Source organism: Pseudomonas pseudonitroreducens (genome assembly GCF_021603645.1).
In the GTDB taxonomy this organism is placed as follows: Bacteria; Pseudomonadota; Gammaproteobacteria; order Pseudomonadales; family Pseudomonadaceae; genus Pseudomonas; species Pseudomonas pseudonitroreducens.
This window is the reverse complement of the sequence record NZ_BQHJ01000002.1, coordinates 625058-737898: the sequence shown is the minus strand read 5'-3', so window position 1 is coordinate 737898 and position 112841 is coordinate 625058. Positions and strand designations below refer to the sequence as shown.

General features: G+C 64.9%; 100 protein-coding genes (1 of these 100 cut by a window edge). 54 read left to right on the top strand and 46 right to left on the bottom strand.

The genetic code is table 11. From position 1 onward, the window contains the following. The 3 genes from L6D89_RS07400 to L6D89_RS07390 all read right to left on the bottom strand — a co-directional run. Positions 1 to 2573, bottom strand: partial view of a class I adenylate cyclase gene (locus L6D89_RS07400; RefSeq protein WP_236199239.1) — the 5' portion only. The gene continues 277 nt to the left of window position 1, outside the view; only the first 2573 of its 2850 coding nucleotides appear in the window; the start codon lies at positions 2571 to 2573; its stop codon lies off the left edge, out of view. Between the two features lie 92 nt (positions 2574 to 2665). Further along, complete coding sequence (locus L6D89_RS07395) at positions 2666 to 2899, bottom strand: TIGR02647 family protein (protein WP_236174298.1); 234 nt, start codon at positions 2897 to 2899, stop codon at positions 2666 to 2668. A gap of 81 nt (positions 2900 to 2980) precedes the next feature. After that, positions 2981 to 3262, bottom strand: a complete 282-nt coding sequence (locus L6D89_RS07390) for a hypothetical protein (RefSeq protein WP_236199238.1) — start codon at positions 3260 to 3262, stop codon at positions 2981 to 2983. A gap of 90 nt (positions 3263 to 3352) precedes the next feature. Here L6D89_RS07390 and L6D89_RS07385 point away from each other — a divergent pair, with 90 nt between their 5' ends. Further along, complete coding sequence (locus L6D89_RS07385) at positions 3353 to 4318, top strand: magnesium transporter CorA family protein (protein WP_236199237.1); 966 nt, start codon at positions 3353 to 3355, stop codon at positions 4316 to 4318. A 133-nt stretch (positions 4319 to 4451) separates the two neighbouring features. Continuing rightward, a complete protein-coding gene (gene ppk2, locus L6D89_RS07380) occupies positions 4452 to 5435 on the top strand; it encodes a polyphosphate kinase 2 (RefSeq protein WP_236199236.1) in 984 nt (327 codons plus the stop codon). Positions 5436 to 5439: 4 nt separating this feature from the next. On the opposite strand, the gene L6D89_RS07375 is transcribed toward ppk2, so the two are convergent. The 3 genes from L6D89_RS07375 to L6D89_RS07365 all read right to left on the bottom strand — a co-directional run bounded on the left by L6D89_RS07375 (position 5440) and on the right by L6D89_RS07365 (position 7824). Continuing rightward, positions 5440 to 6207 carry a hypothetical protein gene (locus L6D89_RS07375; protein WP_236199235.1) on the bottom strand — a complete coding sequence of 256 codons (768 nt, stop codon included), beginning with the start codon at positions 6205 to 6207 and terminating at the stop codon, positions 5440 to 5442. Between the two features lie 238 nt (positions 6208 to 6445). Beyond that, positions 6446 to 6943, bottom strand: coding sequence for a porin family protein (locus tag L6D89_RS07370; protein ID WP_236199234.1), 498 nt, complete (start codon positions 6941 to 6943; stop codon positions 6446 to 6448). Positions 6944 to 7134: 191 nt separating this feature from the next. Continuing rightward, positions 7135 to 7824: a Crp/Fnr family transcriptional regulator gene (locus tag L6D89_RS07365; RefSeq protein WP_236174304.1), complete on the bottom strand. Its 690-nt coding sequence runs from the start codon at positions 7822 to 7824 to the stop codon at positions 7135 to 7137. Between the two features lie 74 nt (positions 7825 to 7898). On the opposite strand from L6D89_RS07365, the gene L6D89_RS07360 reads away from it, so the two are divergent. After that, a complete protein-coding gene (locus L6D89_RS07360) occupies positions 7899 to 8423 on the top strand; it encodes an Mpo1 family 2-hydroxy fatty acid dioxygenase (protein WP_236174305.1) in 525 nt (174 codons plus the stop codon). Positions 8424 to 8429: 6 nt separating this feature from the next. Here L6D89_RS07360 and L6D89_RS07355 read toward each other — a convergent pair whose 3' ends face one another. Continuing rightward, positions 8430 to 9218 carry an MmyB family transcriptional regulator gene (locus L6D89_RS07355; protein WP_236199233.1) on the bottom strand — a complete coding sequence of 263 codons (789 nt, stop codon included), beginning with the start codon at positions 9216 to 9218 and terminating at the stop codon, positions 8430 to 8432. Between the two features lie 158 nt (positions 9219 to 9376). Between L6D89_RS07355 and L6D89_RS07350 the strand changes: the two genes are divergently transcribed. Further along, positions 9377 to 9778, top strand: coding sequence for a hypothetical protein (locus L6D89_RS07350; RefSeq protein ID WP_236199232.1), 402 nt, complete (start codon positions 9377 to 9379; stop codon positions 9776 to 9778). 211 nt (positions 9779 to 9989) lie between these two features. Here the strand turns inward: L6D89_RS07350 and L6D89_RS07345 are convergent, their stop codons facing one another. After that, the gene (locus tag L6D89_RS07345) at positions 9990 to 10580 is read right to left on the bottom strand and encodes a 2-hydroxychromene-2-carboxylate isomerase (protein ID WP_236174308.1); all 591 of its coding nucleotides are present in this window, start codon (positions 10578 to 10580) and stop codon (positions 9990 to 9992) included. Between the two features lie 170 nt (positions 10581 to 10750). Next, positions 10751 to 11479 carry an SDR family oxidoreductase gene (locus tag L6D89_RS07340; protein ID WP_236174309.1) on the bottom strand — a complete coding sequence of 243 codons (729 nt, stop codon included), beginning with the start codon at positions 11477 to 11479 and terminating at the stop codon, positions 10751 to 10753. Positions 11480 to 11583: 104 nt separating this feature from the next. On the opposite strand from L6D89_RS07340, the gene L6D89_RS07335 reads away from it, so the two are divergent. Then, complete coding sequence (locus tag L6D89_RS07335; protein WP_236199231.1) at positions 11584 to 12147, top strand: TetR/AcrR family transcriptional regulator; 564 nt, start codon at positions 11584 to 11586, stop codon at positions 12145 to 12147. A gap of 205 nt (positions 12148 to 12352) precedes the next feature. On the opposite strand, the gene L6D89_RS07330 is transcribed toward L6D89_RS07335, so the two are convergent. From L6D89_RS07330 to L6D89_RS07300, 7 genes are all read right to left on the bottom strand, one after another. Continuing rightward, positions 12353 to 13102, bottom strand: coding sequence for a sulfite exporter TauE/SafE family protein (locus tag L6D89_RS07330; RefSeq protein WP_236199230.1), 750 nt, complete (start codon positions 13100 to 13102; stop codon positions 12353 to 12355). Positions 13103 to 13262: 160 nt separating this feature from the next. Next, positions 13263 to 14252 carry a sulfate/molybdate ABC transporter ATP-binding protein gene (locus L6D89_RS07325; RefSeq protein WP_236174312.1) on the bottom strand — a complete coding sequence of 330 codons (990 nt, stop codon included), beginning with the start codon at positions 14250 to 14252 and terminating at the stop codon, positions 13263 to 13265. 14 nt (positions 14253 to 14266) lie between these two features. Next, positions 14267 to 15139 (bottom strand): sulfate ABC transporter permease subunit CysW, encoded by an 873-nt coding sequence (gene cysW, locus L6D89_RS07320; protein ID WP_236174313.1) that lies wholly within the window; start codon positions 15137 to 15139, stop codon positions 14267 to 14269. Positions 15140 to 15149: 10 nt separating this feature from the next. Continuing rightward, positions 15150 to 15968 carry a sulfate ABC transporter permease subunit CysT gene (gene cysT / locus L6D89_RS07315; RefSeq protein WP_017520777.1) on the bottom strand — a complete coding sequence of 273 codons (819 nt, stop codon included), beginning with the start codon at positions 15966 to 15968 and terminating at the stop codon, positions 15150 to 15152. Positions 15969 to 16091: 123 nt separating this feature from the next. After that, complete coding sequence (locus L6D89_RS07310; protein WP_138526608.1) at positions 16092 to 17090, bottom strand: sulfate ABC transporter substrate-binding protein; 999 nt, start codon at positions 17088 to 17090, stop codon at positions 16092 to 16094. A gap of 170 nt (positions 17091 to 17260) precedes the next feature. Continuing rightward, the gene (oscA, locus tag L6D89_RS07305) at positions 17261 to 17443 is read right to left on the bottom strand and encodes a sulfur starvation response protein OscA (RefSeq protein WP_017520779.1); all 183 of its coding nucleotides are present in this window, start codon (positions 17441 to 17443) and stop codon (positions 17261 to 17263) included. Between the two features lie 140 nt (positions 17444 to 17583). Beyond that, on the bottom strand, positions 17584 to 19857 hold the full coding sequence (locus L6D89_RS07300; RefSeq protein WP_236199229.1) for a putative bifunctional diguanylate cyclase/phosphodiesterase: 2274 nt from the start codon (positions 19855 to 19857) through the stop codon (positions 17584 to 17586). Between the two features lie 179 nt (positions 19858 to 20036). On the opposite strand from L6D89_RS07300, the gene desA reads away from it, so the two are divergent. The 19 genes from desA (at position 20037) to L6D89_RS07205 (ending at position 45603) form a co-directional block, all read left to right on the top strand. Beyond that, positions 20037 to 21218, top strand: coding sequence for a delta-9 fatty acid desaturase DesA (desA, locus tag L6D89_RS07295; RefSeq protein ID WP_236174315.1), 1182 nt, complete (start codon positions 20037 to 20039; stop codon positions 21216 to 21218). Between the two features lie 138 nt (positions 21219 to 21356). Beyond that, positions 21357 to 22325 carry a GGDEF domain-containing protein gene (locus L6D89_RS07290; RefSeq protein WP_236174316.1) on the top strand — a complete coding sequence of 323 codons (969 nt, stop codon included), beginning with the start codon at positions 21357 to 21359 and terminating at the stop codon, positions 22323 to 22325. A gap of 577 nt (positions 22326 to 22902) precedes the next feature. Beyond that, positions 22903 to 23370 (top strand): hypothetical protein, encoded by a 468-nt coding sequence (locus L6D89_RS07285; protein ID WP_236199228.1) that lies wholly within the window; start codon positions 22903 to 22905, stop codon positions 23368 to 23370. Continuing rightward, on the top strand, positions 23370 to 24779 hold the full coding sequence (locus L6D89_RS07280) for a hypothetical protein (RefSeq protein WP_236174318.1): 1410 nt from the start codon (positions 23370 to 23372) through the stop codon (positions 24777 to 24779). Before L6D89_RS07285 ends, L6D89_RS07280 begins: the two co-directional genes overlap by 1 nt. Before the next feature lie 50 nt (positions 24780 to 24829). Then, positions 24830 to 25924 carry a DegT/DnrJ/EryC1/StrS family aminotransferase gene (locus L6D89_RS07275; protein ID WP_236174319.1) on the top strand — a complete coding sequence of 365 codons (1095 nt, stop codon included), beginning with the start codon at positions 24830 to 24832 and terminating at the stop codon, positions 25922 to 25924. Between the two features lie 10 nt (positions 25925 to 25934). Then, on the top strand, positions 25935 to 27470 hold the full coding sequence (locus L6D89_RS07270; protein ID WP_236174320.1) for a lipopolysaccharide biosynthesis protein: 1536 nt from the start codon (positions 25935 to 25937) through the stop codon (positions 27468 to 27470). 2 nt (positions 27471 to 27472) lie between these two features. Further along, positions 27473 to 28402 (top strand): glycosyltransferase family 2 protein, encoded by a 930-nt coding sequence (locus L6D89_RS07265; RefSeq protein ID WP_236174321.1) that lies wholly within the window; start codon positions 27473 to 27475, stop codon positions 28400 to 28402. Between the two features lie 31 nt (positions 28403 to 28433). Further along, a complete protein-coding gene (locus L6D89_RS07260) occupies positions 28434 to 30647 on the top strand; it encodes a polysaccharide biosynthesis tyrosine autokinase (protein ID WP_236199227.1) in 2214 nt (737 codons plus the stop codon). 26 nt (positions 30648 to 30673) lie between these two features. Then, entirely contained in the window at positions 30674 to 31423 is a 750-nt protein-coding gene (locus L6D89_RS07255; RefSeq protein ID WP_236199226.1) for a WbqC family protein, read from the top strand. Further along, positions 31420 to 31947: a transcription/translation regulatory transformer protein RfaH gene (rfaH, locus tag L6D89_RS07250; RefSeq protein ID WP_236199225.1), complete on the top strand. Its 528-nt coding sequence runs from the start codon at positions 31420 to 31422 to the stop codon at positions 31945 to 31947. The genes L6D89_RS07255 and rfaH overlap by 4 nt, the downstream gene beginning before the upstream one ends. A 45-nt stretch (positions 31948 to 31992) precedes the next feature. Next, on the top strand, positions 31993 to 32991 hold the full coding sequence (locus tag L6D89_RS07245) for a glycosyltransferase (RefSeq protein WP_236174325.1): 999 nt from the start codon (positions 31993 to 31995) through the stop codon (positions 32989 to 32991). Beyond that, positions 32988 to 34220 (top strand): glycosyltransferase family 4 protein, encoded by a 1233-nt coding sequence (locus tag L6D89_RS07240; RefSeq protein WP_236199224.1) that lies wholly within the window; start codon positions 32988 to 32990, stop codon positions 34218 to 34220. Before L6D89_RS07245 ends, L6D89_RS07240 begins: the two co-directional genes overlap by 4 nt. Next, positions 34189 to 36804 (top strand): glycoside hydrolase family protein, encoded by a 2616-nt coding sequence (locus L6D89_RS07235; RefSeq protein WP_236174327.1) that lies wholly within the window; start codon positions 34189 to 34191, stop codon positions 36802 to 36804. The genes L6D89_RS07240 and L6D89_RS07235 overlap by 32 nt, the downstream gene beginning before the upstream one ends. Before the next feature lie 20 nt (positions 36805 to 36824). Continuing rightward, a complete protein-coding gene (locus L6D89_RS07230; RefSeq protein ID WP_236174328.1) occupies positions 36825 to 37943 on the top strand; it encodes a glycosyltransferase family 4 protein in 1119 nt (372 codons plus the stop codon). After that, positions 37940 to 38815: a glucose-1-phosphate thymidylyltransferase RfbA gene (rfbA, locus tag L6D89_RS07225; RefSeq protein WP_236199223.1), complete on the top strand. Its 876-nt coding sequence runs from the start codon at positions 37940 to 37942 to the stop codon at positions 38813 to 38815. Before L6D89_RS07230 ends, rfbA begins: the two co-directional genes overlap by 4 nt. 107 nt (positions 38816 to 38922) lie before the next feature. Further along, positions 38923 to 40323 (top strand): undecaprenyl-phosphate glucose phosphotransferase, encoded by a 1401-nt coding sequence (locus L6D89_RS07220; RefSeq protein WP_236174330.1) that lies wholly within the window; start codon positions 38923 to 38925, stop codon positions 40321 to 40323. Positions 40324 to 40354: 31 nt separating this feature from the next. Continuing rightward, positions 40355 to 41476, top strand: a complete 1122-nt coding sequence (locus tag L6D89_RS07215; protein WP_236174331.1) for a polysaccharide biosynthesis/export family protein — start codon at positions 40355 to 40357, stop codon at positions 41474 to 41476. Between the two features lie 843 nt (positions 41477 to 42319). Next, the gene (locus tag L6D89_RS07210) at positions 42320 to 43690 is read left to right on the top strand and encodes an OprD family porin (RefSeq protein ID WP_236174332.1); all 1371 of its coding nucleotides are present in this window, start codon (positions 42320 to 42322) and stop codon (positions 43688 to 43690) included. Between the two features lie 542 nt (positions 43691 to 44232). Continuing rightward, a complete protein-coding gene (locus L6D89_RS07205) occupies positions 44233 to 45603 on the top strand; it encodes an OprD family porin (RefSeq protein ID WP_236199288.1) in 1371 nt (456 codons plus the stop codon). A 271-nt stretch (positions 45604 to 45874) separates the two neighbouring features. On the opposite strand, the gene aguA is transcribed toward L6D89_RS07205, so the two are convergent. The 4 genes from aguA to L6D89_RS07185 all read right to left on the bottom strand — a co-directional run bounded on the left by aguA (position 45875) and on the right by L6D89_RS07185 (position 50632). Beyond that, complete coding sequence (gene aguA / locus L6D89_RS07200) at positions 45875 to 46984, bottom strand: agmatine deiminase (RefSeq protein WP_236199222.1); 1110 nt, start codon at positions 46982 to 46984, stop codon at positions 45875 to 45877. Between the two features lie 270 nt (positions 46985 to 47254). After that, positions 47255 to 47890: a TetR/AcrR family transcriptional regulator gene (locus tag L6D89_RS07195; RefSeq protein WP_236199221.1), complete on the bottom strand. Its 636-nt coding sequence runs from the start codon at positions 47888 to 47890 to the stop codon at positions 47255 to 47257. Positions 47891 to 47945: 55 nt separating this feature from the next. Continuing rightward, positions 47946 to 49007 carry a polyamine ABC transporter substrate-binding protein gene (locus L6D89_RS07190; protein WP_236199220.1) on the bottom strand — a complete coding sequence of 354 codons (1062 nt, stop codon included), beginning with the start codon at positions 49005 to 49007 and terminating at the stop codon, positions 47946 to 47948. Between the two features lie 245 nt (positions 49008 to 49252). Then, entirely contained in the window at positions 49253 to 50632 is a 1380-nt protein-coding gene (locus L6D89_RS07185; protein WP_236174337.1) for a glutamine synthetase family protein, read from the bottom strand. Between the two features lie 278 nt (positions 50633 to 50910). On the opposite strand from L6D89_RS07185, the gene L6D89_RS07180 reads away from it, so the two are divergent. The 8 genes from L6D89_RS07180 (at position 50911) to L6D89_RS07145 (ending at position 60113) form a co-directional block, all read left to right on the top strand. Next, positions 50911 to 51660 carry a gamma-glutamyl-gamma-aminobutyrate hydrolase family protein gene (locus L6D89_RS07180; protein ID WP_065085315.1) on the top strand — a complete coding sequence of 250 codons (750 nt, stop codon included), beginning with the start codon at positions 50911 to 50913 and terminating at the stop codon, positions 51658 to 51660. 40 nt (positions 51661 to 51700) lie between these two features. Further along, positions 51701 to 53059, top strand: coding sequence for a glutamine synthetase family protein (locus tag L6D89_RS07175; RefSeq protein WP_236174338.1), 1359 nt, complete (start codon positions 51701 to 51703; stop codon positions 53057 to 53059). Between the two features lie 61 nt (positions 53060 to 53120). Beyond that, positions 53121 to 54488: an aspartate aminotransferase family protein gene (locus L6D89_RS07170; RefSeq protein WP_192433254.1), complete on the top strand. Its 1368-nt coding sequence runs from the start codon at positions 53121 to 53123 to the stop codon at positions 54486 to 54488. 118 nt (positions 54489 to 54606) lie between these two features. Beyond that, a complete protein-coding gene (locus L6D89_RS07165) occupies positions 54607 to 55707 on the top strand; it encodes a polyamine ABC transporter substrate-binding protein (protein WP_054908135.1) in 1101 nt (366 codons plus the stop codon). A gap of 255 nt (positions 55708 to 55962) precedes the next feature. Beyond that, positions 55963 to 57030 carry a polyamine ABC transporter substrate-binding protein gene (locus L6D89_RS07160; protein ID WP_275094712.1) on the top strand — a complete coding sequence of 356 codons (1068 nt, stop codon included), beginning with the start codon at positions 55963 to 55965 and terminating at the stop codon, positions 57028 to 57030. A 151-nt stretch (positions 57031 to 57181) separates the two neighbouring features. Further along, a complete protein-coding gene (locus tag L6D89_RS07155) occupies positions 57182 to 58336 on the top strand; it encodes an ABC transporter ATP-binding protein (protein ID WP_015479458.1) in 1155 nt (384 codons plus the stop codon). 26 nt (positions 58337 to 58362) lie between these two features. Then, positions 58363 to 59244 carry an ABC transporter permease subunit gene (locus tag L6D89_RS07150; protein WP_089285861.1) on the top strand — a complete coding sequence of 294 codons (882 nt, stop codon included), beginning with the start codon at positions 58363 to 58365 and terminating at the stop codon, positions 59242 to 59244. Further along, on the top strand, positions 59241 to 60113 hold the full coding sequence (locus tag L6D89_RS07145; protein WP_024762146.1) for an ABC transporter permease subunit: 873 nt from the start codon (positions 59241 to 59243) through the stop codon (positions 60111 to 60113). The genes L6D89_RS07150 and L6D89_RS07145 overlap by 4 nt, the downstream gene beginning before the upstream one ends. 410 nt (positions 60114 to 60523) lie before the next feature. Here the strand turns inward: L6D89_RS07145 and L6D89_RS07140 are convergent, their stop codons facing one another. After that, positions 60524 to 62911, bottom strand: coding sequence for a penicillin acylase family protein (locus L6D89_RS07140; RefSeq protein WP_236199219.1), 2388 nt, complete (start codon positions 62909 to 62911; stop codon positions 60524 to 60526). A 107-nt stretch (positions 62912 to 63018) separates the two neighbouring features. On the opposite strand from L6D89_RS07140, the gene L6D89_RS07135 reads away from it, so the two are divergent. After that, positions 63019 to 64068: an AraC family transcriptional regulator gene (locus L6D89_RS07135; RefSeq protein ID WP_236174340.1), complete on the top strand. Its 1050-nt coding sequence runs from the start codon at positions 63019 to 63021 to the stop codon at positions 64066 to 64068. 3 nt (positions 64069 to 64071) lie between these two features. Here the strand turns inward: L6D89_RS07135 and L6D89_RS07130 are convergent, their stop codons facing one another. Together L6D89_RS07130 and L6D89_RS07125 are read right to left on the bottom strand one after the other, a co-directional pair. Then, complete coding sequence (locus L6D89_RS07130) at positions 64072 to 64584, bottom strand: transcriptional regulator (protein WP_236174341.1); 513 nt, start codon at positions 64582 to 64584, stop codon at positions 64072 to 64074. Between the two features lie 88 nt (positions 64585 to 64672). Then, positions 64673 to 65248 carry a DUF6436 domain-containing protein gene (locus L6D89_RS07125; RefSeq protein ID WP_236199218.1) on the bottom strand — a complete coding sequence of 192 codons (576 nt, stop codon included), beginning with the start codon at positions 65246 to 65248 and terminating at the stop codon, positions 64673 to 64675. Positions 65249 to 65372: 124 nt separating this feature from the next. On the opposite strand from L6D89_RS07125, the gene bipL reads away from it, so the two are divergent. Further along, on the top strand, positions 65373 to 66311 hold the full coding sequence (bipL, locus tag L6D89_RS07120) for a phospholipase BipL (protein ID WP_236199217.1): 939 nt from the start codon (positions 65373 to 65375) through the stop codon (positions 66309 to 66311). 153 nt (positions 66312 to 66464) lie between these two features. On the opposite strand, the gene L6D89_RS07115 is transcribed toward bipL, so the two are convergent. Continuing rightward, positions 66465 to 67205, bottom strand: coding sequence for a hypothetical protein (locus tag L6D89_RS07115; RefSeq protein ID WP_236199216.1), 741 nt, complete (start codon positions 67203 to 67205; stop codon positions 66465 to 66467). Between the two features lie 100 nt (positions 67206 to 67305). Between L6D89_RS07115 and L6D89_RS07110 the strand changes: the two genes are divergently transcribed. Next, a complete protein-coding gene (locus L6D89_RS07110) occupies positions 67306 to 67929 on the top strand; it encodes a 2OG-Fe(II) oxygenase (protein ID WP_236174345.1) in 624 nt (207 codons plus the stop codon). A 12-nt stretch (positions 67930 to 67941) separates the two neighbouring features. Here the strand turns inward: L6D89_RS07110 and L6D89_RS07105 are convergent, their stop codons facing one another. Beyond that, positions 67942 to 68490 (bottom strand): DUF6160 family protein, encoded by a 549-nt coding sequence (locus tag L6D89_RS07105; RefSeq protein WP_236199215.1) that lies wholly within the window; start codon positions 68488 to 68490, stop codon positions 67942 to 67944. A gap of 256 nt (positions 68491 to 68746) precedes the next feature. On the opposite strand from L6D89_RS07105, the gene L6D89_RS07100 reads away from it, so the two are divergent. After that, positions 68747 to 69241 (top strand): 2-thiouracil desulfurase family protein, encoded by a 495-nt coding sequence (locus L6D89_RS07100; protein ID WP_236174347.1) that lies wholly within the window; start codon positions 68747 to 68749, stop codon positions 69239 to 69241. Positions 69242 to 69381: 140 nt separating this feature from the next. Further along, a complete protein-coding gene (locus L6D89_RS07095) occupies positions 69382 to 69813 on the top strand; it encodes a DUF4399 domain-containing protein (RefSeq protein ID WP_017520821.1) in 432 nt (143 codons plus the stop codon). A gap of 187 nt (positions 69814 to 70000) precedes the next feature. On the opposite strand, the gene serA is transcribed toward L6D89_RS07095, so the two are convergent. After that, a complete protein-coding gene (serA, locus tag L6D89_RS07090) occupies positions 70001 to 71230 on the bottom strand; it encodes a phosphoglycerate dehydrogenase (RefSeq protein ID WP_236174349.1) in 1230 nt (409 codons plus the stop codon). Positions 71231 to 71420: 190 nt separating this feature from the next. Here serA and L6D89_RS07085 point away from each other — a divergent pair, with 190 nt between their 5' ends. The 4 genes from L6D89_RS07085 (at position 71421) to L6D89_RS07070 (ending at position 75136) form a co-directional block, all read left to right on the top strand. Further along, positions 71421 to 72815, top strand: a complete 1395-nt coding sequence (locus tag L6D89_RS07085; RefSeq protein WP_024762157.1) for an FAD-binding oxidoreductase — start codon at positions 71421 to 71423, stop codon at positions 72813 to 72815. 146 nt (positions 72816 to 72961) lie between these two features. Beyond that, positions 72962 to 73627: a fumarylacetoacetate hydrolase family protein gene (locus L6D89_RS07080; protein WP_236174350.1), complete on the top strand. Its 666-nt coding sequence runs from the start codon at positions 72962 to 72964 to the stop codon at positions 73625 to 73627. Between the two features lie 85 nt (positions 73628 to 73712). After that, positions 73713 to 74633: an SdiA-regulated domain-containing protein gene (locus tag L6D89_RS07075; protein ID WP_236174351.1), complete on the top strand. Its 921-nt coding sequence runs from the start codon at positions 73713 to 73715 to the stop codon at positions 74631 to 74633. A 119-nt stretch (positions 74634 to 74752) separates the two neighbouring features. Next, positions 74753 to 75136: a NirD/YgiW/YdeI family stress tolerance protein gene (locus tag L6D89_RS07070; protein ID WP_236174352.1), complete on the top strand. Its 384-nt coding sequence runs from the start codon at positions 74753 to 74755 to the stop codon at positions 75134 to 75136. A 164-nt stretch (positions 75137 to 75300) separates the two neighbouring features. On the opposite strand, the gene L6D89_RS07065 is transcribed toward L6D89_RS07070, so the two are convergent. The 7 genes from L6D89_RS07065 to L6D89_RS07035 all read right to left on the bottom strand — a co-directional run bounded on the left by L6D89_RS07065 (position 75301) and on the right by L6D89_RS07035 (position 83427). Next, the gene (locus L6D89_RS07065; protein WP_017520827.1) at positions 75301 to 76332 is read right to left on the bottom strand and encodes a histone deacetylase family protein; all 1032 of its coding nucleotides are present in this window, start codon (positions 76330 to 76332) and stop codon (positions 75301 to 75303) included. 55 nt (positions 76333 to 76387) lie between these two features. After that, on the bottom strand, positions 76388 to 77785 hold the full coding sequence (locus tag L6D89_RS07060; RefSeq protein ID WP_236174354.1) for an APC family permease: 1398 nt from the start codon (positions 77783 to 77785) through the stop codon (positions 76388 to 76390). A gap of 387 nt (positions 77786 to 78172) precedes the next feature. Beyond that, positions 78173 to 79222 (bottom strand): ABC transporter substrate-binding protein, encoded by a 1050-nt coding sequence (locus tag L6D89_RS07055; protein WP_236199214.1) that lies wholly within the window; start codon positions 79220 to 79222, stop codon positions 78173 to 78175. 43 nt (positions 79223 to 79265) lie between these two features. Further along, positions 79266 to 80054, bottom strand: a complete 789-nt coding sequence (locus tag L6D89_RS07050) for an ABC transporter permease (protein WP_236174356.1) — start codon at positions 80052 to 80054, stop codon at positions 79266 to 79268. Then, positions 80051 to 80965: an ABC transporter permease gene (locus L6D89_RS07045; protein WP_236174357.1), complete on the bottom strand. Its 915-nt coding sequence runs from the start codon at positions 80963 to 80965 to the stop codon at positions 80051 to 80053. The genes L6D89_RS07050 and L6D89_RS07045 overlap by 4 nt, the downstream gene beginning before the upstream one ends. Next, a complete protein-coding gene (locus L6D89_RS07040) occupies positions 80962 to 82011 on the bottom strand; it encodes an ABC transporter ATP-binding protein (protein WP_236199213.1) in 1050 nt (349 codons plus the stop codon). Before L6D89_RS07040 ends, L6D89_RS07045 begins: the two co-directional genes overlap by 4 nt. A gap of 399 nt (positions 82012 to 82410) precedes the next feature. Next, positions 82411 to 83427, bottom strand: a complete 1017-nt coding sequence (locus L6D89_RS07035) for an AraC family transcriptional regulator (protein WP_236174359.1) — start codon at positions 83425 to 83427, stop codon at positions 82411 to 82413. A 148-nt stretch (positions 83428 to 83575) separates the two neighbouring features. On the opposite strand from L6D89_RS07035, the gene L6D89_RS07030 reads away from it, so the two are divergent. Beyond that, positions 83576 to 84499 (top strand): SdiA-regulated domain-containing protein, encoded by a 924-nt coding sequence (locus L6D89_RS07030; protein WP_236199212.1) that lies wholly within the window; start codon positions 83576 to 83578, stop codon positions 84497 to 84499. A gap of 21 nt (positions 84500 to 84520) precedes the next feature. On the opposite strand, the gene L6D89_RS07025 is transcribed toward L6D89_RS07030, so the two are convergent. From L6D89_RS07025 to rpiA, 3 genes are all read right to left on the bottom strand, one after another. Then, positions 84521 to 86464: an autotransporter outer membrane beta-barrel domain-containing protein gene (locus tag L6D89_RS07025; RefSeq protein WP_236199211.1), complete on the bottom strand. Its 1944-nt coding sequence runs from the start codon at positions 86462 to 86464 to the stop codon at positions 84521 to 84523. Positions 86465 to 86678: 214 nt separating this feature from the next. Further along, entirely contained in the window at positions 86679 to 87011 is a 333-nt protein-coding gene (locus L6D89_RS07020; protein WP_236199210.1) for a YegP family protein, read from the bottom strand. A gap of 89 nt (positions 87012 to 87100) precedes the next feature. Next, positions 87101 to 87772, bottom strand: a complete 672-nt coding sequence (gene rpiA, locus L6D89_RS07015; RefSeq protein WP_236199209.1) for a ribose-5-phosphate isomerase RpiA — start codon at positions 87770 to 87772, stop codon at positions 87101 to 87103. A 73-nt stretch (positions 87773 to 87845) separates the two neighbouring features. Between rpiA and ilvA the strand changes: the two genes are divergently transcribed. The 3 genes from ilvA (at position 87846) to L6D89_RS07000 (ending at position 90504) form a co-directional block, all read left to right on the top strand. Continuing rightward, positions 87846 to 89489: a threonine ammonia-lyase, biosynthetic gene (ilvA, locus tag L6D89_RS07010; RefSeq protein WP_275094711.1), complete on the top strand. Its 1644-nt coding sequence runs from the start codon at positions 87846 to 87848 to the stop codon at positions 89487 to 89489. A 69-nt stretch (positions 89490 to 89558) separates the two neighbouring features. Beyond that, positions 89559 to 90026 (top strand): DUF2269 domain-containing protein, encoded by a 468-nt coding sequence (locus L6D89_RS07005; protein ID WP_236199208.1) that lies wholly within the window; start codon positions 89559 to 89561, stop codon positions 90024 to 90026. Between the two features lie 10 nt (positions 90027 to 90036). Continuing rightward, positions 90037 to 90504, top strand: a complete 468-nt coding sequence (locus L6D89_RS07000; RefSeq protein ID WP_236199207.1) for a DUF2269 family protein — start codon at positions 90037 to 90039, stop codon at positions 90502 to 90504. A 4-nt stretch (positions 90505 to 90508) separates the two neighbouring features. On the opposite strand, the gene L6D89_RS06995 is transcribed toward L6D89_RS07000, so the two are convergent. Beyond that, a complete protein-coding gene (locus L6D89_RS06995; RefSeq protein ID WP_236199206.1) occupies positions 90509 to 91165 on the bottom strand; it encodes a histidinol-phosphatase in 657 nt (218 codons plus the stop codon). A 147-nt stretch (positions 91166 to 91312) separates the two neighbouring features. On the opposite strand from L6D89_RS06995, the gene L6D89_RS06990 reads away from it, so the two are divergent. The 3 genes from L6D89_RS06990 (at position 91313) to L6D89_RS06980 (ending at position 95213) form a co-directional block, all read left to right on the top strand. Continuing rightward, positions 91313 to 91792, top strand: coding sequence for an RNA pyrophosphohydrolase (locus L6D89_RS06990; protein WP_045215602.1), 480 nt, complete (start codon positions 91313 to 91315; stop codon positions 91790 to 91792). Positions 91793 to 91823: 31 nt separating this feature from the next. Continuing rightward, on the top strand, positions 91824 to 94103 hold the full coding sequence (gene ptsP / locus L6D89_RS06985; protein WP_236174368.1) for a phosphoenolpyruvate--protein phosphotransferase: 2280 nt from the start codon (positions 91824 to 91826) through the stop codon (positions 94101 to 94103). 84 nt (positions 94104 to 94187) lie between these two features. After that, positions 94188 to 95213, top strand: coding sequence for a sensor domain-containing diguanylate cyclase (locus L6D89_RS06980; RefSeq protein ID WP_236199205.1), 1026 nt, complete (start codon positions 94188 to 94190; stop codon positions 95211 to 95213). On the opposite strand, the gene L6D89_RS06975 is transcribed toward L6D89_RS06980, so the two are convergent. After that, positions 95210 to 95956, bottom strand: coding sequence for an NRDE family protein (locus L6D89_RS06975; RefSeq protein WP_236199204.1), 747 nt, complete (start codon positions 95954 to 95956; stop codon positions 95210 to 95212). The two genes, L6D89_RS06980 and L6D89_RS06975, sit on opposite strands and share 4 nt — an antisense overlap. A 114-nt stretch (positions 95957 to 96070) precedes the next feature. On the opposite strand from L6D89_RS06975, the gene L6D89_RS06970 reads away from it, so the two are divergent. Beyond that, entirely contained in the window at positions 96071 to 96853 is a 783-nt protein-coding gene (locus L6D89_RS06970; RefSeq protein WP_236174371.1) for a sulfite exporter TauE/SafE family protein, read from the top strand. Positions 96854 to 96873: 20 nt separating this feature from the next. Then, positions 96874 to 97674, top strand: coding sequence for a prolipoprotein diacylglyceryl transferase (gene lgt / locus L6D89_RS06965; protein ID WP_236199203.1), 801 nt, complete (start codon positions 96874 to 96876; stop codon positions 97672 to 97674). 240 nt (positions 97675 to 97914) lie between these two features. On the opposite strand, the gene L6D89_RS06960 is transcribed toward lgt, so the two are convergent. The 4 genes from L6D89_RS06960 to L6D89_RS06945 all read right to left on the bottom strand — a co-directional run bounded on the left by L6D89_RS06960 (position 97915) and on the right by L6D89_RS06945 (position 102715). After that, the gene (locus L6D89_RS06960) at positions 97915 to 98361 is read right to left on the bottom strand and encodes an NfeD family protein (protein ID WP_236199202.1); all 447 of its coding nucleotides are present in this window, start codon (positions 98359 to 98361) and stop codon (positions 97915 to 97917) included. Further along, positions 98361 to 99287 carry an SPFH domain-containing protein gene (locus L6D89_RS06955; RefSeq protein WP_236171070.1) on the bottom strand — a complete coding sequence of 309 codons (927 nt, stop codon included), beginning with the start codon at positions 99285 to 99287 and terminating at the stop codon, positions 98361 to 98363. The genes L6D89_RS06960 and L6D89_RS06955 overlap by 1 nt, the downstream gene beginning before the upstream one ends. A 125-nt stretch (positions 99288 to 99412) precedes the next feature. Next, positions 99413 to 101197 carry a type IV pilus assembly ATPase TfpB gene (tfpB, locus tag L6D89_RS06950; RefSeq protein WP_236171071.1) on the bottom strand — a complete coding sequence of 595 codons (1785 nt, stop codon included), beginning with the start codon at positions 101195 to 101197 and terminating at the stop codon, positions 99413 to 99415. 153 nt (positions 101198 to 101350) lie between these two features. Further along, positions 101351 to 102715 carry a CYTH domain-containing protein gene (locus L6D89_RS06945; RefSeq protein ID WP_236199201.1) on the bottom strand — a complete coding sequence of 455 codons (1365 nt, stop codon included), beginning with the start codon at positions 102713 to 102715 and terminating at the stop codon, positions 101351 to 101353. Positions 102716 to 102902: 187 nt separating this feature from the next. On the opposite strand from L6D89_RS06945, the gene argE reads away from it, so the two are divergent. Then, a complete protein-coding gene (gene argE, locus L6D89_RS06940; protein ID WP_236199200.1) occupies positions 102903 to 104042 on the top strand; it encodes an acetylornithine deacetylase in 1140 nt (379 codons plus the stop codon). 170 nt (positions 104043 to 104212) lie between these two features. After that, positions 104213 to 105511 carry an amino-acid N-acetyltransferase gene (gene argA / locus L6D89_RS06935; RefSeq protein WP_236171074.1) on the top strand — a complete coding sequence of 433 codons (1299 nt, stop codon included), beginning with the start codon at positions 104213 to 104215 and terminating at the stop codon, positions 105509 to 105511. Here argA and L6D89_RS06930 read toward each other — a convergent pair whose 3' ends face one another. The 4 genes from L6D89_RS06930 to L6D89_RS06915 all read right to left on the bottom strand — a co-directional run bounded on the left by L6D89_RS06930 (position 105512) and on the right by L6D89_RS06915 (position 110404). Continuing rightward, positions 105512 to 105772, bottom strand: a complete 261-nt coding sequence (locus L6D89_RS06930) for a ribosome modulation factor (protein ID WP_236199199.1) — start codon at positions 105770 to 105772, stop codon at positions 105512 to 105514. 142 nt (positions 105773 to 105914) lie between these two features. Continuing rightward, positions 105915 to 107501, bottom strand: a complete 1587-nt coding sequence (gene gshA, locus L6D89_RS06925; protein WP_236199198.1) for a glutamate--cysteine ligase — start codon at positions 107499 to 107501, stop codon at positions 105915 to 105917. A gap of 164 nt (positions 107502 to 107665) precedes the next feature. Next, the gene (locus L6D89_RS06920) at positions 107666 to 108028 is read right to left on the bottom strand and encodes a PaaI family thioesterase (RefSeq protein WP_373874935.1); all 363 of its coding nucleotides are present in this window, start codon (positions 108026 to 108028) and stop codon (positions 107666 to 107668) included. A 36-nt stretch (positions 108029 to 108064) separates the two neighbouring features. Beyond that, a complete protein-coding gene (locus L6D89_RS06915) occupies positions 108065 to 110404 on the bottom strand; it encodes a Tex family protein (RefSeq protein ID WP_236199196.1) in 2340 nt (779 codons plus the stop codon). 223 nt (positions 110405 to 110627) lie between these two features. Here L6D89_RS06915 and ompR point away from each other — a divergent pair, with 223 nt between their 5' ends. Both ompR and L6D89_RS06905 read left to right on the top strand, forming a co-directional pair. Next, the gene (gene ompR, locus L6D89_RS06910; protein ID WP_236171078.1) at positions 110628 to 111365 is read left to right on the top strand and encodes an osmolarity response regulator transcription factor OmpR; all 738 of its coding nucleotides are present in this window, start codon (positions 110628 to 110630) and stop codon (positions 111363 to 111365) included. Between the two features lie 88 nt (positions 111366 to 111453). Next, the gene (locus tag L6D89_RS06905) at positions 111454 to 112773 is read left to right on the top strand and encodes an ATP-binding protein (protein ID WP_236171079.1); all 1320 of its coding nucleotides are present in this window, start codon (positions 111454 to 111456) and stop codon (positions 112771 to 112773) included. Positions 112774 to 112841 lie beyond the last annotated feature (68 nt).

The following is a 112841-nucleotide window of genomic DNA, read 5'->3' as shown; positions in this document are numbered from 1 at the left end:
ACGTTGTAGAACGGCAAGGCTTCCAGCGGCTGCGGCGTATTGCGTCGTTCGATGCGTTGCGCGCGTTGGTGACCGTTGGTCACCACTTCGTAGAAGAGGATGTCTGCACCTACCGGACCCTGGGCCTCCAGTAGCGAGATCACCGCGTTGCGACGGTACTGCACCGACTGCAGGAAGCGTTGCAGCGGCAGCAGCAGGCCTTCCTCGCTGTCGTACTCCTGGCGCCGCCGCCAGAGGGCATTGCGCTCGTCGAGGATGGTGATTTCCGCACTGCCTTCGTCCAGGCGGTAGAACACCTGCACGGTATTGGCCCGGCCCAGCGGCAGGATCATGGCGAGGTCGTCGCCCTCCAGCGCATGCCGGTCCAGTTGCAGGAAGCCACTGTCGTCCTGGGTATCGCCCAGGTGCTCGACCAGCGCCGGCAGCCCTTCGATGACCCGATGGCTGACGTTGCCCGGCACCAGGTGCAGCAGGTGGAAGTGCTGGCGCACCTGCAGCAGGTAGCGCCCACCCTTGCCGCTGGCGAGTTGCGCATGGGCATCGCGGAACAGGTCTTCCACACGCTGGGCGATGGCGGTGGCGCGGTTGCGGCAGAAGCAGCGCACCAGCAGGCCTGGCGGTGGGGCGTCGGCGGGCAGGTTGTTGAGGAATTCGCGCAGGCAGTCGAGCAACGCGTGGGGGCCCGAGTAGCGGCTGACCAGCAGTTCGTTCCAGCTGTTGAGGGTGACCTGGTCGAGGGTCAGCACCAGGTTGTCGCGCACGCCGGAATAGCCCAGCGAGTCGGTGCGCTCGGTGGTCATGTGCACGTTCATCTGGCTGTGCTGGCGCAGCGGGTCGACGCCGACGTTGACCAGCAGCAACACCTGCGAAGGGACGGCGCTGCGCAGCAGGGCGCTTTCCGGCACCTCGTTCAGCGGCAGCGGTACGGCCTGCTGCAGGCAGCCCAGCAGGTTCTGCAGTTCGAATTCGCTGAGGTCGCTGCTGCCCGGTTGCAGGGACAGCCGCGTGGTCGCGTCGATCACGCCGTTGCGGTGGCTCCAGGCGAGCAGTTCCATGAGGTCGCGGGCGCGGCGCAGCGGGGCGAAGTCGGCCATCTCCTGCAACGCCAGGTTGCCGCTGAACAGCGCCCAGTACGGCGGCTTGCCGGCCTCGCCGCCGGGTAGCTGGGCGAGGGTAAGGATGTCCTCGGCCATGTCCGGGGCAATGCCCGGGTTGATGAACTCGACCTTGCCGGCCTTGCGCTCGAAGGCGGCATACAGGCGGCGGCCGAGAATGCCCATGTCCCGTGGGTTGATGCCGCTGGCGGCGTGCTGCAGGCGAGCGAACTGCGAGAGGAAGCGGTAGCTGTGGGTCAGCTCGTTGACCAGTGCGCGGCGCTCCAGTAGCACCTGGCGCACCTTCCACTGGCTGCGGCTGTCGAGTTGGGCGAAGGCGCGGCTGTCCCATTTCCAGGGCGCCGAGACGTGCTCCATCACCTTGCGCTGCCAGCTCTTGTGGCCCTGGCGCGGCGGGCGGCTGAGCTTCTTGCCGACCTTGAGGTAGAGGCAGCGGCGGATCAGTTCCAGGCGCTCGGTTTCACCCCGCTCCTGGAGGTATTCCTCCAGGCGGCGATAGAGCATGACGTAGGGGTCGAGCTCTTCTACGTCCAGGCGCCCGGCGTAGATTGCCTGCTTGTAGCGCAGGCTCAGGCAGGAAACCTGCGGGTGTTCGCTGGCATAGACCTCGGTGAGGAGCAGCTTGAGCACCGACTTGTAGGGGGACTCGATACCCTTGAACAGCTGCCACATGCCGGCGCCGATGAACTCTCCCGGCGGGATGCGCGCCAGGTGGCCGAGATCGAGGACATCCTCGGCGCGGATGAAGCGCTTGCTCAGCAACGTCTGGCAGTACTCGGCATAGCGGTTCTCTTCGTAGACCGGCACCAGCCACCACAGCGGCGTGCGGCCGCCGAGCCAGATGGCGGTGCGGTAGAACTCGTCGAGCAGCAGGTAATGCTGGCTGGTGCCGCAGTCGTCGGAGGTCAGCCGCGCCTCGCGGGCACCCTGGGTATAGTGCTGCGGATCGACCAGGAAGCAGTGCACCTCGGCGCCCTGGGTGGCTGCCCATTGTTCGAGCAGCTCGCACTTGCGGCGCAGTTCGGCGAGTTCCCTTTCGGAGAGGTCCGAGGCGTGGCAGACCCACAGGTCCAGGTCGCTCTGCTCGGCCTGGGCGACGGTGCCCAGGCTGCCCATCAGGAACAGTCCGTGGATCGGCAGCGGCGGGTTGCCGCGACGGGCCTTGTAGCTGAAGGAGCGGGTCAGGCGCTGGGCTTCGGCGAGCAGTTCGTCGTCCGGGACGAAGTTCGACAGCCCGGCGGGTGTGCTGGCCGACACGTAGCCGGGCAGCAGCGGGTGGTTCACGTCCAGCAGCAGCGGCAGCAATTTGAGGACGAGCTGCTGACGAGTGGAAAGCGCTTCACTGGCCCGTTGCAGACGGGCGGCGTTGACCTTCAGGAAGCGCTGGCGCAGCTGCGTCAGCACCTTGCGATCGATACCGTCGTCGATGTCAGGGCGGATTTCGGGTGTGAGCGTCATGGCGTACTGCTGTCTGGCCAGCGGCGCCGCATCAGGGAATGCGGCGCTCGGAAGTGTGCCAGTTTATCGCCCGCTCGCGGGGGAACTTGAGGTCAGCTGCGCAGGATGCCGAGCAGGACCTGGGCGTGCTCGGCGGCGTCGAGACCCAGGCTGGTGAGATAGCCGCCGTCCTGCTGGTCGATCAGGCCCTTGGCGTGAAGCCTGCCGGCGGCCGCCACGGCCTCGGCGGAAGCGTCATGGTGCACTTTCAACCCGGCCTTGCTGTTCTCGAGGTCATACAGCGCCAGCAGGTCCAGTTCCTCAACCATTTCTTTCGTGAAAGCCATTCGCCTAACTCCCGATGGTCAATGAGGCTTCAGTGTAGTCTCAAGTCCGACTGGTTCGGCAAGCGGTGTTATGCCGCTGTCTCATTCGGCAACAGTGCAATCCGGCAGGGTCGGCAGCGCACGCAGCGCCTGTTCGTACCATTCGCCGTTGAACGGGCGGTCCTCGGCCAGCATCGCCTCGATCTCGTGGGCGAGTACCAGGGCCATCAGGTGCAGGGCATCCTCGCGCTCGTAGCCGACCAGGGTCAGCTTGTTGAGCACCGCTCGTGCGGCTGGCGGGCTCTCGCTTTCGATCTGGTTCTCGATAGCCTGGATCAGGGTGTCTTCGGCGAAGGACTCTTCGCTATCGTCTGGTTCGCTCATCACGGGATGCTCCGATGGGCTTGTGAAGCGCCGGGAAGTTGGCCAACCTGCGGGGCAACTTCAGGTGCGTAAAAAGGATTGTCGGGCGACATGATCACCTATTACACCCTCGTCGGCGACCGCCTGGTGCGCCACAACGGCAACGAATGCCATGGCATGCCCAAGGACACGCTGTGGATCGACCTGTTCCAGCCGACGGCGGAAGAAGAACAGTTGCTGGAGTCGATCATCGAGGTGGATGTGCCGACCCGCGAAGAGATGGCCGAGATCGAGGATTCCTCGCGCTTCTACGAGAGCAAGGGGGCGCTGTACATGACCACCACCGTGGTGGGCGGCATCCGCGAGCACAATCCGATCACCTCGGAAGTCACCTGCGTGCTCACCCCGCACTGGCTGGTGACGGTGCGCTACACCGACCTGCTGGCCTTCCGCACCTTCGAGACGCGCACCCAGCGCGGTGGCTGCGAGGGGCGCAGCGACCAGTTGTTCGTGACCCTGATGGACAGCGTGGTGGACCGTATCGCCGACGTGCTGGAAAACGTGCAGAAGCAACTCGATACCCTGGGCAGCAGCATCTTCCGCGAGGGCCAGGCCAGCGAGAAGGCCGACCTGCAGGAAGTGGTCAAGCAACTGGGGCGCAAGAACTCGCTGCTGTCCAAGCTCAACGAGAGCCTGCTGAGCATCAGCCGGCCGCTGGCGTACTTCCGCCAGGGCAGCAACGGCTGGATCAGCGACGAGGTGAAGCTGGGCATGAAGTCGGTGGAGCGCGACGTGCGCTCGCTCAGCGAATACCAGACGAAGATGGCCGGGGAAATCACCTTCCTGCTCGACGCCACCCTGGGCCTGATCAACATCGAGCAGAACAGCATCATCAAGGTGTTCTCCATCGCCGCCGTGCTGTTCCTGCCGCCGACCCTGGTGGGTACGGTGTACGGCATGAACTTCGCGCACATGCCCGAGCTTGCCTGGTTGGCCGGCTACCCGATGGCGCTGGTGGCGATGGTGGTCTCGGCGATCATTCCGTACTACTGGTTCAAGTACAAAGGCTGGCTGTAGGGCAGGGCGGGCTTTCTCCGAATTTCTTCATCGCTATCCCGACAGGGGTATTGATGTCGGTCAAATGGGTGTGTGGCGGGGCTGCGCAGAGTGGAGGTAACCCATAGCCCTGACCGTCTCACAGGAGGAGACCATGCCGCAGCCCGACAGCCAGAAGAACATCCCCGCACAAGTCCCGCACGCCAGTACCGAAGGCGGTGCTGCCATCGAGGCGCAGAGCCAGGGCCCGGTAGCGCTGACCGTGGCCCTGGCCCCGCGCGGCAGCAACGAGGACTCCACTTCCGCTGGCCTGCCCGCCAGCTATCCCTACCGCAAGCGGCTGCAGCGCAGAGAGTACGAGGCGTTGAAGGCCGAGTTGCAGATCGAACTGCTGAAGGTGCAAAGCTGGGTGAAAGAGACTGGCCAGCGCATCGTGCTGTTGTTCGAGGGGCGCGATGCCGCCGGCAAGGGCGGCACCATCAAGCGCTTCACCGAACACCTCAATCCGCGTGGGGCCCGCGTGGTGGCGCTGGAAAAACCCAGCGACGCCGAGCGCGGCCAGTGGTACTTCCAGCGCTACATCCAGCATCTGCCCACGGCGGGCGAAATCGTCTTCTTCGACCGCTCCTGGTACAACCGCGCCGGCGTCGAGCGGGTGATGGGCTTCTGCTCGCCGCGTCAGTACCTGGAGTTCATGCAGCAGACGCCGGAACTGGAGCGCATGCTGGTGCGCAACGGCATCCACCTGTTCAAGTTCTGGTTCTCGGTCAGCCGGGAGGAACAGTTGCGTCGCTTCGTCTCGCGCCGCGACGACCCGCTCAAGCACTGGAAGCTGTCTCCCATCGATATCCAGTCGCTGGACCGCTGGGACGACTACACCCAGGCCAAGGAGGCGATGTTCTTCCATACCGACACCGCCGATGCGCCCTGGGTGGTGGTCAAGTCCGACGACAAGAAGCGCGCTCGGCTCAACTGCCTGCGGCATTTCCTGCACAGCCTGGATTACCCGGACAAGAACCCGAAGATCGCCCGCGCCCCGGACGAGCTACTGGTGGGCCGCGCCGCACTGATGGACCGTGACGAGCTGGAGCGCCCGACCCAGGCCGTGGTGCCGGTGGCGGAGCCCATCCCGGCCTGAGGCGTTACTGCTGGCTGAGCTGCATGAGCTGCCCGGAGACGGCGCGGGCATTGCGATCGACGATGATCGGCGCCCACGGACGACCGGAGGCGCTGACGCCGCTGTTGCTCTTGCTGTTCATGTCCAGCAGCGCCTTGCTCAGGTATTCCCAGCGCGTACGCAGCTTCTTGGTGGCATCGCTATCGGGCAGTTGCTCGATGCGCTGGGTCAGCAGCGGTACCAGCACGCTCTCGTCCTGGCCGAGGTATTCCTGCGGCTGCTCGCGGGCCAGCTCCAGGCCGCTGATGTAGGCGCGCCCGAGGTACTGGGTGGCCAGATACTCGACCCGCACCGGCAGCTCCCACAGCGGGATCTGGTTGGCATCGGCGGCAGGCGGAACGAAGCGTTCGACCTGGTTGAGCAGCTCGCGCAGGGCGCGGCTCAGGTCCTGGTTGTAGCGCCAGGGCAGGTCCTCTTCCTTGGGGCCGTAGGAAACGCCGTTGCGAATCTGCGTTACGAATTCCGCATGGGCTTTCTTCAGGGCGTCGTCGGCCTTGGGGTAGCCCTTGACCGCGTTGTCCAGCGTGGCCAGGTCTTTCTCCAGCTGGGCGGCGTGGGTTTCCTGGAAGCCTTCGCCGCGTAGCAGCAGCAGGCTGTTGATCGAGCGGCAGGTGTAGACCTGCAGGGTCTGCAACTGCAGTTCCTCGCTAGGCAGGTTGGCCTGGGCGGCGAGGGCGAAGAGTCCGAAACAGCACAGCATGAACCCACGAACGACATCGAGATTCCGGAGCATGGCGGAGGCGTCCTTATTGTTATTGTGAGCCGCGCGATTCGCCGGATGTGTGTCTTTTTGGCGCCAGAAACGCAGCTATTCCTAGGCTAGCCGCGAACGCAGCCGCTGCAACCGACCGAAAGAGTGATTTGTACAGGTGATGCCCGGTGCACGAGAAGGTGCCGGCGGAAGGTCAGGAGGGGGAGGACTGCTCTGGGGAGAGCCGGACCTTCCGCCGGGCTTGAGGGGCAGGCTGGCGTCAGAAGCGCCAGTAGGCCGAGAGGGTGGTCTGGTCGAGGTCGATGTCGCCGACGTTCAGGTATTCCTGCTCCAGGCGCACGCCGAGGCCGCCGATCACGTCCACTTCGCCGCCGAAGCCATAGAGCGCGTCCACGTCGTCCGACTTGCCGGCGGCGTCGTCATCGGCGTGCCAGGCGTGTACGCCGGCGATGCCGTACAGGCGGATGCGCTGGCCAATGGGGAAGCCCAGGTGGACGTTGGCCTGCAGCGACTCGCCGTCGAAGTGCTTCCTGCCGTCGCTCATGTCGCCGAAGTCGACCACCGCGCCTTCCAGGGACAGGTAGTTGTTGAAGCGGTAGCCGGCGTACAGCTTGTAGCTGTTGTCGTGGTCGTCGAAGGAGCGGTCGTCGATCTCGAGGTGGGTCACGCCGCCACCGACGTAGAGGCCGCTGTCGTCGGCCATCGCCATGGCCGGGGCGGTCAGGGCGAGGGCGCAGAGAAGTTTCGAAAGGCGCATAGGATTCCCTTGCGGCCGGTGGGGGAGCAACGGCCGCCTTGCTGTCTTGCGGAGGGTTTGGGTGCCGCTCTGGCGCGGCTTTTTTCGCGCCAGCGCAGCGGCGGGGGCATTAGAGCGGGGCGCTGGCGTGCGCGACCATCGAAGCTCGTCGAGAGTCGCCTGGCTTTTGTTCTAGACGAAGCTGTTGGGGGTCAGGCGTGGGCAGCCTGGCGCAGACGTTCGCGGTCGAGGATCTCGATGCCGCCGTAGCTCAGGCGCACGATGCCCTGGGCTTCCAGGTCCTTGAGGATCTGGTTGGTGGTCTGCCGTGACAGCGACAGCATGGCCGCCAGTTGCTCCTGGGGCAGATGCAGTTCGCGCTTGGCGGTGGCCGACTCGCCGTAGCCCTCGGCGATCATCAGCAGGCGCCGGGCCAGGCGTGGCGCGGCCGGCAGCAGCGACAGCTCTTCCAGCACGGCGAAGGTGATGCGCAGCTTGTGGCTCATCAGCAGGGCGAAGTCACGCCAGTATTCCGGGTGCTGGGCCAGCAGCGCCTGCAGCGGCGCCAGGGGCACCTGCAGGAGCACGGTGGCGCCTTCGGCGTAGGCGTCGTGGGTGCGCGGCTGGCCGTCGAACAGGCAGATCTCGCCGAACCAGTTCGGCGCCTCCACCAGCGCCAGCAGCGCTTCCTTGCCGGTCTCGCCGACCACGCTGACGCGCATCGCCCCTTCCACCACGCAGTACAGCCCGCAGGGTGCGTCGCCACGGGCGAACAGCCGTTGCCCGGCGGGCAGGCGGCGCACCACGGCGGCGTCGCACAGGGCCTGGCGCAGACCCGCTGGAAGGGTCTGGAACCAGCGGCCTTGTGGCAGACGGGACAGGTAGGGCTTGGTGTCGGTCATGGGTAATGTCGGCTAGCTGACAGAGTGACAAGGCGCACATCGCCATCATGCCAGTACCTTGCGGGAGAACAACAATGAAAACGCTCGTCGACCACCTTGCCCAATATGCCGCCTACCACCGTGACCGGCGGAACATCGTCAGCCATTTCATCGGCATCCCGATGATCGTGCTGGCTATCGCCATCCTGCTGTCGCGCCCCGGCTTCGAGCTGGCCGGCCTGCTGGTCTCGCCTGCAACGCTGCTGGCGCTGGCCTCGGTGGTGTTCTACCTGCGCCTGGACCTGCGCTTCGGCCTGCTGATGACCGCGCTGCTGGCGCTGTCGCTGTGGATCGGCGCCGGGCTCGCGGCTGGCAGCACCGCGTCCTGGCTCGCCTGGGGTATCGGCCTGTTCGTGGTGGGCTGGATCATCCAGTTCGTTGGCCACTGGTACGAGGGGCGCAAGCCGGCGTTCGTCGATGACCTCACCGGGCTGATCGTCGGCCCGCTGTTCGTCGCCGCTGAAGCCGCCTTCCTGCTCGGTCTGCGCGATGAAGTGCGCCACGCCGTGGAAGAGCGCGCCGGCCCCACCTGCATCCGCGAGAAGAAGGCGACCGCCTGATTCCGCTCACTCGGTACCGCTGAGCTGGCGCAGGATGCGCGCGCTGTCGGGGTCGGCGGGGAAGAAGGTTTCCAGCGCCAGTTCCGACAGCGTCACGTCCACCGGCGTGCCGAACACCGTGATGGTGCCGATCAGGCTGCACACGCCCAGTTCGGTCTGCAATTGCACCGGGATCAGCACCATGTCGCCGCTGGCCGCCTCGTCATGTGGCGGCGCCGGATAGGCCGCCACCTCGTCGCGCAACGCCGCCAGAGCCGGGTCGCCGCTGGCTTCGTAGTCGCGCTGCAGGCGCTCCACCACATGCGCCTTCCATGGCCCGAGATTGAGGATGCGCGGCGCCAGGCCCTTGGGGTGCAGGCTCATGCGCAGCACGTTGATCGGCGGTTGCAGCAGCTCCGGGTCGACGCCGAGCAGGAAGATATCCACCGTGCGGTTGGACGCCAGCAGGTTCCAGTGGCGGTCCACCACCATTGCCGGGTTCGGCTCGTGGGCCTTGAGCAACTGGTCGATGGCCTGTTTCGCCACGGTCAGCGCCGGGTCGTCGAGGCCTTTCTCCGAGTACACCGGGGCGTAGCCCGCTGCGCTGAGCAGGCGGTTGCGCTCGCGCAGCGGAATGTCCAGCTGTTCTGCCAGGTGCAGGAGCATCTCGCGGCTGGGCAGGGCGCGTCCGGTTTCGACGAAGCTCAGGTGGCGCGTGGAAATTTCCGCGTCGCAGGCGAGGTCGAGCTGGCTGAGCCGGCGGCGCTGGCGCCATTGGCGGAGCAGGGCGCCGACCGGTTGGGCTGGGCTGTTCATGGCTGGGCCGTTCATGGCAGTGCGGGTCATGGCATCGAACGATAGACCTCACGCCCCGTAACGGCCATTACCTGGCAGGTAATCGACGCACCTACGTCCCGGGCAGATTCTTCAGCCACACGCCGCCAATCGGTGGCGATCCCTGAAGGAGCTTCGCCATGACTCTGCTGCAATCCTCCCCGCTGCTGCGCCTCACCCTGAAAGTCGACGCCATCGCCGGTGGCGCCATGGGCTTGCTGATGGCCCTCGCCGCGCAGCCGCTCGGCCAACTGCTTGGCCTGCCGTTCGTCCTGCTGCTGGTGGCCGGCATCGTGCTGCTGCCGCTGGCGCTGGTGCTCTACTGGATGAGCAACCAGACGCTGCTGTCGCGCACTGGCGTCTGGGCAGTGATCGCCTTGAACGCGCTGTGGGTGGTGGAGAGCGTTGCCCTGCTGGTGACCGGCTATGTGCAGCCGACCGCCCTGGGCTATGCCTTTGTCATCGGTCAGGCGCTGGTAGTCCTGCTGCTGGCGGAACTGGAGTTCTTCGGCCTGCGTCGCTCGGCGGTTCTTGCGCTGTGATGTTCGCGAGCAAGCTTTACGCCAGTTTGTAGGATGGGTGGAGCGCAGCGATATCCATGCGGTCGGTGCGCGGAATCGATGGGTATCGCTGCGCTCCACGCCATCCTACGTAGGTGGTCACTGACGCCGCTGTAGATGTTGCTCGCGAACCGCTTCCTGCCGGCGGATAACCTGTCCCAGGTTATCCGCCCTACGGTACTCGCGAACCGCTTTACGCCAGCGCTTCGCGAACGAAATCCAGACGATCCTGGCCGAAGAACATCTCGTTGCCGACGAAGAAGGTCGGGGCGCCGAACATGCCGCGCTTGATCGCCGCTTCGGTGTTGGCCTTCAGCGCGTCCTTCACTTCCTGTTCCGCCGTCAGTGCCAGCAGCGCCTGCGGATCGAAGCCCGCTTCGGCCAGCAACGGGCCGAGCACCGCCGGGTCGCCCAGGTTCAACGCGTCCACCCACATGCCCTTGAACACGCAGGCGAGCAGCGCCTCGAAACGCTCCGGCTGGCGTAGCTGGATGCCGGTGGCGGCACGCATCAGGGTCAGGGTATTGATCGGGAAGTGCGGGTTCATCTTCATCGGCACGCCGTAGCGGCGGGCAAAGCGGGTCATGTCGATCAGCGTGTAGCGACCCTTGGCCGGCACGGCGATGGGCGAGGCGTTGCCGGTGGCCTGGAACACGCCGCCCAGCAGGACCGGGCGGTAGACCAGCTCGGCGCCGGTTTCGGCGCAGATGCCCGGCAGTTGGGTATACGCCAGGTAGGACGTCGGGCTGCCGAAGTCGAAGTAGAACTCGACGGATTTGCTCATGAGTGGCTCTCTCTTTTTATGTGGGTTCGCAAATTCGGTATACGACCTTGCGAGCTAGAGCCAGGCTAGGCGGAGCTCAGCAGGGGCGCGGAGTTTACGTTCGTAACTGAGCAGCCCCTGCTGGAGTCCAGCGACGCCTGGCCGACGCGCAGCTCGTCGTCTGCCGATTGTTACCAGCGTTCGATCCAGGGGCGCAGGTCCAGCTCGAAGGTCCAGGCATCGCGCGGCTGGCTGTGCAGGTACCAGTAGCTGTCGGCGATGTGCTCGGGGTCGAGGATGCCGTCCTGGTCCTTCTGCGCGTACTTTTGCGGGAAGTTCTCGCGGATGAATTCGGTGTCGATGGCGCCGTCCACCACCACGTGGCCGACGTGCAGTCCCATCGGCCCCAGTTCGCGGGCCATGCTCTGCGCCAGGGCGCGGATGCCGTGCTTGGCCCCGGCGAAGGCGGCGAAGCCGGAGGCGCCGCGCAGGCCGGCGGTGGCGCCGGTGAACAGGATCGTGCCGCGCTGGCGCTTGACCATGCGCTTGGCCACTTCGCGGCCGGTGAGGAAGCCGGAGAAGCAGGCCATTTCCCAGATCTTGAAGTACTTGCGCGCGGTCTCCTCGAGGATGCTGCAGGGCACATTGGCGCCGATGTTGAAGACGAAGGCTTCGATGGGGCCGATGTCGCGCTCGATGGTTTCCACCAGCTCGATCACCGCTTCTTCCTGGCGGGCGTCGGAGGCGAAACCGTGGGCCTCACCGCCTTCGGCGCGAATCTGGTCCACCAGCGGCTGCAGCTTGTCCGCCGAACGCCGGGTGACGCAGGCGACGTAGCCCTCGCGGGCGAAACGGCGGGCGATGGCGCCGCCGGTGGCATCGCCGGCGCCGATGACCAGGACGACTTTCTTGTTCGACATTCTCGTTTCCTCAGGGGTGCGCGAAAGTTGGTAAACGGTCGTTAGGTAAACGAACGTTATGTTAATATCCGAGGCATCGTCAACCGCTTCCACGGAGGCGCTCCATGCGCTACTCAGCCACCCACAAGGAAGAAACCCGCCAGCGCCTGCTCGACAGCAGCGGTTCGCTCGCCAAGCAGGGCGGTTTCGCCACCACCGGCGTGGACGGGCTGATGAAGGCCGTGGGGCTGTCCGGCGGGGCGTTCTACAACCACTTCGGTTCGAAGGACGAGCTGTTCGCCGCCATCGTCGAGCGCGAGCTGAGCCAGAGCGTCGAGCGCCTCGCGGCGAAGGGCAAGGTGCTCGACCGTGCGCGCCTGGAGCGCGGGCTGAAGCGCTACCTGAACGTCACCCATGTGCAGGATGCGGCTGCCGGTTGCGCGATTCCGGCGCTGGGCGCGGAGATTGCCCGCGCCGACGAGTCAGTACGTCAAAGCGCCGAGGATGCGCTGGTGGAATTGCAGCAGGCATGGGCTGAAGTGCTGGGCTCGGCGGAAGACGCCTGGGCCCTGCTGGCGCAATGTGTCGGCGCGCTGGTGCTGGCGCGGATGGTGGCGAGCGAGCAGGCACAGAAGGCTATCGTCGAGTCGAGCCGGGATTTCCTGATCCGTCATCTGGACGAGCAGTGAATTGCCACTCTGCCCCGGGAGACGTGGCCTTGTAGGGCGCATAACCGGGCACGGGGCGGATAACGCCATGGGCGTTATGCGCCCTACAGGGTTGCGCCAGCGAGGGACAGACGTGTAGGAGCGAGCTTGCTCGCGAACAAGCTCCGCTGCCGGGGCTGGGTTCGCGAGCAAGCTCGCTCCTACAGAAAGGCAATCCGGCGCGAGATTAGATACCGCGAATTGCCAGGTCCGCGCCCAGCAGCAACAGCCCGCCGAAGAAGCAGCGACGGAACGCCAGCGGGCTGATCCGCGAGCGCAGCCAGGTGCCCAGGTACATGCCCGCCAGCGCCGGTAACAGGGCCAGCAGGGACAAGCCGAGCACGTCCGCCTGCAACAGCGAGCCGTGCTGGCTGAGGGTGATTGCCAGGGCCAGCGTCGAGACGGTGAACGACAGCCCCAGCGCCTGCACCAGATCGTCCTTCTCCAGCCCCAGGGCCTGCAGGAAAGGCACGGCCGGAATCACGAAGACGCCGGTCACGGCGGTGACGCCGCCGGTGATCACCCCGATCAGTGGCGACAGCCAGCGCTCGTGCCTTGGCGCCACGCTGAAGCGCTTGTTCGACAGCCCGAGCAACGCATAGAGGATCAGCGCCACGCCCAGCAACGGCGTGGCCGCCGGCCAGTTTTCCCCCGCCAGCAGCCAGCCCACCGCCAGGGTGCCGACGACGATGCCTACGAGCATCCCCCACAAGCGCTTGAGCAGCCCGAGGAAGCGCGGGCCGGCGGCGAGCTGCCAGATGTTGGTGACGGTGGATGGCACGACGAGGATCGCAGCGGCCTGCATCGGCGGCATCACCAGCCCGAGCAGCCCGACGGCGACGGTGGGCAGGCCGAGCCCCACCACACCTTTCACCAGGCCGGCGAGGAGGAAGGTGAGAACGATCAGTTCGAGGTGTTGCGGGAGGGCGTCGAACATGGCCGGGCCTTGTTGAAAGCAAGGTCGGCAGGATACGAGGGTTTGAAAGCCATGGGGAAGCGCGGGAGGCTCTTGTAGGAGCGAGCTTGCTCGCGAACCCGACCCCGTAGCGGAGTTATTCGCGAGCTTGCTCGCTCCTACAGAAAAGCGCTTTGCCGGATCAGATGTTGGCCACCGGCTGATAGGCCTTCGGCTTGAAGTACAGCGTCTCGCCGCGCGCCAGGCCGGTGAGGCTGTCGTGGTCCTTGACCACTTCGGCCTCGATCAGCTCGTCCTGGCCATCGACCTTGAGGGTCACCCGGGTGATCGCGCCCAGCGGGCGGATGTCGCGGACTTCGGCGGCGCGGTGCTCGGCCACTTCCGAGCGCGACAGCGAGATCTCGTGCGGACGGAACAGCACATGCTCGTCACCACCCAGGTGCAGGCGGTTGGAGTCGCCGAGGAAGTGGTAGACGAAGTCGCTGGCCGGGTTCTCGTAGACCTCGCCCGGCGAGCCTATTTGCTCGATCACGCCCTTGTTCATCACCACGATGCGGTCGGCGACTTCCATTGCCTCTTCCTGGTCGTGGGTGACGAACACGGAGGTCAGGTTGATCTCCTCGTGCAGACGCGCCAGCCAGCGGCGCAGTTCTTTACGCACCTTGGCGTCGAGGGCGCCGAAGGGTTCGTCGAGCAGCAGGATCTTCGGTTCTACCGCCAGCGCTCGGGCCAGGGCGATACGCTGGCGCTGGCCGCCGGAGAGCTGCTCCGGGTAGCGGTCGGACAGCCAGTCCAGCTGCACCATGTTGAGCAGTTCGTGGACCTTCTCGGCGATGCGCGCTTCGCTCGGGCGCTCCTTCTTCGGCTTCATGCGCAGGCCGAAGGCGACGTTGTCGAACACCGTCATGTGGCGGAACAGCGCGTAGTGCTGGAACACGAAGCCGACGTTGCGATCGCGCACGTCATGCTGTGAGACGTCCTCGCCGTGGAACACGATGTTGCCGACGTCCGGGGTTTCCAGGCCGGCGATGATGCGCAGCAGGGTGGTCTTGCCGCAGCCGGACGGGCCGAGCAGGGCGACCAGCTCGCCGCTGTGGATATCCAGGTTGATGTCGTTCAGCGCCTTGAAGGCGTTGAAGTTCTTGCTGACGTTACGGATCTCGATGCTCATGGCTGGGCTCTCACTTATTCATCGTCAGCTTTGACTTTGGTGCGGGACAGGCGCGACTCGCTCCACTGCTTGAGCAGCAGGATGACGAGGGCCATCAACAGCAACAGGGTGGCAACGCTGAAAGCGGCGACGTGGTTGTACTCGTTGTAGAGGATTTCGACGTGCAGCGGCAGGGTGTTGGTGACGCCGCGGATGTGCCCGGAGACCACCGACACGGCGCCGAACTCGCCCATGGCCCGCGCGGTGCAGAGCACCACGCCGTAGATCAGGCCCCATTTGATGTTCGGCAGGGTCACGTGCCAGAACATCTGCCAGCCGTTGGCGCCGAGCAGGCGCGCGGCTTCCTCTTCCTGCGTGCCCTGTTCCTGCATCAGCGGGATCAGTTCGCGGGCGACGAAGGGGAAGGTAACGAAGAGGGTGGCGAGGACGATGCCGGGCACGGCGAAGACGATCTGGATGTCGTGGTCCGACAGCCACTCGCCGAAGTAGCCCTGGGCGCCGAACAGCAGCACGTAGATCAGGCCGGCGATCACCGGGGAGACCGAGAACGGCAGGTCGATCAGGGTGACCAGGATGCTCTTGCCGGGAAACTCGAACTTGGTCACGCACCAGGCAGCGGAGACGCCGAACACCAGGTTCAGCGGTACCGAGATGCCCACGGCGATCAGCGTCAGCTTCAGCGCGGCCAGCGCGTCAGGTTCCAGGATGGCTTCGAAGAAGGTGCCGAAACCCTGCTTCAGCGCCTCGCTCAGCACCACGAACAGCGGCAGCAGCAGGAACAGCGCGAAGGCCAGCCAGGCCAGCGCGATCAGGGCGCGACGGCCCCAGACATTACCCCGGCGAGCAGCGTTGGCAGCGGCCGCGGCGGAAAGGCTTGCGGTACTCATGGCGCGCTCCTCAAGGCGTTTCGATGCGGCGTTGCAGCAGGTTGATCAGCAGCAGCAGGACGAAGGCGACGACCAGCATCAGCACGCCGATGGCGGTGGCGCCGGTGTAGTCGTACTGGTCCAGCTTGACCATGATCAGCAACGGCAGGATCTCGGTCTTCATCGGCATGTTTCCGGCGATGAAGATCACCGAGCCGTACTCGCCGACACCGCGGGCGAAGGCCAGGGCGAAACCGGTCAACCAGGCGGGCAGCAGCGCCGGCAGCAGCACGTGGCGGAACACCTGCAGCGGCTTGGCGCCCAGGCAGGCGGCGGCTTCTTCGACTTCACGCGGAATATCGGCCAGCACCGGCTGCACCGTGCGCACCACGAAGGGCAGGACCACGAAGGTCAGCGCCAGGGTGATACCCAGCGGGGTATAGGCGATCTTCAGGCCGATCTCGGTGGCGAAGCGCCCGACCAGGCCATTGGGCGCATACAGCGCGGTGAGCGCGATGCCGGCCACGGCGGTGGGGAGGGCGAAGGGCAGGTCGATCATGGCGTCGATGATCTTGCGCCCGGGGAAGCGGTAGCGCACCAGCACCCAGGCCAGCAGGGTGCCGATCACGCCGTTGATCAACGCGGCGATCAGCGCGGTGCCGAAGCTCAGCTTGAGCGCGGCGATGACTCGCGGCGCGGTGATGATGGTCCAGAACTGATCCCAGGAGAGCTGGGTCGTCTTGAGGAACATGGCCCCCAGCGGAATCAGCACCAACAGGCTGAGATACACCAGGGTGTAGCCCAGAGTCAGCCCGAAGCCGGGTATGACCGGGGAGATGCGTCGCGACATTTGCTGTCCTTTCTCGTGAACGCGTTGAGCCCCCGCCATGGGGCGGGGGTTTTCCTTCCGCGCGGGCTGTGCACCGGCCTGCGCGGATCGGGCCGCCCGGCGCAGTGCCGGGCGGGTGGTGCATTACTGCGCCTGGTAGATCTTGTCGAAGATGCCGCCGTCGTTGAAGAACTTGGGCTGCGCGACCTTCCAGCCGCCGAAGTCCTTGTCGATGGTCACCAGGTTCAGTTTCGGGAACTGATTGGCGAACTCGGCTGCGACCTTCTCGTTACGCGGGCGGTAGAAGTTCTGCGCGGCAATGCGCTGGCCTTCTTCGCTGTACAGGTACTTCAGGTATTCCTCGGCGACCTTGCGGGTGCCTTTCTTGTCGACGGTCTTGTCGACCACGGCCACCGGCGGCTCGGCCAGGATGGACACGGACGGAACGACGATCTCGAAGTTCTCGCCGCCCTGTTCCTTCTTGGCCAGGAAGGCTTCGTTTTCCCAGGCCAGCAGCACGTCGCCAATGTTGTTGTTGACGAAGGTGATGGTCGAACCGCGGGCGCCAGTGTCCAGAACCGGCACGTGCTTGTACAGGTTCTGCACGTATTCCTGGGCTTTCTCGTCGCTGCCATATTCCTTCTTCGCCCAGGCCCAGGCGGCCAGGAAGTTCCAGCGGGCGCCGCCGGAGGTCTTCGGGTTCGGGGTGATGACCTCGACGCCCTGCTTGGTCAGGTCGGCCCAGTCCTTGATGCCCTTGGGGTTGCCCTTGCGGACCAGGAACACGATGGTCGAGGTGTAGGGAGTGCTGTTGTCGGGCAGGCGCGCTTGCCAGTCGGCGGGCAGCAGCTTGCCCAGCTTGTTCAGTTCGTCGATGTCGCCGGCCAGGGCCAGGGTCACCACATCGGCCTTCAGGCCATCGATCACGGCGCGGGCCTGTTTGCCCGAGCCACCGTGGGATTGCTGCACGGTCAGGTCGTCACCGCCCTGGGCCTTCCAGTGCTTGATGAAGGCGGCGTTGTAGGCCTGGTACAGCTCGCGGGTCGGGTCGTAGGAAACGTTCAGCAGTTGGGTCGCGGCGGAGACGGGGCCGGCGATCAGGGCGCTGGCCAGTGCGGCCAGGGCGAAACGGCGGATGGACATGTGCAGCTCCTGAAATAAATGCAGTTCTATTTGTGTTTGTTGGGCAGGGTCTTTCGGGGGGCGATGTCAGCCACGCATTCGTGGCTGGCAGCTGCAGTACCGGTGGGGCAGGGCGGTCATGGCGACGCTCCGGTGGTCCAGTCGTGTTCGCGAGTCAGGGGCCCAGGCGCTCAGGCAGGTTTGCCCGGGCTCTGCTGCAGGCGGAATTTTTCCTTGCGTTCGATCTGCACGACCTGGCCGTTGTGCACGGTGATCTCGACAGCGCCGAAACGCAGGCCACGCAGGGCGCTCTGCACTTCGCGCAGGATGTTGGCTTCGTCCTGGCCGTCCAGGCTACGGAGGGTTGCGCTCATGGGTATCTGCTCCTAATGGGTTGACCACCGGCCGATTCACCAACGGCGCGTGCGGTGTGAGCGCATCTTAGGCAGGAGCTGGATATTCTTAAAAATACTGTTTAAGAATTTTTATATATCAGAAAGTTTTTAGCGTGGATTCATGCGGTGCTGCGTGGCAATTGTGCCAGCAGGTTCTCGGCCGGCTGGGGCGATCCGTACCAGTAGCCCTGGCCGAAGTTGCAGGCGTGGGTGAGCAGGAAGGCGGCCTGGTCGGGGCGCTCGATGCCTTCGGCGACCACCTGCAGGCCCATGCTCTGGCCCAGGGCGATCACTGCGCAGGCGATGACGGCATCCTCGGATTCGTCCGGCAGGCCGGCGACGAAACCCTGGTCGATCTTCAGCTTGTGCACCGGCATGCGCTTGAGGCGCATCAGCGAGGAGTAGCCGGTGCCGAAGTCGTCGATGGCCAAGTGCACGCCCAGCAGGCGCAGCTGGCAGAGCAGCTCCAGGGCCTGGTCGAAGTTGTCCATCACCGCGCTTTCGGTGATTTCCAGTTCCAGGTGATGCGGTTCCAGGCCGCTCTGCTCCAGGGCCAGGGCCACACGCTCCTCCAGCCCGCCGCGACCGAACAACCGGCTGGAGACGTTGACCGCGATGAACTCCAGGCCGATTCCCGCATCCAGCCACTGGCGCATCTGCCGGCAGGCCCGCTCCAGCACCCAGGCATCGATGGCGGTGATCAGGCCGCTTTCCTCGGCCACCGGAATGAACTCGCCCGGCGCGATCAGGCCGCGTTGCGGGTGCTGCCAGCGCACCAGCGACTCGACGCCGACCATGCGCCCGCTGGCCAGGTCATGTACCGGCTGGAAGTACAGGCGCAGTTCGTCGTGGTCCAGCGCGTGGCGCAGCGCCGACTCCACCTGTACGTGGGAGCGCGCGCGGGCGGTCAGCTCGGGGGTATAGAAGGCGTAGAGATTGCGCCCGCTGGCCTTGGCCTGGAACAGCGCGGCGTCGGCGTGCTGCATCAGATGGTCGACGTTGCGCGCGTCTTCGGGAAACAGGCTGACCCCCAGGCTCACCGACATGTAGATGACCTGATCGTTGACCTCGAAGGGCGCACTCATCGCTTCCAGCAGGCGCTGGGCGAGGCTGCTGGCGTGGTGTGGCTGCTGGCTTTCGAGGACCACGGCGAATTCGTCGCCGCCCAGGCGCGCCAGGCAGCAGCGCTCGTCCAGACAGTTTTCCAGGCGCTCGGCCACCGCACGGATCAGCAGGTCGCCGATGGTGTGGCCGAGGCTGTCGTTGATGTGCTTGAAGTGGTCCAGATCGATGCTCAGCAGCGCGCCGCCGCCCTGTTCGCGCTCGGCGCGGGCCAGCGCCTGCTCGATGCGCTCGCGCAGCAGCAGGCGGTTGGGCAGGCCGGTCAGCGGATCATGGTGGGCGAGGAAATCCAGTTCGTGCTGCGAGCGCTTGAGGCTGCTGAGGTCGGAGAACACTGCGACGTAGTGGGTCAGCTCGCCCTCTTCATTGCGCACGGCGCGGATGTGCTGCCACTGCGGGTACACCTCGCCGCTCTTGCGGCGGTTCCAGATTTCGCCGCTCCACACGCCATTCTCATGCAGCGCGGTCCACATGCACTGGTAGAAGGCGGCGTCCTGGCGGCCGGACTTGAGCAGCGACGGCTGGACGCCGAGCACGTCCTCGGCGCTGTAGCCGGTGATGCGCGAGAAGGACGGGTTGGTGTGCACGATCACGCCGCGCGCATCGGTCACCAGCAGGCCTTCCTGGGTTGCCTCGAATACCGCGGCGGCCTGGCGCAGGTGGTCTTCGTTGCTGCGCTGGTGGGTGATGTCGCGGTTGACCCCGGTCAGGCGCAGCGGGCGGCCGTCCTCGGCGCGGGTCAGCCGGCCGCTGCTGCGCACCCAGCGATAGCTGCCGTCGCCGTGGCGGATGCGATAGACGCACTCCAGGCGGGTGCGCAGGCCCTGGATGCAGTCCTGGTGGAGGGCCAGGGTGCGCGCGCGGTCGTCCGGGTGCAGGCGGTTTTCCCAGAGCAGCAGGTCATCGCTCAGGTGTTCCAGCGGCAGGCCGATCAGGTTGGCGTAACCGGGCGAGTAATAGACGCGCTGGGTTTCCAGGTCCCAGTCCCAGATGCCGTCCTCGACCACCGCGAAGGCGCGGCTCAGGCGCTGCTCGCTGTCGCTCAGCGCGGCGAACGCGGCGTGCTGCTGGCGCAGGTGCCGGCAGAGCAGGAAGAACAGCAACAGGAAGGTGATGGCGAGAAACAGGTACTTCTTCAGCACCAGCGCCTGCATCAGCGAAGCGGGATCGGGCAGGAGATTTTGTAACCATTGGTCACCCAGCCACACCCAGAGGGTGGCGGCGATCAGGTATACAAGACTGATGCGCAGGGCGCTGAGGCTTGGATTCATGCGGTAGTGGGTTGGAATTATTGGCTGTGCAGTATAAATGATGGCCAGTTGGCCTGGTTCGTATCTAAAAGACCGGATGGTAATCCGGACCTGCTTAGTGATAATGCGGGCTGTCTTTTCCCGGCAATCCATGCCCAACAGGGCAAAGCCCACACCCCTTCCGAGGTACAGTATCGCCTATGTGGTACAACGGTTTCCTTGACCTGTCGCCGTGGCAACTGGTGGCGGTCACCCTGGTCCTGACCCATATCACCATCGTCGGTGTCACGGTCTACCTGCACCGCTATTCCGCGCATCGGGCGCTCGAACTGCACCCGGCGCTGCAGCACTTCTTCCGCTTCTGGCTGTGGCTGACCACCGCCATGAATACTCGCGAATGGACGGCCATCCATCGCAAGCACCACGCCAAGTGCGAAACCGCCGAAGACCCGCACAGCCCGGTGTTCAAGGGGCTGGGCACGGTGCTGCGCACCGGCGCCGAGCTGTATCGCAAGGAGGCGGAGAACGCCGACACCCTGCGTATCTATGGCAAGAACTGCCCGGATGACTGGATCGAACGCAACCTCTACTCGCGCTTCCCCATCGGCGGCGTGGTGCTGATGGCGGTTATCGACCTCGCCCTGTTCGGCGTGCTCGGCATGACCGTCTGGGCCGTGCAGATGATGTGGATTCCCGTCTGGGCGGCCGGCGTCATCAACGGCCTGGGCCATGCCATCGGCTACCGCAACTTCGAGTGCCGCGACGCCGCCACCAACCTGGTGCCCTGGGGCATCCTGATCGGTGGTGAAGAGCTGCACAACAACCACCACACCTATCCGAACTCGGCCAAGCTGTCGGTGAAGAAGTGGGAGTTCGACCTCGGCTGGGCCTGGATCAAGCTGTTCAGCTTCCTGCGTCTGGCCAAGGTGGCCCGTGTGGCGCCGATCGCCCACCGGGTGGAAGGCAAGGGCAACCTGGACATGGATACTGCCATGGCCATCCTCAACAACCGCTTCCAGATCATGGCGCAGTACCGCAAGCTGGTGATCGGCCCGCTGGTGAAGCAGGAACTGGCCAAGGCCGACGAGTCCGTGCGTCACCTGTTCCGCCGCGCCAAGCGCCTGCTCTCGCGGGAAACCAGCCTGCTGGAGGATCGCCACCACGCGCGCATCCAGGACCTGCTCGCGCAGAGCCAGTCCCTGCAGGTGATCTACGAGAAGCGCCTGGCCCTGCAACAGATCTGGGTGAAAACCAGCGCCAACGGCCACGACATGCTCGCCGCGATCAAGCAATGGGTGCACGAGGCGGAAGCCAGCGGCATCCAGTCCTTGCGCGAATTCGCCGAGCAACTGAAGACCTACTCGCTGCGTCCGGCCGTCTGAATGGCGGAAGCGTCCTAGGACGTTGAGAGATGCGTCTCAAGAAAAGCCCGCCGTTCGGCGGGCTTTTCGTTTAATTTGCAGCAGCCTGGCGTAGTTTGCGGTCATAGCCCCGGTCAATGAGCGGGAGGACGCTGATACATGGATGAGAACAAACTGCCAGCCGATCAGGAAGAAGCATTGCTGGCATTGCTGCACAGCCGCGCCGAGGTGACGCGCCTGAAGGAGCGCGAACAGCTCTTCAGTGCGTTGCTGGCGAGCGTGAACTCGGTACTCTGGGCCTTCGACTGGCAGGCCCAGCGCATGGTCTATGTCAGCCCGGCGTACGAGCGCATCTTCGGCCGCTCCGCCGCGCTGCTGCTGGCGGACTACAACGAGTGGCGCAACTGCATCTACCCCGATGACCTGGACTACGCCCAGAGCACCCTGCAGGAGGTGCTGGAGCGCGGCGCCATCGAACAGCGCGAGTATCGAATCCTGCGGGCCGACGGCGAGGTGCGCTGGCTCAGCGACAAATGCTTCGTCAGCCAGCACAGCGATGCCGGCCTGCCGCTGATGATCGTCGGTATCGCCGAGGACATCACCGACAAGAAGCATCTGGAGACCGAGCTGCACCGCCTGGCCACCACCGACGTGCTGACCCAGAGCAGCAACCGCCGCTACTTCTTCGACAGCGCCGAACAGGCCTTCCGCGACTGCAAGGCGACGTCCACGCCGCTGGCCTTCCTGCTGCTGGATGTGGACGACTTCAAGAAGATCAACGACGTCTACGGCCACCAGGTCGGCGATGTGGTGTTGCAACGGATCGCCCAGTGCGGTGCCGGCGCGTTGCGCCGCGGCGACCTGTTCGGGCGTATCGGCGGTGAGGAATTCGCCGTGCTGCTGCCCGGCTGTGACGAGAATACGGCGCGGCAGATCGGCGAGCGCCTGCAGCGTGAAGTACAGCGCCTGCGCTTCAACGAGGCCGAGCATTTCTTCAGCGTCACCATCAGCCAGGGGCTGACCCTGTTGCAGCCTGAAGACCAGAATCTTTCTGCGCTCTACAGTCGTTCCGATGCCGCCCTGTATCAGGCGAAACGCACCGGCAAGGACCGCATTGTTCAAGGATGAAACACATCCGCCGTGTCCGCGGCGGATACATTAATACTTTCCGACTAATCCTTTTAGTGCAGATACGAAAGTGTACGTTTATGCTGTCAAAACGCCTGTGTCATGTTTATGGCGCCTTATAAATCAATAAGTTACGAATACTGATTTGCCTTCTGTCGGATTCCCGGCGTAGGAGTGCTTCCTACGTTGACACGCCTTTGTCCCCCCCTCTATTACTATCCACATAGCAATATCGTGTGGTGTCCAGATGAGACACCTCAGGGAGTAGTCGCAAGAGCAGTAAGGTCAAGGAAGATTCTGCCCCCTCTTCTTCCTGTCGCTTTCCTATCGCTGCCTGACAACTTTCGTCGGCCTTCTTCGCTGCGAAAGCGCGATAGCTTTTTGCTTTTGTTTTTCCAGATTTTCGGAACAGGCCGGAGGGCGGTAGCTTTGCCCAGGAAAAAGTAACGGCCACTCCAGGGACGAACAGTTGATTGTCGTTGTTTGAATCGGGTCATTCGAACTCGGGCGGTAGCCTTGTCTTCGAATTCTGCAAAAGGCCCGGTACAGAGCATCTCCTGGACTGGAGTCAGTAACGATGGCCACTGCATTAATGGAAAAAGACGGAACTTACGGTGCCGTCGAAACTGGCAAGAAGAGCGACGCTTCCCGCCCGGAAAGTGTATCGCTGGTGAAACTTTGGAAATCTGGCGCCAATTCCAGTGGTGCTATTGAAATGTTCAGTAAAACTGCTCTCTTTAGTTCGAAATCCAGTTATGCCAGTTCTTCATGGTGTAACAAAGCTGAACTTTCGACTGAACTTGAGCCGTGCCAGGAACTGGCTGTTTCATTCATGAAACAGCAACTTCGGCGTTCTGCCGAAGTTCTTCTGCGGGCGCTCGCCATTCCTTCCGAACTGATTCCCGCAACCTTCCCGAGGAAGCGTTGCGCGACCGCGGCTGTGCCGCGAGTGACGGAATCCCGGCGCGAGCGCCGCCACCCTGCCGGCCGACAGTGCCGGCCTCACGAGAGCCGCGCGTCTCGCCGCGCTGGGAGTCAAGGCTGATGGCCGAGCAATCGCTTCGTTGCAACTATGCCTGTGTGGTCGGCGGCGCCGGCCCGGCCGGCATGGGTTTCCTCTTCAATGCCTACAAGACCGGCGCGCTGGCGAGCCTCGCCCGTGATGGCCTGCTGGTCGTGGACGCGGCACTGGCGGTCGGCCGTGGCCGACTGGGGGACTACCACATCACCGCCAACTCGGTCGGCGATGTGTTCCTCGACTGCCTTCGCGATCCGGCGTTGCTGCCGATCTTCGCGCCGCTGGCGCATTCCCCGGCGTTCCGTGCGCTGCAGAACGACCCGCACGGCGCGCCAATGCTCACGCAGGTCGGCGAGTTGCTGGCGCATGCCTCGACGCTGTTCATGCGCTACGTCACCGAGCACCTGGGCGTCGAAGTGGCGCTGGGTACACGTATCGAGAAGATCACCGCGCAGGATGACGGCAGCTTCCAGCTGGCGCTGCGCAGCGGTTCCCACGCCGTGCAGATCGATGCGGGGGCGCTGGTGATGAACCTGGGTGGCCGGCAGAACCGCGAGTACCTGAACTGGAGCCTGGCCGAACAGGACCTGCACCTGGCCCACGATGGCCCCACGGTCTATTCCTCCGACGCGCTGCTGAGCCTGAACCCTGCCGAGCTGGTGGAACTGTTCGGCGACCGGGTTACCCCGGGCACTCGCTTTACCGTAGTCGGCGGCTCGCACAGTGCCTTCTCGATCCTCGACAACCTCGCCTGCGCGCTGGACTGCCTGGGGCTCGAGCAGATCACCCTGCTGCACCGCGCGCCGATCCGCCTGTTCTTCGAGAGCGTCGAGGAAGCCCGCGCGGCTGGCTACGTGGTCGACGAAGGCATGGATGTGTGCCCGGTCTCCGGCCGGGTCAACCGCTCCGGCGGCCTGCGCTACCGCGCCCACCAGGTCGGTACCGACGTGCTGGCCAACGGGATCGTCAGCGGTACGCGGGTGAAGGTCGAGCTGCTCTGCCTGGAAGACCGCTCGCCTGCCGCCCGTGAACGCCTGGAGCAGTGCTGCAGCGACGACGGCGTGATCGTCCAGGCCATCGGATACCAGCCCTGCCTGCCGGCGCTGCGCCGCGCCAACGGCGAGCCACTGCAGGTGCGCGAGAGCAAGGGCGGGCTGGATTCCGACGCCGCCGGTTGCCTGCGTGACCACAACGGCCGGCCGATTCCCGGCCTCTACAGCTTCGGCCTGGGCTCGGGACTTGCTGCCAACCCGATGCTGGGCAGCGAGCGCTCCTTCGACAGCCGTATCTATGGCGTCTGGCAGTTCCACAACGACGCCAGCGGCCGGGTCATCGAGGCCCTGCAGGAGCACCTGGCCAGCCGCGCGCCGCAAGCCGCGCAAACCATGGACAGCGGCATCGACGACGCTCCCTTCGCGCTGTCGGCGCTGGGTTGAGCGGCGACGCGACAGCCAACGGACTTTCCATCCAACAGAGGGATGCGACCGTGATCAATGTGACCAAGACCTACCTGGGCAACCTGGACAAGTTCAAGGCCTACGTGGAACAGATCTACGCCTCCGGCTGGATCACCAACCACGGCCCCTTCGTCACGGAGTTGGAAGAGCGCCTGCAGGACTATTTCGGCGTTCGCCATGTGATTCTCACCAACAACGGCACCATCGCCCTGCAAGTGGCCTACCGCGCCCTGGGCGTGACCGGCAGTGCCGTGACCACCCCCTTCAGCTTCGTTGCCACCAGCAGCACGCTGCAGTGGGAGAGCATCCGCCCGCGCTTCGCCGACATCGACCCGCGGACCTGGAACCTCGACCCTGCGCGCATCGAAGCCAGCCTTGCGCCGGATACCACCGCCATCGTCGCCACCCACGTGTTCGGTAATCCCTGTGCGGTGGAGGAGATTCAGGCGGTGGCCCAGCGCAACCAGTTGAAGGTGATCTACGACGGCGCCCATGCCTTCGGTTCGCGCTATCGCGACCGCTCGGTGCTGGCCTGGGGCGATGCCACCACGCTGAGCTTCCACGCCACCAAGCTGTTCCACACCATCGAGGGTGGCGCCATCGTCACCGCCGATGACGAGCTGGCCCGGCAGGTCCGCCTGATGTGCAACTTCGGCATCGCCGGGGTCGACCAGATCGTCGGCCTGGGGATCAACGCCAAGCTCAACGAGTTCTCCGCCGCCATGGGCCTGTGCGTGCTCGACGAGATCGACGACATCCTCGCCCAGCGCGAGGAGATCGCCGCCCGCTACACGGCGTCGCTCAGCGGCTACTACGACCTGCAGGTCAGCGAAAGTTATGCCCGGCTGAACAACAGCTACTACCCCATCGGCTTGCGTGACGAAGCCCAGGTGCTGCGCGTACGTACTGCGCTGAACGAGATCGGCGTCAACCCGCGGCGCTATTTCTACCCGTCGCTGGACACCCTCGACTACCTCGCCCCGCAGGAGCCGCAGGTGCTCTCCCGCGAGCTGAGCCAGCGCATCCTCTGCCTGCCGCTGTACCCGGGCCTGCCCCAGGAAATCCAGCGCGCGGTGATCGAAGTGCTGCTGCTGGAAAGCGGCCGCGTCGCCGTCGCGGTGTAAGGGGACGATCATGCGCACCGCCCGCTCGCTGTCGATGGTCCGCAACACCCTGCTCAACTACGCAGGGCAGGCGTACGCCATCGTCATCGGCATCCTGATCCAGCCGTTCTACCTCGGCCACCTCGGGGCCGAGGCCTATGGCCTGATCGGCTTTTTCGCGGTGCTGCAGAGCTGGCTGCTGTTGCTCGATGTCGGCCTGTCGCCGGCGCTGGTGCGCCAGGTGGCCCATGGCCGTGGTGCCCATGGCCGTCACGTTGGCGGTGAAGGCCAGGACCAGGCGCGCCTGCTGCGCTCCTTCGAGCTGATCCTGCTGCCGCTGACTTTCCTCAGCAGCCTGGCGGTGTGGAGCGGCAGCGGCTGGATCGCCGGGCAGTGGCTCAAGGTGCAGCAGCTCTCGCCCGAACTGGTTGCCCAGTGCATCAGCCTGATGGGCCTGCTGGTGGCCCTGCGGCTCTACGCCACCCTGTACCGCAGTGCGCTGCAGGGGCAGGAACTGCACGGCTTCATCAATGCGGTGAACGTGTTCATCACCACGCTGCGCTACTTCGGTGGCCTGCTGCTGGTGGCGCAGGTCAGCCAGGACCCGCTGGTGTTCTTCCAGTTCCAGGTGGCGGTGTCGCTGATCGAGGCGCTGCTGCTGGGTGGCAAGGCCTACCTGTGGATGGACGTGCGCCTGCTGACCCGCTTCTGCCGCGACACGGTGCGCCCGGTGTTGCCCTTCGCCCTGGGCATGTCCTTCACCTCCTGCCTGTGGATCGTGCTCACCCAGCTGGACAAGGTCCTGCTGTCGAACCTGCTGCCGCTGCAGCAGTACGGTTACTTCTCCCTGGTGGCGCTGATTGCCGGCGGAGTCCTCACGCTGGTCAATCCGCTGGCGCAGTCGCTGCTGCCGCGCATGACCATGCTGGTCGCCGAAGAACGCCACGAAGACATGCAGCAGCTCTATCTCAAGGCGAACCGCTTCGTCTGTGTGCTGCTGTTCCCGATGGTCGCGGTGATCGCCGCTCATGGTCATGACCTGGTCCTGGCCTGGAGCGGCGATGCCGTGGCCGCCAGTTGGTGCCGGCCGATCCTGGCCTGGTACGTACTCGGCTCAGGCCTGCTGGCGGTGGCCAGCTTCCAGTTCTACCTGCAGTACGCCCATGGCCAGCTGCGCATGCACGTCTGGTACAGCGTCATCTCCACCCTGGTGAGCGTGCCGCTGGTGATCGCCAGTGCCTACCTCTACGGCGTGCTCGGCGTGGCGCTGTGCTGGTTCGGCCTGCGCCTGGTGTCGTTCCTGATCTGGCCGGCGATCGTGCACCGTACCTTTGCTCCCGGCCTGCACGGCGCCTGGTTGCGCGACACCCTGCAGATCGCCGCGCTGAGCGCTGCCGGCCTGCTGCTCAGCGAACCCTTTTACACGCTGCTGGCCCGTTCCGGCGAGCGCCTGTGGCTGCTGGCGGCACTCGCCGTGTGCGGCCTGATCACCCTGTTCCTCGTGGGCGCGGGCTCTGCCCCGGCTTTGCTGCGCCTGTTCAAACCGTCCCACAAGCCGAGTGTCTAGACATGGATATCCGCTCCGAGCTGCAGATCCTTTCCAACTGGCCGGAAGACCCCAAGCCCCTGCTGAGCGTCGTTTGCCTCGCCTACAACCAGGTCAACTACATCGGCCGCACGCTGGACAGCTTCCTGGAGCAGATCACCGACTTCCGCATCGAAGTGCTGGTCAATGACGACGCTTCCACCGACGGCACCACCGAGGTCATCGCCGACTACGCGGCCCGCTACCCGCACATCATCAAGCCGATCTTCCACAAGGAAAACCAGTACTCCAAGGGCCTCTCCCATGGGCTGCCGGTGTTCCGCAAGGCGCGTGGCCGCTACATCGCCTACTGCGAAGGCGACGACTACTGGACCGACCCGCGCAAGCTGCAGATCCAGGTCGACTTCCTCGAGGCGAATCCGGACTACGTGATCACCTATCACGACGCCTACACCTTCAACGAAGACGGCGTGATCAAGCCGCAACAGCTCACCGGCAAGTTCCGCCGCGATGCCAGCCGCCTGGAGCTGCAGCAGGCGCGGGCGATCTCCACCCTGACCACGGTGTTCCGCAACGTGCTCACCGAGATGCCCGCGGAGCTGCTCAGCACGCGCATGGTCGACCTGTGCTGGTGGTCGCTGCTGGGGGCCTTCGGCAAGGGGCGCTTCATCGAGGAAATCCGCCCGGCCGCCTACCGCGTGCACAAGGGCGGGATCTTCTCCATGCAGGCTGCTCGCGTGCAGCAGCACATGACCCTGCACACCTACTACTGCCTGTCGCGCTACTACCAGCGCCTGGGGAACCAGGAGCTCAACGAGTACTTCCTGATGCAGGTCTGCCGGATGTCCATGGCGGCCATCTCGCCGGTGCGCAAGGTCCAGGCGTTCCTGCTGCTGATCGGCAACCACGGCGCCAATCTGCTCAAGCGGCTCAACCCGGTTCAGGCGCGCTGACGCGCGCCAACTCACTGGAGGATGGAAGTCCATGAGTGTCATGCCCCGCTCGTCCCTGGAAACGCTCCAGGACACCCGCATCGACGTTGCCGGCCTGCTGCGCCTGCTGTTCGATCACAAGAAGATGATCCTCGCCGTCACCGGCTTGTTCGCCGTGCTCGGGCTGTTCTACGCGGTGGTCGCCACGCCGATCTACGTCTCCGGCGCGATGATCCAGATCGAGCAGAAGAAGAACGGCCTGAACGGCACGCCGGAGGTGATCAACCGCCCCGACTCGGTGTCGATCGCCTCCACCGAGATCGAGCTGCTGAAGTCCCGCGCCGTGCTCGGCAAGGCGGTGGAGATTCTCAAGCTGGACATCATCGCCAAGCCGCGGCACCTGCCGCTGATCGGTGACTACCTGGCGCGGCGCTACCAGCCCGAAGCCGGGCAGGCACTTGCCGCGCCCTGGCTGGGCATGGGCACCTACGGTTGGGGCGGCGAGCAGATCAAGGTGTTCTCCCTCGACGTACCGGAGGAATACCTGGGCGAACCGCTGACCCTGGTGGCCGATGGCGGCGAGGCCTATCACCTGCTCAACGCCGACGGCCAGCTGATCCTGCGCGGCGAGCTGAAGAAAACCGTGATGGACAAGGGCTTCAGCATCGAGGTGGACGAGCTGGTGGCGCGCCCCGGCAGCGAGTTCATCGTGGCGAAGAACCGCCTGCTGACCACCACCCTGAACTACCAGAAGCTGCTCAAGGTGGCCGAGGCCGGCAAGGACTCGGGGATCATCTACATGACCCTGGAGGACCCGAATCCGCTGCAGGCTGACCGCATCCTCGACAAGATCAGCCAGCTCTACGTGCTGCAGAACGTCGAGCGCAGTTCCGCCGAAGCTTCGCAGCGCCTGCAGTTCCTGCGCTCGCAGCTGCCGGTGGTGCGCATGGACCTGGAAAAGGCCGAAGCTGCCTACAACGCCTACCAGACCACCGCCAAGTCCGCCGACATCAGTGTCGAGACCCGCGGCGTGCTGGACCAGGTGGTGGGCATCGACAACCAGCTCTCCGAACTCAGGCTCAAGCGCGCCGACTACGATCGTCTCTACACCCCGACGCACCCGACCTACCAGGCCCTGCTCAAGCAGATGAGCAGCCTGGAAGACCGCAAGGCGCAACTGCAGAAGCGCATCCAGGCGCTGCCGGCCACCCAGCAGGAACTGCTGCGCCTGTCGCGTGACATGCAGGTCACCCGGCAGACCTACACCAGCCTGCTGAACAAGGCCCAGGAGCAGGACATCATCCGCGCCGGCACCATCGGCAATGTGCGCGTGATCGATACCGCCCAGGCCAACGTCGAGCAGCCGGCCAAGCCCATGCGCAAAGTCATCGTGCTGCTCGCCACCCTGCTCGGATTCTGCGTCGCCCTGGGCATCCTGTTCCTGCGCCAGGCCTTCTACCGTGGCGTGGAGAACCCCGAGGCGATCGAACAACTCGGCCTCTCGGTGCTTGCCGCGGTTCCATACTCGCGGCAGCAGGAGCGCCTGGAGAAGGAACGCAAGGGCGACATCCTCGGCCACACGCCCAAGCTGCTCGCAGCCTCGACACCTGGCGACCTGGCCAACGAGGCGATCCGCAGCCTGCGTACCAACCTGCATTTCGCCCTGCTCGAAGCGCGCAACAACGTGGTGATGCTGACCAGCCCGGCGCCGGGTGCCGGCAAGTCGTTCGTCTCCAGCAACCTCGCCGCCATCGTTGCGCAATCGGGCCTGCGCACCCTGTTGATCGACGCCGATATGCGCAAGGGCTACCTGCACCGGGTGTTCGGCCTGACCCCGCGCCATGGCCTGTCCGACGCGCTGAGTTCGCACCGCCCGTTGAGCGACGTGATCCTGCCCACCGAGGTGCCGGAGCTGGACTTCATCTCCTGCGGTTTCGCCGCACCCAACCCCTCCGAGCTGCTGATGCACGACAACTTCGCCCAGCTGCTGCGCGATGCCTCGGCGATGTACGACCTGGTGATCGTCGACACCCCGCCAGTGCTGGCGGTGACCGACGCCGCCCTGGTCGGCCGGCTGTGCGGTATCTGCCTGCTGGTGACCCGCTTCGGCCAGAGCCCGGCGAGCGAGATCGACACCGCGCGGCGGCGCCTGGGGCAGAGCGGCATCCACCTGCAGGGGGCGATCCTCAACGGTGTGAAACGCAAGGCCTCGACCGCCGCTTACGACTACGGCGCCTACGCCTACCGCTACGACGCCAAGGACTGAAAGGTACTTAGGGAAGGGATGCAGCCATGGTCCATATCGTCAGCCTCATGCAGCCGTACCTGTTCCCCTACCTGGGGTACTTCCAGCTGATCGCCGCGAGCGGCCTGTTCATTCTCGGCGACAGCCTGCAGTACACCCGGCGTGGCTGGATCAACCGCAACCGCCTGCTGGTCGGCGGCAAGATCTGGCAGTTCAGCTTCCCCCTGGAGCAGGGCTCGCAGACCCAGGCGATCAACGAGCGGCGGCTGAGCGAAGAGATGTGCCTGAGCAACCAGCGCCTGCTGCACACCATTCGCCACGCCTACCACCGTGCGCCGTGCTACCCGCAGGTGATGCCGCTGCTGGAGGAAATACTCGAACACCCCGAGCGCAATCTGTCGCACTTCGCCGAACACTCGATCCGCCGCATCTGCCAACACCTGGGTATCGATACCCCCATGGCGCGTGTCTCCGAGCTGGACCTGGCCGACGACATCGGCCGCGACCAGCGCCTGATCGAAGCGGTGAAGCAGAGCGGCGGCGACGTCTACCTCAACCCCGAGGGTGGCCGTCACCTGTATTCGCCCGAGGTGTTCCAGGCCCACGGGCTGGGGCTGCAATTCCTGCGCATGGATGAACTGAGCTACCCGCAGTTCAGCCCTGATTTCGTCCCCAGCCTGTCGATCATCGACGTGCTGATGTTCAACCCGCCGGACGAGATGCAGCGGTTGCTAGGCCGCTACACCCTGGAGCGACCCGCTCCCTCGTCGGACCTTCTTGGGGAGTACGAATCATGAATTCCGCTGTCAGCGTAGGCCTGCAAGCCGCGCAGTACCGCTGGTACCTGATCCAGACCAAACCGCACCAGGAACTGCGCGCCGAGGAGAACCTCGGGCGCCAGGGTTTCACCTGCTACCGCCCGCTGGTGAAGCTGGGCAGCCGGGCGCAGCCGCTGTTCCCCGGCTATCTGTTCATCCGCCTCGATCAGCAGCACGACAACTGGTTCCCGATTCGCTCCACCCGTGGCGTGGCGCGCATCGTCAGCTTCGGCGCACAACCGCTGGCGGTCGCCGACGAACTGGTGGAAGGCATCCGCCAGCGCCTGCTGGCCATGCCCGAGCGTCCGTCCAGTGGCTTCCACGAAGGCCAGGTGGTGCGTGTGAAGTGCGCCGGCGATTGCGAGGTGGAGGCCATCTTCGTCTGCGACGACGGCACCGAGCGCGCGCTGATCCTGCTCAACCTGCTGCAGCGCGAACAACGCATCCGGGTTCCCCTCAGCCAGCTCTCGGCGGCGGCGGGTATCGGCGGCTGGCGCGCCTGAGGCGCCCACTTTTTCAGACGATCAAGTGCAAGGAGGAGTGGCGCGATGAATGGATCCACTGTGCTGGTGACGCTGACCTACGGCGATCGCCTGGAGTACCTGGAAGAACTGCTGGCTCGCGCCTTCCGCGAGAAGGACATCACCCGCGCCATCGTCGTCAGCAATGCCTCGGTGGCGGAGCTGGACCAGCTGTTCATGCTCTGGCCCAACCGCGTGCAGGTGATCGAGCTGGATAGCAATACCGGCTCGGCCAACGGTTATGCCGTGGGCATCGAGGCCGCACTGAAGACCGGCTGCGATTTCATCTGGCTGATGGATGACGACAACGCGCCGACACCGGGCTCGTTCGGGCTGCTCAAGCAACGCCTGATCGACTGCACGCTGCGCCATGGCACCGACAACACGGCGGTGCTGGGTTTCCGCCCGACCCACCAGGCCGACGTCGCTTCGGGCGTGCCGACCCGCTTCATCGCGCCGCCGCGCTCGAGCTACTTCGGTTTCCACGTTCGCCAGCTGCCCTACAAGCTCTGGCGGCGCACGCCCTGGGGCAAGCCGACACCGCGCCCGGCGCAGCCGCTGCTGGAGCTGCCGTTCGCCTACTACGGCGGGCTGCTCGGCCACGCCGACCTGTTCCGCCGCATCGGCCTGCCGCGCCGCGACCTGGTGCTCTATGCCGACGACACCGAATACACCTTCCGCATCGGCAACCTGGGTGGTCACCTCTACCTGGTGCCCGAGGCGGGCCTGGACGACCTGGAGAACTCCTGGAACATCAAGGCGCGCACCTCCAACATCTACGAGACCTACCTGCTCGGCAGCTCTGACCTGCGCGCCTACTACGCCGCGCGTAACCAGGCCTGGTTCGACAAGAACCTGTGGGTGACCTCGCCGCTGATGTACCGCTTCAACCGCTGGGTGTTCATTCGCCTGCTGCACTTCTTCGCCCGCCGCCACCAGCGCGAGAGCCGCCTGGCCTTGCTGCTGCAGGCGATCCGCGATGGCGAGGCCGGCGCGCTCGGCATGAACCGGGCCTACCCGCTATGAGAGTGCTGCTGCTCAACACCCTCTACGCCCCGCATATCGGTGGCGGGGCAGAGGTCATGTTGCAGCACATGGCCGAGGGCCTGCATGCCCGTGGTCATGAGGTACAGGTGCTCTGCACCGGCCCTGAGGCGGGGCTGCGGCGCGAAACGCTGAACCAGGTGGCGGTGCTGCGCGCCGGCCTGCGCAACCTTTACTGGCCGTTCGACGAGCAGGGTTACGGCGCGCTGAAGCGGCTCGCCTGGCATGCGCGGGATCGCTACAACCACGGCATGCGCAAGGTGCTGGCGAAGGTGCTGGCAGAGCTCCAGCCGGACCTGGTGGTCTGCCACAATCTCTCGGGCTGGTCGATCTCCGCCTGGGATGCGATCCGCGCCGCCGGCCTGCCCATCGTGCAGATCCTCCACGACCAGTACCTCACCTGCCCGCGTGGCGTGCGCTTCCACAAGGGCCGCCACTGCGAGCAGCAGTGTGCGCCCTGCGCGCTGCTGCGGCGCAGCCACGCAGCGGCTTCGCGCGACGTCGATGCGGTGATCGGCGTCAGTCGCTACCAGCTCAACGCGTTGCTCGACGCCGGCTATTTCGCCGGCAGCCAGACTCATGTGGTCTACAACGGCTCGCCGATGGCGGAAGTGGCCATCGCTCCGCCGTCCGCCGGGCGTCGCCCGCTGCGCTTCGGCTTCATCGGTGCGCTGACGCCGAACAAGGGTGTCGAGTGGCTGATCGAGCAGTTCCAGGCGCGCGGCGAGGACGCCTCGCTGCTGATCGCCGGGCGCGGTGACGGCGCCTACCTGAACCAGCTGAAGTCCGCCGCCGACCCGCAGCGCGTGCATTTCGTCGGCTACCGCAAGGCGGCCGAGTTCTTCAGCGAGATCGATGTTGCCGTGGTGCCCAGCCTGTCGCCGGAGTCCTTCGGCCTGGTGGCGCTGGAAGCCTGCGCCCACCACCTGCCGGTGATCGCTTCGCGCATGGGCGGCCTGGTGGAAATCGTCCAGGACGAAATCAACGGCCTGCTCTGCTCGCCGGCGCGCCCCGACTCGCTGGGCGAGGCCATCGGGCGCCTGGTTCGCGACCCGGCACTGCGCCAGCGCCTGGCCGCGCGCGCCCGTGAGTACGTGGCGCCAATGCTCAGCGTGGAGCGGATGCTCGACGAGTACGAAGCCATCCTTCGCCACACCCTGCTTACCCGCGGAGTCCAGCATGGAACTGCAATCCCCGTATCCACGCTTTGAGCTCGACCGTCGCGTGACCTTCGACCGCTCGTTACTGGCGCTCGGGGTGCTGGTGGCGTTGCTGCTGGTGGAGACCTTCAACGGCGCGCTGCGCTTCTACACCGACCAGGCCGGGCTGTCGGCGATCGTCTATCTGCCCAAGGTGGCCTGCATCATCGCGGTGGCCTGGGAGCTGATCACTCGCCCGCAGCAGCGCGGGCTGTGGCTGTTGCTGATCCTCGCCGCGGCTTCGTTGCTGCTCGGGCGGCTGCATGGCGCCGAGTTCAAGAGCGGCTTCTTCGCCGTGTTCATCTACGCCCCGCTGCTGTTCGGCCTGCTCTGCGGCCCCTACCTGGAAATGCACCGCAAGGCGGTGGGCTGGATCATCGCCTTCTGCCTGGTCGCCTCCCTCATCGGTATCGCGCTGGACCTGCTGATCAATGTGCCGTGGAAGGGCTACACCTACTCCATGGGCGGCGTCGAGGTCAGCGCCAACCGCTCCTGGAGCGCCTACGGCCTGGATCGCATCGCCGGCTTCTCGCGGATGTCCTCCAGCCTGGCGATGATGCTGGCGGTGTTCAGCCTCTACCTGGGGTCGTTCCGCCTGCCCCTGCTGGCGCGCGGTCTGCTCTACGCGGTGGCGCTGGTGGGCATCGTGCTCACCACCAACAAGTCCTCCGCCGGCGCCTTCTTCCTCGCCCTCATGGTGATGAGCATTGCCCGCCAGCGCCTGCTGTTCCTGTTCGCCTCGCTGCTGGTAGTGCTGGGCGCGCTGCTGCTGCCGCTGTACGGCCTGTATGCGCAGGTCGACCCGTACCTGGCCAGCGCCACCGGCGATAACCTGATGGGCTCGATGGTGGATCGCCTGGTCAACACCTGGCCGAACCTGATCAAGGTGATGGACTACAACGGCTGGATCTACACCGGCGCCGGGTTGGGCATGACCGGCAGCGCCTATGCGGCCTTTCCGATCTTCGGTGTCGAGCAACTGGCGGTGGCGGACAACTCGCTGCTCTACCTCTGGTGCCTGTTCGGGGTGGCCGGTGTCGCCCTCTACCTGCTGGCGGTGCCGATGCTGATGCGCCTGCAGCGCCAGCCCGGCCGCGAAGCGCGCGCACTGCTCGGCATCGCCTACTGCATCCTGCTCATCGGCTGGACCAGCGACGTGCTCGAATCGCCAATTCCCAGCCTGTTCCTCGGCCTGGCCATCGGCCGCGCTCTGCGCCTGCCAGGCGAAGCCGCACCACAACCGGCACCGCGTACCCTGCGTCTGCAGGGCGGCATGCTCAGCCTGCTGGCCTGCGCGCTGCTGCTCGGCGGCCTGCTGCAATCGCCGACCAGCATGGCCAGGGAAACAGCGCCGGAGAACCTCGGCGCGCCGGAATTCATCGTCGGCGCCAGCACCCACCAGAACATCCGCGCCGGCAACCGCGACGGCATCAACCGTCTCGGCCGCGAGGCCGGCATCACCTCGTTCCGCGACGACGCCTACTGGTCCAGCGTCGAGCGCGAGCGCGGCAAGCTGTCCATCGATGCCGCGTGGCGCGCACAGCTGCGCAGTACGCGCAACCTGGGGATCAGCACGCTGCTGATCCTGGGCAACGAGAACCAGTTCTACGGCAACGCCAAGCCACGCGACGACGCTTCCCGCGAGGGCTATCTGCGCTACGTGCGCTACGTGGTGCGCAGCTTCAAGGGCCAGGTCGCCTTCTACGAGGTGTGGAACGAGTGGGACTCGGAAAACGCCACCGACAAAGACTTCAGCGACGACTACCTGACCCTGGTGCGCGCGGCTGCCAAGGTGATCCGCGAGGAAGACCCGCAAGCCAAGGTGCTCGCCGGGGCCGTCACCCTCAAGGGCATCCGCCAGGGCTTTGCCGAGCGCATCGTCGGTGGCGGCGTGCTCGACGTCGTCGATGGAGTCTCGCTGCACCCGTCGGTGTACTGCGAGGGCGAGATGTCCACGCCCGAGGCCTGGCTGGACTGGTTCCAGGGTGTCAACCAGAAGCTGCAGAACGCTGCCGGCAAACCGGTTCCGCTGTACTTCACCGAATTCAGCTGGCCAGCCCACGAAGGCGATTGCGGCATCAGCCGTGAACGCCAGGCCGCCTACCTGGCCCGTGCCTACGTGCTGGTGCGCAGCCTGCCGGACGTCAAGGGCGCCTGGTGGTACGACCTGGTGGACGACGGCATCGACCGCACGGACATGGAACACAACTTCGGCCTGCTTACCGCCGGCGGCCAGCCCAAGCCGGCCTACCACGCCATGGCCAGCGTCGCCGACATCATCGGCCGCTATCGCTTCGTCGGCCGCGTGCCGAACCAGGACCCGAACGTCTACCTGCTGCGCTTCGCCAAGGCCAGCGAGGAAGTCCTGGTGGCCTGGACCCTGGGCCACGAGCAGACCCTGAACATCACCAGCAAGCCCGGCAGCAGCGACACCCTCTGGCGTCTGGACGCCGTGGAGGGCATCGCCCGCCGCGAGGGCCGGCCGGTGCCCTGGCAATGCCCCGACGGCGGTGGCGAGTGCCAGGCCAGCATCCGCATCGACGCCTCGCCCACTCTGGTGCGCAGCGCGTCGGCGCCGCAACTGTCGTTGCGCTGACCCCCTCGCGGAGAACCCTCATGATCGTGATCAACGCGCGTTTCCTCACCCAGCAGGTCAGTGGCGTGCAGCGTTTCGCCGAGCAGATTTCGCTGTCGCTGGCGCGGCTGCGCAGCGACCTGCACTTCGTCGCGCCGCCGGGCGAAATCCTCCGCCCGGAAATCGCCCACCAGCTGCGTGTCGAGCAGATCGGCCGCCGTGGCGGGCACCTCTGGGAGCAGGTCGATCTGCCGCTGTGGCTGGCTCGCCATGGCCGGCCGCTGCTGGTCTCGCTGTGCAGCACGGCGCCGCTGGCCTACTCGAGGCAGGTGGTGACGCACCACGACATCACCTACGTGCGCCACCCGGATAGCTTCTCCTGGAAGTTCCGCGCGCTGTACCGCCTGATGATCCCGCTGATGCTGCGCCGCTCGCTGGCGCAGGTCACGGTCAGTGAGTTCTCCCGCCAGGAGATCGCCTCGCACTACGGCATCCCGCCCAAGGGCATCCATGTGATCGCCAATGCGGTGTCCGCCGAGTTCTGCAGCGGCCTCGAAGCGGCCACGCGTGAGCGACCCTACGTGCTGGCGGTGTCTTCGCCGGCCGCGCACAAGAACTTCACCCGCCTGATCGAGGCGTTCCGCCTGCTCGGCGACCTGGACGTGGAACTGCACATCGTCGGCGCCGCCAACCGCAGCTTCGTCGATGCCCAGTTGCAGCAGAGCGGGCAGGGCGACCGGGTGCGCTGGCTGGGCCGGCTGGACGACGACCAACTGATCGAGCAGTACCGCCACGCCGCGGTCTTCGCCTTCCCGTCGCTGTACGAGGGCTTCGGCATTCCGCCGCTGGAGGCGCAGGCCTGCGGCTGCCCGGTGGTGGCTGCCAGCAGCGCCTCGATCCCCGAGGTGCTGGGCAACTCGGTGCTGTACTTCGACCCCCTCGATCCCCCGGGCATGGCCAAGGCCCTGCGCCGGGTGCTGCTCGATCACCAGCTGCGCGCCGAGCTCTGCCGGCTCGGGCAGGAGAACGTGTTGCGTTACTCCTGGGACATTTCCGCACTGAGGCTTTCCAGCCTGATCGACAGCTTTCTGATGGAGCGCTCGGACTACCCGGCGCGCTTCGACGCCAAACAGATTGCCAAGCAAGGAGGCAGATCATGAAGGGCATCATTCTCGCCGGCGGTTCCGGCACCCGCCTGCACCCCATCACCCTGGGCGTGTCCAAGCAACTGCTGCCGATCTACGACAAGCCGATGGTCTACTACCCACTGTCGGTGCTGATGCTTGCCGGCATCGACGACATCCTGCTGATCTGCACGCCCGCCGACCTGCCGAACTTCCGTGCCCTGCTGGGCGACGGCGAGCAGTTCGGGGTACGCCTGCAGTACGCCGTGCAGCCTTCGCCCGATGGCCTGGCCCAGGCCTTCCTGATCGGTGCGCAGTTCATCGGCGATGACTCCGTGTGCCTGGTGCTGGGCGACAACATCTTCTACGGCCAGGGCTTCACCGAAACCCTCCGCGAAGCGGCCGCGCGCCCCCGCGGCGCCACCGTGTTCGGCTATCAGGTTGCGGACCCGGCGCGCTTCGGCGTGGTCGAGTTCGATGCGTCGGGGCAGGTGCTTTCCATCGAAGAAAAACCCCGTGTGCCGCGCTCGAACTACGCCGTCACCGGCCTCTACTTCTACGACAACCGCGTGCTGGAGATGGCCCGGCAGATACGCCCCTCGGCGCGCGGCGAGCTGGAAATCACTGACATCAACAACCTCTACCTGGAGCTGGGCGAACTGCACGTGAGCCTGCTGGGTCGCGGGTTTGCCTGGCTGGATACCGGCACCCACGAGTCGCTGATGGAAGCCGGTCATTTCGTCCAGACCATCGAGCAGCGCCAGGGGCTGAAGGTCGCCTGCCTGGAGGAGATCGCCTTCCAGCAGGGCTGGCTCAGCGAAACCAGCCTGGCGCTGCAGGCCGAGCGCCTGAGCAAGACCGGCTACGGCCGTTACCTGCAGCAACTGCTGCTGGACAACCGACAGTGAATCGCACCCGGAGAGCCCGTGGCGGGCTCACCGGCACTGCGCCCGTTAACGGACTGCGATAACGAAGCAGCGGCTCAAGGAGCGATGCCGGACATCGCGAGGTCATCATGCCCAACAAGACAAAAGGAATTCTGCGAGCGCACCAGTCGCTGATCTCTCTGGCGCATCGCCTGAGCGACATCCTGGTGATCGTGCTCACCGGGGTCGTGCTGCTCAGCGCCGGCAATGGTGTGCTGGACGCACAGATCTGGGTCTCGGTGCTGCTCTGCGTCATGCTGTTCCACTGGCTCGGCGAGCTGAACCAGCTCTACGGCTCCTGGCGCGGCGAGTCGCTGCTGCGCGAGTCGCTGAGCGTCACCCTGTACTGGTCGCTGGCGTTCTTCGCCGTGCTGCTGCTGGACATCTCCCTGCGTCATGTCGAGCTGGAAGAGCCGCGGCGGCTGGGTTGGTTCGCCGCGGCGCTGCTGATCATGGGCGGCTACCGCCTGGCCATCCGCATGCTCCTGCGCGTCGCTCGGCGCCACGGCTTCAACAGCCGCAACGTGGCCATCTACGGCACCGGCGAAGTCGGCGCGCGACTGGCCGAGACCATCCTCGCCGCGCCCTGGATGGGCCTGCGCCTGATCGGCTTCTACGACGACCGCCCACAGCAGATGGAGCTCGGCGAGCGAGTGCCGGTGAAGGGTGACCGCCTAGCGTTGATCGAAGCCGCCCGTTCGGGGCAGATCGACAAGGTCTACCTGACGCTGCCGCTATCGCGCGAGCCGCTGCTCAACGAGCTGATCCGCGAGCTCTCCGACACCACGGTGTCGGTGTACCTGATCCCCGACCTGTTCATGTTCGACCTGCTGCATGCGCGCAGCGAAAGCATCAACGGGCTGGCCACCATCAGCATCTTCGACACGCCCATGGACGGCCCCAACGCCGTGCTCAAGCGCATCGAGGACGTGCTGCTGGCCTCGTTGATCCTGTTGCTGATCGCCGTGCCCATGCTGCTGATCGCCGTCGCCGTAAAGCTCACGTCGCGCGGTCCGGTGCTGTTCCGCCAGACCCGCTACGGCATGGACGGCCGGCCCATCCGCGTCTGGAAATTCCGCAGCATGACGGTCATGGAGGACGGCGCCGCCGTCGTCCAGGCCTCGCGCAACGATTGCCGCATCACCCCGCTGGGCGCCTTCCTGCGGCGCACCTCGCTGGATGAGCTGCCACAGTTCTTCAATGTCTTGCTCGGCGACATGTCGGTGGTCGGCCCACGCCCCCACGCCGTGGCGCACAACGAGCAATACCGGCGTCAGGTCAGCCGTTACATGCTGCGTCACAAGGTCAAGCCGGGCATCACCGGCTGGGCCCAGGTGAACGGCTGGCGTGGCGAAACAGACACCCTGGAGAAGATGCAGAAACGCATCGAGTTCGATCTCGACTACATCGAGAACTGGTCCGTCTGGTGGGACCTGAAGATCGTCGTGCTGACCCTGTTCAAGGGTTTCGTACACCGCAACGCCTACTGAGTCTTCACACTCGTTTCAAGGAAGGATTGCCATGAAAAACCTGCTCGCTTTCAGCTTTGTAGTCGGCAGTCTGGCGCTACAAGGCTGCGTGTTCTCCCCCGGTCAGCACATGACGGATTCCGATATCCAGCGCGAGGCACAGAAAGAGGGGATGAAGATCACCCTCGTCCCGATCACGCCCCAGGTGCTGCAACGCCAGGAGGCCGACTTCGCCGCCAAACCCGGGGTCGCCGCAGAGTTGCTGAACTATCGCCCGCCGCAGGAAGACTACGTGATCGGCGGCGGCGACGTGTTGCTGGTAACCGTCTGGGACCACCCGGAACTGACCAGCCCCGGCTCCACCCAGCAGATGGAAGCCAACGGCCGCGTGGTCGGCGCCGATGGCAATATCTTCTTCCCCTATGCCGGGGTGGTGCGCGCCGAAGGGCAGACGCCGGCGCAACTGCGCAAACGCCTGTCCAGCCAGTTGGCGAAGAAGGGCATCGTCGACCCGCAGGTGGATGTCACCGTGCTGCGCTACGCCAGCCAGCACGTGGTGCTTTCCGGGGCCTTCCAGAACGGTGGGCAGGTCGAACTGAACAACACGCCCACCACCCTGGTACAGGCGGTCAGCAAGGCCGGCGTGATTACCGGTGAGGCAGACCTGTCCGGCCTGGTCCTCAAGCGTGATGGTCGCGAGTACGTGCTCGATGTCGATGCGTTGAACCGCTCGGGCTCGACACTCAGCGGCATCTACCTGAAGAACGGCGACCAGATCCACCTGCCGTACAACGACCGCAAGAAAGTCTACGTAGTCGGTGAGGTGGAACGTCCGCAGGTGGTCACCTACCGCACCACCGGCTTGTCACTGCTGGAAGTGCTCGGCAATGCCGGCGGCCTGGCCCCGGAAACCTCCGACGGCGACTCGGTGTACGTCATCCGCGGCAACCCGCAGTCGGTCGCCGGTAGCACCGCAGGCACCTTCCAGGCCCAGGTCTTCCACCTGGAGGCCAAGCGCCCGACCGCCTATGCCCTGGCCAAGGAGTTCGCCATGCAGCCGCAGGATGTGGTGTTCATCGGGCCGGCCAACATCACCCGCTGGAACCGCTTCATCAGCCAACTGCTGCCGTCGGCCAACATCGTAAGCACCAGCGCCGCGGTTGGGGGCAACTGATCGGTCACGGCACGTTCCGGCGGCGTCCGCTGTGCTCGGGAATTTTCTCACGGCAGCGGATGGATCGCTGGAATCGACTCCGCGCCCGGTGGTGGCCATCATCGCCGCCATCGGGTGCAGGGACGCACCACTCCAAGGCGGATCCCACTCCGCCCTCTCCTTTGGGGCCTCCCCCTAGCACAGGCCCCGAACCCGCCCGCGTTGCAGCGCCGGCGGGTTTTTTTTGCCTGGTCGCCAGTGACGTAGGCAATTGCCTTGCGCTCTTTCTGGTCCGTCAGTCAATTCGTACAAACTGGGTACCTCCTCAGGGAGGCGGCCTTGGCCAGTGCGCGTGCTATCATATATTCCGTAAAGAAATTACATAGTAATAATTAATTCTTTTTTGATTTATAGAGCTTCTTTTATCGTGGCCCCCAGCGTTGCCGTGACAGCGAAAGGGGATGGCGGTTATCCGCCAGGACGACGGGGGCTCTTGGCGGTTTTCCGCTGATTTATCTGAAGGAATTTGCTTGCAGATCGTTCCGAGTGTCGGAAATGACTGGGTGTCAGGCAGGTAAGGCCGGTTGGCCTGGGGATTGCCTAGCCACTGACGCATGCCCAGCGCATTGCCACAACAACAAGACACGAGATCCGATCCATGCCATTCCATTCTTCTGCTGCCCTCCCGCCTGCTTGCCTGCGCTTGAGCCCTGTCTAGGGGAGCGCCGTACACCGCCGAATTACCGCATGCCGAGCGTGCCTGCCACGCCACGGTCGCTGCTTGCCGTTCGGTCGAGCTCCGCTGGAGCCAGTCGTTGTCTCGAATGGCCTGCTTTCCAAGATCAATAAAATGGGGAAATTCCAATGAAAAGCCGCACTCTCACGCAATCGGGCCTCGCGCTCGCCATCGCTGCCGCAGGCCTCGCGCAATCCGCCGTCGCTGGTGGGTTCATCGAAGACAGCAAGGCCAACCTGACCCTGCGCAACTTCTACATCAACACCGACAACCGCAACGGCGATGTCACCGGGACCCAGCCGAACAAGTCCGAGGAGTGGGGCCAGGGCTTCCTGCTCAACTACACCTCCGGCTTCACCGAAGGCACCGTCGGCTTCGGCGTCGATGCCCTGGGCCTGCTGGGCGTGCGCCTGGACAGTGGCAAGGGCACGCACTACAACCCGTCCAGCTCCGCCTATGCCGGCACGGTGTTCCCCACCGATGGTGACGGTCGCGCGGTGGACGACTTCGCCCACCTCGGCGCCACGGGCAAGGTGAAGGTTTCCAGCACTCTGCTGCAGTACGGCACTCTGCTGCCCAAGCTCCCGGTCGTGACCTACAACGATGGCCGCCTGCTGCCGCAGACCTTCGAGGGTGGCCAGGTCACCTCGAACGAGTTCAAGGACCTGACCCTGATCGGCGGCCAGCTGGAGCACGCCAAGGGACGTAACTCGAGCAACAACGAAGGGCTGTCGATCGCCGGCGCCAACAACGCCCAGACTGGCCAGTTCGTCAACAAGTTCTACTACGGCGGCGCCGACTACAAGCTGACCAAGGACCTGACGCTGCAGTACTACTACGGCAACCTGCAGGACTTCTACAAACAGCATTTCCTCGGCCTGCAGCACAACTGGGCGATCGGCCCGGGCGTACTGAAGTCCGACCTGCGCTACTTCCACAGCAGCGACGATGGCAAGAACGGCCACGACAAGACCTACTTCACCAACGGCTACTACGGCAACGGCGTAACCAAGGGTGAGGTCGACAACCGTGCCTGGAGCGGCCTGTTCACCTATACCGTCAGCGGCCACAGCTTCGGCGCCGGCTACCAGCAGCTCAGCGGCGACAGCGACTTCCCGTTCATCAACAACGGCGACGGCGCTACCGCTTACCTGATCACCGACGTGCAGATCGGCAAGTTCCTGCGCGCAGGCGAGCGCACCTGGCAGGTCCGCTACGGCTACGACTTCGCCCAGGCTGGCCTGCCGGGCCTGACCTTCCAGACCCTGTACCTGCACGGCGACAACATCGATACCCGTTACGGCGACAAGAGCGAGTGGGAGCGTGACATCTCCCTGGCCTACGTGATTCCGGACGGCGCCTTCAAGGGCCTGGGCTTCACCTGGAAGAACGCCGCACTGCGCAGTGGCCTGCCGGCGGATTCGCGCACCGGTACCGCCGGGCAGCGCGACCAGGATGAAAACCGCCTGATCGTCAGCTACACCATTCCGCTGCTGTAATCTTCGCGGGCTGAAAAAGCCGCCGACCTCGCCAGAGGCGGCGGCTTTTTTCATGGCACCGGGCGGGCCTGGCGCCGGGCTATCCGGGGGAAATCTCGCTGGTCGAATCCGTGTTCTGAGCCCCCTCTTCGGAGACTTCCCATTCATTTCCGGGAAGGCGCGTGCTGCGCGAAAAAACCAAGCGTGAGCGCGGTCAAAGATCGCGCAAGGGGCTGCCAACTGCCGGCCGATTTCCCACATGGCAGCAGGCCTTCTCATATGGTGGCGCTGGTCGCGCGGACCGGGGGAAGGGCGTCGAGCACGTCTTCCGGTGACTGAGTGACGAAGCGAATGCCGCCTGGGATGTGCCCTGATCATCTGGCGCACCCGGCCATCCGTGGAGCTGCAAGGCGGCGCAGATCGCCCATCGGGGCTCCCTTGCTTCCGTCGACATTCACTCATCCCTGCATCCGCCGTGACCACGACTGCCGTCATCCATTTCGCCGGGCGCACTGCGCCGGCAACCCGGTGACGAGCTTACGAACATGTCATGGGGAATTGCTATGTATTACCGCACGCTCAAGTTTTCCGGTCTGGCCGTGGCCATCGCCACCGCCGGTCTGGCCCAGTCGGCCGCCGCCAGCGGCTTCGTCGAGGACAGCAAGGCCAGCCTCGGCCTGCGCAACTTCTACATCAACCAGGATAACCGCAACGGTTCCGCACAGCCGAGCAAGTCCGAAGAGTGGGGCCAGGGCTTCCTGTTCAACTACGCCTCCGGCTTCACCGACGGCACCGTCGGCTTCGGTGTCGATGCTCTCGGCCTGCTGGGCGTGAAGCTCGACAGCGGCAAGGGCACGCACTACAACCCGGATAGCAGCAACCTGAGCGGCATCACCTTCCCCTCCGATGAACATGGCCGCGCCGTGGACGACTTTGCCAGCCTGGGGATGACCGCCAAGGTCAAGGTTTCGCAGACCGAGCTGCGCTACGGCACCCTGCAGCCCAAGCTGCCGGTGGTGACCTACAACGACGGCCGCCTGTTGCCGCAGACCTTCAGCGGCGGGCAGGTCACCTCCAAGGAATTCCAGGACCTGACCTTCGTGGCGGGCCAGCTCGAGCACATGAAGGGACGTACCTCGAGCAACTCCGATCAGGGGCTGTCCATCGCAGGTGCCAACGCTGGCGGTAAGTCGGGGAACGCCCACTACACCAACAAGTTCTACTACGGCGGTGGCGACTACAAGGTGGGTGAGAACACTACCTTGCAGTACTACTACGGCAACCTGCAGGACTTCTACAAACAGCACTTCCTCGGCCTGCAGAACAACTGGGAGCTGGGCGCCGGCGTACTGAACACCGATCTGCGCTACTTCCGCAGCCGCAACGATGGCAAGAATGGCCATGATGCCGCCTACTCCACCACCGGCTACTACGGTGGCGGCGTCACCCGCGGGAAGGTCGACAACAACGCCTTCAGCGGCCTGTTCACCTATACCATCAGCGGCCACAGCTTTGGCGCCGGTTACCAGCAGCTCAGCGGTGACAGCGATTTCCCGTTCATCAACGATGGCGATGGCGCCACCGCCTACCTGATCACCGATGTGCAGATCGGCAAGTTCCAGCATGCCGGCGAGCGCACCTGGCAGGTACGCTATGGCTATGACTTTGCCAAGGCTGGCCTGCCGGGCCTGAGCTTCCAGACCCTGTACCTGCGTGGTGACAATATCGACACCCGCTACGGCGACAAGAGCGAATGGGAGCGTGATATCTCCCTGGCCTACGTGATTCCGGACGGCAACCTCAAGGGCCTGGGTTTTGCCTGGAAGAATGCTTCGCTGCGCAGTGGCTTGCCCGTCAGTGGTGCCGGCACCGCAACCCAGCGTGACCAGGATGAAAACCGCCTGATCGTCAGCTACAGCATCCCGCTGCTGTAATTCTCGCGGGATAACGAAAAAGCCGCCGACCTCGCAAGAGGCGGCGGCTTTTTCATGGATGCGGAAGACGGCTCTTCGTAGGAGCGAGCTTACTCGCGAACCAGTCCCGTCGCGAAGTCGTTCGCGAGCAAGCTCGCTCCTACAGAGGCACTCCTTCGCCAATGACAAAGGCCGTCGCTCCATTAGGGGCGACGGCCTTTTCATTGCTCAGCGAATCAGCGAATCAGCGAATCAGCGAATCAGCGAATCAGCGAATCAGCGAATCAGCGAATCAGCGTTTCTGCGGCGCTGGCTGCTGCTGGGTGATGCAGTGGATGTTGCCGCCGCCCAGGAGGATTTCGCGGCCGGGCACCATGACGATCTCATGCTCGGGGAAGATGCGCTTGAGGGTAGCTTCGGCTTCGGCGTCCGCCGGGTCGTCGAAGCGCGGGGCGATGATGCCGCCGTTGACGATGAGGAAGTTGACGTAGGAGCCGGCCAGGCGGATCGACGGATCGCGCGGCTGGGTGCCGATCACCAGGTCGATGCCTTCGCACTCGGCTTCGCTCGCGTGGATCGGGCCGGGGATGACGATCTTGTGCACGGTGAGCTGGCGGCCCTTGGCGTCGCGGGCGGTTTCCAGCACGCGCATGGCGGCCTGGCAGCGCTCGTAGTTCGGGTCGTTCTCATCGTCGGTCCAGGCCAGCAGCACTTCACCCGGGCGTACGTAGCAGCAGAAGTTGTCGACGTGGCCGTCGGTCTCGTCGTTGAACAGGCCGTCCGGCAGCCAGATCACGGTGTCGATGGCCAGGTGCTCGCGCAGCACCGCTTCGATCTCTTCGCGGCTCATGTGCGGGTTGCGGTTGTGGTTGAGCAGGCATTCTTCGGTGGTGATCAGCGTGCCTTCGCCGTCCACGTGGATCGAGCCGCCTTCCAGCACGAAGCCTTCGGTGCGGTAGCCGTCGCAACGCTCGATGCCGAGGATCTTGCTCGCCACCTGATCGTCGCGGTGCCAGGGGAAGTACAGGCCGCCTTCCAGGCCACCCCAGGCGTTGAAGGTCCAGTCCACGCCGCGCACTTCACCGCTGTCGTTGGTGACGAAGGTCGGGCCGGTGTCGCGCACCCAGGCGTCGTCGTTACTGATTTCCACCACGCGGATGTTGGCCGCGTCGGCCAGTTGGGCACGGGCGTTTTCGTACTGGCCAGCGGATACACCGACGGTCACCGGTTCGAAGCGGGCGATGGCGCGCGCCACGGCGCTGAAGGCTGCCTGCGCCGGCTTGCCGCCCAGGCGCCAGTTGTCCGGGCGTTCGGGCCAGACCATCCAGGTTTGCGTGTGGGGTTCCCATTCCGCCGGCATGCGGAAGCCATCGGCGCGGGGAGTGCTGGTCAGCGTGGTCATGGGGCGGTCCTTGGTGTTTGCTTCGTGGAAGGGCGAGCCGATAGCCAGCGATGGGTATCGCTGCGCTCCACCCATCCTACGGATCGGGTTGTGTCATTCGAGAAGGCGTCGCCGTCGAGTGCTGCGAGCGGCCAGTATAGGTCGCCTGCCAGGGAACCGCGGCGACGTATTTCCGTGTGGGAGAATTTATATCCGATAAAAATCGGTTTATGAAGGGTGGTTCTGAAATATTTCGCCCGTCTATCCGGATATTTATCGGATAAAAATCGATTATTTCAGGGGCGACAGCCGTTTTGGCAGGCAGGGCGGCAGGTACAGCGACAGGTAGGCGTCGATCACCCGCATGCCTTCTTCGGCCAGGCGCTCGGTGATCTGCCCGTGGCGCTGCACAGAGAGCGCGTAGACACGGTCGCCCAGTTCGATGGCCAGGCTGAACACCTCGATGTCCTGCGGCAGTGGTGGCAGCTCGAAATGGCGCTCGAAGAGTTCGCGCATGGCCTGGCCGAGTTGCACGTCGTGCTGGCTGTCGGCCTGGGTGACTTCGGCGAGGCCGTGGCTGGCGAGGATCAGCTGACGAGCAGCGGCGTCTTCGGCGTACACGGCCAGGGTGCGCTGCTCTACCAGGCGCGCGAGATCACGCCAGTCACGCAGGGCTGCGTGGTCGACGGGCTGCTCGAGGCAGGCGCGGAAGGCGGCATGGACGTCGCTGGTCAAGCCCTGCAGGAGGGCCGGCACGCTGGGGAAAAAGTGATAGACGGAGGAGGGCGGGATATCCGCACGTTCGGCCACCGCGTAGATCGACAGGCCCGCTGCGCCACTCTCGGCCAGCAGGGCGCGGGCGGCTGCGAGGATCACGCCGATGCGTGCCTGGCTGCTGGCGCGGGGCTTGCGGGTGGGAGTGGGCATGCTGACCTCCGGAGCTGGGCGGCTATTGGACGCCAGCTCCGGGGTCCTCGGCAAGTCAGCTGCCGCCAGCGCGCAGCTTGTCCCAGACTTCGGTGATCACCGGGGCGGTCTTCTCCGGCGCGGTTTCCAGGGCAAACAGGCGGCGCTTGGTCTCCTGGTCCGGGTAGAGGCCTGGCTGGTCGCGCAGGGCGGCATCGAGGAACTGTGCAGAATCCTTGTTGCCGTTGGGGTAGAGGGTAGCGGCGGTGACCTGTGCGGCGACCTTGGGTTGCATCATGTAGTCGATGAACTTGAGGGCCAGGTCCGGGTGCTCGGCAGCCGTGGGGATCACCAGGTTGTCGATGAACAGCACCGAGCCTTCCTGCGGCACCACGAAGCGCACCGGCTGGCCGGCGTTGGCCGCACCCAGTGCGTCACCGACCCAGGCCATGGCGACGCACAGCTTGCCGGCGTTGAGGTCCTGGATGTAGCGCTCGCTGTCGATGTAGCGCAGGTTCGGGCGCAGCTCGGCGAGCACTTCGCCGGCGCGGCGGATCTGCGACGGCGCGCTGCGGGCGAAGTTGCGGCCCTGGTAGTTCATCAGCACCGAGAAGGCTTCGTCCGGGGCGTCCAGCAGGCTCATGCCGCAGGCCTTCAGGCGCTGGCTCTGCTGCGGGTCGAAGAGGATGCTCCAGCTGTCGGGCAGCTTGCCGCCGTAGGCCTTCTCCGCCTCGGGCTCGTTGATCGCCAGGCCCACGGCGCCCCACAGATAGGGGACGGCGTGCTGGTTGTTGGGGTCGACGGCGGCCAGCTTGCTCAACAGCTGGGTGTCGAGGTGGCTGCGGTTGGGCAGCTTGCTGAAGTCCAGCGCCTGGATGCGCTTGTCGCGGATCAGCGCCGGCAGGTCGTTGTGCGAGGGCACCGCGACGTCGAATTTCTCGCCGCTTTCCAGGGCCTTCTTGACCTCTTCGGCGGTGCTGTAGGTCGTGTACTCGACGCGGATCCCCGTGTCTTTCTCGAAGTCCTTGAGCACCTCGGGAGCGATGTAGTCGTTCCAGTTGTAGACGCGGATGACCTGGTCGGCCCAGGCGGACAGCGGGCACAACAGCATCAGAATCAAGGCGTACAGGCGTGGCATTGGCGATCTCCCTGAATGAACCACGTAATCAGCGGATGCGGCATAAGCCGCTCGAAAGCGCAACAACAAAGACACGTCAGACGCGATGGGCGCCGCAGCGGGCGGATGGAGACATCGCGAGCAGGAAGGAACGACGGATGTGACTCGCCCTGGCGCCCCTCCTCGCCGTTGCGATGTCGCAGTTCCCCGGGTGTGCCAGAGGCACAAGGAAACGCCGGCACGAGGGCCGGCGTTTCGTTTACCACTTATACGGTGTGCAAGTACCAGTTGTACTCGAGATCGGAGATCGAATACTCGAACTCCTGCATCTCATGCTCCTTGCACGCGACGAAGATGTCGATGTACTCGGGGCTGATGTACTTGTTCATCACATCGCTGTCGTCCAGCTCGCGCAGGGCATCGCGCAAGTTGTTCGGCAGGCTTTGCTCGAGCTGCTCGTAGGCATTGCCTTCGATCGGCGCGCCCGGCTCGACCTTGTTGGTCAGGCCGTGGTGGACGCCGGCCAGAACCGCCGAGAGCAGCAGGTACGGGTTGGCATCGGCACCGGCGACGCGGTGTTCCAGGCGTACCGCTTCTGCCGTTCCAGTAGGAACGCGCAGGGCGACGGTACGGTTGTCCAGGCCCCAGCTCGGTGCGTTCGGCACGAAGAAGGCCGAACCGAAACGGCGGTACGAGTTGACGTTCGGGCAGAGGAACGCCATCGACGCCGGCAGGGTCTCGAGCACACCGCCGATCGCGTGGCGCAACGCGGCGTTCTGCTCGGGATCCTCGCTGGTGAAGATGTTCTTGCCGTCCTTGTCGAGCAGCGAGACGTGGACGTGCAGACCGTTGCCTGCCTGACCCGGATAGGGCTTGGCCATGAAGGTCGAGTCCATCTCGTGGTCGTAGGCGACGTTCTTGATCAGGCGCTTGAGCAGGACGGCGTAGTCGCAGGCCTTCAGGGCGTCGTCAACGTGGTGCATGTTGACTTCGAACTGCGCCGGGGCGCTTTCCTTGACGATGGCGTCGGCCGGGATGCCCTGGGCGCGGGCGCCGTCGATGATGTCCTGCAGGCAGTCGGCGTACTCGTCGAGGTCGTCGATGGAGTAGACCTGGACCGATTGCGGGCGCTTGCCGGAGATCGGCGAACGCGGCGGCTGCGGACGGCCGTTCACGTTCTCCTGGTCGATCAGGTAGAACTCCAGCTCGAAGGCCGCGACGATGGTCAGGCCGATGTCGGTGAACTTCTGCACGACCTGGCGCAGCACTTCCCGCGGGTCGGCGAAGAACGGCGTGCGCTCTTCCATCTCGTGCATGGTCATCAGCAGTTGCGCGGTCGGGCGCTTCTGCCAGGGTTCCATGGAGAGGGTGTTGGGGATTGGGAAACAGACGCGATCCGCGTCGCCAATGTCCAGGCCGAGGCCGGTGCTTTCTACGGTGGAGCCGGTGATGTCGAGAGCGAAGAGAGAGGCGGGGAGGTTGATGCCCTTCTCATAGACTTTGGGCAGGTTGGTGCGTTCGATGCGCTTGCCGCGGACCACACCATTCATGTCTGCAATAAGGAGGTCGACGAACTGGACCTCGGGGTGTTCCTTCAGGAACTCACTCGCTTCTTCGAGCGAAACGGCACTCTGGGGTACCGACATGATGTAACACCTTTATTGTTAAAAATTTCAATCATTCGAAAGCTGAGGTGTGAGTCAATCCGAATTGGCAAGGGTTGTCAATGTCGCACCAAAGTGGGGCGCACCTGTCGTGATGGGCCGTTTTTGGGGCGTTTCGAGCCGCTTTTGATTCGCGGAGAGCCTTTGCTGGCGGGCTGTTCAGTGGGGCGTGTTTGATTTTTTACATGGCTATTGTGTAAAAAAATGAACAAGGCTAAGCTCGGCCTCAAGCCCATAACACTTACAAACACGGGTGTCCCATGTCTCGCCTGCCGTTAATCGGCGTGTCCGCCTGCATCAAGCAGATCGGTTCCAAACCCTACCATGTTGCTGGCGACAAATACCTCAGAGCGCTGATCTCCGGGGCCTCGGGCATTCCTTTGATCATTCCCTCCCTGGGCGATGCCATCGACCAGGAAGACATGTTGGCCGCGTTCGACGGCCTGCTCTTCACAGGCTCGGCGTCGAACGTCGAACCCCATCATTATAGTGGCTCCGCGAGCGTAGCAGGCACCCCTCATGATCCCGAGCGCGACAGCACGACGCTGCCGCTGATCCGCCGCGCCGTCGCGGCCGGGATTCCGGTGCTGGGCATCTGCCGCGGCTTCCAGGAAATGAACGTCGCCTTCGGCGGCTCGCTGCACCAGAAGGTGCACGAGGTCGAAGGCTTCATGGACCACCGCGAACCCGCCGGTGAGCCGATCGAAATCCAGTATGGTCTGCGGCACGTCGTCGATGTGCAGCCGGGCGGCGTTTTCGCCGGTATCGGGCTACCCTCGCAGTTCCAGGTCAACTCCATTCACGGCCAGGGCGTTGATCGTCTGGCGCCCGGCCTTCGTGTAGAAGCTCTGGCGCCTGACGGGTTGGTTGAAGCCTTCTCCGTCGAAGGTGCGGCCTTCGCCGTCGGGGTGCAGTGGCACCCGGAATGGCAGGTCGAAACGAACCCCAACTATCTCGCTATCTTCCAGGCATTCGGCAAAGCCTGCAGCAAGAGGGCGGGGAACCGCTGAGTCCGGCGTTGGGGCCGGGCTCTCAAACCCTGAGGTCTTTATGACTAGCAAGTTAGACCAGCTCAGTGGCTGGTTGAAGGAACGCAAGATCACTGAAGTGGAATGCATGATCGCCGACCTGACCGGGATTGCCCGGGGCAAGATCGCGCCGACTGCGAAGTTCCTCAACGAGAAAGGCATGCGCCTGCCGGAGAGCGTTCTCCTGCAGACCGTGACCGGCGACTACGTCGAGGATGACATCTATTACGACCTGCTGGACCCGGCCGACATCGATATGGTCTGCCGCCCGGACGAGAATGCCGTGTTCCTCGTCCCCTGGGCCATCGAGCCGACCGCGATGGTCATCCACGATACCTACGACAAGCTGGGCAACCCCATCGAGCTGTCGCCGCGCAACGTCCTCAAGCGCGTCCTCCAGCTCTACGCCGACAAGGGCTGGAAGCCGATCGTGGCGCCGGAGATGGAGTTCTACCTGACCAAGCGCAGCGACGACCCCGACTACCCGCTGCAGGCTCCGATCGGCCGTTCCGGCCGCCAGGAGACTGGTCGCCAGTCCTTCTCCATCGACGCGGCGAACGAATTCGACCCGCTGTTCGAAGACATGTACGACTGGTGCGAACTGCAGGGCCTGGATCTGGACACCCTGATCCATGAAGAAGGCACCGCGCAGATGGAGATCAACTTCCGTCACGGCGATGCCCTGGACCTGGCCGACCAGATCGTGGTGTTCAAGCGCACCATGCGTGAGGCCGCCCTCAAGCACAACGTCGCCGCCACCTTCATGGCCAAGCCGATGACCGGCGAGCCGGGCAGTGCCATGCACCTGCACCAGAGCATCGTCGACATCAAGACCGGCAAGAACATCTTCTCCAACGCCGACGGCAGCATGAGCGAGCTGTTTCTGCACCACATCGGTGGCCTGCAGAAGCTGATTCCCGAGGCGCTGCCGCTGTTCGCGCCGAACGTCAACTCGTTCCGTCGCTTCCTGCCCGACACCTCGGCGCCGGTGAACGTGGAATGGGGCGAAGAGAACCGCACCGTGGGCCTGCGCGTACCGGACTCCACCCCGGACAACCGCCGCGTGGAAAACCGCCTGGCTGGCGCCGACGCCAACCCCTACCTGGCTCTGGCCGCCAGCCTGCTGTGTGGCTACATCGGCATGGTCGAAGGCCTCAAACCCAGTGCACAGGTCAAGGGCCGCGGCTATGAACGGCGTAACCTGCGCCTGCCGCTGACCATCGAGGCCGCACTGGAGTGCATGGAAAGCAGCAAGACCCTGGAGAAATACCTGGGTGACAAGTTCATTCGAGGCTACGTCGCGGTGAAGCGCGCCGAGCACGAGAACTTCAAGCGAGTAATCAGTTCCTGGGAGCGCGAGTTCCTCCTGCTTTCTGTCTGATCGGCGTGGGGTCCGGCGCGTGGCCGGGCCCCGTGTTTCTTAGAGAAGAGGTTTTATCAAGATGACTAACCAGACCAGCGCCAACACCCAACACTGGCAGGCGCTCAGCCGCGATCACCACCTGGCTCCGTTCACCGACTACAAGCAGCTGAACGAGAAGGGTGCGCGCATCATCACCAAGGCCGAAGGCGTGTACCTGTGGGACAGCGAGGGCAACAAGATCCTCGATGGCATGGCTGGCCTGTGGTGCGTGAACGTCGGCTACGGTCGCAAGGAACTTGCTGAAGTCGCCTACAAGCAGATGCAGGAACTGCCCTACTACAACCTGTTCTTCCAGACCGCCCACCCGCCGGTGCTGGAGCTGTCCAAGGCCATCGCCGACATTGCCCCCGAAGGCATGAACCACGTGTTCTTCACCGGCTCCGGCTCCGAGTCCAACGACACCGTGCTGCGCATGGTTCGCCACTACTGGAGCATCAAGGGCCAGCCGCAGAAGAAAGTGGTCATCGGTCGCTGGAACGGCTACCACGGCTCCACCGTCGCCGGCGTCAGCCTGGGCGGCATGAAGGCGCTGCACGAGCAGGGCGACCTGCCAATCCCCGGCATCGAGCACATTGCCCAGCCCTACTGGTTCGGCGAAGGCGGCGACATGGACCCGGAAGAGTTCGGCGTCTGGGCGGCCGAGCAGCTGGAGAAGAAGATTCTCGAAGTCGGCGAAGACAAGGTCGCCGCCTTCATCGCCGAGCCCCTGCAGGGCGCGGGCGGCGTGATCATTCCGCCGAAAACCTACTGGCCGAAGATCCGCGAGATCCTCGCCAAGTACGACATCCTGTTCATCGCCGACGAAGTGATCTGCGGCTTCGGCCGTACCGGTGAATGGTTCGGCAGCCAGTACTTCGGCAACGCCCCGGACCTGATGCCGATCGCCAAGGGCCTGACCAGCGGCTACATCCCCATGGGCGGCGTGATCGTTCGCGACGAGATCGTCCATACCCTGAATGAGGGTGGGGAGTTCTACCACGGCTTCACTTACTCTGGTCACCCGGTTGCCGCTGCGGTGGCGCTGGAGAACATCCGCATCCTGCGGGAAGAGAAGATCGTAGAGCGCGTGAAGAACGAAACGGCACCGTATTTGCAACAGCGCTGGCAAGAGCTGGCCGACCATCCCCTGGTAGGCGAAGCCCGTGGGGTAGGCCTGGTGGCAGCACTGGAGCTGGTGAAGAACAAGAAGACCCGCGAGCGCTTCGAAGGCAAGGGTGTCGGGATGCTGTGCCGCGAGCACTGCTTCCGCAACGGTCTGATCATGCGCGCGGTGGGAGACACTATGATTATCTCGCCGCCGCTGGTGATCGAGAAATCGCAGATCGATGACCTGATCACCCTGGCGCGCAAGTGCCTCGATCAAACCGCCGCAGCCGTTCTGTCTTGAGTCTTTCACCGGACCTTTGACAGACTGCGCCTGTGCGTTGGCCAGGCTCACCGGGTGGTGACGGAAGGAGATGTCCACGCCACCCGGAACATCAAGAAAAACAACTGGAGCTACCCGCATGTTCAAGACCTTCGGCAAATCCCTGCTCGCTGTAACGCTGGCGGGCGCTGTGGCTGGTATGGCGCAGGCAGATGACAAGGTGCTGCACGTCTACAACTGGTCGGACTACATCGCGCCGGACACGGTCGACAAGTTCACCAAGGAAACCGGAATCAAGGTCGTCTACGACGTCTACGACAGCAACGAAGTGCTGGAAGCCAAGCTGCTGGCCGGCAAGTCGGGTTACGACATCGTGGTGCCGTCCAACTCCTTCCTCGCCAAGCAGATCAAGGCTGGCGTGTATCAGCCGCTGGACAAGTCCAAGCTGCCGAACTGGAAGAACCTGAACCCGGACATCATGAAGACCCTGGAGATCAGCGACCCGGGCAACCAGTACGCGATCCCCTACATGTGGGGCACCATCGGCATTGGTTACAACCCGGACAAGGTCAAGGCCGCGCTGGGCGACAACGCCCCGGTGGACTCCTGGGATCTGGTGTTCAAGCCGGAAAACATCCAGAAGCTGAAGGCCTGCGGCGTGAGCTTCCTCGACTCGCCGACCGAAATGCTCCCGGCGGCCCTGCACTACCTGGGTTACAAGCCGGATAGCCAGGACCCGAAAGAGCTGAAGGAAGCCGAAGCGCTGTTCCTGAAGATTCGTCCGTACATCTCCTACTTCCACTCCTCCAAGTACATTTCCGATATCGCCAACGGCAACATCTGCGTGGCTATCGGTTACTCGGGTGACGTGTACCAGGCCAAGTCCCGCGCTGAAGAAGCCAAGAACAAGGTCACTGTGAAGTACAACATTCCGAAGGAAGGTGCCGGCGCGTTCTTCGACACCGTCGCCATTCCGAAGGATGCCGAGAACCAGGAAGCTGCGCTGAAGTGGATCAACTTCCTGCTTGAGCCGGCCGTCATGTCCGAGATCACCAACGTCGTGCAGTTCCCGAACGGCAACGCCGCGGCTACCCCGATGGTGAACGACGCTATCCGCAACGACCCGGGCGTGTATCCGACTCCGGAAACCATGAAGAAGCTGTACGCCTTCCCGGACCTGCCGGCGAAGACCCAGCGTCTGATGACCCGCAGCTGGACCACCATCAAGTCCGGCAAGTAATCGGGTAGTCGCTGCCGCCTGGTGCGGCAGCGGATGGTCCGGAACTGCGGCGGGGGAGTTCCCTCCCTCGCCGCAACCGGCAGCAACAAACAGCTTCCATCGGTGGAATGGCTGCGCAAGCCCTGGCGCTCTCGTGCTGATGAAGGGTTCGGCGCTACCCACGGACCGGCCGTCGAAACCCCGGCAGCAACCGACTGAAGTAGTAAAAAACAACGAGAGGACTCACGTGTGCGCATTCCCTTCCGCAGAACCCTGATCGCTGCAGTCTCCCTCCTCGGCCTGACATCGCTTGCCCAGGCGGAGCAGACCGTCCACATCTACAACTGGTCGGACTACATCGGTGAAACCACCCTCGCCGACTTCGAGAAGGAAACCGGTATCAAGCCGGTGTACGACGTCTTCGACTCCAACGAAACCCTGGAAGGCAAGCTCCTGGCCGGTCGCACCGGTTATGACGTGGTCGTGCCCTCCAACCACTTCCTCGGTCGCCAGATCAAGGCCGGTGCGTTCCAGAAGCTCGACAAGAGCCAGCTGCCGAACTGGTCGAACCTCGACCCGCACCTGATGAAACAGCTCGAGGCCAATGACCCGGGCAACGAGTACGGCGTGCCGTACCTGTGGGGCACCAACGGCATCGGCTACAACGTCGACAAGGTCAAGGCCGTGCTGGGTGTCGACAAGATCGATTCGTGGGCCGTCCTCTTCGAGCCCGAGAACATGAAGAAGCTCAGCCAGTGCGGCGTCGCCTTCCTCGATTCGGGCGACGAGATGATGCCGGCCGTGCTCAAGTACATGGGGCTGGACCCCAACAGTACCAACCCGGACGACTACAAGAAGGTGGAGGACAAGCTGATGAAGGTGCGTCCGTACGTCACCTACTTCCACTCCTCCAAGTACATTTCCGACCTGGCCAACGGCAACATCTGCGTCGCGGCCGGTTTCTCCGGTGACGTGTTCCAGGCCGCCAACCGTGCCAAGGAAGCTGGCAAGGGCGTGAACATCGCCTACGCCATTCCCAAGGAAGGCGCCAACCTCTGGTTCGACATCCTCGCCGTGCCGAAGGATGCCTCCAACCCGAAGGCGGCCCACGCGTTCATCAACTACCTGCTCAAACCCGAAGTGATCGCCAAGGTCAGCGACTACGTCGGTTACGCCAACCCGAACCCCAAGGCTGGCGAATTCATGGATGAGTCCGTGCGCAACAATCCTGAGGTGTACCCATCCCAGGAGGTTCTCGACAAACTCTTCGTGCAGCATGAGCTGCCGCCGAAGATCCTGCGCCTCATGACCCGTTCCTGGACCAAGATCAAGTCGGGCAAGTAAGACGGATTTCCCCAAATCCGTCCGCGCGGGCACGGAGCGTCGGAGAGCCTCTCGAAAGGTTTTCCGACGCACGTAAACTGCGCCAGCCCTGAGTAATACCAAGCATGCCCGGCCGCGGGGGCCGGGCCTCTATGATTTGGGAGTTGTGGTAATGGCAATAGCCTCCGGTGCCTACAAGAAAGCCTTGAGTGGCGACCAGAAACCGAAAGAGGTTCTGGTAAAAATCGACCGGGTCAGCAAGCAGTTCGACGAAACGCTGGCTGTGGACAGCGTGTCCCTGGACATCAAGAAAGGCGAGATCTTCGCCCTGCTCGGTGGTTCGGGTTCGGGCAAGTCGACCCTGCTTCGCATGCTGGCTGGTTTCGAGCGTCCCACTGAAGGTCGCATCTTCCTCGATGGCCAGGACATTACCGACCTGCCGCCCTATGAGCGGCCGATCAACATGATGTTCCAGTCCTACGCCCTGTTCCCCCACATGAGCGTGGCGCAGAACATCGCCTTCGGCCTGAAGCAGGACGGCCTGCCCAAGGCAGAGATCGACAAGATCGTCGACGAGATGCTCAAGCTCGTGCAGATGACCCAGTACGCCAAGCGCAAGCCGCACCAGCTCTCCGGTGGCCAGCGTCAGCGCGTGGCCCTGGCCCGCTCCCTGGCCAAGCGTCCGAAGCTGCTGCTGCTCGACGAGCCCATGGGCGCGCTGGACAAGAAACTGCGTTCGCAGATGCAGCTGGAACTGGTGGAGATCATCGAGCGCGTGGGCGTGACCTGCGTGATGGTGACCCACGACCAGGAAGAGGCCATGACCATGGCCCAGCGCATCGCCATCATGCACCTGGGCTGCATCGAGCAGATCGGCAGCCCGATGGACATCTACGAGACGCCGGCCAGCCGCCTGATCTGCGAGTTCATCGGCAACGTAAATCTGTTCGACGGCGAGATCGTCGAGGACCTGCAGGACCACGCGGTCATCGCCTGCCCGCAGCTGGAAAACCCGATCTACATCGGCCACGGCATCAGCACCCGTGCCGAGAACAAGCGCATGACCTACGCACTGCGTCCGGAAAAGGTCATGGTCAGTGCGCAGAAGCCGGAAAACCTGGAACACGAAGGCTTCAACGTCGCCCAGGGCACCGTGCATGACATCGCCTACCTGGGCGGTCATTCGGTGTACTACATCAAGCTGGCCTCGGGCTTCATCGTCCAGGCCTTCATGGCCAACGCCGAGCGCCACGTCGCGCGCCCGACCTGGGACCAGCCGGTTTACATCAGCTGGTACGACGACAGCGGTGTGGTACTGCAATCATGAACATCAGCAAATCGCTCATGAAACGCCTGCCGAACGGCCGGCATGCCGTGATCGGTGTGCCGTTCTTCTGGCTGTTCCTGTTCTTCCTGCTGCCCTTCGCCATCGTGCTGAAGATCAGTCTGGCGGCAGCGGACGTGGCCATTCCGCCGTACACCGAAGTGTTCCAGTACGCCGACCAGACGCTCCAGGTCGTGATGAACCTGGGCAACTACCTGATGCTGACGGACGACCCGCTCTACATCGACGCCTACCTGGGCTCGCTGAAGATGGCGGCGATCAGCACCTTCCTCTGCCTTGTGATCGGATACCCGATGGCCTACGCCATCGCTCGCGCCAGCAAGGAAATGCAGACCGTCCTGCTGCTGCTGATCATGATGCCGACCTGGACGGCGATCCTGATCCGCGTGTACGCGTGGATGGGCATCCTGTCCAACAATGGCCTGCTCAACAGCTTCCTGATGTGGCTGGGCATCATCAACGAGCCACTGACGATCCTCAACACCAACTTCGCGGTGTACATCGGTATCGTCTACTCGTACCTGCCGTTCATGGTCATGCCGCTCTACGCCAACCTGGTGAAGCACGACATGAGCCTGCTGGAAGCCGCGTCCGACCTCGGCGCGCGCAGCTTCACCAGCTTCTGGAAGATCACCGTACCGCTGTCCAAGAACGGCATCATCGCCGGCTGCATGCTGGTGTTCATCCCGGCGGTGGGCGAGTTCGTGATCCCGGAACTGCTCGGCGGCCCGGAGACCCTGATGATCGGCAAGGTGCTGTGGCAGGAGTTCTTCAATAACCGTGACTGGCCGGTGGCTTCCGCCCTTGCCGTGGTGATGCTGGCAATCCTGATCATCCCCATCATCCTCTTTAACAAGAACCAGGCTAAAGAGCTGGAGGGCAAGGTATGAACAAGCGTTGGTCGTTCTCCAACATCATGCTGGTGTTGGGCCTGCTCTTCATCTACGTGCCGATGATCATCCTGGTCATCTACTCGTTCAACGGCTCCAAGCTGGTGACCGTCTGGGGCGGCTGGTCGGTGAAGTGGTACGTCGGCCTGCTGGACAACCAGCAGCTCGTCGGTTCGGTGTTCCGCTCCCTGGAGATCGCCTGCTACACCGCGATCTCCTCGGTGGCCCTGGGCACCCTGGCGGCCTTCGTGCTGACCCGCATCCCGCGCTTCCGTGGCCGTACGCTGTTCGGCGGCATGGTTACCGCGCCGCTGGTCATGCCCGAGGTGATCACCGGTCTGTCGCTGCTGCTGCTGTTCGTCGCCATGGCCCAGCTGATCGGCTGGCCGCAGGAACGCGGCATCGTGACCATCTGGATCGCCCACACAAGCTTCTGCTCGTCCTACGTGGCGGTGGTGGTGTCGGCGCGCCTGCGTGAACTGGACCTGTCCATCGAGGAAGCGGCCATGGACCTGGGCGCCAAGCCCTGGAAAGTGTTCATGCTGATCACCATCCCGATGATCGCGCCGTCGCTGGCGGCGGGCGGCATGATGTCCTTCGCCCTGTCGCTGGATGACCTGGTGCTGGCCAGCTTCGTGTCCGGCCCTGGCTCCACCACCCTGCCGATGGAAGTGTTCTCCGCCGTACGCCTGGGCGTGAAGCCGGAGATCAACGCCGTAGCCAGCCTGATCCTGCTGACCGTTTCGCTGTTCACCTTCTTCGCCTGGTACTTCACCCGCCAGGCCGAAGAGCGTCGCAAGCGCGCGATCCAGGAAGCCATGGAGTCCAATGCGACCGATTGGCAGAAGGGTTCGACAGCCACCGCCTGACGCCGTCTTGTCGGCCGGTTGAATCCGGCGATTGTCGAACCACGGGCCACCTTCGGGTGGCCCGTGTTTTTTGCATACACGTTATTCCGAAGTGCTTGGAAAATCGGGATTTATCGGAAAAATCCGTGGGTCGCAAAGGCTCGCTCCCGGCTGATTGCGAACTACGCTTGAAGTGTTCGGATGCGTTGTCCGGTCACCCCCCCGAACCAGGACCGGGCCGCGCCGCCGGCAAACTTCCAGTGACGCCTTATGGCACTCCGTGCGGGAGACGGCGCCCAATACAACACCCCGATCGTTATCCCTTGGGGAAATAACGCGCCAGGGAGCTTCGGCATCTCCCGCAACACTCTCTGACCATGCACCTATGAAAAACCCCGCAGGAGCGGGGTTTTTCATTTCCGGCAGGCGACTCAGCGACGGACGGGGATCAGTCGCAGGATGCCCTTGGTGTTGGCCTTCACCTCGTTGTCATCGTAGTGCTGTGGCAGGTACTGGCCTTCGATGTAGGCCTCGGCCTGGTCATCGTAGTGCTTGTCGAAGGGCACGCCGCTCTGGCCTACCGGGTTGATGCCCAGGCTATGAGCCGGGTCGGCGAAGTCGATCAGGCGACGGGTGGAGGGGCCGTAGACCACCTGCCACGGCGCCGGGCCGACGCGGGCGGACAGGTTGTTCGGTACCTCGTGGCCGCCCGGTGCGGCGAATGGGCCGACGTTGAAGAGGCGATCCAGCGGCTTCTGCTGGCCCAGCGGATGGCCATGGGTGAGGGTGTGCGCCTTGCCCCACTGCCACTGCTTCGAGTCCTGGCCGAGTTTGGCGCGCAGGTGCGCCAGGCTGTCCTTCCAGGCGGCCTTGACGATATCGGTGCGGGTTTCCTTCTGTGGCGTCTTGCGGTTGTCCCACCAGGGCGAGTTTTCGTCTGCGGCCAGGCGCGGCAGGGCCACGTCGAGCACGCGGGTGGAGAGCAGGTTGTCGAAGAAGGCATCGCCCATTTCGTCGCGCATGGCGCCGTCGGCCACCTGGTAGAGCAACTGGTTGAACACCGTGGCGGTGACCGAGTCCAGCGGATGATCGCCCTGCCAGTTGGCCAGGTTGTCCACCAGCGCCTTCTCTTCGTCGGTTGCCGCCGCTTCGCGCAGGATCGGCAGCAATGGCTTGAGGATGCGCGGGCCGTAGCCGGTGGCGGTGTCCAGTTGCAGCGCCTGGCTGTTCTGCAGATCCCATTTCACCGAATCATCAGACAGGCGCTTGTTCAGTTGCTGGCCGCGATCGGGCAGGTTGTAGTAGCCCGGCACCGGGCGGCCGTTGGCCGGTACCGGCTGGAAATTGGCGGAGACGATGTAGCCGCGCGCCGGGTTTTCTTCCTGCGGGTTCTCGCTGAAGGGGTAGAAGCCGGTCTTGTCGGCCTGGCCGCTGGCGCCGTCGAGCAGGAAGTTCGGGTTGACCCCGTCCGGGCGCACCGGCAACTGTGCCGAAGCCCACCAGCCGATGTCGCCGCGGGCGTTGGCCCAGACCACGTTGAGGCCCGGCGACTGGATCTTCGAAGCCGCGGTGCGCGCCTTGGCCAGGGTATCGGCACGGTTCAGCTCGTAGAAGGCGTCGAGGATCGGGTTCTGCGTCTCCAGGAAGGCCCACCACATGGCCACCGGGGTCTTGCCCGCGGCAGTGCCCAGCGCGTCGTTGACCAGCGGGCCGTGGGGCGAGCTGCGCAGGGTGATCTTCACCGGCGCCTCGCCTTTCACGGCGATGCTCTGTTCCTCGCTCTTCAGGTCGACCCACTGGCCGTGGTACCAGACCTGGTTGGGGTTGTCCGGGTTGACCTTCTCGGCGACCAGATCGACGTCGTCGTTCTGGAACATGGTCAGGCTCCAGCCGAACTGCAGGTTGTGGCCCAGCGAGGCGAACGGGTTGAGCGCCTGGTAGTGGCCGTACAGCTCGAAGCCCGGCGCGCTGGCCTGCATCTCGTACCACACCGCCGGTACGGCGAAGCGGATGTGCGGGTCACCCGCCAGCAGCGGCTTGCCGCTTTTCGTGCGGCTGCCGGACACCGCCCAGGCGTTGCTACCCTCGAACTGCGGCAGGCCGGCCTTTTCCAGCGCGGCATGGCTCAGGCGGGCGATGGCGCTCAGGTCCTGCCAGTCGGCAGCGGCCAGTGCCTTGGGGGTCATCACGCCTTCGGGGTGCCAGTCGAGGTCGAAGACTTTCAGGTAGTCCGCGCCCAGCTCGTCGCGCACGTAGGTCAGCACCGGTTCGGTACGGAAGGCGGCGGCGAAGCTGTAGGCCATGTAGCCGGCGACGCTGACGGTGTCCTCGGGGGTGAACGGGCGCTTGGGAATGCCGAGTATGTCGAACTCCACCGGGCGCGGGTGGCTGTCCTGGAACTGGTTGACACCGTCCAGATAGGCGACCAGCGCCTTCCAGGCCGGGGAATTCTTGTCCTGCGTCTTTACGTACTCCGCCGCGTGGTCGCGGATGCGCAGGCTACGGAACATGCGGTCGGTATCCACCAGCTTGGGTCCGAGCACCTCGGCCAGCTCGCCACGGGACAGGCGTCGCAGGATTTCCATCTGGAACAGGCGGTCCTGGGCGTGGACATAGCCAATCGCCCGGTACATGTCCTCCTCACTGCCAGCCTTGATATGCGGCACGCCACGTTCGTCGTAGCGAACCGTGACTTCGCTGGCAAGGCCGGCGAGGGACAGTTGTCCGTCGCGTACCGGCTGTTTGCCATGCAGGTACCAGCCAGCGCCCGCCGCGGCAGCGGCGACCACGACAGCGAGGACAGTCAAAGTGCGTTTCATGCGGCAACTCCTTGTTGTTATGCCGCGATTCTGCAGCGGATGTTGCTTGTCGCTCATTGACCAAATGTCTCTTGACTGGAATTCTCTGGTCAATCCAAGGAGTGATCATGGCCGCCTCAGAGCTGAACTTTCTCGCCACTCCGGCGCTGACCCAGTCCGCCACACTGCGCCGGCAACTGTACGAGGCGCTCTCGGTGCTGGGCTTCGACCCGACCGACGTCTACCGCCAGGCCCTGCAGAAGGTGCGCCTGCCGCCGCCGGCGCAGAGTGGTCGACTGGTGCATGACGACGCCCCGCTGTTCTGGACCACGCTCGACGACATCACCGGCGACCCCGACATCGGCCTGCATCTGGGCGAGGCGATGAAGCCGCGCCTGCTCGATGTGGTGGGTTACCTGCAGATGGCCAGCGGCGACCTGCGCGAGGCCCTGCACAGCTTCCTGCGCTTCCAGCACATCCTTTCCGGCGGCTTTGCCGCACAGATGCGCGAGGAGGGCGAACAGGTGCGGCTGATCCTCGACCTCAACTACCTGGGCATCAGCAACCTGCGCCAGCAGATGGAGTGCCTGATGCTGCTGTTCCTCAAGCAACTGGCACTGATCACCGATGACGAGTTCCAGCCCCTGGCCATCGAGTTTCGCCATCCCCAGCCACGCCGGCTGAGCGAGCATCGGCGGCTGTTCGGCATGACGCCGAGCTTCGCCAAAGCCAATGATGCATTGCTGTTCGACCGCGCCCTGCTGGCCCGGCCATCACGCACCGGCAACCCGGTACTGCACCGTTTGCTCACCGAGCACGCACGGGAGCAACTGGGGACGCTGGACGAAAATGATCTGCTCAATCGCCTGCGCTACCTGCTCGCCATTCGGCTGGGGGGGGAGGCATGCACGCTGCAGAGCTGCGCCCGTGAGCTCGGCGTGCGTCCCGGGTTGCTGCAACGCAACTTGGCGAGCCGCGCGCAAACCTTCAGGGAGGTGCGGGAAGAGGTGCGCCGGCAGCGTGCGGCGCAATTGCTGGAGCAAGGCGTGGCGATTCGTGAAGTGGCGCGGGCCTGTGGCTTCGCCGAGCTGTCGCCGTTCTATCGCGCGTTCAAGCGCTGGTACTCGGTGCCGCCTGAGCGCTATCGCCAGCGCCTGCAGGGCGGCACCGAAGGCTGAGGGTTACTCGGCCAGCGGGATTTCCCGGCTGACTTCCAGCAGCGCCATGGCATCGAGCTGGTCTTCGATCTGCAGGAAGCGCAATGCGCGCTGCGGCGAGACTTCCTTGGCGATGCGCTTGAGGTACTTCTCCTTCAGCTCCTGGCGGTCGTCCTGCAACTCCAGCACCTGCTTCTGCAGCTTGGCCGCGTCGTCGTTGCTCACGGTGCCGGTGTTATAGCTGTTGGCGTAGTCGATGATGATCGCCAGGGTCTGCTTGCTCAGCTTGTCCGCTTCGGTGCGGTAGCTGTTGTAGATCGGCCAGAACTTCTCGGTCTCCTGCGGGGTGAGCTTCATGTTGGCTTCGACGATGCGCTTGCGCTTGTAGTCGATGTCGGCGATGCGATTGTTGATGGCCTGCTTGTGCTGCTGCATGACCTGGCTGCTGCTGGGGGTATCTTCGGCGTGGGCGGCCAGTGGCAGGACAAGTCCGGTGGAGAGAGCGGCGCAGAAGGCGAGTGCGGAATGAAGACGCATGCGAAAAGCTCCTTGGTAGCGATCGGCCCTTCATGGGCCGGCGAACCAAGTGTAGTCACGGATTGGCCTTCGTCTTCGTTGATGCGGCTCAGTGCTTCGCGCTGCCCCAGGGGCAATAGCAGCCCACCGCCAGGGTATGGGTGGCGTTCACCTGGCGCCCCTGCACCAGGGCGTCGAGGATCGGCTCGATGAAGCTGTTGCCCGAGGTGCATACCGCGCCCTCGCTGTAGGGCCCGACGTAGGCCAGCTTGCCCTGGGCGTCCCAGATCGCCACGGCGGGGCTGGCCGGTAACTGATCGGCGCCGGGCAGCGAGTCCAGCGCGCGCATGGCGTTCAGCGTATCGGGCAGCTGGCCGCGGCTGCCGGGCTTCTGCACGGCGAAGAACTCCACGCCTTGCGGGCCGAAGCGCTGGATCAGCTCGGCGAGGTGCTGCTGGTTGCCGACATTGCACGGGCAGGCTGGGTCCCAGAAGTGCACCAGGCGGATCTTGCCCGGGCCTGCCAGTTGCGCGGGCAGCATCAGATGGTCGCCGGAAAACAGTTGCGGCTGGTGGCTGAACGGACGGATGTAGCGGTTCTCGTACCACCAGTAGGTGGCGAGCAGCGCGCCCAGGCAGAGCGCGGCGATCAGCCAGGTGAGCAACGGTTTGCGGCGTGAGGACATGGCGTCGACCAGGGGCAGAGTCGGTAAGATAGCCGACAAGCTTGCCACGGGGGCGGGCGCGACGAGAATATCCCCTCGTTGCGCGCGCTACCTTCGTCACCCGCCTGCCAGAAGCGAAAAGCCCATGCCTGAAGCCTTCCAGCCCGATCTGCTGCGCACCTTGCTGCGACCTCTGACCGCAGAGGCGAACGAGGTCGGCATCGCGCTGTACCAGCATTTCTACGGCCTGGACCTGCACCTGCGGCATCCGGGCCTGCAGAGCCGCCTGGGCACCTTCGAGGCCGGCGGCTACCAGATCGCCGCGCAATACTGGCGGCCGTTGCTGGCGCGCGGGACCGTCGTGCTGCTGCACGGCTACTACGACCACATGGGCCTGTACCGCCACGTGATCGACTGGGCGCTGGGCATGGGCTTCGCGGTGCTCGCCTGTGACCTGCCGGGCCACGGCCTGTCGGGCGGCGCTGCTGCCAGCATCGGCGACTTCGCTGAATACCAGGTAGTGCTGGGTGCGCTGCTAAACCAGGCCCAGGTGCTGGACCTGCCGCAGCCCTGGCATCTCTGTGGGCAGAGCACCGGTGGCGCGATCCTGCTGGACTACCTGCTGACTGGCGCGCCGCGCCCGGAGCTGGGCCGTACCATCCTGCTGGCGCCGTTGGTGCGACCACGCGCCTGGGGTTGGTCGAAGTTCAGCTACCAGCTGCTGCGGCCCTTCGTGGACTCCATCCCGCGACGCTTCAGCGAGAATTCCAACGACGCCGAATTCCTCGCTTTCCTGCGCGACCAGGATCCGCTGCAGCCGAAGACCCTGCCCACGGCGTGGGTCGGTGCGCTGGCGCGCTGGATTCCGCGCATCGAGGCGGCTGGCCATGGTGCGCAGAGTCTGCTGGTGGTGCAGGGCGACGCCGACGAGACGGTGGACTGGCGCTACAACTTGAAAGTGCTGGAGGAGAAGTTCGAGAAGATCGAATGCCTGCTGCTCACCGGCGCTCGGCATCATCTGGCGAACGAGAGCGAAACGCTGCGGCGGCGTTACTTCGATTTTCTCAGCGAGCGGATGGCGTAGCAGGGGTAAATCGGGGAAGGGGGTCGCTGTAGTTGAGGGTGTGTCCTTCACTCCTTGCGCCATGATCCTCAGGCGCCACCCTCTGTACAGCGGGTGCCATTCTAGGGGGAGCGTTCCTCGGAGTGGTCCTCAAGCAGCGTAGGTCTATTCCTATCACTGCCCGCTGGAGGAAACCGACAAGCCTGCCTTGAGCGCGGCCAGGGCTGCCCGGTAGTAGTTGCGGCCGGCTGGCGATTCGCTGAAGTCGGCGAACTGGCCCAGCTCGGCATCGCTCAGGTCGCGATAGACGTAGAGCAGGGTGTTGTCGAGATCGGCGCCGATCTGGCCCATCAGCTTCTGCCGTTGGCCTTCGAGCATGCCCTGGGTGGTGCCGCCACCCAGCAGGCCGGGGAGCATCTGGCTGAGGCTGTCGGCGGCCACGCTGGCCAACGCCAGGCTGACTTCGGCGCCAGCTTCGCGGGCCGGCAGCACCTGGCTCAGGCGATGAATGACCTGCTTGCGTGCATCGCTGGCCTGCTGGCGTGGCAGGCCACCGGCGTATTTCTGCAGCTGGTCGCTGCGGGTGGCCAGGGTCTCCGCACCGGCGACCTTGCGGCCCAGCGGGGATTCGAAGAAATTCACCGCTGCCGTGCTGTCCGGCAGGTTCTGGCGCAGGCCGTTGAGGGCACGCTGGTCGATGTCGGCGGGGGCGAAGCGCTGGTTGCTGTTGTCCACCAGCGTCTGGTACAGCGCAGGCGGCAGGTTGCCCTGGTAGCGCTTCTGCGCGGCGTGCAGGGCGTCATTGAAGTGCGCTCGCTGTTCCGGCCAGCCGGCGGCCTGGTACAGGCGCTGGTAGTTGTCGGCCAGGGCAGGCATGCCCAGTACAAGAAGGGTGAGGGCCAGCAGTACGCGCATTGCAACTCCTTTTGGGCGGCAGGGTTCGCTCGCCGGGGGCTATTGTCGGCAAGGCTTGCCCTGCTTGTCGAGACACTGGCGCCGGACGTTACAATGCGCCATGCAATTCGACGCCGATTCCCTTCTTCTACAAAGCATCGTTGACGACCTCGCCGACAAGGGCTGGTCGCAGCAGGACGCCTTCCTTCCCGATGCCCTGATCGCCCAGCTGGCGAGCGAGTGCCGTGCCCGCGATGCGGCCGGCAAGCTGGCCGCCGCCGCGATTGGCCGTGGCGACGGGCAGGCCGTGCGCGAAGGCGTCCGCGGCGACCGCATCCAGTGGCTGGAGCCCGGCCAGTCCGAGGCCTGCGACCTCTACCTGAATGCACTGGACGAGTTGCGCCGGCAGATCAACCGCACGCTCTTCCTGGGCCTGGAAGACTTCGAAGGGCACTTCGCGCTCTACCCGCCGGGGGCGTTCTACCAGAAGCACCTGGATCGCTTCCGCGACGATGATCGCCGCACCGTCTCGGCGGTCTTCTACCTCAACCGCGACTGGTCGGCGGCGCAGGGGGGCGAGCTGCGGATGTATCTCCCCGACGAACGGACGCTGGACCTGCCGCCGCTGGCCGGCCGGCTGGTGGTATTCCTCTCCGGCGACTTCCCCCACGAAGTGCTGCCGGCCAGCCACGAGCGGCTGTCGCTCACCGGCTGGTTCCGCCGCCGCGGTGACGCTCTGCTCTAAGCCCGCAAGGCTTCAATGGCCCCAGATCTTCAGGGTGCCGCTGATGTCCTGGATGTCGCGCACTTCGATGCTCCCCAGCTTTCCGCCGCCCACGTAGAGATCACCGGCCACCCGCATACGGATGGTCTGCGAGGGCAGGCCGCTGGCGTTGAGTTGCTGGTTGATGGTGGTGAGATCGGGCAGCGTCAGCGCCAGTTGCTGCTGGCCCCCGGCGCCCTGCACCACGTCCACCTGCAGGGTCGGTTGCTCGATGCCGAAGATCGGCAGGCTCAGGCCCAGTTGCGCGGGTCCGTAGGGCAGGCTGCCGCCGCGACCGTCGGGGCAGTCACTGGCGCTCACGCAGCCGTTGTCGATGAATACGTTGCGCAGCGAGACGCTGCCGCCGTCGTCATTCCAGGCAACGCTGTCCATGTGCGCCAGCACGTCGGCGCGGATGCTGATGCCGTCCTGGCCGGTGACGGCGCCGAGGCGCTCGTTGTCCAGCGCCTGCAGCTCGGCGAAGGCCAGGGGCAGGTAGGACAGCGCAGCAAAGGTGGCGGTGCAGAGCAAGAGACGAGGCATGGCAGAGGCTCCTTGGCGAATGGCCGATGCGCGAGTCTGGGTGGCGGCCCGCCTGGCAGCCAGTGCCGGGCGGCTGTTCCCGTCGAAGGTTGTGTTTCAGCGCTGTGCCGACGACCGGCGCGCCGCTCTGAAACCCGACTTTCGGCGGGGCGGAAACCTGTTGCGACACACGCGCCGATGAAAGTTGCGTTACCCGGCGTGACCACCAAACGGCGAGCGGCTAGTCTGTCCCCTTCCAAAAGGGAGTGATTCGCCTATGCAGAAGGTTCTCGTCAGCCGCTGCCTGCTTGGCCATCGCGTCCGCTACGACGGCGGCGCGCACGGGCCGTTCGACCTGCTGTCACGCTGGCTGGACCAGGGGCGGGTGGTAGCGCTGTGCCCGGAAGTCGCTGGCGGCCTGCCGACGCCCCGCGCCCCGGCGGAGATCCCTGGCGGGCAGGGTATGGCCGTGCTGGAGCGCGCCCGACCGGTGCTGACGGTGGAGGGCGAAGACGTCAGCGACGCCTTCCTGCTCGGCGCCGAGGAAGCCATGGCGCTGGTGCGCCGCCATGACATCCGCCTGGCGGTGCTCAAGGCACGCAGCCCTTCCTGCGGCAATCGCGAGAACTACGACGGCAGCTTCAGTGGCCAGAAGGTCGCTGGCGAAGGCGTCACCGCCGCGGCGCTCAAGCGCATGGGCGTGCTGGTGTTCAGCGAGGAAGAGCTGGATGCCGCCGCCGTCTGCCTGGCCGGGCTGGAAGCCGGAGGCTAGAGCGCCCGGCGACACTCGAAGACGCACTATTTTCCTTGAGCCTCGCGCCTGGGCGCCTATGCTTGTGCGTTCCATGCGGGAGGCGAAGGCGGCCTGAGCGGTCCTTCGCCTTTTCGTCATCCAAGTAGAAGGAGAAGAACATGAGAACCCTGCTGCCTTGCCTGGGCCTTGCCGCGCTGCTCGCCGGCACTTCCGCAGTCGCCGCCGATATCCCGCGCACCCCGGCCCCGGAAGGCGCCAAGGTGTACTTCATCGAGCCGGCCGACGGCGCCACGGTGGACAAGACCTTCACCGTCAAATTCGGCCTCAAGGGCATGGGCGTCGCGCCCGCTGGCGTGGACTCGCCGGCCACCGGCCACCACCACCTGCTGATCGACCTCAAGGAGCAGCCGGCGATGAATATGCCGCTGCCGATGACCGACCAGATCAAGCACTTCGGCAAGGGCCAGACCGAGACCCAGGTAACGCTGCCGCCGGGCAAGCACACCCTGCAACTGCTGGTGGGCGACAAGAACCACGTGCCGTTCGACCCGCCGGTGGAGTCGCAGCAGATCACCGTCAATGTGAAGTGATGATTCACCCTCGCGCGCCGGATTGGCATGCGCGCAGGAGCGGACTCCGTCCGCGATAGGTTCGCATCGCGCCGGACGCCAATCGCGGACAAAGTCCGCTCCTACGCTGCATGGAATGCCATTCCAAAGCGAGCAGAAACGAAAAAGGAGGCCAGAAGGCCTCCTTTTTCTTTACCGCAACCAGCGCTTAGAACAGCACGCGGCTACGGATGGTGCCGTTGACGTGCTGCAGCTTCTCCAGCGCCAGGTCCGAGTACTCGGCGTCGACGTCGATCACCACGTAGCCGACCTTGTCGTTGGTCTGCAGGTACTGGCCGGAGATGTTGATGCCGTTGTCGGCGAACACCTTGTTGATCTCGCTCATCACACCCGGGATGTTCTCGTGGATGTGCAGCAGGCGGTGCTTGCCCGGGTGCGACGGCAGGGCGACTTCCGGGAAGTTGACGGAAGACACCGAGGTACCGTTGTCGCTGTACTTGACCAGCTTCTCGGCCACTTCCAGGCCAATGTTGGCCTGGGCTTCGGCGGTGGAGCCGCCGATGTGCGGGGTCAGGATCACGCGATCCAGGCCGCGCAGCGGGCTTTCGAACTCGTCGTCGTTGGACTTGGGCTCGACCGGGAACACGTCGATGGCGGCGCCGATCAGGTGCTCGTCCTTGATCGCGGCGGCCAGGTGGTCCAGCTCGACCACAGTGCCACGGGCGGCGTTGATCAGGATGCCGCCTTTCTTGATGGCGCGGATTTCCTTCTCGCCGATCATCCACTGGGTGGATGGCAGCTCCGGCACGTGCAGCGAGACGATGTCGGACATGCCGAGCAGCTCGTGCAGGTTGCCGACCTGCTGGGCGTTACCCAGCGGCAGCTTGGTGACTACGTCGTAGAAGAACACCTGCATGCCCAGGGCTTCGGCCAGGACCGAGAGCTGGGTGCCGATCGAACCGTAGCCGACGATGCCCAGCTTCTTGCCGCGAATCTCGAAGGAGTTGGCAGCGGACTTGATCCAGCCACCACGGTGGCAGGAGGCGTTCTTCTCCGGGATGCCGCGCAGCAGCAGGATGGCTTCGGCCAGCACCAGTTCGGCGACCGAGCGGGTGTTGGAGTAGGGCGCGTTGAACACGGCGATGCCGCGCTCGCGGGCCGCGTTCAGGTTGACCTGGTTGGTGCCGATGCAGAAGCAACCGACGGCGATCAGCTTCTTGGCAGCGTCGAAGACTTCTTCGGTCAGCTGGGTGCGGGAGCGGATACCGATGAAGTGTGCATCGGCAATCTTTTCCTTCAGCTCGTCACCGGACAGTGCGGTCTTGAGGTACTCGATGTTGGAGTAGCCGGCCGCCTTGAGGGTGTCGACGGCGTTCTGGTGCACGCCTTCAAGGAGAAGGAATTTGATCTTGCTCTTGTCGAGAGAAGTCTTGCTCATCTGCTTTGAACCTGTAGTCCCGGGATGTGGCGAGAAATTGAACAGCTCAGGCCGGACCGGCCGGTGCCAAGCTTGGCGCCAGGTGGCGATCTGCGTGGGGTGCGTATGCTAGCATGTTCTCCCTTTTCCTTGCCCGGTTGCGACCTGAGCTGTTCTCAGGACGACCATGAACCATTTGAGAGTTCCTCCAATGACCCGCGACGCCCTGATCGAATCGCTCAAGCCCCTGCTGGATGCCGGGAAGCTGCTGACAGACGCCGATTCTCTCGACACCTATGGCAAGGACTGGACCAAACATTTCGCCCCGGCACCCCTGGCGATCGCCTTCCCCAAGAGCACCGAGCAGGTCCAGGCCATCGTCCGCTGGGCCAATGAACACAAGGTCGCGCTGGTTCCCTCGGGCGGCCGTACCGGTCTCTCCGCCGCCGCCGTCGCCGCCAACGGCGAAGTGGTCGTGGCCTTCGACTACATGAACAAGATCGTCGAATTCAACGAATTCGACCGCACCGCGGTCTGCCAGCCGGGCGTGATCACCAAGCAGCTGCAGACCTTCGCCGAAGAGCATGGCCTGTATTACCCGGTGGACTTCGCCTCGTCCGGCTCCAGTCAGATTGGCGGCAATATCGGCACCAATGCCGGCGGGATCAAGGTCATTCGCTACGGCATGACCCGTAACTGGGTGGCCGGCATGAAGGTCGTCACTGGCAAGGGCGACCTGCTGGAGCTGAACAAGGACCTGATCAAGAACGCCACCGGCTACGACCTGCGCCAACTGTTCATCGGCGCCGAAGGCACCCTGGGCTTCGTGGTCGAGGCCACCATGCGCCTGGAGCGCCAGCCGAAGAACCTCACCGCGATGGTCCTCGGCACCCCGGACTTCGATTCGATCATGCCGGTGCTGCATGCTTTCCAGAGCAAGCTGGACCTGACCGCCTTCGAATTCTTCTCCGACAAGGCCCTGGCCAAGATCATGGCCCGTGGCGACGTGCCGCCGGCCTTCGAGACCGACTGCCCGTTCTACGCGCTGCTGGAATTCGAGGCGACCACCGAGGAAGTGGCCAACGAGGCACTGGCGACTTTCGAACATTGTGTAGAGCAGGGCTGGGTGCTGGACGGCGTGATGAGCCAGAGCGAGCAGCAGCTGCAGAACCTGTGGAAGCTGCGCGAGTACATCTCCGAGACCATCTCCCACTGGACGCCGTACAAGAACGATATCTCGGTCACCGTCAGCAAGGTCCCGGCCTTCCTCAAGGACATCGACACCATCGTCGAAGCCAACTACCCCGACTTCGAAGTCGTGTGGTTCGGCCACATCGGCGACGGCAACCTGCACCTGAACATCCTCAAGCCCGAGAACCTCTCCAAGGACGAGTTCTTCGCCAAGTGCGCGACCGTCAACAAGTGGGTGTTCGAGACTGTGCAGAAGTACAACGGCTCGATCTCCGCCGAGCACGGCGTGGGCATGACCAAGCGCGATTACCTGGGTTACTCTCGCTCCGAGGCTGAAATCGGCTACATGAAGGCGGTCAAGGCGGTGTTCGACCCGAACGGGATCATGAACCCGGGCAAGATATTCGCCGAATAAGCTTCATTATCCAGAAGGGCCGGTCTACCGGCCCTTCGCACGTCAGCGTCACGGGAAGTGGCGCGTACGCCGGCAGGATGCGGGCAACCGCGCGGGATCACGAGCCCCGCGCGGATCATCTCTTCCATCCGTTGCAGGAGTCGGTCATGAGTTACCAGCATCAGTATGTCGATGGCACCCCGATCCATTTCACCCTGGGCAAGGTGGTATGCGTCGGCCGCAATTATGCGGAGCACGCCAAGGAGCTGAACAACCCGGTACCGACCGAGCCTTTGCTGTTCATCAAGCCCGGTTCCTGCACGGTTTCCCAGGCGGGCGGATTCTCCATTCCCGAGGATCGTGGCTCGGTGCACTACGAGGCGGAAATCGCCGTCCTGATCGGCAAACCGCTGTCGCGCAAGCCGAGTGCCGAGGAAGTGCTGGACGCCATCTCCGGCTACGCCCCAGCCCTGGACCTGACCCTGCGCGACGTGCAGGCCAAGCTGAAGGAAAAGGGCCTGCCCTGGGAGCTGGCCAAGTCCTTCGATGGCGCCTTCGTGCTGGCGCCCTTCGTCAGTGCTGATCACTTCCCGGACCCGACTGACATCGGTATTCGCCTGACCATCGACGGTGAAGTCCGCCAGGACGGCAACAGCCGCGACATGCTCAACCCCATCGTGCCGCTGATCCAGCACATCTGCGGGCACTTCTCGCTGCAGCCGGGCGATGTGGTGTCCACCGGCACGCCAGTGGGTGTCGGCCCGCTGCAGAGCGGCAGTGACGTGGTGCTGGAACTTCCCGGCGCCAGCCGATTCGAAAGCCGCGTGCTTTAACACCGTTGTCCCGCCGAAGGCCGCCGTTTGTGCGGCCTTCGCTTATTGCGGGATGCCTTGTCCGTGCTGATCAACAAGAGTCGCCATGACCATGTCCGTCCTTCGTCCTCGCTGGCTGCTGCTGGCCCTGCTGATTGCCCTGGTGGTGCTCGGCGTCCTGACCTTCCTCTTCCACTGGGATGACCGTGCGCGCCTGTGGCTGCGCGAGCAGGACACCAGCGCGCAGGCGCGCGCCGAGAGCATCTGGTTGCCGGGCTATACGGCGGTGATCCAGGCCAAACCGCTCAAGGGGGGCATCGAAGGGCAGGAGACTTCCGACCTGGCCTACAACCCGGTCACCCGCACCCTGTTCACCGTCACCGGCAAGAAGCCCCTGCTGGCCGAGCTCTCGCTCAGCGGCGACGTGCTGCGGGTGATTCCGCTGCTGGGCATGTCCAACCCCGAAGGCGTGGCGGTGCTCGAAGGCGGCAACGTCGCGGTGACCGACGAGCGCAAGAACTCCCTGACCATCTTCCACGTCGATCCGCAGACCCGCGAGCTGAGCACCGAGAAGCTGTCCAGCTTCGACCTGGGCGAGCGTGGCAAGAAGAACAAAGGCATCGAGGGCATCGCCTGGGACCCGCGTCAGCATCGCCTGCTGCTCGGCCAGGAGCGTGACCCGCTGACCCTGTTCAGCCTCGCCAGCGATGGCAGCGCCAGCCTGAGCGGCGCGTTGCAGGCGCTGCCCAGCGAGCAGTTGATGATGCGCAACGTCTCGGCGCTGAGCATCGACCCGCGTACCGGGCACACCCTGGTGCTGTCCGCGGAGTCGCACCTGCTGCTGGAGCTGGACGAGAAGGGCGAGCCGGTCAGCTTCATCAGCCTGCTCGGTGGACTGAACGGCCTGCACGACAAGATTCCGCGCGCGGAAGGCGTGGCCATCGACGAACAGGGCACCATCTACATGGTCAGCGAGCCGGACCTGTTCTACGTGTTCAAGCGTGAGGAGCAGCCGGCCAAGGATTGATCCGGATCGGAGTAAATGGCGGTTCTGCGGTCTTAAGCTTGGGTTAAGTCCTGATTCAGGCTGGTTTCAGCCATGGACACTAAGCTGAACCCATCGAAAACGCCCCAGGAGGCACTTCCATGAAACTCCGTCATCTCCCCCTGATCGCTGCCGTTGGCCTGTTCTCCACCGTTACCCTCGCCGCCGGCGGCTACACCGGCCCGGGCAGTGATGCCCAGCCCGCTACCGCGGCTGCCGGACAGATCACCACGGTGAAACAGGCCCAGGCCGCCGCCGATGACACCAAGGTCGTGCTCGAAGGCACCATCACCAAGCGCATCAGCAGCGAGCACTACGAGTTCAAGGACGCCACCGGCAGCATCCAGGTCGAGATCGACCACGACGATTGGCCGGCCGGCACCTCGGTCTCCGAGAACACCAAGGTGCGCCTGACCGGTGAAGTGGATCACCACAAGCAGAAGCCCACCGATATCGATGTGGATCGCGTGGAAATCCTCCAGTAATCCACTCTCGATAAAAAAGCCGCGCCGGGAACCCCATCCCCGGCGCGGCTTTTTTTGTGGCTCTACTGTAGGAGCGAGCTTGCTCGCGAACCCTGGCGTTTCGCCGATTTTCCTGGCGTGCCCGGTCGGATTTTCGCGAGCAAGCTCGCTCCTACAAACAGCCCTTATCCGATGCTTTCGAAGCCCTGCAGCACGTTGATCGCATTGATACCGATCTCTTCCACCGCATAACCCCCTTCCATCACGAACAGGGTCGGCAGGCCGAGCTTGCCAATGGCCTCGCCCATGCGCAGGTAGTCCGGGCTGTCCAGCTTGAACTGGGAGATCGGGTCTTCCTTGTAGGTATCCACCCCCAGCGAGACGATCAGCACGTCCGGCTTGTACGCCGAGATCTGCCGGATCGCCGCCTGCAGCGCCAGGCTCCACACCGACCAGTCGCTGCCCGAGGCCAGCGGGTAGTTGAAGTTGAAGCCTTCGCCCACGCCCTGGCCCTTTTCATCGGCGTAGCCGAGGAAGTAGGGATACTCGAAGCGCGGGTCACCGTGGATCGAGGTGAACAGCACGTCGGCGCGGTCGTAGAAAATATCCTGGGTGCCGTTGCCGTGGTGGTAGTCGACGTCGAGGATGGCCACGCGGTTGGCGCCCTGGTCGAGGATCGACTGGGCGGCGATGGCCGCGTTGTTGAAGAAACAGTAGCCGCCCATGAAGTCCGCCGAGGCGTGGTGGCCTGGTGGACGGCAGAGCGAGAACACCGAGCGCGCGCCCTTGGCCAGTTCGGCCTGGCCGGTCATCGCCACGTTCACCGAGCTGAGCACCGCCTGCCAGGTGCCGGCAGTGATCGGCGCGCCGGCGTCCAGGCTGTAGTAGCCCAGGCGCCCGTCGATGCTGTCCGGTTCCTTCTGCCGCAGGCGGCGGGTAGGCCAGCAGATCGGCAGCATGTCGTGGGTCCGGCCGGTGGCCAGCCAGTCGCGCCAGGCGTGCTGCAGGAACCGCACGAACCCTTCGCTGTGCACCCTCAGGATAGGCTCCAGGCCGAAATCGCGCGGGGCCTGGATATCGCCCAGTTTCACCGCCTTGGCCCGGTCCAGCACCATGTCGGCGCGGCTGGGCTTTTCGAAGCAGGGGGTGAACTGGCCGCCGATCAGCTCGTGCTGACCGTGGTGCAAGCGATGGTCGTCGGTATAGATCGTCAACATCACGCGCTCCTGAGGGCGCCTCCGGGCGCCCGTTGGGTTCTGAATAGCTCTGCCGTCAGGCGTTTTCCTCGAAATTCACACTCGGTGCCTTGCGACGGAAGCCGCCGGTATGCACCGCCAGGTAAGCGAAGCCGACTGCGAACCAGCTCAGGCCGACGACCAGCGTCAGCTGCGAGAGGCTGGTCCACAGCCACAGGGTCAGGCACAGGCCGATGAACGGAATCGCCCCGTACACCAGGATGTTCTTCGCACCGCGGCGGCGTTCGACGCCCAGGTAGGTGCGGATCACTGCCAGGTTGACCACGGAGAAGGCCACCAGCGCGCCGAAGCTGATCATCGAGGCGAGGGTGGTCAGGTCCAGCACCACCGCCAGCAGGGAGATCGCCGATACCACCAGGATTGCCACCACCGGGGTCTGGAAGCGCGCATGGAGGACACCGAACAGGCTGCGCGGCAGGATGCCATCGCGGCCCATGGTGAAGATGATGCGCGACACCGAAGCCTGGGAGGCCAGCGCCGAGCCGATGCAGCCGGCGATGTAGGCGGAGGTGAAGAAGTTGCCGAGGAACTGGCCGCCAGCCTTGAGCATCACTTCGTTGGCCGCCGAGTCGGCGTTCTGGAATACGCTGCCGGGGAAGACCAACTGGCTGATGACCGCCAGCAGGGTGAACATCAGGCCGGCGATGACGGTGGTGATGATGATCGCGCGGGGGATGTCGCGGCGTGCGTCACGGGTTTCCTCGGCCATGGTGGAGACGGCGTCGAAGCCCAGGAACGACAGGCACAGCACTGCGGCGCCGGCCATCAGCGGGGCAAAGCCGGGCTGGCTGCCGTCGCCGACGAAGGGCAGGCTGAAGTCGATCGCGGCGCCGCCAGCCAGGGTCTTGATCGACATGACCACGAAGACGGCGATGAATACCAGCTGCGCACCGACGATGACGTTGCTCATGCCGGCGACCTGGCTGATGCCGACCACATTGAGCACGGTGACCAGCGCGATGGAGGCGACCACGAATATCCAGGCCGGGATTTCCGGGAAGGCGATATTCATGAACAGGCCGATGAGCAGGTAGTTGATCATCGGCAGGAACAGGTAATCGAGCAGCAACGACCAGCCGGACAGGAAGCCGACCACCGGGCCGAAGCTCAGGCTGGTGTAGGAATACGCGGAACCCGAGATCGGATACTTGCGCACCATGAAGCTGTAGGAGGCGGCGGTGAACAGCATCGCCAGCAGGGTGATCAGGTAGGCGCTGGCGGTACGGCCGCCGGTCATCTCGGTGACCACGCCGTAGGTGGTGAACATGGTCAGCGGGACCATGTAGACCAGGCCGAAGAAGACCAAGGCGGGCAGGCCGAGGACGCGTTTCAGGCGGGCGTCGGCGTTGGCCGGGGTGCCCTGTTGGGTGCTTTGTTGAATGTTTGCAGTGCTGGCGCTGTGTTGGCTGGCCATGGGGGAGTCCTCGCGATTGTTGTTGTCTTGCGGGCGGGCGGCGTTCGGTGGCCGTCCTGAAGTCATCGGCTTACGGCTCAGCCGCAGCGATGACGACGCGCGAGGAGTGAGGGTGTTTGCTGCAGGGTGACGCAAAAGCTGGTCATGGGCGTTCTCGGGGCATTTGTTCTTGTGGATAACGCGCTCGCGTTCCCTCGGGATTTCCCTGCGCCATCAGTGATGGTGCAAGGGCTGGCCGCCTTTCCAGCCGCTCCCTGCGCGAGCCGCCCGACTCTAGCAACCGAGGTCACCGGGCAGAACCCTGCAAAGGGTCAAAAAGGGATCGAAATGGCCAAAATGGCTGTCAGGGTCACCCGGCGCGCACCGCCACGCCGGGTGACCTGTGGGTCATTTCTTCAGCTTGGTCCAGACCTTGGAGCGCAGTTGCAGCGCTTTCGGCGAGCAGAGCTTGAAGGGCTTCAGGCGATCCAGCTTGTCCGCCGGGGTGTTGATCGCCGGATCGTCGAACAGCTCCTTGTCCATGAATTTGTCCGAACCTTCGATGGCGTTGTTGTACTTGGCGAAGTTGGAGGCCAGGGCAATGTTTTCAGGCTGCATCATCCAGTTCAGGAAGGCGTGGGCCTCCTTGATGTTGGTGGCGTCCTTGGGAATGGTCAGGTTGTCGATGAACAGGCGCACGCCTTCCTTCGGATAGACATAGACCAGGCTGGCGCGCTGCGCGTGGGCGCGGTGGAAGGCGCCGTTCCATTGCTGGTGCATGGAGACTTCGCCGGCGGCCATGCGCTCGATGGTGCCATCGCTGTTGTACATGGCCAGCATCGGTTTCTGCTTGAGCAGCAGGTCCTGGATCTTCGCCGCCTCTTTCGGGTCCTCGGTGCACTCGTCGATGCCCAGGAAGTAGGAGGCTGGGGCGTAGAGTTCCTCGATGGAGTTGAGCGCGACGACCTTGCCTTTCAGCTCCTCCGGCGGCTCGAAGAACGGCTTCCAGCTTTCATCCAGCTTGCCACCGGGAACCTTGGCGCTGTCGTAGCTGTAGCCGGTGGTACCCCACAGGTAGGGTACGGAGTAGTCGTGGCCCGGGTCGTAGGTCAGGGTCTTGAACTTGTCCTTGAGGTTGGCCAGGTTCGGCAGCTGCGCCTTGTCGAGCTTCTGCAGCAGGCCTTCCTTGACGAAGATCTCGATGAAGCTGTCCGACGGCACTACGACGTCGTAGGCGCCGCCGCCGGCTTTCAGTTTGGCCAGCAGGGTTTCGTTGCTGTCGTAGGAGTCCAGGGTGGCGTGGATGCCGGTGTCCTTCTCGAACTTCTTCAGCAGTTCCGGCGGGAAATAGTCGGACCAGTTGGCGAAGTGCAGGGTGCCTTCGGCATGGGCGCTGCCGGCCAGCAACAGGCTGGCGGCGACGAGCGTGCGGGCGAGTGGGGTACGGCGGAATTTCATCGGTGAAGCTCCTTGCAATGTTGTTTTGTTTGGCGGCAGGAGGTCAGCGGCGACGCTGGCCGACGTAGTACGACAACGCAACGAACGCGATGGAAATCAACAGTATTATTGAAGATATGGCGTTGATCTTCGGGGAAATCCCCATTCGGATGGAGCTGAAGATGTACACCGGCAGGGTAGTGGCCCCGGCGCCAGCGACGAAGTAGGTGATGACGAAGTCGTCCATCGAGATGATGAACGCCAGCATCGCCCCGGACACGATCCCCGGCGTCAGCAGCGGGAAGGTCACCTTCCAGAAGGTTTTCCACGGCGAGGCGTAGAGGTCTGCCGCCGCTTCCGCCAGCCGTGGGTCCATGCCTTCGAGGCGGGCGCGGATCGGCAGGTAGGCGAAGGGAATGCAGAACACGATGTGCGCCAGCAGGATGGTGAACAGCGACAGCTTCAGGCCGATGAAGGCGAAGAACATCAGCGTCGCCACGGCGGTGACGATCTCCGGCACCAGCAGTGGCAGGCCCAGCACGCCACTCATCAGCGTCTGCCCGCGGAACGAGCGGCCGCGCATGCCCAGCGCGGCGAGCGTGGCCAGGGTGGTGGCGACTACGGTGGCCAGCGTGGCGACGATCAGCGAGTTCTTCGCCGCACGGAGGATTTCCGGGTCGTCCGCCACGACGGCGTACCACTTCAGGCTGAAGCTTTCCCACAGCGTCGCCGACTGGCCGCTGTTGAAGCTCAGCACCACCAGCACGAAGATCGGAATATAGAGGAAGGCGAAGAACAACCAGGCGGCGGGCCGGACCCCGGTGAATCGCCAGAGCGGATTGGCCGACTTCATGGATGACCTCCCGACGCGCCCTGCTTGAAGCGCATGCTGTAGATCAGCATCGCCAGCAGCACGAAGGCCAGCAGGGCGAAGGACAGCGCCGCGCCGAACGGCCAGTTGTGCGCCGTGCCGAACTGCAGCTGGATCAGGTTGCCGATCATCAGCGACTTACCGCCCCCCAGCAGTTCGGGAATGATGTAGCTGCCCAGCGAAGGGATGAAAACCAGGATGCAGCCGGCGACGATGCCGGGCATGGCCAGCGGGATGATGATTCGCTTCAGGGCCTTCCAGCGGTTGGCGCCGAGGTCGAAGGCCGCTTCCACCAGGCGCCAGTCCATCTTCTCCAGGCTTGTGTAGATGGGCAGGACCATGAACGGCAGGTAGGTGTAGAGCAGGCCGATGATCACCGCGTTGTCGGTATAGAGAATACCCAGCGACGCGTTGGAGAAGCCCAGGCCGTGCAGGCCTTCGTCGATCAGCCCACCGTTGCGCAGCAGCAGCATCCAGGCGTAGACGCGCACCAGCAGGTTGGTCCAGAACGGCACGGTGACCAGGAACAGCAGCAGGTTGCGTCGGCGTTCGTCCTGCAGCGCCAGGTACAGCGCGGTGGGGAAGCCGATCAGCACGCAGCCCAGGGTGGTCAGGATCGACAGCCAGAACGAGCGCTGGAAGATGCCCAGGTAATCAGCGTTGAACGCCAGGCTGTCGTCCAGGTCGCGTTCCCAGAGGAAGTTGATGTAGGCCTCGACGGTGTGCTGGCCCCATTTCACGCCGCCGTAGTCCCCCGGTGCCTGGATCGACACGGCGAACATGATGCCCAGCGGCAGGACCAGGAACACCACCAGCATGATCATCGCCGGGCTGGTCAGGGCCAGGCGCTTGAACAGTGATTGGCGTTCCGCTTGTGCGCGCAGTGTACTCATTCGGCCAGCACCCGGATGGCGGTGGCGGGAATGCGGACCCGCACCCGCGCGCCGGGCGCGTGGGTGGAAAGGGCGCCGTCGCGGTTCTGCTGACGGACCCGGAAGCCGCCCTGACCGGCGACGTTGAGGTGGTACACGGTGTCGGTGCCGACGTAGACGATGTTCTCGACCACGCCTTCGAGTTGGCCATCCTGAGCCAGCTCGGTACGTTCCGGGCGGATCGCCAGGGTCACCTTGCCGGGCAGGGTGGTGGCGGCCGGCAGCGTCTGGCCATCGGCCAGGCGCACGCTGTCACCGCTGGATTCGCCTTCGAGGAAGTTGGTCTCGCCGATGAAGTCGGCCACCAGGCGGTTGACCGGCGCTTCGTAGATCTCGGTGGGCGTGCCGATCTGCATGACCTTGCCGCGGCTCATCACGGCGATGCGGTCGGACATGGTCAGCGCTTCTTCCTGGTCATGGGTGACGAAGATGAAGGTGATGCCGGTCTCGTGCTGCAGGCGCTTGAGCTCGATCTGCATTTCCTTGCGCAGTTTGAGGTCCAGCGCGGAAAGCGATTCGTCGAGCAGCAGCACCTTGGGGCGGCTGGCCAGCGCGCGGGCCAGGGCGATGCGCTGTTGCTGACCGCCGGAAAGCTGGTCGGCGCGGCGCTTGCCGACGTCGGGCAGGCGTACCAGGTCGAGCATCTTCTGCACGGTGGCGTCGATGTCGTTGCGTTGCTTGCCCTGCATTTCCAGGCCGAAGGCGATGTTTTCCGCCACGGTCATGTGGGGGAACAGGGCGTAGCTCTGGAAGACGGTATTGACCGGACGGCGGAAGGGCGGAAGACCTTCCATCGGGTCGCCATACAGGCGAATGCTGCCGGAGGAGGGTTGTTCGAAGCCGGCGATCAGTCGCAGCAAGGTGGTCTTGCCGCAGCCCGACGGGCCGAGGAGGGTGAAGAACTCGTTGGCGCGGATTTCCAGTGACACGTCATCCAGGGCCTTGAGGCCTTGTCCGGGTGTACCGAACTCCATGCATATCCGCTCGATGGTGATCGCGCTGGTCATGCTTGTACCATGCAGTTAAGCAGTTGTTATTGTTTAGGTTTTACGGTTTCTAGGACCGTTTCACCTAGCTGCGGATTGATAATGACCAAGCGCCGGGATGGGCAGAACGATAGATCAGGCCAATAAGGGATAAATCAGGCCAAGTTGAAAATGCGCCCTGCAATGCTGGATTTCGGGCGTCAGCGGGATGCCGATTTTGTAGGAGCGAGCTTGCTCGCGAACGGGATCGAAATCGCCGTTCCATCCATCCTTGCCGGTGCTGTGGGTGAAAGCTGAAGCCTCGGTTCGAGTCCGCACCGACCCAGGTTGCAGGATGGGTGGAGCCTAGGCGATACCCATGCTGCAGGTGCTGGGCTGATGGGTATCGCTCCACGCCATCCTACGAAGAGCGACTGGGCATCAGCCTCGATACAAGCTCGGACTCGCCCCGCTCCAGCGCTGGAAGGCATGGCGGAAACTGGCTGTCTCGCTGTAGCCCAGTTGCTCGGCGATCAGGTAGATCGGCAGGTCGGTGTCCTTGAGCAATTGCCGAGCGCGGTCGAAGCGCACCTCGTCGAGCACCTGTTGATAACTGGTGTTCTGCTGCTGCAGGTGGCGGCGCAGGGTGCGGGTGGAGCGGTGCAGGTGGCGGGCCACGGTGTCCAGGCTGGCGGTATCGTGCAGGTGGCTGGCGAGATGCTGGCGCAACTGGTCGATCACATCGCCGCGGGCAGTGAGCATGGCGCTCATGCGCAGGCACTGCTGCACGCCATTGTGGCAACTGACCGGATCGGCCAGCGGTAGCGGCCGGTCCAGCAGTGCCGGGCTGAAGCACAGCGCGCTGGTCGGCGCGCCGAAGTCCACCGGGCAGCCCAGGCGCTCGGTGTAGGTCTCGGCGTGCAGCGGCGGCCGGTAGGCGAGCAGCAGCCGGCGCGGGCGCACCGATTCGCCGAGCAGGTCGCGGATCACCGTCAGCAGCGAGGTCAGGCACAGCTCGGTGTTGAACACCGTCAGCTCCGGCGCGTAGCGGTAGCCGTCGGCGGTCAGGTGCACCTCGTCGCCCTGTGGCGTCAGCGCCAGGCGGAAGTAGGTGCCGAGCAGCTCGGGGAACGACAGTGCCAGTTGCAGCGCATCGCGCAGGGTGCGGCTGGCGAGCATGCTGTAGCCCAGGATGCCGTACGCCGAGACATGCATGCGCAAGCCGAGATAGAGACCCAGCGCCGGGTCGTGGTGGCAGTTCAGGGCGTTGGCGAAGACCCGGAGCTCCTGCGCGTGGGTGATGAGTTTTTCCGGAGTCAGCAGGTCCGCCTCGCCGATGCCGCTGCCTTCCAGCAGCTTCGGGCGCGGCACGCCAGCGTGGTGCAGCACCTCGGTCGCCAGCACCACGGTGTGCAGGGTCGCCTGCTGGCGTTGTTCGGGGAGTAGATGCTGGGCCATCGATACGCCTCTTGCAGTCTCTTGCGAAAGAAACACCGGACAGACTTGCGCTAACCTGACTCTAGCCTGCCCGCAACCTCTGGTGGCCTTTAAGTTTGGCTTCAGGCGCTGCTGCCAATCTGCCCCGCCAATCCCACCCGAGACCTCCATGCGCCGTCTGCTCAAACCCCGCCGTCTGTTCCTGCTGCTGGTGCTGTTCGCCCTGGCCCTGCTGCTCGCGCTGGGCCAGAGCTTCCGCGTCTACGAGCGCGCCTGGTTCAAGTTCAACGAGTGGCGCCATGCCGCTCAATGGCAGGACACCTCCATCTGGCTGCCCGACTACCGCGTGGTGCTGGAGGCGCAGCCGATCGAGGGCCTGGAGGACAACGTCTCGGCGCTGACCTACGACCCGGACCGGCAGACCCTCTTCACCGTCACCAACAAGCACAACGAACTGGTCGAGCTGTCGCTGGAGGGCAAGCTGCTGCGCAGGATCGCGCTGCACGGCTTCGGCGATACCGAAGCCATCGAATACATCAGCCGCAACGTCTATGTGATTACCGACGAGACACACCAGCGGCTGCTGCGTGTGGAACTGCGCGATGACACGAAGGAGCTGTACGCCGAGAACGCCCAGCAGCTCGCGCTGGCGTTGGGGCGCGGCGGCAACAGCGGCTTCGAGGGTCTGGCCTATGACTCGCAGGGCAAGCGCCTGTTCGTCGCCAAGGAGCGCAAGCCGGTGCATATCTACGAGGTGCGCGGCTTCCCCTACGAGCGATCGGAGCAGCCCACCGTTGTGCATGTCGTGGAAGACCTCGAGCACAACCGCAACCTGTTCGTCCGTGATCTGTCCAGCCTGCAGTACGACGAGCGCAGCGGGCACCTGCTGGCGCTGTCCGATGAGTCCCGGCTGGTGCTGGAGCTGAGTGCTGACGGCGAACCGATCAGCTCGCTGTCGCTGCTGCGCGGCATGCAGGGCTTGCGGCGCAGCGTGCCGCAGGCCGAAGGCATTGCCATGGACGATCAGGGCACGTTGTACCTGGTGAGCGAGCCCAATCTCTTCTACGTGTTCAAGAAGCGCGAGGCGCACTGAGGGCGCCTCGCATTCCAGCGATCAGAACTGCCACTGCACGCCGAGGGAGTAGGACGCCTGGCTGCCTTCGCTGTGGGCGAAGCGCGAGTTGGCCTCGGCGAACACGCCCAACTGCTCGGTAACGGCCAGCAGGGCGCCGACCTGGGCGCGGCCGAAGTCCTTGTCGACATCGCCGAGGTCGGCGACGCGGGTACGACCGTCGCCCAGGGCGGTCAGCGCGATGTCGTCCAGGCGGCCGTCGGCCAACTCCTTCACCCAGCGCACGCTGGCGTACGGCTGCACGGCCATGCGGTTACCCAGTGGCAGCTCGCCACGCAGGCCCCAGCCAAGGCTGGCTTCGAGCGAGTCGTAGTCCTGCTTCTCGTAGCCCAGCGCGGTACGCAGGTCGTCATCCTCCTTGAAGTCGTCGATCTTGTAATGCACGTAGTCCAGGCCGCCCTGCGGCCCGGTCTTGATGCCGGCGATGTCGAAGTCGTAGCCGCCGTCGACCCGCGCGCCCCAGAACCAGGCGTTGCTGTCGCCGTCGATGCGCTGGTCGAGCAGCACCGGGCCATTCTTCGCCTTCAGGTACACCGAGCGCTTGCTGTCGAAGTCTGCGTAGCCGGCGCTCAGCTCGCCGCCGAGCCAGGCCGGGCCGCCGTCGTTGAGCAGGGCGTAGAGGCCGAGCTGCCAGGTTTCGGCTTCCAGGCGTGCGCTGTGGTCGAGGTTGTCGCGGCTGCGCTGGAAGCTCAGGCTGCCGCCAACGGTCAGCGCCTCGCTGGCGCGGTAGTCACCCAGCAGGTTCACCCCGGTGCGGTGCGAGCGCGGGTCGCCGGGCATGTCGAAACCGCTCTCGGGGGTGGTTTCACCTTCCACGCCGACGGCGCCGTCGAAGCTGCCGACAGGGCGCGAGCTGCCCAGCAGCGTCAACCAGCGACGGTCGTGCAGGCGGGTCAGGGCCAGGTGCTGGCGCTGCAACTGGTCTTCCATCAGCCGCGCCATGGCGCCGCCGGAGGCCGTAGAGGCGAGCAGGTCGGCGTTGGTCAGCTCCAGCACCAGGCGCGTAAGCAGGCGGGAGAAGTCGCGCAGGCGCTGGTCGATGCGCTCCTGGCCAAAGGCGCCAGTGAGTACCTGCTCGTTGTCCAGGGCCGGGTTGTGCCAGGTGGCGCCGCCGGGGATGGCGGGGTTGTCGGTCTGATCGTAGCCGTCCAGCTCGCCCAGTTCCCAGTTGGTGGCTTCGATGAACAGCACTGGGACGTTCAGGCCCTCGAAGCTCTCGCCGTCGCTGCAGCAACCGGTGCCGGCGGGGTATTCCTCGTTCAGGCCGGGGTTGGTGAACAGCGGGATCTTCAGTTCCTGGGCGATGCGCAGGAGCTGATCGCGGTAAGCGCCCAGCGCGGGATTGTCGACGCTGTTGAAGCCGGCGTGGGCATACATCTTGTCGCCGGTGATCAGGCTGTCGAGGTTGATCATCCCCAGCAGGTTGCTGCGCTGCTCATCGCTCAGCGAAGCGACGTAGGCGCGCGAGCCGCGCAGGCCTTCCTCTTCGGCGCCAAAGCCGACCACTTCCAGGCCGTTCTCCAGGGCGATTCCGCCCAGGTTGCGGGCGATCTCCGTGAGCACGGCGGCACCCGAGCCGTTGTCGTCCACGCCCTGCAGGGTCGGACGACCGTAGTAGGTGTCGTAGTGCGCACCCAGCACCACGTACTGGCCGCTGGTGCCCGGGGCGCTGGCAATGACGTTCTGCGAGCTGCGGTTGCCAGCCCAGGTGAAGTCCTGGACCTGCGTCTGGTAGCCGAAGCCCAGGCGCGACTGCATCAGCGCGGTGGCGCCGGCAAAGCTGGCAGTACCGCGGTAACGGCCGGGGTAATCGTTGATCAGGGTGTCCAGGGTGTCCCCGGCATACTCCCCGTATTCGTAGGCGTTGGCGTCGCTTGCCAACGCTGCGCAGCCCAGGCTTACCGCAACGGCTAAGGGTTTGAACACGGCACTTTCCTCTGTGTCGATTGAAATCGCATCGGTCGTTGATGCGTGCGCCGGAGGAAAGCAGGATGCAGGCCGGTTCGCCGGAGATGGGCGGAATTTGACGCGTCAGTGACCGAGGGTGTCGCGCCACTGTAACAAAGGTGATACACGACCAGCGGCAACGCCGGCCGTGGGGAGCGGAAATGTGAGAGCGCTCACCGAAACGGTGCCTTGGTCAGCTGTCGTCGCTGATCGGTGCATCCACCGCGTAACGTTTGACAGCCGCGACGCCGGCCTCGGCGCTGGCCTTGCTGGCATACATCTGGCTCTGCCCGACGACCTGGCCGTTGGTGGCCTTGAGGACGAAATAGTGCTTGCCGTTGGCGGCGGCCTTGATTTCGAAGGCGCCTTCGCGCTGGGAGTTCTTGCGCACCGACTCGATGCCGTCGATGGCCGAGGTCTTGGCCTTGTACAGCTCGCTGGTCAGGACGATTTCGCCGTTGCTGGCGTGCAGGTTGAAGTGGAACTGGCCATCGCTGGCCTTCTTCAGATGGTATTTGGCGGCCATGCTGCGTCTCCGTTGGGGCTTGAGGTCATCCCAGCGTAGACGGCAGCAGTGGCTCTGGAAGGCGCCACCCGGCGGATGGCGCCTGGGGCTCAGACCTTGAGGGTCTTCACGCCTTCGGCGGTGCCCAGCAGCAGCAGGTCGGCCGAGCGGGCGGCGAACAGGCCGTTGGTGACCACGCCGACGATATTGTTGATCGCCTCTTCCAGCTGTACCGGGCTGTCGATGCGCAGGTTGTGCACGTCGAGGATGATGTTGCCGTTGTCGGTCAGTACGCCCTCGCGGTACACCGGGTCGCCGCCCAGCTTCACCAGTTGGCGAGCGACGTGGCTGCGGGCCATGGGGATGACTTCCACCGGCAGCGGGAACCCGCCGAGGATCGGCACCAGCTTGCTGGCATCGGCGATGCAGATGAACTGCTTGGCTACGGCGGCGACGATTTTCTCGCGGGTCAGGGCAGCGCCGCCGCCCTTGATCAGCTCCAGGCGCTCGTTGGTCTCGTCAGCACCGTCCACGTAGAACTCCAGCTCACTGACCGTGTTCAGGTCGTAGACCGGGATGCCGTGGCCCTTCAGGCGCTGGGCGGTGGCTTCGGAGCTGGCCACGGCGCCGTCGAACTCGGCCTTGTGCCGGGCCAGCAGGTCGATGAAGAAGTTGGCGGTGGAGCCGGTGCCCACGCCGACGATGCTCTTGCTGTCGAGGTGCGGAAGGATGTGGTCGACGGCGGCCTGGGCCACAGCCTGCTTGAGCTGATCCTGGTTCATGGCGAAGGGTCTTCTTACCTGGAAGGGCGCAGGGGCGCCGGAGAAAGTTCGAGAGGGCGGATTATAGCGGTCGATGGCGTGCCGGTGTTGCGCCGCCGGGCAACTGTTATGGTCATCTCCGCGCGGATTGTTCGGTGGCCCGCCCGGCGCCGCCTGGAGTAGACTCGCGGTTCCTCGAAAAGCCGCCGAAATAGCCCTTCCGATGCTCGAACAATACGTCAAGAAGATCCTCACCTCGCGTGTCTACGACGTTGCCGTGGAAACGCCTCTGCAGCCCGCCCGCCAGCTCTCCGAGCGTCTGGGCAACCAGATTCTGCTCAAGCGCGAAGACCTGCAGCCGGTGTTCTCCTTCAAGATTCGCGGCGCCTACAACAAGCTGGCGCAGCTGAGCCCGGAAGAACTCGCCCGCGGCGTGGTCACCGCCTCCGCCGGCAACCACGCCCAGGGCGTGGCGCTGGCTGCACGCGAGCTGGGCATCAAGGCCACCATCGTGATGCCGCGCACTACGCCGGAGCTGAAGGTCCAGGGCGTACGCGCCCGCGGCGGCAAGGCCGTGCTGCACGGCGATGCTTTCCCCGATGCGCTGGCGCATTCGCTGAAACTGGTGGAAGAGAAGGGCTACGTCTACATCCACCCCTACGACGACCCGGATGTGATCGCGGGCCAGGGCACCGTGGCGATGGAAATCCTCCGCCAGCATCCGGGCAGCCTCGACGCGATCTTCGTGCCCGTCGGCGGCGGCGGCCTGATCGCCGGCATCGCCGCCTATGTGAAGTACCTGCGCCCGGAGATCAAGGTCATCGGCGTCGAGCCGGACGACTCCAACTGCCTGCAGGCCGCCATGGCCGCTGGCGAGCGCGTGGTGCTGGGGCAGGTCGGGCTGTTCGCCGACGGCGTCGCCGTGGCGCAGATCGGCCAGCACAACTTCGAGCTGTGCAAGGACTACGTCGATGAAGTGATCACCGTCAGCACCGACGAGATCTGCGCGGCGATCAAGGACATCTACGACGACACCCGCTCCATCACCGAGCCCGCCGGCGCGCTGGCGGTGGCCGGGATCAAGAAGTACGTCGAGCGCGAAGGCGTGAAGGGCCAGACCCTGGTCGCCATCGACTCGGGCGCCAACATCAACTTCGACCGTCTGCGCCATGTGGCCGAGCGCGCTGAGCTGGGCGAGAAGCGCGAAGCGATCATCGCCGTGACCATCCCCGAGCGCCCTGGCAGCTTCAAGGCCTTCTGCGAGGCCATCGGCAAACGCCAGATCACCGAGTTCAACTATCGCTACAACACCGACAGCGAAGCGCACATCTTCGTCGGCGTGCAGACGCACCCGGAGAACGACCCGCGCGCGGCGCTGGTGCAGCAACTGCAGGAGCAGGGCTTCCCGGTGCTCGACCTGACCGACAACGAGTTGGCCAAGCTGCACATCCGTCACATGGTCGGCGGCCATTCGCCGCGCGTTTCCGGCGAGCAGGTGTTCCGCTTCGAGTTCCCCGAACGTCCCGGCGCGCTGTTCAACTTCCTTAATCGCCTGGGCGGGCGCTGGAACATCACCCTGTTCCACTACCGCAACCACGGCGCCGCCGACGGTCGCGTGGTGGCGGGCCTGCAGGTGCCGGAGGATGAGCGTCACCTGGTGGCGGCCGCGCTGGAAGAGATCGGCTACCCCTACTGGGACGAGACGGACAACCCGGCCTACCGCCTGTTCCTCGGCTGAGGATCAGGCAGAGGCGGCGCGACTGCTGCTAGGCTTGTCGGAACGCCGCCTTCTTCACAGGGAATTGAAATGGAAAGCCTGCAGACCTTCCGCATCCTCCACGGCATCGCCGCGGTGCTGCCGTTCCTGGCCATCATCGGCCTGGCCTGGTACGGCTGGCGCAGCTGGCGTGGTGGCGACGCCGGAGTGATCGCCAAGGCGCTGCAGCGCATCGGCCTGATCGGCTGGGTGCTGGTGGCCGGCAGCGTCGCCAGCCTGCCGGTGACCGGCTATCGCATGGTGCAGACCGTCGGCTGGCCGCTGGGGCAGACCTGGCTGCTGGGCAGCGCCTGCCTGCTGATCGTCGCGACGATCTTCTGGCTGCTGTTCACCACGCGCCTGTGGCGCATCCGCGACCTGGCACTGGTGGCGCAGAGCAGCGGCGAGCCGATCGCCGCGGGCGCCACACGCCAGTGGAAGTTCGGCCTGGCCTTCTTCGCGCTGGCGCTGCTGTGTGTGATCGCGATCCTGGTGCTGATGATCAGCAAGCCGGTGTGATGCCCGCCGCGTGAACCTCTACCTGCTGCTCAAGACCCTGCACATCCTGTCTTCCACGCTGCTGTTCGGCACCGGCCTGGGCTCGGCTTACTACAGCTGGCGCGCCTGGCGCAGCGGCAATCTGCAAGCGATCCGCATCACCTTTCGCCACCTGGTCACGGCGGATTGGCTGTTCATCGCCACCACGGCGGTGTTCCAGCCGCTGAGCGGCATCGCCATGGCGCATATGGCCGGCTGGCCGCTGGATTCGGGCTGGCTACTGTGGAGCCTGGGGCTGTATGTGTTCGCCGGCGCCTGCTGGTTGCCGGTGGTCTGGCTGCAGATCCGCGTGCGCGACCTGGCCGAGGCGGCACACCGGGAAGGCACGGCGCTAGCGCCGCAAGCCTCCCTCTATATGCGCTGGTGGTTCGCCCTGGGCTGGCCGGCGTTCCTGGCCTTCCTGGCGATCTTCCACCTGATGGTCAACAAGGGCTTCTGAGCGCTCAGACACGCAGGCTGAGCACCGGCCAGCCGCGCTCGGTGGCGATGCTCCGCAGAGTGTCGTCGGGGTCGACGGCCACTGGGTTGGCGACCAGCTCCAGCAGCGGCAGGTCGTTGCGCGAGTCGCTGTAGAAATAGGCGTCGTCCAGGCCCAGGCCGGTTTCTTCGAGCCAGCGGTTCAGGCGGGTCACCTTGCCGCCCTGGAAGCAGGGCACTCCGCAGGTCTGGCCGGTATAGCGACCGTCCTGCATCTCGCACTCGGTGGCGATCAGGGTTTCCACGCCCAGACGCTCGGCGATGGGTGCGGTGATGAAGCGGTTGGTGGCGGTGATGATCACCAGCTTGTCGCCGGCAGCGCGGTGCTCGGCCAGCAGGGCCTCGCCCTTGGCCAGGACGATGGGCTCGATGACTTCTTCCATGAACTGGCGGTGCCAGGCGGCCAGTTGCGCCAGGTCGGTGCGGCCCAGAATCGCCTGGGTGAAGGCCTGGTAGGCGAACACGTCGAGGGTGCCGGCCATGTAATCGGCATAGAAAGCGTCATTGCGCGCCTGGTACTCGCCAGCGTCCACCAGTCCGCGCTGGCACAGCCATTCGCCCCAGCTATGGTCGCTGTCGCCGGCCAGGAGGGTGTTGTCGAGATCGAAGAGAGCCAGTCGCACGTTGGATTACCGTCAGTTGCCAATACCGAAAAGTCGCCTAGAGTAACGGCTTTTGCCCAGCCAGCACAGGACGCCGCAGCCCGCGTTGCCGCTGTCACAAGCTTTGTGGAACAATGCGGGCACACGCGATTTCGAGGATGTACCGCCGTGATCGATCCCGATGGTTTTCGCCCCAATGTCGGCATCATCCTTTGCAACGATGTCGGACAGGTACTGTGGGCACGGCGCATCAACCAGGAAGCCTGGCAATTTCCCCAGGGTGGTATCAACGCCCGCGAAACCCCTGAGGAAGCGCTGTACCGAGAACTGAACGAAGAAGTCGGCCTGGAAGAGCAGGACGTCAGGATTCTTGCCTGTACCCGCGGTTGGCTGCGCTACCGCCTGCCGCAGCGCCTGGTGCGTACCAACAGCCAGCCGCTGTGCATCGGGCAGAAACAGAAGTGGTTCCTGCTGCGCCTGACCGGCGAGGAAAGCCGGGTGCGCATGGATGTGACCGGCAAGCCCGAATTCGACGGCTGGAAATGGGTGAGCTACTGGTACCCGCTGGGCCAGGTCGTGACCTTCAAGCGCGAGGTCTACCGCCGGGCCCTGAAGGAATTGGCACCGCGCCTGCTGGCGCGCGACTAGCACGAAATTCAAGGAGTTAGACCCCCACGCCATGCTCAACACGCTGCGTAAGATCGTCCAGGAAGTGAACTCCGCCAAGGACCTCAAGGCGGCGCTGGGCATCATCGTGCAGCGCGTGAAGGAGGCGATGGGCACTCAGGTCTGCTCGGTCTACCTGCTGGACCCGGAGAGCAACCGCTTCGTGCTGATGGCCACCGAGGGCCTGAACAAGCGCTCCATCGGCAAGGTCAGCATGGCGCCCAACGAGGGCCTGGTCGGCCTGGTCGGCACCCGCGAGGAGCCGCTGAACCTCGAGAACGCCTCCGAACACCCCCGTTACCGCTACTTCGCCGAGACCGGCGAGGAGCGCTATGCCTCCTTCCTCGGCGCGCCGATCATCCACCATCGTCGGGTGATGGGCGTTCTGGTCGTGCAGCAGAAAGAGAAGCGCCAGTTCGACGAAGGCGAGGAAGCCTTCCTCGTCACCATGAGCGCGCAGCTCGCCGGCGTTATCGCCCATGCCGAGGCCACCGGCTCGATCCGCGGCCTGGGCAAGCTCGGCAAGGGCATCAGCGAAGCCAAGTTCGTCGGCGTTCCCGGCGCTCCCGGCGTGGCCGTGGGCAAGGCCGTGGTGGTGCTGCCGCCGGCTGACCTGGAAGTCGTTCCGGACAAGCCCATCGACGACGTCGAGGCCGAGATCGAGCGCTTCAAGCAGGCGCTGGAATCAGTCCGCGAGGACATGCGCAATCTCTCCAGCAAGCTGGCCACCCAGCTGCGCAAGGAAGAGCGCGCGCTGTTCGACGTCTACCTGATGATGCTCGACGACGCCTCCATCGGCCTCGAAGTCAAACGCATCATCCGCACCGGCCAGTGGGCCCAGGGCGCCCTGCGCCAGGTGGTCATGGAGCACGTGCAGCGCTTCGAGCTGATGGACGACGCCTACCTGCGCGAGCGCGCCTCCGACGTCAAGGACATCGGCCGACGCATCCTCGCCTACCTGCAGGAAGAGCGTAAGCAGACACTGACCTACCCCGACCAGACCATCATCGTCAGCGAGGAACTGTCGCCGGCGATGCTCGGCGAAGTGCCCGAGGGCAAGCTGGTGGGTCTGATCTCGGTGCTGGGCTCGGGCAACTCCCACGTCGCCATTCTCGCTCGCGCCATGGGTATTCCCACGGTCATGGGCGCGGTCGACCTGCCGTATTCCAAGGTCGACGGCATCGACCTGATCGTCGACGGCTACCACGGCGAGATCTATACCAACCCGTCGCCGCAGTTGGTCAAGCAGTACGGCGAAGTGGTCGCCGAAGAAAAGGAACTGAGCAAGGGCCTCGCTGCGCTGCGCGAGCTGCCCTGCGAGACGCTGGACGGCCATCGCATGCCGCTGTGGGTCAACACCGGCCTGCTGGCGGACGTGGCGCGTGCCCAGGAGCGCGGCGCCGAGGGCGTCGGCCTGTACCGCACCGAAGTGCCGTTCATGATCAACGACCGCTTCCCCAGCGAGAAGGAGCAGCTCGCCATCTACCGCGAGCAGCTCGCCGCCTTCCATCCGTTGCCGGTGACCATGCGTACCCTGGACATCGGTGGTGACAAGGCGCTGTCCTACTTCCCGATCAAGGAAGACAACCCCTTCCTCGGCTGGCGTGGCATCCGCGTCACCCTCGACCACCCGGAAATCTTCCTGGTGCAGACCCGCGCCATGCTCAAGGCCAGTGAGGGCCTGGACAACCTGCGCATCCTGCTGCCGATGATCTCCGGCACCCACGAGCTGGAAGAAGCGTTGCACCTGATCCACCGCGCCTGGGGCGAGGTGCGCGACGAAGGCGTAGATATCCCCATGCCGCCGATCGGCATGATGATTGAGATTCCAGCTGCGGTGTACCAAATCCGTGAGCTGGCGCGCCAGGTGGACTTCATTTCGGTCGGTTCCAACGACCTGACCCAGTACCTGCTGGCGGTCGACCGCAACAACCCACGAGTCGCCGATCTCTACGACTACCTGCATCCGGCCGTGCTGCAAGCACTGCGGATCGTGGTCAATGGTGCGCACGACGAAGGCAAGCCGGTGAGTATCTGCGGCGAAATGGCCGGCGATCCGGCGGCTGCCGTGCTGCTGATGGCGATGGGTTTCGACTCGCTGTCGATGAACGCCACCAACTTGCCCAAGGTTAAATGGCTGTTGCGCCAGATGACCTTGTCCAGGGCCCGCGAGCTGCTCGGCCAACTGATGACCTTCGACAACCCGCAGGTTATCCACAGTTCGCTGCACCTGGCCCTGCGCAACCTGGGGCTGGGCCGCGTGATCAATCCGGCGGCGACCATCCAGGCCTGACGCTGGCGAAAAACGCCTTCCGGATCCGTGCATTTCCGGGGGCTCGAAGACGACGAGGCCGGCACACCGGCCAGGACGAAGCTTATGGAAGAGCTCGACGTCACGCCTTGCACGGAGGCCGATACCAGCGCCCGCACCCTGCGCTATGCCATGAGCATCGTCAGCGATGGCATCTGGGACTGGGACATTCGCAGCAACCACGTCACCCGTAGCCCGAGCTGGTACGTCATGCTCGGCCATGACCCCGACAGCCTTCCGGAAAACGTCGCCACCTGGCACGAGATCATCCACCCCGAGGATTTCGGCCGGGTCATGTTCGCCTTCGATGCCTATGTGCAGGGTCGCAGCGGCGTCTACCGTGAAGAGTATCGCTGCCGCTGCCTGGACGGCAGCTACCTGTGGGTCAGCGATCACGGGCGCTTCTTCGAGTTCGACACGGATGGCAAGCCGACGCGGATGATCGGCGCGCACCGCAACATCCATGAGCGCAAGCTGGCAGAGCTGGCGCTGCAGGAGAAGAACCACGAACTGCACCAGCTCAACCTGAGCCTGGAGCTGCTGGTGCAGACCCGTACCGAAGCCTTGCGCCAGGCCAACCAGGCGCTGGCCGAGCAGGCCGCCGTTGCCCTGCGTCTCTCCGAGATCGATCCGCTGACGCAGATCGCCAACCGGCGGCGCTTCGAACAACAGTTGCACGCCGAATGGCAGCGCCTGCAGCGTCACGGCCATGGCTGCTCGCTGATGATGTTCGACCTCGACCACTTCAAACGCATCAACGATAGCCTCGGCCATCAGGCTGGCGACCGCGTGCTGGTCGCGGTCGCCGAGGTGGTGCGGCGGCGCCTGCGCGAAGAGGACTGCTTTGCCCGCTGGGGTGGCGAGGAATTCATCGTGCTGCTGCCGGAAACCACCGCTGAGGCGGCGCGTGAGCTGGCCGAGCGGCTGCGCCTGAGCCTGCGCCGGGCGGACATCTCGTTGCCGACACAACTCACCGCCAGCTTCTCGGTGACCGCGCTGCAGCCTGGCGAGGACCTGACGGCCATGCTGCGCCGCCTGGACGACGGGCTCTACCGCGCCAAGCGCCAGCGCGACTGCATCGTCGCCTGTTAAACGCTCAGCGCGACCTCGCCCAGGCGTGCGCCGCTGGGGCCGAAGCTGTGCTCCAGCAGCTCGCGGCGGCCGTCCGCCTGGACGATCAGTGCGGTGCTGGCGCGGGTGCCGTAGGTCGGGCTGGCGATGAACACACTGGAGAGCAGGCGCTCCGTCGCCAGGCCGACGCCGGTATCCGGCAGCTCGGCCTCGCCGGGCTGGCGCTGGTCGGCCAGCAGCGCCAGCAGTGAGCCGGTGTCCGGCCTCTCCAGCGTCGCTTCCAGCTTGCTGCGAGCGCTCAGCAGCTTGGGCCAGGGTGTGTTCAGCGCGGCATTGGAGAGCCCATGCACTCCCGGCGCGACCGCTACCGGCGGGCCGACGCGAGGATTGAAGTAGCAGAGCTGGCTACTGTCCCCCACCAACAGGTTGAAGCCACTGTAGTCGCAGGCGCGACGGCCGACCTGCTGCAGGTACTCCAGTGGTGACTGCCGGCCTTGCAGGAAGGCGGCCACCAGCTCGCCGCGGGAGCGCGGACCCACCGGCTGGGCGGGATCGCGCACGTTGGTCAGGGCGGCGAAACGCCCACCTGCGGCCACACCCAGCCAGGTGCCGCCGGCCTCCAGGTCGCGGCCGGCATAGACGCCGGGGTAGTCCTCCCAGGCCGCCAGCGGCAGGGTCGGGCGGGCGTAGAACTCATCGCGGTTGGCCGCGACGATCAGGGGCGTGGCGTGGCCGGGACGCCAGGCGAAGACGATCAGGCACATGGGGCGAACTCCGTGGTGTTCCGGCAGTCTATCAACATCCGCCGATGACCCGGAGTGGCTGGAGCGCCCGGGAGCCTTCGGCTACCATGCCCGCTTTGTTGCCCGAGGTTGCCCATGGAGTTCGTGCTCTACCTGGTGCTTGGCGCCTGTGCTGGCGTGCTCGCCGGCCTGTTCGGCGTCGGCGGCGGGTTGATCATCGTGCCTGCCCTGGTGTTCAGCTTCACCGCCCATGGCTTCTCGCCCGATGTGCTGACCCAGATGGCGGTCGGGACGTCGCTGGCGACCATCATCTTCACCTCGATCAATTCGATCCTCGAACACCATCGGCGTGGCGCGGTGCGCTGGCCCGTGTTTGCCTGGATGACCGTCGGCATCCTGGTCGGCAGCGCGCTCGGCGCGGTGACCGCATCGAAGATCCAGGGACCGGTCTTGCAGAAAATCATCGGCACCTTTGCCATTCTCGTCTCGATCCAGATGGCCCTCGGCCTGCAACCCAGGGGCGAGCGCGGCCTGCCGGGGCGCTTCGGCCTGGGCGTGGCCGGCGGCGTGGTGGGTTGGGCGTCGGCGATCTTCGGCATTGGCGGCGGCTCATTGACCGTGCCTTTCCTCTCGTGGCGCGGCGTCTCCATGCAACAGGCGGTTGCCACTTCCTCGGCGTGCGGCCTGCCGATCGCCATTGCCGGCGCGATATCCTTCATCATCGTCGGCTGGCACAACGACAAACTGCCGGAGCTGAGCCTGGGCTTCGTCTACCTGCCGGCGCTGCTGGGCATCGCCGTCACCAGTATGTTCTTCGCGCGCATCGGGGCGCGGCTGGCGCATCGCCTGCCGGCCACTGTCCTGAAGCGATTGTTCGCCCTGCTGTTGTTCAGCGTGGGCTTGAGTTTCCTGATCTGAGTTCCTGCTAGGAGAAGCGGATGCTGCCTTATCCAGAGATCAACCCGGTTGCCCTCGATCTCGGGCCGCTGAAAATCCATTGGTACGGCCTGATGTACCTGATCGGCATTGGCGGCGCCTGGCTGCTGGCCTCGCGCAAGCTCAAGGAGTTCGACCCGACCTGGACCAAGGAGAAACTCTCCGACCTGGTGTTCTGGGTGGCGTGCGGCGTGGTCCTGGGCGGTCGCCTGGGCTACGTGCTGTTCTACAACCTCGACGAGTACATCGCCAACCCGACGCTGATCTTCGAGGTGTGGAAGGGCGGCATGTCGTTCCACGGCGGGCTGATCGGCGTGATGCTGGCGACCTGGTGGTTCGGCAAGCGCAACAACAAGAGCTTCTTCCAGCTGATGGACTTCATCGCGCCGCTGGTGCCGATCGGCCTGGGCGCGGGGCGCATCGGCAACTTCATCAATGGTGAGCTGTGGGGCAAGGTGACCGACGTGCCCTGGGCGATGGTGTTCCCCTCTGGCGGCCCGGACCCGCGTCATCCGTCGCAGCTGTACCAGTTCGCGCTCGAAGGCGTGGCGCTGTTCGTCGTGCTCTGGCTGTTCACTCGCAAGCCGCGCCCGACCGCCTCGGTGTCCGGCCTGTTCGTGCTGTGCTACGGCATCTTCCGCTTCATCGTCGAGTTCGTCCGCGTACCGGATGCCCAGTTGGGCTATCTGGCGTGGGGCTGGCTGACCATGGGCCAGGTGCTGTGCGTGCCGATGATCCTCGGCGGCATTGGGCTGATGGTCTGGGCCTACCGCCGCGCTCCGGCGCAGCCGGCCGCGAGCTGAGTTTCGTCTGCATGCAAAAGCCCGCCGATTGGCGGGCTTTTTTGTTGAGATCAGCTTAAGGCGCTGTTTCCGCTATGTAGGATGGTGTGGAGCGAAGCGATACCCATCAATGTGCTTACCGGTTATATCGATGGGTATCGCAAGCTCCACCCATCCTACACTCGTGCTCGCGAACTAAAGTCCGCAGCGGGGTGGGTTCGCGAGCAAGCTCGCTCCTACACGCACGTGTTCGCTCCGTCGTCAGGCAGGTTCGACCAGCAGCAGAACACCATCCTGCCCGGTCACCCGCACCTGCGCGCCGGCCGGCAGGTCTGGCCCACTGACCAGCCACACGCTGTCGCCGACGCGGATCTTGCCGCGCCCGCCGACGATGGCGTCATGCAGGGCGAACTGCCGGCCCAGCAGCTCGCTGCCGCGGCGGTTCAGGCTGGAAGGTTCGGCCGTGCGCTTGCTGATGCGCTGGTGGTTCCACCAGTACAGCGCGGTAAGGATCGCCAGCACGCCGAAGGCCAGGCACTGCCAGATCCAGTCGAGACCCGGCACGAGGAAGGACAGCACGCCGGTGAGCGCGGCGGCAATGCCGATCCACAGCAGGTAGCCGCCGGCGCCGAAGATTTCCAGGATCAGCAGGACGATGCCCAGGCCCAGCCAGTCCCAGAAACCGAGGTTCTGGAGAAAGGCAGCCATCAGCTACGGCCCTTGGTTTCGCCGAAGGTGGCCTTGACGATCTCGCCGATGCCGGCCACCGAGCCGATCACCTGGCTGGCTTCCAGCGGCATCAGCACGATCTTGCTGTTGTTCGAGCTGGCCAGCTTGCCCAGCGCGTCGACGTACTTCTGCGCGACAAAGTAGTTGATCGCCTGCACGTTGCCGGTGGCGATGGCCTCGGAAACCACCTGGGTTGCCTTGGCTTCGGCCTCGGCCTGGCGCTCGCGGGCCTCGGCTTCGAGGAAGGCGGCCTGGCGCTGGCCTTCGGCCTTGAGGATCTGCGCCTGCTTCTCGCCCTCGGCGGTGAGGATGTCCGCGGCGCGCTTGCCTTCGGCTTCGAGAATCTGCGCGCGCTTGAGGCGCTCGGCACGCATCTGCCCGCTCATGGCTTCGACCAGGTCGGCCGGCGGGCTGATGTCCTTGATCTCGATTCGGGTGACCTTCAGGCCCCAGGGCGCGGTGGCCTCATCGACGGTGCGCAGCAGGCGCTCGTTGATCGAGTCGCGCTGGCTGAGCATGTGGTCCAGTTCCATGGAGCCGAGCACGGTGCGGATGTTGGTCATCACCAGGTTGCGCACGGCGTTTTCCAGGCCGCTGACTTCGTAGGCGGCGCGCGCCGCATCCACCACCTGGTAGAAGCACACGGCGTCGATCTCGACGATGGCGTTGTCGGCGCTGATCGCCTCCTGCGGCGGGATGTCCAGCACGCGTTCCATCATGTTGATCTTCTGGCCGACGCGGTCCACCACCGGAATGATGATGCTCAGGCCCGGCTTGAGCGTGACGGTGTAGCGGCCGAAGCGCTCGATGGTCCATTCGAAGCCCTGGGGCACGACCTTGAAACCCATGAGGACGATGACGATGGCGAGGATGACGAAGAGCAGGGCGACACTGCCGATTTCCATGCAAAAGACTCCTTGTCTGGCGTGGATGAAGTGGGTCGAGTGTAACCGAACCGGCGCAGTGGGCTGGTATGCGGGAAAGTGCAGCAGGCGCCCGGGGACTTTTCCTCAGGCGACTGACGGGCGGCTTACTTCTGCTCGCTCTGCGGTGTCACCCGCATGACTTCCTCGATGGTCGTCAGGCCTGCCGCGACCTTCTGCGCACCGGACAGGCGCAGGCTGCGCATGCCCTCCTTGAAGGCCTGGCGTCGCAGCGGGATGAGGTCGGTGTCGGCCGTGATCAACTCCTTCAGCGATTCGCTCAGCAGCATGATCTCGTAGACGCCGGCACGCCCACGGTAACCGGTGTCGCGGCATTCCAGGCAACCCACTGCCTGCTGCGCGCTGGTGGGCAGCGGGGCGTTCCAGGGGCGGGTGACCTCCTGCCAGTCCTCCTCGCGCAATTCCATCGGCGCCTTGCAGTGCGGGCAGAGGGTGCGCACCAGGCGCTGGGCCATGACGCCGAGCACGGTGGCGCGGATCAGGTAGTACGGCACGCCCAGTTCCAGCAGGCGGGTGATGGCGGTGGGCGAGTCGTTGGTGTGCAGGGTGGAGAGCACCAGGTGGCCGGTCAGCGCCGCCTGGATCGCCATTTCGGCGGTTTCCAGGTCGCGGATCTCGCCGACCATGATGATGTCCGGATCCTGACGCAGCAGGGCGCGCACGCCGCTGGCGAAGGTCAGGTCGATGTTGTGTTGCACCTGCATCTGGTTGAACGAGGGTTCGATCATCTCGATCGGGTCCTCGATGGTGCAGAGGTTCACCTCGTCGGTCGCCAACTGCTTGAGCGTGGTGTAGAGCGTGGTGGTCTTGCCCGAACCGGTGGGGCCGGTAACCAGGATGATGCCGTTGGGCTGGCTGGTCATGGCCTCCCAGCGACGCAGGTCGTCCGGCGAGAAGCCGAGCTGGTCGAACGACTTGAGCAGTACTTCGGGGTCGAAGATCCGCATCACCATCTTCTCGCCGAAGGCGGTGGGCAGCGTCGACAGGCGCAGCTCCACCTCGGCGCCGTCCGGGGTCTTGGTCTTGACGCGGCCGTCCTGCGGCTTGCGCTTCTCGGCGACGTTCATCCGGCCCAGGGTCTTGAGGCGGCTGACCACCGCCATGCTGACCTGTGGCGGGAACTGGTAGACGTTGTGCAGCACGCCGTCGATGCGGAAGCGCACCGTGCCCTGCTCGCGACGCGGCTCGATGTGGATATCGCTGGCGCGCTGCTGGAAGGCGTACTGGAACAGCCAGTCGACGATGGTGACGATGTGCGCATCGTTGGCGTCGGGTTCCTGGTCGCTGGCGCCCAGGTTGAGCAGCTGTTCGAAGTTGCCGATACCGCTGATCTTCTGGTCCTGCGAGCTGGCACCGGTCACCGACTTGGCGAGGCGATAGAACTCCACGGTGAAGCGCTGGATGTCCACCGGATTGGCCACCACACGCTTGATCGGGCGCTTGAGCACGTGGGTGAGGTTGCTCTCCCAGGCGTGCACGAAGGGCTGTGCGCTGGCGATGGTGACCTCGTCCGGGCTCACCGCCACCGCGAGGATGTGGTGGCGCTGGGCGAAGGCGTAGGACATCAGCGGGGTCAGTGCGGCGACGTCGATCTTCAGGGGGTCGATGCGCAGGTAGGGCTGCCCGGAGAACTCCGCCAGCCAGCGCACCAGGGTGTCCAGGTCCAGCTTGCGCCCCGGCCGCTGGCGGTCTTCGACCTGCTGCGCCGCGAGGAACTCCAGCGGATGCTGCTGGTTCTTCACCGCGCTGCGGCGGATCGCCAGGCACTGTTCGGCGTCGTGCTGATCGACGCGGCCCTGCGTGACCAGTTCGCGCAGAATGTCGCCCAGATCGAGCAGACGGTCCTGGGCGGAGGGGGCAAAGACGGACATCGGAACTCCTGTTGGTCGTGGCGGGAGCGACGGGCCGGAAAGAGTTTCCTGTAGGAGCGAGCTAGCTCGCGAACCAGGTCGAGCACGGCACCACTTGATTCGCGAGCAAGCTCGCTCCTACGAAGAGCTCCGAAAGCGCGGCTCCTCTGAAGCTTATTTCAAAAGCGCCTTCCAGGATTTGAGAGTCAACACAGTATGGGCCTGGGCTGCGAGGGCATCCAGGCGACCCTCGGCGTCGGGAGTGGCGAGCAGCTCCTGCAGCTTGGCCAGTTCGCCGTAGAGGCGGTCGGTTTCCGGCAGCTCCAGCACGCTGCGCGCCAGGCGCAGCCAGACCAGCATGCGCTGCAGGCGCGGCTGTTGGTCGGCGAGCACTTCGGGCAATTGCTGGGCGCGTTGCAGCGGCATTGCCTGAGCCTCTTCGGCCAGGGTGCGCTGCAGCCACTTGCCGACGGCGGAGCCGCCCAGGCGGTTGGCGCGATCGTTGCGCTCGGTGGTCCAGGCCTTGCCCAGCAGCCAGCGCGAGGTGCTCAGGGAGAACTGACCCCAGCGAACCTTGGCCAGTTCCTCAAGGAAGGCGGAGGGCATCTGCTGGCGCACGCTCTCGTCGTCGCGGCCCTGTTCGATGCGCGGCTGCCAGTCGCTGATCAGCGCGTCGAGGGCGGCGCGCAGCTCGCGGGTGCTGGCTCGCGGGACGGCCTGGCCGAGGCTGCCGAGCAGGGCGCGCAGGTCGACCAGCTGTTGCAGCCAGCTTTCCAGCAGGCTCCAGTGGCCGTTGAAGCGGTATTGCTCGGCGAGGCGCTGGCTGCTGCCCAGCAACGACCAGGACAGGGCGGCGAAGGCGCCGTCCAGCGGGGTTTCATGCAGCAGCTTCTGGGTGTCGGGCTGGATGCTGTAGCTGGCCGGGTCGAACAGGCGGTAGCCGCGCTCGGCCTTGCTGATATCACAGGGCATCAGGGGCAGGTCGGCAGCCAGTTCGATGGCCAGCTCCAGCAGCGCTTCGGGCTCGCCCTGGCGCAGCTCCAGCTCCAGCTCGCAGATTTCCTCTTGCTGCTTGCCGGCGATGACCTTGCCCAGGTCCAGCGCGGCCTCGATCACCACCTTGGCCTTGCCGCGGCCCCAGGCGATCTCGGCGCGCTGGCGGGTAAAGTCGGTGCTGAAGATCGGCTTCAGGCTCTTCTTGTCCAGGTCAGCCAGGGCCGCCGGCCAGCACTGGTCGTCGAGCTTCTTGAGATCGAGTTTGTTCTTCTCCAGGTACCAGTCCCACTCATTGCGCTCGGACAGGCCCGCCACGCTCTGGCCGCGGGTCTTCAGGGTCTGGATGAACTGCTCGCCGTCCTTGCGCATGCGCAGCGCCACGCGGGCGCGGGCCAGGTCGCGGCCGGGGGTGTCGTAGTACTGGTTGAACAGCTCGCGGGGCTCCCAGCCGGATTTGTTGCGCTTCTTCAGTGCGGGATGCTCGCGCAGGGCTTCGAGGGTCTCGCGGCTGGCGCGCAGTTTGATTTCGGTTTCTTTCTGCATGGCGGGGGTCCGGGTCAGAGCGGCCGCGCCCGGATTCCCGACCTGCTGTAGGAAGGACGGAACGACGGGCGCGAAAAAGACTTCAAAGTCATGCAGTCTACAGGACTTCGGCGTTCCTGCCGGGCGCCGCGAGGTTTTACCGCAGCGTGGCTTGGTCCATAGTGGGAACACATCTTCGGAGGACGCCATGCCGTTGCCGCCCCTGAAACAACGCTTTGCCGAGCTGATCGCGGTTCCTTCCGTCAGCTGTACCCAGCCCGCGCTGGATCAGTCCAACCGCCCGGTGGTCGAGTTGCTTGGCAACTGGCTGGTGGACCTGGGCTTTGCCTGCGAGATGCAGCCGGTGTCGCCGGGCAAGTTCAACCTGATCGCCACCCTGGGCAGCGGCCCCGGCGGCCTGGTGCTGGCCGGGCACACCGACACCGTGCCCTACGACGAAGCCCTGTGGAAAAGCGACCCACTGGGCCTGACCGAGCGCGATGGGCGCTGGTTCGGCCTGGGCTCCTGCGACATGAAGGGCTTCTTCGCCCTGGTCATCGAGGCCTTGCTGCCGCTGCTGGAACAGCCGTTCAGGCAGCCGCTGATCATCCTCGCCACCTGCGACGAGGAAAGCTCCATGGCTGGCGCCCGCGCACTGGCCGACGGCGGGCGCCCGCTGGGGCGCGCCGCGGTGATCGGCGAGCCGACCAACCTCAAGCCGATCCGCCTGCATAAAGGTGTGATGATGGAGCGCATCGACATCCTCGGGCAGAGTGGCCATTCCTCCGACCCGAGCCTGGGGCGCAGCGCGCTGGAGGCCATGCAGGCGGTGATGGGCGAGTTGCAGACCCTGCGCAGCCAGTGGCAGCAGGAATTCAACAACCCGCAGTTCAGCGTGCCGCAGCCGACGCTCAACCTGGGCTGCATCCACGGCGGCGACAACCCCAACCGCATCTGCGGCCAGTGCGCCCTGGAGTTCGATCTGCGCCCGCTGCCGGGAATGGCGCCAGAGGCGCTGCGCCAGGCGATCCGCGAGCGCCTGCAGCCGGTTGCCGAGCGCCATGCGGTGAAGATCGATTACGCACCGCTGTTCCCTGCCGTGCCGCCGTTCGAGGAGCCGGCGCAGAGCGAGCTGGTGCGACTGGCCGAAAGTCTGACCGGGCACACGGCGGAAGCGGTAGCCTTTGGCACCGAAGCACCGTATCTTCAGCAGCTCGGCTGCCAGACCCTGGTGCTGGGCCCCGGCGACATCGCCTGTGCCCACCAGCCCGATGAACACCTTGAACTGGACCGCATCGAGCCGACCGTAGCGTTGCTGCGCGGCTTGATCCGTCATTACTGTCTATAGCGAGCCCCGCGTAGGCAGTTGCCTGTAGAGCGCCCGGAAAGCGGGCCCAACGTACACAAGAGGAGAAACCTGTCGATGTTCCTGCGACGACGATAACCGCGCCGCCACTGGCCGCCTTTCGGCCGCATCCGACAGATTTTCGCCCACTCGAACGACAGGCTTTTCAAGCAATGCACGACTACGTCAACTGGCTGCGTCACGCCTCCCCCTACATCAACTCGCACCGGGACTGCACCTTCGTGGTGATGCTCCCCGGCGAGGGCGTCGAAGACCCCAACTTCGGCAATATCGTCCACGACCTGGTGCTGCTGCACAGCCTGGGCGTGCGCCTGGTGCTGGTGCATGGTTCGCGCCCGCAGATCGAGGCGCGCCTGGCCTCCCATGGACTGGCGCCGCGTTTCCATCGCGGCCTGCGGGTCACCGATGCGCCGACCCTGGGCTGCGTGATCGACGCGGTGGGCAGCCTGCGCATCACTATCGAGGCACGCCTGTCGATGGACATGGCGGCCTCGCCCATGCAGGGCTCGCGGATGCGCGTGACTTCGGGCAATTTCGTCACCGCGCGGCCGATCGGCGTGGTCGATGGCATCGACTACCACCACACCGGCGAAGTGCGGCGGATCGACCGCAAGGGCATCAACCGCCAGCTCGATGAGCGCAGCATCGTGCTGCTCTCGCCGCTGGGTTATTCGCCCACCGGGGAAATCTTCAACCTTGCCTGCGAAGACGTGGCCATGCGTGCGGCCATCGACCTGGGGGCGGACAAGCTGATCCTCTACGGAGCCGAGCGCGGTCTGATGGACGAGGCCGGCAAGCTGGTGCGCGAGTTGCGCCCGCAGCAGGTGCCTGCGCACCTGGAGCGCCTCGGCTCGAGTTATCAGGGCGAGTTGCTCGACGCCGCCGCCCAGGCTTGCCGCGCGGGTGTGCGGCGCAGCCATATCGTCAGCTACACCGAGGACGGTTCGCTGCTCAGCGAGCTCTTTACCCGCACCGGCAACGGCACCCTGGTCGCCCAGGAGCAATTCGAGCAGTTGCGCGAAGCAGGCATCGAGGATGTCGGCGGATTGCTGGAACTGATTCGCCCGCTGGAAGAGCAGGGCATCCTGGTACGCCGTTCACGTGAAGTGCTGGAGCGCGAGATCGAACAGTTCAGCATCGTCGAGCGCGAAGGGCTGATCATCGCCTGCGCGGCGCTCTATCCGATCGCCGATTCCGATTCGGGCGAGCTGGCGTGCCTGGCGGTGAATCCGGAATACCGCCACGGCGGGCGCGGCGACGACCTGCTCGAGCGTATCGAGCAGCGCGCACGCAACCTCGGTCTGAAGACCCTCTACGTGCTTACCACCAGGACCGCCCACTGGTTCCGCGAGCGCGGTTTCCAGCCCAGTAGCGTGGAACGTCTGCCGGCGGCTCGGGCGTCGCTGTACAACTACCAGCGCAATTCCCAGGTGTTCGAGAAGACGCTCTGATCAGCTGCGCTCGTCCGGTTCGGTTCGCCTGATCCGCGCGCTCAGGCGCGGCACCTTGCGCGGCGCGGCAGTGGCGGCAGGCAGCCTGTCCTGCCATTGGCGCAGCCGTTCGGCGCCATCCCGCCAGCCTGCTTCCCAACTGGCCGCCAGCACCTCGTGGGCGGGGCAGCGGGGTGCGCGCTTGAGCAGCGCTTCCAGATAGCCCTGTTGGTAGGCGACTTCCAGTTGATGAAGCGTCCATGAGGGGGATTGGGAGGGCATGGGAAGGTTTCCTGCGAGGTCTTGCGCGGATCGCGCCGGTCGGGCCGGCGGCGATCCGCAAGGAGGAGAGGATTCTCCCCTCCGCCCTCGCAGGTTGCCGATCAGAACTCTATGAGCTGCACGTCAGCGATTTCTTGCACCGTCAGACGCTGAGCAGACCGAGGATGCTCGCCTGGTAGGCGGCGACGAAGGTGTCGAAATCGCCTTCGGGCTGGTTCTCCAGCTCCGCCTGTTCGGCCAGGGAAGTGCTGGCCATGCCTTCGAAGCGTGCCTGCTCCGTGGCGCTCAGCGGCTCGCTGCGCAGCGATTCGGCGTGCTGGCGGCTGTAGCGCAGGGCGAAGGCTTCGAAGCTCTCGCCGCGCTCGCGCATCTCGGCGAGAACCCTCGCCGAAGGCGTCAGGTCGGCATCCGCGACCTTGGCGCGCTGCTCGGCCAGGCTCTGCGCGTGCAGGCTGCCGGCGTTGGCGCGATCGAGCAGATCGATGATCGGTGCGATGGCGTCGAGCAGGCTGTTGGCCCAGTCCTGCATCGCGATCTGCTGGCCGCCGCGCTCGAGCTTCAGCCCCGGACGCCGCCCTTCCTTGACCACCTTGAGGAAGTTGCTGGTCGCCGAACCGCACTCGCAACCGCCCAGCGGCGGGCTGTCGGACAGCGCGCAGTAGAGCAGGAAGGCGTCGAGGAAGCGCGCCTCGGTGACGTCGATACCCAGCGGCAGGAACGGGTTGATGTCCAGGCAGCGCGCCTCGACGTACTGCACGCCGCGGGCCATCAGCGCCTGGATCGGGCGCTCGCCGGTGTAGGTGACGCGCTTCGGACGGATGCTCGAGTAGTACTCGTTCTCGATCTGCAGGATGTTGGTGTTGAGCTGCACCCATTCGCCGTCGACCTTGGTGCCGACCTTCTCGTACGGCGCGTACGGCGTGCTCACCGCGCGGCGCAGGCTGTCGATGTAGCTGTCGAGGTCGTTGTAGCAGGGCGTCAGGCCGGCCTGGGCGTTGTTCTGGTAGCCCAGGTCGCTCATGCGCAGGCTGGTGGCGTAGGGCAGGTAAAGCGTGTGTTCGTCGAAGGCTTCCAGGCCGTGTGGGCGGCCGCGCAGGAAGCCGGCGTCGAGGGCCGGCGAGGCGCCGAACAGGTACATCAGCAGCCAGCTGTAGCGACGGAAATTGCGGATCATCGCGATGTAGCGGTGCGACTGGAAGTCCCGCGGGCTCTTCTCGCTGCCTTCGTCCTGGCGCAGCAGCTCCCAGATGCCCTCGGGCAGAGAGAAGTTGTAGTGAATGCCGGCGATGCACTGCATGGTCTTGCCGTAGCGCAGGGCCAGGCCCTTGCGGTAGACGTACTTCAGACGGCCGATGTGCGAGCTGCCGTAGCGGGCGATCGGGATGGTCTCTTCATCCGGCAGCTCGCAGGGCATGGACGGGCTCCACAGGTATTCACCATCGAGTTTCTGATTGGCGAAACGGTGGATGTCACCCAGTTCTTCCAGGGTCTTCTCGACGCTGGTGGAGGTCGGGGTGATGAACTCCAGCAGCGATTCGGAGTAGTCCGTGGTGATCTGCGGGTTGGTCAGTGCCGAGCCGAGGGCGCGCGGGTGCGGGGTCAGGGCGAGCTTGCCGCGTTCATCGACGCGCAGGCATTCGCGCTCGATACCGTGCAGGCACTGGGTGAGCAGGGACAGATTGGCGGCATCGCCAAGCAGGGCCAGGCGGCGGGAGAGTTGGTCGCTCAAGTTGGAAGTCCTTCACACGGCAATCGCCCCACTATGGGGGTGGACTGGGCGGTCTACAAGGGGAGAACAACCGGCGTGGTCGCCTGGTTTTTCGCAGACGTTGTGCCGGTGCCCGCAAATCCGGGGCTCCGGCGTACAGCATAGGTCAGTTGTCGCGGGGCGAATTACAGCTGGGCGAAGGTGCCTTGTCCCTTGGCGACCAGCTTGTCGCCCTGGTGGATGTCGGCTTCCACTACCAGCGTGCGCCGCCCGGCATGCAGGACCTTCGCCACACAGCGCACTTCGCCTTCGGCGACCGCGCGGATGTAGTTGATCTTGCATTCCAGGGTGACGCTCTGCCGGTCGAAACCATGGGAGCTGGAACAGGCCAGGCCCATGGTCATGTCCATCAGCGTGAAGAGTGCGCCGCCGTGCATGACGTTGCCGCGGTTGCGCAGGTGCTCGGCCATCGGCAGCAGCACCTCGGCTTCGCCATCGGCGACCCGGATCGGCTGCACGCCAAGGGTGTCGCTGAAGCGGCTGATCATCAGCTCGCGGGCGGGCATCTCGCTCATGGACCTTCCTTACTTCTTCTTCAGTTGCTTGGCGTTGGCGAACAGCGAGGCCATGGCGTTGTTTGCCGGAGCCTTCTCCTGCTGGCGCGGGGCGCTGCGTTCGCCACGCGATGCGCCGTTGCCGGGACGGCCGCCGCCGCGCGGGCCGTCGACCTTCTCGCCGGGGGTGTCGCCCATGCGCATGGACAGGCCGACGCGGTTGCGCGGGATGTCCACTTCCATGACCTTGACCTTGACGATGTCACCGGCCTTGACCACTTCGTACGGGTCCTTGACGAACTTCTCCGACAGCGCGGAGATGTGCACCAGGCCGTCCTGGTGGACGCCGATATCGACGAAGGCGCCGAAGTTGGTGACGTTGGTCACCACGCCTTCGAGGACCATGCCGGGGGTGAGGTCCTTCAGGCTCTCGACGCCTTCCTGGAACTCCGCGGTCTTGAACTCCGGGCGCGGGTCGCGGCCGGGCTTGTCGAGTTCCTTGAGGATGTCGGTGACGGTGGGCAGGCCGAATTGTTCGTCGGTGAATTTCTTCGGGTCCAGGCGCTTGAGGAAACCCGAGTCGCCGATCAGCGAGCGCACGTCGCGGCCGGTGTCGGCAGCGATGCGCTGTACCAGCGGGTAGGTTTCCGGGTGCACCGCGGAGGCGTCCAGCGGGTTGTCGCCGTTCATCACGCGGAGGAAGCCGGCGGCCTGTTCGAAGGTCTTCTCGCCCAGGCGGCTGACTTTCTTCAGTTCGTCGCGGGTCTTGAAGGCGCCGTTGGCGTCGCGGTGCGCGACGATGTTCTGCGCCAGGGTGCTGTTCAGGCCGGAGATGCGCGCCAGCAGGGCGGCGGAGGCGGTATTCACGTCCACGCCCACGGCGTTCACGCAGTCTTCCACCACCGCGTCCAGGCTGCGCGCGAGCTGCAGCTGGGAGACGTCATGCTGGTACTGGCCGACGCCGATGGATTTCGGTTCGATCTTCACCAGCTCGGCCAGCGGGTCCTGCAGGCGGCGGGCGATGGAGACGGCGCCGCGCAGCGACACGTCCAGCTCCGGGAATTCCCTGGCGGCCAGTTCGGACGCCGAGTACACCGAAGCGCCGGCCTCGCTGACCATGATCTTGGTGCACTTGAGCGCCGGATACTTCTTGATCAGTTCGGCGGCCAGCTTGTCGGTCTCGCGGCTGGCGGTGCCGTTGCCGATGGCGATCAGCTCCACCTGGTGCTTGGCGCACAGCGCGGCGAGCACGGCAATGGTCTGGTCCCACTGGTTCTTCGGCACGTGCGGGTAGACGGTGGCGGTGTCCAGCAGCTTGCCGGTGGCATCGACCACGGCGACCTTCACGCCGGTGCGCAGGCCCGGGTCCAGGCCCAGGGTGGCGCGCGGGCCGGCCGGGGCGGCCAGCAGCAGGTCGTGCAGGTTGCGCGCGAAGACGTTGATCGCCTCCAGGTCGGCGCCTTCGCGCAACTCGCCCAGCAGGTCGGTTTCCAGGTGGGTGTAGAGCTTGACCTTCCAGGTCCAGCGCACCACTTCGGCGAGCCACTTGTCCGCGGCGCGGCCCTGGTTGGCGATGCCGAAGCGCTCGCCAATCATGATTTCGCAGGGGTGCGAGGTGCCCGGCAGCTCTTCGCCGACTTTCAGGGCCACGCTCAGCACGCCTTCGTTGCGGCCACGGAAGATTGCCAGGGCGCGGTGCGACGGCGCGTTCTTCAGCGGCTCGTCGTGCTCGAAGTAGTCGCTGAACTTGGCGCCCTCGGTTTCCTTGCCCGGCACCAGGCGTGCGGTCAGGGTGGCGTTGTCCTTGAGGAAGCTGCGCAGGCGGTCGAGCAGCGTGGCGTCCTCGGCGAAGCGTTCCATGAGGATGTACTTGGCGCCTTCGAGCACGGCCTTGGTGTCGGCGAAGCCTTTCTCGGCATCGACGAAGCGCGCGGCTTCGCTTTCCGGTGTCAGGCTCGGGTCGGCGAACAGCGCATCGGCCAGTTCGCCCAGGCCGGCCTCCAGGGCGATCTGGCCCTTGGTGCGGCGCTTCTGCTTATAGGGCAGGTAGAGGTCTTCGAGGCGGGTCTTGGTGTCGGCGAGGTTGATCTCGCGGGCCAGTTCCGGGGTCAGCTTGCCCTGTTCCTCGATGCTGGCGAGGATCGCGCCACGGCGCTCGTCCAGCTCGCGCAGGTAGCGCAGGCGCTCTTCGAGCATGCGCAGCTGGGTGTCATCCAGGCTGCCGGTGACTTCTTTCCGGTAGCGGGCGATGAAGGGGACGGTGGAGCCTTCGTCGAGCAGGGCGACGGCAGCGGCGACTTGCTGCGGTTGAACGCGGCCGGAGGGCAGTGCGGAAAGCTCTTCGGCGATACGGGTGTTGATGCTGTCCATGAATCCACCTGACAAAACAATCGAATTACGGGACGTCAGGACCGGAGTTCCCGGCCTCACGACAGGCTCTGTGACAACGCCCCGCCGCAAAAGCGCCGCATTATACCCACGACAATTTCACCGGGTGGGCGGCTGGTCGGGGAAAAATCTGCTAACAATGGACAAGCCGTGATGCACGGCTGCTGGGCGATAATGCCCGCCGAATCAGATTCTGGGAGTTTCCATGACGAACGCTGCCACCCTGCCGGAAGGCGAAAAGATCCTCGTGGTCGATGACGACGCGCGCCTGCGCCGACTGCTGGAGCGCTTCCTCGATGAGCAGGGTTACCGTGTCCGCGCCGTCGAAAACACCGAGCAGATGGACCGTCTGCTGGCCCGCGAGCTGTTCCAGCTGGTGGTGCTGGACCTGATGATGCCCGGCGAGGATGGCCTCTCCGCATGCAAGCGCCTGCGCGAGTCGAACAACCAGATCCCGATCATCATGCTCACCGCCAAGGGTGACGAGTCCAGCCGTATCTCCGGCCTGGAGCAGGGCGCCGACGATTACCTGGCCAAGCCGTTCAACCCGCGCGAGCTGCTGGCGCGGATCAAGGCCGTGCTGCGCCGCCAGGCGCCGCTGGTGCCGGGCGCGCCGGCGGGCGAGGACGAGATCGTCACCTTCGGCGACTACGAATTGCACCTGGCCACCCGCGAGCTGAAGAAGGGCGAGGAAGTGCACATGCTCACCACCGGTGAGTTCGCCGTGCTCAAGGCCCTGGTGCAGCATGCTCGCGAGCCGCTGACCCGCGACAAGCTGATGAACCTGGCCCGCGGCCGCGAGTGGGACGCCCTGGAGCGTTCCATCGACGTGCAGATTTCCCGCCTGCGCCGACTCATCGAGCCCGATCCGTCGAAGCCGCGTTACATCCAGACCGTCTGGGGTGTGGGTTACGTGTTCGTGCCGGATGGAGCCAAACGCTAAGCTGCAGGCTACAAGCGGCAGGCTACAGGCGGGGTGTGTCCTTTCCGCTTTGGCCTGACGCCTATGGCCTGCAGCCTGCCGCTGCCCTATGAAAACCCCCCTCTGGTTCCCGCAAAGCTTCTTCGCCCGCACCCTCTGGCTGGTGCTTATCGTCGTGCTGTTTTCCAAGGCGCTGACCCTGGTCTACCTGCTGATGAACGAAGACATGCTGGTCGACCGCCAGTACAGCCATGGCGCGGCACTGACCGTGCGCGCCTACTGGGCGGCGGACGAGAAATCGCGCGAGGCCATCGCCCAGTCCGCCGGGCTGAAGTGGGCGCCCCACGAGCAGGGGCAGCCGGAGGAAGTGCACTGGCCGTACACGGAAATCTTCCAGCGGCAGATGCGCATGGAGCTGGGTATCGATACCGAGACGCGGCTGCGCATCCACCATCCGTCGATGCTCTGGGTGCGCGCGCCGACTCTGGGCGACGGCTGGATCGGCGTGCCGCTCTATCCGCACCCGCTGCGCGGCCAGCAGATCTGGAGTGTACTGGGCTGGTTCCTCGGCATCGGCCTGCTGTCCACGGCTGCCGCGTGGATTTTCGTGCGCCTGCTCAGCCAGCCGCTGAAGCGCCTGGTGTTTGCCTCCCGCGAGTTCGGCAAGGGCCGTAGTGTGCGCCTGCCGTTGGGGCCGGAAACGCCGAGCGAGATGGCCGAGGTGTACCGCGCGTTCAACCAGATGGCCGATGATGTCGAGCAGGGTGGGCGCGAGCGCGAGCTGATGCTGGCGGGGGTTTCCCACGATCTGCGCACGCCATTGACGCGCCTGCGCCTGTCGCTGGAACTGATGCCCGAAAGCGACCGAGAGATGGTCGAGGACATGGTGCGTGACATCGAGGACATGGATGCCATCCTCGACCAGTTCCTCGCCTTCATCCGCGATGGCCGCGACGAGCCGGTGGAAGAGGGTGACCTTGCCGACCTGATCCGCGAGGTGGCCGATGCCTTCAACCAGACCGGCAACCGCGTGCGCCTGTGCCTGGAGACGCTGCCGCTGTTCCGCTTCCGTCGGGTGTCGATCAAGCGCCTGCTGGGCAACCTGATCGAGAACGGCCTCAACCACGGTGGCGGCAAGGTCGAAGTGGCGGCCCATGTGGCTGGCGGTGGCGGGGCGCCCTACGTGGTGCTCAGCGTGCTGGACCGCGGCGCGGGGGTCGATCCGCAGGAGCTGGACAACATCTTCAATCCCTTCTTCCGTGGCGACAAGGCGCGCGGTGGCAAGGGCACCGGCCTCGGCCTGGCCATCGTCAAGCGCATTGCCGAACAGCACGGTGGCAGCATCGAACTGCGCAACCGCGAGGGTGGTGGCGTGGAAGCGCGCGTCTGCCTGCCGCTCGGGTTGCTGCTGCCACGCGACGCGCATTAAGAGCCTGCTTGCGATCTGCTGCGCGTCGGCACAACGGCGTTGCGGCCAGCCGGGAAGTGCTCATTGAC

Excerpts from the sequence above, each read along its gene's own strand:
- L6D89_RS07355 (WP_236199233.1), bottom strand. The coding sequence starts at position 9,218 with ATGAACAGCCCAGCCCAACCGGTCGGCGCCCTGCTCCGCCAATGGCGC.
- L6D89_RS07220 (WP_236174330.1), top strand. The coding sequence starts at position 38,923 with ATGCCCAACAAGACAAAAGGAATTCTGCGAGCGCACCAGTCGCTGATC.
- L6D89_RS07130 (WP_236174341.1), bottom strand. The coding sequence starts at position 64,584 with ATGCGTCTTCATTCCGCACTCGCCTTCTGCGCCGCTCTCTCCACCGGA.
- L6D89_RS07135 (WP_236174340.1), top strand. The coding sequence starts at position 63,019 with ATGGCCGCCTCAGAGCTGAACTTTCTCGCCACTCCGGCGCTGACCCAG.
- L6D89_RS07070 (WP_236174352.1), top strand. The coding sequence starts at position 74,753 with ATGAAACTCCGTCATCTCCCCCTGATCGCTGCCGTTGGCCTGTTCTCC.
- L6D89_RS07180 (WP_065085315.1), top strand. The coding sequence starts at position 50,911 with ATGTCTCGCCTGCCGTTAATCGGCGTGTCCGCCTGCATCAAGCAGATC.
- L6D89_RS07195 (WP_236199221.1), bottom strand. The coding sequence starts at position 47,890 with ATGCCCACTCCCACCCGCAAGCCCCGCGCCAGCAGCCAGGCACGCATC.
- L6D89_RS07060 (WP_236174354.1), bottom strand. The coding sequence starts at position 77,785 with ATGGCCAGCCAACACAGCGCCAGCACTGCAAACATTCAACAAAGCACC.
- desA (WP_236174315.1), top strand. The coding sequence starts at position 20,037 with ATGTGGTACAACGGTTTCCTTGACCTGTCGCCGTGGCAACTGGTGGCG.
- L6D89_RS06915 (WP_236199196.1), bottom strand. The coding sequence starts at position 110,404 with ATGGACAGCATCAACACCCGTATCGCCGAAGAGCTTTCCGCACTGCCC.
- L6D89_RS07365 (WP_236174304.1), bottom strand. The coding sequence starts at position 7,824 with ATGACCGACACCAAGCCCTACCTGTCCCGTCTGCCACAAGGCCGCTGG.
- L6D89_RS07360 (WP_236174305.1), top strand. The coding sequence starts at position 7,899 with ATGAAAACGCTCGTCGACCACCTTGCCCAATATGCCGCCTACCACCGT.
- L6D89_RS07115 (WP_236199216.1), bottom strand. The coding sequence starts at position 67,205 with ATGCGCGTACTGCTGGCCCTCACCCTTCTTGTACTGGGCATGCCTGCC.
- aguA (WP_236199222.1), bottom strand. The coding sequence starts at position 46,984 with ATGACCACGCTGACCAGCACTCCCCGCGCCGATGGCTTCCGCATGCCG.
- L6D89_RS07085 (WP_024762157.1), top strand. The coding sequence starts at position 71,421 with ATGACCCGCGACGCCCTGATCGAATCGCTCAAGCCCCTGCTGGATGCC.
- L6D89_RS07205 (WP_236199288.1), top strand. The coding sequence starts at position 44,233 with ATGTATTACCGCACGCTCAAGTTTTCCGGTCTGGCCGTGGCCATCGCC.
- L6D89_RS07390 (WP_236199238.1), bottom strand. The coding sequence starts at position 3,262 with ATGAGCGAACCAGACGATAGCGAAGAGTCCTTCGCCGAAGACACCCTG.
- L6D89_RS07170 (WP_192433254.1), top strand. The coding sequence starts at position 53,121 with ATGACTAACCAGACCAGCGCCAACACCCAACACTGGCAGGCGCTCAGC.
- L6D89_RS07110 (WP_236174345.1), top strand. The coding sequence starts at position 67,306 with ATGCAATTCGACGCCGATTCCCTTCTTCTACAAAGCATCGTTGACGAC.
- L6D89_RS07325 (WP_236174312.1), bottom strand. The coding sequence starts at position 14,252 with ATGAGCATCGAGATCCGTAACGTCAGCAAGAACTTCAACGCCTTCAAG.
- L6D89_RS07280 (WP_236174318.1), top strand. The coding sequence starts at position 23,370 with ATGGCCGAGCAATCGCTTCGTTGCAACTATGCCTGTGTGGTCGGCGGC.
- L6D89_RS07395 (WP_236174298.1), bottom strand. The coding sequence starts at position 2,899 with ATGGCTTTCACGAAAGAAATGGTTGAGGAACTGGACCTGCTGGCGCTG.
- ptsP (WP_236174368.1), top strand. The coding sequence starts at position 91,824 with ATGCTCAACACGCTGCGTAAGATCGTCCAGGAAGTGAACTCCGCCAAG.
- L6D89_RS07105 (WP_236199215.1), bottom strand. The coding sequence starts at position 68,490 with ATGCCTCGTCTCTTGCTCTGCACCGCCACCTTTGCTGCGCTGTCCTAC.
- L6D89_RS07330 (WP_236199230.1), bottom strand. The coding sequence starts at position 13,102 with ATGTTCGACGCCCTCCCGCAACACCTCGAACTGATCGTTCTCACCTTC.
- L6D89_RS07300 (WP_236199229.1), bottom strand. The coding sequence starts at position 19,857 with ATGAATCCAAGCCTCAGCGCCCTGCGCATCAGTCTTGTATACCTGATC.
- L6D89_RS07270 (WP_236174320.1), top strand. The coding sequence starts at position 25,935 with ATGCGCACCGCCCGCTCGCTGTCGATGGTCCGCAACACCCTGCTCAAC.
- L6D89_RS07005 (WP_236199208.1), top strand. The coding sequence starts at position 89,559 with ATGGAAAGCCTGCAGACCTTCCGCATCCTCCACGGCATCGCCGCGGTG.
- L6D89_RS07260 (WP_236199227.1), top strand. The coding sequence starts at position 28,434 with ATGAGTGTCATGCCCCGCTCGTCCCTGGAAACGCTCCAGGACACCCGC.
- lgt (WP_236199203.1), top strand. The coding sequence starts at position 96,874 with ATGCTGCCTTATCCAGAGATCAACCCGGTTGCCCTCGATCTCGGGCCG.
- L6D89_RS07050 (WP_236174356.1), bottom strand. The coding sequence starts at position 80,054 with ATGAAGTCGGCCAATCCGCTCTGGCGATTCACCGGGGTCCGGCCCGCC.
- rpiA (WP_236199209.1), bottom strand. The coding sequence starts at position 87,772 with ATGAACCAGGATCAGCTCAAGCAGGCTGTGGCCCAGGCCGCCGTCGAC.
- L6D89_RS07265 (WP_236174321.1), top strand. The coding sequence starts at position 27,473 with ATGGATATCCGCTCCGAGCTGCAGATCCTTTCCAACTGGCCGGAAGAC.
- argE (WP_236199200.1), top strand. The coding sequence starts at position 102,903 with ATGCCGTTGCCGCCCCTGAAACAACGCTTTGCCGAGCTGATCGCGGTT.
- L6D89_RS06980 (WP_236199205.1), top strand. The coding sequence starts at position 94,188 with ATGGAAGAGCTCGACGTCACGCCTTGCACGGAGGCCGATACCAGCGCC.
- L6D89_RS07335 (WP_236199231.1), top strand. The coding sequence starts at position 11,584 with ATGCGCTACTCAGCCACCCACAAGGAAGAAACCCGCCAGCGCCTGCTC.
- L6D89_RS07140 (WP_236199219.1), bottom strand. The coding sequence starts at position 62,911 with ATGAAACGCACTTTGACTGTCCTCGCTGTCGTGGTCGCCGCTGCCGCG.
- ilvA (WP_275094711.1), top strand. The coding sequence starts at position 87,846 with ATGGCGTGCCGGTGTTGCGCCGCCGGGCAACTGTTATGGTCATCTCCG.
- L6D89_RS07165 (WP_054908135.1), top strand. The coding sequence starts at position 54,607 with ATGTTCAAGACCTTCGGCAAATCCCTGCTCGCTGTAACGCTGGCGGGC.
- tfpB (WP_236171071.1), bottom strand. The coding sequence starts at position 101,197 with ATGTCCGTCTTTGCCCCCTCCGCCCAGGACCGTCTGCTCGATCTGGGC.
- L6D89_RS06970 (WP_236174371.1), top strand. The coding sequence starts at position 96,071 with ATGGAGTTCGTGCTCTACCTGGTGCTTGGCGCCTGTGCTGGCGTGCTC.
- L6D89_RS07345 (WP_236174308.1), bottom strand. The coding sequence starts at position 10,580 with ATGAGCAAATCCGTCGAGTTCTACTTCGACTTCGGCAGCCCGACGTCC.
- L6D89_RS07065 (WP_017520827.1), bottom strand. The coding sequence starts at position 76,332 with ATGTTGACGATCTATACCGACGACCATCGCTTGCACCACGGTCAGCAC.
- rfaH (WP_236199225.1), top strand. The coding sequence starts at position 31,420 with ATGAATTCCGCTGTCAGCGTAGGCCTGCAAGCCGCGCAGTACCGCTGG.
- cysT (WP_017520777.1), bottom strand. The coding sequence starts at position 15,968 with ATGTCGCGACGCATCTCCCCGGTCATACCCGGCTTCGGGCTGACTCTG.
- oscA (WP_017520779.1), bottom strand. The coding sequence starts at position 17,443 with ATGAGCGCAACCCTCCGTAGCCTGGACGGCCAGGACGAAGCCAACATC.
- L6D89_RS07040 (WP_236199213.1), bottom strand. The coding sequence starts at position 82,011 with ATGACCAGCGCGATCACCATCGAGCGGATATGCATGGAGTTCGGTACA.
- L6D89_RS07030 (WP_236199212.1), top strand. The coding sequence starts at position 83,576 with ATGCGCCGTCTGCTCAAACCCCGCCGTCTGTTCCTGCTGCTGGTGCTG.
- L6D89_RS07045 (WP_236174357.1), bottom strand. The coding sequence starts at position 80,965 with ATGAGTACACTGCGCGCACAAGCGGAACGCCAATCACTGTTCAAGCGC.
- L6D89_RS07100 (WP_236174347.1), top strand. The coding sequence starts at position 68,747 with ATGCAGAAGGTTCTCGTCAGCCGCTGCCTGCTTGGCCATCGCGTCCGC.
- L6D89_RS06930 (WP_236199199.1), bottom strand. The coding sequence starts at position 105,772 with ATGCCCTCCCAATCCCCCTCATGGACGCTTCATCAACTGGAAGTCGCC.
- L6D89_RS07190 (WP_236199220.1), bottom strand. The coding sequence starts at position 49,007 with ATGCCACGCCTGTACGCCTTGATTCTGATGCTGTTGTGCCCGCTGTCC.
- L6D89_RS06945 (WP_236199201.1), bottom strand. The coding sequence starts at position 102,715 with ATGCAGAAAGAAACCGAAATCAAACTGCGCGCCAGCCGCGAGACCCTC.
- L6D89_RS07290 (WP_236174316.1), top strand. The coding sequence starts at position 21,357 with ATGGATGAGAACAAACTGCCAGCCGATCAGGAAGAAGCATTGCTGGCA.
- L6D89_RS07055 (WP_236199214.1), bottom strand. The coding sequence starts at position 79,222 with ATGAAATTCCGCCGTACCCCACTCGCCCGCACGCTCGTCGCCGCCAGC.
- L6D89_RS07240 (WP_236199224.1), top strand. The coding sequence starts at position 32,988 with ATGAGAGTGCTGCTGCTCAACACCCTCTACGCCCCGCATATCGGTGGC.
- L6D89_RS07080 (WP_236174350.1), top strand. The coding sequence starts at position 72,962 with ATGAGTTACCAGCATCAGTATGTCGATGGCACCCCGATCCATTTCACC.
- L6D89_RS07255 (WP_236199226.1), top strand. The coding sequence starts at position 30,674 with ATGGTCCATATCGTCAGCCTCATGCAGCCGTACCTGTTCCCCTACCTG.
- L6D89_RS07375 (WP_236199235.1), bottom strand. The coding sequence starts at position 6,207 with ATGCTCCGGAATCTCGATGTCGTTCGTGGGTTCATGCTGTGCTGTTTC.
- ompR (WP_236171078.1), top strand. The coding sequence starts at position 110,628 with ATGACGAACGCTGCCACCCTGCCGGAAGGCGAAAAGATCCTCGTGGTC.
- argA (WP_236171074.1), top strand. The coding sequence starts at position 104,213 with ATGCACGACTACGTCAACTGGCTGCGTCACGCCTCCCCCTACATCAAC.
- L6D89_RS06955 (WP_236171070.1), bottom strand. The coding sequence starts at position 99,287 with ATGGAAATCGGCAGTGTCGCCCTGCTCTTCGTCATCCTCGCCATCGTC.
- cysW (WP_236174313.1), bottom strand. The coding sequence starts at position 15,139 with ATGAGTACCGCAAGCCTTTCCGCCGCGGCCGCTGCCAACGCTGCTCGC.
- L6D89_RS06905 (WP_236171079.1), top strand. The coding sequence starts at position 111,454 with ATGAAAACCCCCCTCTGGTTCCCGCAAAGCTTCTTCGCCCGCACCCTC.
- L6D89_RS07230 (WP_236174328.1), top strand. The coding sequence starts at position 36,825 with ATGATCGTGATCAACGCGCGTTTCCTCACCCAGCAGGTCAGTGGCGTG.
- L6D89_RS07095 (WP_017520821.1), top strand. The coding sequence starts at position 69,382 with ATGAGAACCCTGCTGCCTTGCCTGGGCCTTGCCGCGCTGCTCGCCGGC.
- rfbA (WP_236199223.1), top strand. The coding sequence starts at position 37,940 with ATGAAGGGCATCATTCTCGCCGGCGGTTCCGGCACCCGCCTGCACCCC.
- L6D89_RS06920 (WP_373874935.1), bottom strand. The coding sequence starts at position 108,028 with ATGATCAGCCGCTTCAGCGACACCCTTGGCGTGCAGCCGATCCGGGTC.
- L6D89_RS07035 (WP_236174359.1), bottom strand. The coding sequence starts at position 83,427 with ATGGCCCAGCATCTACTCCCCGAACAACGCCAGCAGGCGACCCTGCAC.
- L6D89_RS07310 (WP_138526608.1), bottom strand. The coding sequence starts at position 17,090 with ATGTCCATCCGCCGTTTCGCCCTGGCCGCACTGGCCAGCGCCCTGATC.
- serA (WP_236174349.1), bottom strand. The coding sequence starts at position 71,230 with ATGAGCAAGACTTCTCTCGACAAGAGCAAGATCAAATTCCTTCTCCTT.
- L6D89_RS07075 (WP_236174351.1), top strand. The coding sequence starts at position 73,713 with ATGACCATGTCCGTCCTTCGTCCTCGCTGGCTGCTGCTGGCCCTGCTG.
- bipL (WP_236199217.1), top strand. The coding sequence starts at position 65,373 with ATGCCTGAAGCCTTCCAGCCCGATCTGCTGCGCACCTTGCTGCGACCT.
- L6D89_RS07385 (WP_236199237.1), top strand. The coding sequence starts at position 3,353 with ATGATCACCTATTACACCCTCGTCGGCGACCGCCTGGTGCGCCACAAC.
- ppk2 (WP_236199236.1), top strand. The coding sequence starts at position 4,452 with ATGCCGCAGCCCGACAGCCAGAAGAACATCCCCGCACAAGTCCCGCAC.
- L6D89_RS07210 (WP_236174332.1), top strand. The coding sequence starts at position 42,320 with ATGAAAAGCCGCACTCTCACGCAATCGGGCCTCGCGCTCGCCATCGCT.
- L6D89_RS07125 (WP_236199218.1), bottom strand. The coding sequence starts at position 65,248 with ATGTCCTCACGCCGCAAACCGTTGCTCACCTGGCTGATCGCCGCGCTC.
- L6D89_RS07155 (WP_015479458.1), top strand. The coding sequence starts at position 57,182 with ATGGCAATAGCCTCCGGTGCCTACAAGAAAGCCTTGAGTGGCGACCAG.
- L6D89_RS07245 (WP_236174325.1), top strand. The coding sequence starts at position 31,993 with ATGAATGGATCCACTGTGCTGGTGACGCTGACCTACGGCGATCGCCTG.
- L6D89_RS06960 (WP_236199202.1), bottom strand. The coding sequence starts at position 98,361 with ATGGCTGCCTTTCTCCAGAACCTCGGTTTCTGGGACTGGCTGGGCCTG.
- L6D89_RS07370 (WP_236199234.1), bottom strand. The coding sequence starts at position 6,943 with ATGCGCCTTTCGAAACTTCTCTGCGCCCTCGCCCTGACCGCCCCGGCC.
- L6D89_RS07285 (WP_236199228.1), top strand. The coding sequence starts at position 22,903 with ATGGCCACTGCATTAATGGAAAAAGACGGAACTTACGGTGCCGTCGAA.
- L6D89_RS07145 (WP_024762146.1), top strand. The coding sequence starts at position 59,241 with ATGAACAAGCGTTGGTCGTTCTCCAACATCATGCTGGTGTTGGGCCTG.
- L6D89_RS07215 (WP_236174331.1), top strand. The coding sequence starts at position 40,355 with ATGAAAAACCTGCTCGCTTTCAGCTTTGTAGTCGGCAGTCTGGCGCTA.
- L6D89_RS07185 (WP_236174337.1), bottom strand. The coding sequence starts at position 50,632 with ATGTCGGTACCCCAGAGTGCCGTTTCGCTCGAAGAAGCGAGTGAGTTC.
- L6D89_RS07340 (WP_236174309.1), bottom strand. The coding sequence starts at position 11,479 with ATGTCGAACAAGAAAGTCGTCCTGGTCATCGGCGCCGGCGATGCCACC.
- L6D89_RS07235 (WP_236174327.1), top strand. The coding sequence starts at position 34,189 with ATGGAACTGCAATCCCCGTATCCACGCTTTGAGCTCGACCGTCGCGTG.
- L6D89_RS07175 (WP_236174338.1), top strand. The coding sequence starts at position 51,701 with ATGACTAGCAAGTTAGACCAGCTCAGTGGCTGGTTGAAGGAACGCAAG.
- L6D89_RS06975 (WP_236199204.1), bottom strand. The coding sequence starts at position 95,956 with ATGTGCCTGATCGTCTTCGCCTGGCGTCCCGGCCACGCCACGCCCCTG.
- L6D89_RS07020 (WP_236199210.1), bottom strand. The coding sequence starts at position 87,011 with ATGGCCGCCAAATACCATCTGAAGAAGGCCAGCGATGGCCAGTTCCAC.
- L6D89_RS07350 (WP_236199232.1), top strand. The coding sequence starts at position 9,377 with ATGACTCTGCTGCAATCCTCCCCGCTGCTGCGCCTCACCCTGAAAGTC.